The sequence below is a fragment of the Halorubrum saccharovorum DSM 1137 genome (genome assembly GCF_000337915.1).
Classification (GTDB): domain Archaea; phylum Halobacteriota; class Halobacteria; order Halobacteriales; family Haloferacaceae; genus Halorubrum; species Halorubrum saccharovorum.
In genome coordinates this window covers 286,189-368,416 of sequence record NZ_AOJE01000070.1, presented here as the reverse complement: position 1 = coordinate 368,416, position 82,228 = coordinate 286,189, and the positions used below count along the sequence as shown (strand labels likewise).

The following is an 82,228-nucleotide window of genomic DNA, read 5'->3' as shown; positions in this document are numbered from 1 at the left end:
CCGTCGCTCCCGTCACTCCCGTCGCCACCGTCACCGCCCGCACAGCCGGCGATACCGGCCGCGATGCCGGTCGCGCCGATCGCTTTCAAATACTGTCGCCTCGAGCTGTCGGTTTGCGTTTGCTTTTTCGTCATGGTTTATCGCAACGTTCGTAGAGACATGGTGTCAAGAAGTAATTAAATCTTTGGGTAGTACAGATCGGGGACATCGTCGATGGCCCGCTGAGAGCGGTCAGCATGGCCTTACCGCTGCGCCGAGAGGGGTTAGCGCTCACGACTCGGTAGTGTCACCCATGTACCGATCGATCCGCTTCGCGAGCGCGAGCGCGAACTCGTCGTCGTTGATGTTCGCGTCCAGTTCGATCAGCTCCACGTTCTCGTCGACGTGCTCACGGAGCGCGTCGAACAGCGCCGCGTCTGCCTCCGGATCGTGAAACGGCTCTTCCGGCGCGTCGAGCATCGAGACCCCCGAGAGCGGCAGTGCCAGCGTGGTTGGGCCCGCCGACGCGTTGAGCTTCTCCGCGATTCTCCGGCCGAGTTCGGCGTTCTCCTCGGGAGTCGTCCGCATCAGCGTCACCTGGGGGTTATGCACGTGGAAGAGCCGATCGTCGAACTCGTCGGGGACGGAGGCCTTCGGACCGAAGTTGACCATGTCGACCGCGCCGGTCGAAACGACCTGCGGGATCCCCGCCTCGCCGGCCGCCTCGAGCCGGTCGGGGCCCGCGGAGAGGACGCCGCCCACGAGCTCGTCCGCCAGCTCCGTCGTTGTGACATCGAGAACACCGTCGATGACCCCCTCTTCGATCAGCGCCTCCATCGCACGGCCACCCGTCCCGGTCGCGTGGAACACGATGGTCTCGTACCCCCGATCCTCCAGCCACTCGCGGGCCGTCTGGACGCACGGGGTGGTCACGCCGAACATCGTGATGCCGATCGTGGGCTTCTCCGCGGTCTCCACGTCCGGGTCCCGATCGACCATCCCGACCATCGCGAGCGCCGCGTTCGCGATGACGGTCCGCGAGAGCTGGTTGAGCCCCTCGATGTCGGCGACGGAGTACATCATCGCGATGTCGGCGTATCCCACGTACGGCTCCGTGTCGCCCGACGCCACCGTCGAGACCATCAGCTTCGGCACGCCGACCGGAAGCGCGCGCATCGCGGCGGTCGCCATCGACGTGTTCCCCGACCCGCCCAGCCCGAGGACGCCGTCGAGACGCCCCTCGTCGTGGGCGCGCGTGACGACGGCGGCGGCGCCGTCGCCCATGGCCTCGACGGCTCGCCCGCGGTCGCCGGCCTCGCGGAGCGCGTCGAGATCCGCGTCGGCCGCCGCCGCCACCTCGGTAGCGCTGACGTCGGGTTCGATCTCGGGGTCGCCCATCACGCCGACGTCGACGAGGGTGACCTCGATCCCCTCCGCCTCGATGATGTCGCGGGCGAACCCGATCTCTTCGCCTTTCGTGTCGAGCGTGCCGACGATGTAGACGCTCATCGTCGCCCCGCTTCGGATCGAGCGCGTCGCGTCGGGGCGGTCCCGCGGTTCGACGCTCCGCTTCGACGGCGTACCAACGATTCTGTGCGGTTTGCACGGAACCGCTGCATGCGTCTCTGTCTCATGACGTGCGAGTCAACGCCGCAGACCATAATTAACATTCGGGTTATTGGCAGGGGTGCCGCCGACCCGGACGGGGGCGTCGGCGACGATCGCTCGCTGTTTCAGATCGACGAATGGGCCCGTCCTTCTCTTCGACGGGACAGGCCTGAGGATTTATTATCATGTCCTTGCTACATGGCGGTATTCATGGCCGAATCTCCAAACTGGAATCAAACCGAGGTGTCGAGCACCGTTCCGCCCGCGTTCGAGAGACAGGGGGAAGAGACGCTCACAACGCTACAACAGCTCGCCAAAATCGGCCTCTGGTCATACGACGTGGACGAAGAGGAGCTTTGGTGGAGCGAAGAGGCCAAGGGCATCCACGGGCTCGACACCGCACCGACGGTACCGGACGTGATCGAACAGTACGCAGAGGAGGACCGGCGCGACGTGCTCGAACGGCTCTCGGAAGCGGTCGAGCGCGGGGAGTCGTTCTCCGTCGACGTGGGATACGCCAGCGAGCGGACGACCGAGCGCACGATACGGCTCAGCTGTGTGCCGATCGTCGAAGACGGCCAGACCGTCATGCTGCAGGGGATCGTCCAAGACGTGACCGACCTAAAGCGACAGGAACAGCGCATCGAGATCCTTCGCCGTACGAGCCAGGAACTCAGGAACGCCAGTTCGAAGGACGAGGTCGCGGAGCTACTCGCCGACGCCGCGAAAAACATCCTCGGTCTCGTGAACACCACCGTTCGGCTCGTCGACGAGAACCGGAACACGCTTCAGACGGTCGAAGCGACCGAAGAGTGCCTAGAGCGCGCCGGCGAACGCCCGAATTACGCAGTCACCGAAGACACCCCGGCCGCAGAGACGTATCGAACCGGGGACCCCGTCATCCACGAGGATCACGAGCACACCGAAGACGACCACAGCCGGGGAGCCCTTCGCTCGGGGCTGTACGTCCCGATCGGTAGCCACGGCGTCCTCAGCGCGGGCGACATCGTCGTCGATGCCTTCGAGGAACACGACCTCGAGGCGGCGAGCCTGCTCGGCGAACTCGGCGCGGAAGCGATCACGCGGATCGGGTGGGTGAAGCGATCGAGAGCGATCTGAGGCCGCGATCGATCCGGAGGCGATCACGGACCGTCTTCTCTGTTCACATTATGAAAAAGATTATCATCGATCGTGAGTATGATACCGACATGATCGGGAACGTGACCGGGCGTCGGCTCAAGACGACCGAGGCCTCGCTGGAAATCCTGCGGCTCATCCTCGAACACGACGGGCTCACCCTCAACGAGTTGGACGGGATGGTCGACAGCTCGAAGAGTTCGATCTGCAGCCATCTCAACACGCTCCTGGACAGTCGTTACCTCATCAAGGAGAACGGAACCTATTACGTCAGTTTCCGGCTGGCGCTTCTGGGCGAACGAGCGAGACACCGGTATCCGACCGGCGAGGACGTCCGAGAGATAATTGACCGCTTGGCGCGTGCAACGGGACAGGAGGCGAACTTCACCATCTTCGAACACGGCCGTCTTCTCGCCTGTTACGGCACGTCGGCCGACGAGAACGCGGGCGAGTCGAGCGTTCGATACCGATCGGAGTACCACCTACACAACACCGCGGCGGGGAAGGCGATCCTCGGTGAGCTCGAACGCGGAGACGTCGAGGCCATACTGGACCACTGGGGACTCCCGCGGGAATCCGAGGAGACGATCACGGACCGTGACCGGCTGTTCGAGGTGCTCGACGAGTACGAGTCGAAGGATTACGCCGTCGTCGACGAGGAGTTCGCCCCCGGGCTCGTCGCAATCGGGGTACCCGTCCACGGCGTCGACGGAGAGATCGTCGGCGGGGTGAGCGTCGGGGGGCCGAAGTACCAGAACAGCCTCACCAAGTTGGAACGGGAGCTCGCCGAACATCTGTTCACCGCCGCTAACGAGATCGAGTCGGTGCTCCGAGAGGAGGTCTGAAGCACGTCGCGACATCGTATGACCTGTTTAACCGAAACGACATTTACATAATGAGAATAGATGCGATGTTAATCATTAACAATCCATCTCACTCTACCACACGCCAATGAGAATTACAGATATACATGTGTAATTAACACGGTCGATAATAGATCATTAATGCAACTAATTTACGATATGTAAATCTATGTCGCTGCGGTATCCGGCGGCTACGCTCGACACCGGGACCGGGTCGATAGCGATCGGCAGGGTTGACCCCGCGAACGCAGGGGAGACGGCGAGAAGAGAGCCGCGGCAGTCGGCGTCGGCAGCGCGATCGTCGTCGACGGCGCCGTCGCGAACTGGAAGTACGCCTCGCCGCTTCGAACGCGTCCGACCACCGCTTCGCCCGAACTGAGGAACGACCGCGACGAAAACCGGACCTGAGGCCGACCCATCTTCCGAAACCGGGGAATCGGCGAGAGCAGAATTGTATATCGCGACATACGATATATGCGTCCGGCTACAGACGGTTCGCGTCGTCTGATCGGCGACGAAATTCGCACTGACTCTCGAACGCCGACGGAATTCCCGCCGACTCCGGAACGGTTACCCCGGATGCATCCCCAATGTCGGTCATGACCGACTCCGATTGGGGCGACTGGCTGCCGCGCGCGGTGGCGGACGCCGATCCCGACACGGTAGCGCTGTGGTACCTCGGTTGCAACGGCTTCGCGATCAAGGGGAACGAGGGGACCGTCCTCTGGATCGACCCGTACGCCGGTACCGGCGATCCGCCGCGTACGGTCCGGATGATTCCGGTCCCGTTCGATCCCGACGACATCGACGTGGCAGACGCGGTGCTGGCGACTCACGAGCACACGGACCACGTTCACGGCCCCTCGCAGGCGCCGATCCTCGCGAACACCGACGCCGACTTCGTCGCGCCCGACGACTCGCTCGCGGTCGCCCGCGAGGAAGAGCGTTGGACCGAGAACTGGGACGTCGACGAGGAGGCGTTCCTCGAAGTGACCGAGGGCGACGAGCTGAAGATCGGCGAGTTCACCGTTCACGTCGTCGAAACGCAGGACGCCGACGCGACGCACCCGGTCGGGTACGTGATCGAACACGAGTCGGGCACCCTGTTCCACGCCGGCGACAGCAAGCCCTCGGAATCGTTCTCGGCGCTGGCCGACGAGTTCGACATCGATCTCGGGATCTTGGCGTTCGGGTCCGTCGGCAGGGTCCCGGACAAGGAGACGGGCGAGCCGATCGAAACGAAGTGGTACAGCGACGAAAACGAGATCGCGGCGGCCGCCGAGGACCTCGCGCTCGATCGGCTCGTCCCGACCCACTGGGACATGTGGAAGGGGCTGACCGCGGACCCGACCGCGCTCCACGACCACGTCAGGAGCCGCTCGCACCCGAACCGACTGGAGATCGTCGAGATCGGCGATCGGGTCGATCTGTAGAATTTCGCTCTCTTTCGGCCCGATATCGGGTTTTCGCCGGTAGGTGGTTATCAACGCCGAAACCCGGCCCGTGGAATTTAAGCCCCTGCTCCGGGAGGGTCTCCGTATGAGCGAACGGACGGCAGAAGCGACGACGACCGTCGACGAGGACGGTATTCGCGTCGAGAAGTCCTTCACGGACGACGCGTTCCCCGTGCCCGCGGTGATGTACGAGCTCTCCTCGACCCGCGAGGACCCCGTGCGCGTGCGCATCGTCGACCGCATCCCGGAGTCGTTCCCGATGGACCGAATCGGGTTCCACCCGGAGTACGAGAGCGAGAACTGGACCGCCTACAAGGACCACCGCGTCGAGTTCGAGCGCGTGATCGATCCCGGCGAGGAGATCGAGACCGTGTTCGGCATCCGAGACGACGATCCCGACCTCGACGGATTCCTCGGAACGCCGGTGATCGAACACGTCCCGGTCGGCGAGGAGATCGAAGACGTTCTCGGCGCCGGCGACACGGACGCCGTCAGAGAGGTGCTCTCCGGCGATCGAGCGACGCTTCCCGGAATGGAGGAGCCGCTCCCCGAGGACGATGAGCCCGCGGCGGTCGGCGACGACCCGGCCGCGGAAGCGCCTGAGGCCGCCGAAAGCGACGAGGGACCTCACGACACCGAGGCCCCCGAACCGAGGGAAGTCGTCGCGGGAACCGCCGCGGTCACGTCGCACGACGAGGCGTCTGAGGCGGACGAGATCGGGGCAGACGCCCCCGAGGCGAACGAACCCGAGGCGAACGAACCCGACGTAGACGAGTCGGTGAGCGACGAGGCGGAGGACGCGTCAGGGACCGCCGACGAAGGCGAGCCGACCGAGTCCGGCGAACCGGAGGTTTCCGAGCGGGAAACCACCGAATCCGTCCCGCCGAAGGGGATCGCAGCGGCGCTCGCCTCTGAGATCCGCGCAGGCGAGGTAGGCGACGACGACCTCGAAACGCTCCGGTCCGAGCTCGACGTGGGCGTCCCCCGCAGCGTCGACGTGCGGATCGCTCGCCTCCAGTCGAGCGTCGCCGACATCGAGGCGTACGCCGACGCGCTCGCGGAGTTCATCGACGGGGAGGGGACCGCCCGCGAGATCCTCGACGAGCTCGACGAGAAGGTCGACGCCGTCGAGTCCGAGATGGCCGCGATCGACGACCGGCTCGCGTCCGCCGACGCGGACCGGAACGACCTGCGAGAGGAGGTCTCGCGGGTCGACGAGTCGGTGTCGTCCGTGACCGACGAGGTCGACGCGGTCACCGAGCGTGTCGACGGCGTCGGCGATCGGGTGGATAGCGTAGAGTCGGAGGTTGGCGAGGTCGAAGAGTCGGTTGGCGAGGTCGAAGACACCGTCGCGGGCGTCCAGGAATCGGTCGCGAACGTCGAGGAGACCGTCGACGGCGTCGCCGGCGACGTGTCTCGGCTCGACGACGAGACGACCGGCCTCGACGAGGCGGTTGACGACCTCGGCGACGACGTGGAGACGCTGTACGAGGAGGTCGACGCCGCCGCCGCGGGGCTGGAGGCGACCGAGAACCGTGTGGACGACGTGGAGGCCCGGATGGAGCGGTTCGACGAGGAGTTCGACGACCTCTGGGACGACCTCGCGGAGGTCGACACTCGGTTGACCGACATCGAGGACCGGCTCGGCGAGGACCTCGACGACGTGGAGGCGGAACTCGACGCGATCAACGATCACCTCGAAGAGCTCGAAGCCTTCAGAGAACGGCTCAACGAGGCGTTCGGTCCGTAATCGCGCCCCGACGCGGACCCGAGACGACGAAACCGCACCGAGCGGAAAGCGCAACCCGTTTTACCCGCGGCGGCCCATCACCGGTAATGAGCGAACCGGTACCGGTCGCCGTGCCGCGGAAAGGCCGACCGCTCGAAGCGGTCCTCGAACGGATCGCGGCCGTCGGTCCCGACGACCGGCTCGACGGGCTCGCGGACCGCGTGAGCAACACCCTCCGGTACGAGAAAGCCGTCACGAAGGGTCGCGTCGACGCCGACGACGGCCCGTACGAACGGCTGTCCGAGTACTCCGACCCCGACGACCCGGGCCAGCCCGAGTTCACGTTGCTGCGGGACGACCGAGACGGCAAGCCCCGACGGATCGTCTTCGACGCGGCCACCGTCGACCTCGGAGACGTGACGCTGAAACTCGTCGGTCGCGAGGAGCCGTTCCGAGCCCTCCGGACCCACGAGTTCGCGCTCGGGTTCGATTCCGCCGACCTCGTCTTGGAGGAGGTCGTCGGGATCCGATCCAGCGGACTCGGCCAGATCGCGGACATCAACGATCGGATCGACCCCGTCGACACCGACGTGCGAGTGGTCAACGGACTCGGTGACACCGTCCATCACACGCTGATGGGACTGTCTCTTATACACATCTCTNGATGTGTATAAGAGACAGGAGTACGAGGGGGCGCTGTGTATCTCCCCACGCTACGAGCGACTCGTCACCGCCGTGCTAGGAACGGACGCGCTGGAGGGTGTCGAGTTCGTCTATCCGAACGCGGACGAGGAGGAAGAGGCCGCCATCGCCCGAACGGGACTGGGCGTCTACCTCACGGTCACCGGGTCGACGGCCCGCGAACACGGACTCGTCGTCGGCGAACACCTGTTCCCCAGCGAGACCGTACTGATGCGGAACGCGGCCGAACACGACCCCGTCGTCGAGCGCGCGCTCGACGCGATCGCGGTCGAAACCTCGTCCTCCGAGATACGGACCTGATCCCGCACTTTCTATAGCGATATACGGTGTACGCGTCGGCGTCGGATCGGTCGCCGTGCGTCTCCAACGACCGATGACGGGTGAAAGAACGCCGACAGAGCACCGACGTCGGCAACGGGTGCGCCTTTGTACCTGTCTTTCCGTTTCCCATCGTCGAGGATGACTAACGCCGTCAGCGGCTTCTGAGCGCTCTCACCCCCCGTTACGGACTCAGGCGCGGTGATCGAAGCCGTTTCACACCGAATGTCGTACCGTCGATCACGAGATCCGAGTTTCCTCGGCGGGCTAAAGTCGGAGCACGGAACGGCACACCCTCTGCACACCCGAAGCGGTAGTTTCGCCCGGACTCGATCGACGACCGTACTGAAGGGCGTGCTGTGACCGCGCGTGATCAGAGGGAGCCGCTCCGATCGTGCGGACTGTCACCGATCCTAGTCATAAGACACCAAACCACATTGTCGGCTGCCGGATGAAGAAAGCCGTAGGCTCGCGATATGTATATCAATGATTGTAGTGCTACTATAGTATTCATTTGGAACTAGACTTGCGCATATACAATATATCCCTCGCCCTTGGAAGGTACACAGTGCTGTATAAGTGACCTTATCCGGAATTGTGGGATAGATTGAAGGGAAGGGCCCGAGTAGCCCAGAACGAGAGATGAGCGACGACCGCCGCTCGGTGAAGACGTACGTCCCCGAAGACCAGAAGGTGATCTGGCAGGACCACGCGGACGAATTGGGGATGTCGCAAAGCGAGTTCGTCAGAACGATGGTACAGGCCGGGAGACGTGGGTTTTCGATCGAGGAGAGCGATAACCCCGCCCAACCCGATCCGACTGGGTCTGACCCTAGGGGTAGCGACCTCGAAAGACGGGTCGAAGCGGCGCTCACCGACGGGGTGCTCTCGTGGGAGGAGCTCGTCGACGCCGTGTTCGACGACTTCGAAGGGCGCCTGGAGGACGCACTCGATTCGCTCCAGGATCGAAACCGCGTCCGGTACAACGGGCGGGAGGGAGGGTACACGCTGATCGATGAGTAGCACACGAGCCCCGGCCGAGGTCAACGATCCGGTCGCGTACTTCATCGAAGACCTCACTTATCACGGGAAGACCGAACGCACGCGAGACTCCTACGAGCGCGTTCTGCGTCGGTTCGAGTCGTTTCTCGATCGCGACACGACGCCCGCCTCAGCCACCCACCGCGACTGCATGGCGTTCGTTCATTCGCTGCGCGGCGACGTGGCCGACAGCACAGTGGCGACGTACGCGGCGTATCTCCACCGATTTTACGGGTACATGACCGAGGTCGGCGTCTTCGAGGGAAATCCCATGACGCTCGTGATGGAGGAGATGGACGAAACGGTGGATAAGGATCCGGCGCGGCGGGACGTGCCGATCCCGGCGATGCGCGAGTTCGTCGCAGACGTACGACATCCGCTCCACCGTGCGCTCGTCGTCACGCTGTTGAAGACCGGAATGCGGGTCGGCGAGCTCTGTAACCTCGATCTCCGCGATCTCGCGATCGACGACGAGGAACTCAGAGACGCGTTCTCCCTCGGTGGGCGCCCAGCCCTCGCGGACCGGCCGAACTCGCTGTACGTCACGCCGGACGCGGCGGTTGGCGAGGAGCTAAACGGGGAAGTCCGCACCGCGTCGAACAAGCGCAAGCGGGCCACCGTGATCCCGGTCGACGACGAACTGGCACGGGCGCTGAAACGGTGGCTCGCCGTGCGGCCGGACGGGGCCTCTCCGGCGAACCCCCTGTTCGTCGGCACCGCAGAGGGATGGGGCGAACGGCTCGACCCGCAAGCGGTCAGACACGTCGTCGAGCGCTACGCTCGCGAGGCGGGATGGTACCGTACCGGCGGGGGCGCCGCCGAGAACGTCACACCTCACTACTTTCGGCACTTCTTCACGACGCACCTCCGAGACCGGACTGGTGACCGCGGCGTCGTCAAGTACCTGCGCGGTGACGTCGCCGACGACGTGATCGACACGTACACCCACAACTGGGGCGATCAGGTCCGCGAGACGTACGAATCGAACGTATACCAGCTGTTGGGATAGCGGTCAGACGCGCGAACCGGTCCCACTAGAATTCTGTCGGTGAACCATCAACACATACTGTGTCCGATGTCAGTTAGATAAATCCTATGTAGCTATATACAATCAGATTCGATCTAACGTGTTCCTACCTGTGATATCACAACAGTTCGGGTTGTGAGTAGAACCATACGATCCGGCTAACCTGCTTCTTCGATAATTCTCTGAGTGAGTTGTTTCCCTCTGTCCGCAGTTATACCTCATTTATTAATATAAAATTCAGTTAGAACAGATGTATATATATTTATTCGGTGTATAATTGTAAGTGCTGGCAATTCCATTACACCAGTAGCACTGTATTGTCTACGAGGTCTTCCTCATCGACCGCGAGTGGACTTGTGCAGTTCACTGTGTTCCGCATGGAAAGACGGAAATTACGACAGCGAACGGAGAAACCTTCCTCACACGTCCAAAGCCGAGCGGAATCGGCTCGCGCCGTCGAGATAGAGGAGTTCTCTCCCAGTATCTACTGTAAGAGCGACGACCGATCGAACGACAGGGAGATCGAGTCGTCGATCCCGAGCAAATCCGTGATCGTCGGTGCGACATCCCGTGCGTCGACAGTGCTGTTGTCGAGTTCAAGCTCGGGTGCCGCGGGACCACCGACCCCATATATCCCGTAGGTGCCCTCGTCGACGCGGCCGTGCGATCCGGATATTTTCGTCGGGTCCAGCGATGCGAGCCCCGAGTCACCGAAGAACAGTTCACAGGGATCGAAGCCCGGCTTCGCGTGGATGTCCATGTCCGTAGCGTAGTACGGGGCCGATTCGTCGTCTAGCCACCAGTAATACTGGAACCAGGCATTCGAGTCCGCCACGAGGACGAGCTCACCAGCGTTTGGGGAATCGAGGTTACGCTTTCGTTTCCCCTCGGCGCCGAGGACGGCGTCGACGCCGTCGAGATCCTCCAGAGCGTGACGGGCTTCCTCTGGTGTGTCGGTGTACACGTGAGCCACTTGGTGGTCGACCATTGCGAACGCCCGCGATGCAGCGAGGTCGATCTCCTCACCGCCCTCTCCGTCGTCTTTCACCGAAAGCAAACCGGCTTCCCGGAGAACGCGGTTCGGGAATACTGGCGTGTCGACGGAATGGAATCCGTACTCGTTGACCACGTTAACGACCGTCTCGTGCCAGCGATCTGTCGTTTCGAGCCACTCAAGGAACTCCCCGATCATGTCGTCGACGGTCTCTACGGCCTCCTCGAGCTCCGCCGAACGGGGACCGTGCCGCTGGGCGTCGTAGTCCAAGTGTGGTACGTAGACCCAAAGCAGGTCGGGATCATGCCGATCGATCGACTCTCGGGCGGCCTGCAGAATCCACTCGCTGCTGGCCTCGTTGGCCGCCGGTCCCCAGTAGTTGTGCAGCGGGAAGTGGCCGTACTCTTCCCGGAGCGCGTCGTAGAACTCCTCCGGGTTCGTCCAGCAGTCCATCTCGATCATGTCGTTGTTCTCGTCTTCGATCGGCGACGGTGTGACGGCGCTGTCGGCCGATGTCCCGATGAGATGCTGGAAGAAGAGCGCGCCGGTCGTCAGATCCGCGTCATCGCTTGCGGCCTCCCACAGCCGATTTCGATCCGCTCGGTCCCGCTCCCAGAACGCGGCCGTATCCTCGTCGCGGTCGTACTCTCCGTTTGCGACATCTCCGTGCTCCGCCGGCGTCTGTCCCGTCGCCAACGTCGTCTGGGCAGGCACGGTGACTGCCGGAAACTGCGGCTCGAGCGACGCCACCGTGTCGGCGTCGACGAAGCGTTCGATGTTTGGTGCGAGCCCATCTTCGAGATGTCGGGGCTGTAGGCCAACGACGTCGAGGACGATCACACGGCCGGCGGCCGAATCCGCGGAGTCCGCGACAGCACTGGAATGCTTAGACATTATTCAACGGTTCCGCTTGGTGCGTCGTTCAGATGTCGCTCGGAGTAATCGTAGAGCTTCTGGAACTGTACGGAGAGATCGTGTTCGTCGACGCCTTGCGGCGATTTAAAGAAGGAAGCGAGCTGCGGCTGTTCCCCCCCTTCACCGTGTTCATCGGCGTACGCGATGAGGCGAATCAGATCGAGTACGAGGGGCGCGGCGAGCGCGGAGTCCGACCCCTCCCACGTGAACTGCATCTTCATCTTGGTCTCTAGGAACCCCTGGAAGTGGATGTGGTCCCAGGCCGTTTTCCAGTCGCCGAGCGACGGCGTGTAGTCGATCCGAACCGCGTTGTGGTGGTCGTACCCGAGAATCTGCTCGAGGAGATTCCCCTTGCTCTCGATCTTTCCTTCCTTGTTGGCGTCGTCCTCCAAGACGAGTCCGTCCGTGTTGCCGAGAATGTTGTGACCCTCCCAGGAGAGCACTTGGAGATTTCGACCGGCAAACATCGGCGCGAGGGCGGATTTCACGAGCGTCTCGCCGGTCTTGCCGTCACGTCCCATGTGAGGAACGTTCTTCTCCGCGGCCAGTTCTCTCAATCCGCCGAGGGCCGACCCCGTGCTCGGCGTGAAGTTGACGTACGGGTGCTCGTCGACCAGCGCGGCGTACGCATACAACGAACTGGCCGGCAGATCGGAGTCGTCCTCTTCGATCGCCGTTTCGAGCTCGTCCAAGGTGTCGAACTTCTCATCCCCCTTTATGGGTGGTTCGGTGGACGCGACGTTGACGACGACGAGTTTATCAACGTCCTGTTCTGCCGCAAACGTCTCGTAGTCGCTCCGTATCTGCGAAACGATCTCTGCGAGTGTCCCTTCGTTGGTCGCCTTGTCGTCGGACAGTTCCTCCACGACTTGGCCACACTTCCTCGCCGTACCCATGGTCACCCGCTCGTCGATCTCACGGAGGTCCTCGCGGACCGCGTCCAGCGTCTTGCTGTTCGGGACGCCGCCGGCCTCGTTTGCTTGTTCGACCGTCTCCTCGATGCTCTGATCGCGAATATCGTGGCCGCCGAAGACGAGATCGTCGACTGCCGGCAGATCGAGCGACGCCATCGGCTCTCTCGCCGTCACCATTCCCGTGGAGTCGACGGCCCCTCTAGCGATAGCTCGCGCACCAGTCATCGAGATACTCGCGACGTTGCCCCGTGCTCCGACTAACCACACTCCAGTCGTCATACTAACTGATTATTCCATTCATACATAATCATTTGGCTCTGTTGAACCCCGTTTCGTTGGACTGTCCGATAGCGGAAGCTCCGTCGCTGTACCCGCGACTGTGACGGCGTGAGTAGTAACACGGGGACCAGATGACGTACCTCACTACTTCCGCTACCGCGATTGCCACCGGTATCACCGTTTGCTTGGCCGTTCCCAACCGAGGGCGTTCCGAGTCAGATTGCGCTCATCCTTCTATTGTGGTATTCGGTCGTCCTTCACGGCTCCTCCTCGGTGTCCACTTGGCTACGTGAACCGACTGCGGTTCGATACCCTCAGTGCGGAGTCATCACTCACCACGTCATGTCCGTGTCTGAGTCTCGACGCGAGAGCTGTTTGCCGTTGCCGCTGAAATCGAGGTCCTTGTCCAGAACGGTCTCTTCGGGGTGGCGCCACTCTTCCTCGCAGTCCTCGCATTTCCAGACTTCGTAGGGGCGTCCCTCTTCCGGCTCTCGACGGACGGAGATCACGGCGGTGCCACAGTGGGGGCAGTGCTCGGGCATACCCCCGTGTTATGGGTGAACCAATATATAGACCCGTGCCGTGACAGCAACGGTCCATCGCTAAAACAGTTTAAAAAATGAGACAAAAAGATAATTATAGTGGGGTGGGAACTCACGTGTACATCATGTCAGTACCAATCATCGATCCGCATATGCATATGATCTCCAGAAATACAAATGATTACGAACGAGCGCGTTTGGCCGGCGTGGAGTGTTGTGTCGAGCCGGCGTTCTGGAGCGGGCAGGACAAGCAGCACGCGGAGTCGTTCTTCGATTACTTCGAGCAGATCATCGACTTCGAGACGAAGCGTGCCGACAGAGCGGCCGGTATCGACCACTACGTGACGATCGGACTCGAACCGAAGGAGGCGAACTACCCGGAGATGGCCGAGCGGGTGATGGATCGCGTTCCAGAGTATCTCGATCGAGACAACGTCATCGGTGTCGGCGAGATCGGACTCGATCAGGGGACCGAAGAGGAGGAGTACGCCTTCAGACGGCAGCTCCGTATGGCCGAGGAGCGCGAACTCCCCGTCATCGTCCACACTCCCCACACGAGCAAGCCTGAGGGTACCGAACGCATCGTCGAGATGATCCGAGATGAGGATGTCACGCAGGAGCGGATCGTCATCGACCACAACACGGAGAACACGATCGATATCACCTCCCAGACCGACTGCTGGATAGGGTTCACGCTCTACCCCGGGAAGATCGACGACGAGACCGCCATCGATATCCTCGAGGAGTACGGCACCGACAAGATGCTGCTCAACAGTGCGGCGGACTGGGACCCTTCCGACCCGCTCGCCGTTCCGAAGGCCCGCGACAAGATGCTGGATCGCGGCTGGGATCGTGAGGAGGTTCGGAAGGTCGTCTTCGAGAACCCCTACGAGTTCTTCGATCAGTCGCCGAACTTCGAGTACGAGGAGTACTGATGGAGTTCGGCTTCTCGCTGAACGCGTTTCAGCAACACGGGCTAGAAGAGAGCCTCGCGACGCTCGGAGACCTCGGCTACGACGGCGTCGAGATTCTGCTCGACGAGCCCCACCTCTTCCCGGGGACGGCTTCCGAGAGCGACGTGGCGGAGGTCCGCAACTTGCTCGATGCCAACGGCCTCTCGGTGAGCAACTGTAACGCGTTCATGCTCAAGGCGCTCGAACGCACCGATGAGAGCAAAGAGGCCGAGTACGACCGCGACACGGAGGGATTCCACCACCCGTCGTTCCTCGAACCCGCTGCCGAGGATCGCCGCGCGCGTATCGATCACACGAAGAACGCGCTCGAAACCGCCAGTGCGCTCGGTGCGGACAGCATCTCGCTCACACCGGGCGGCCCGATTCCGAAGGGAACCTCAACGGAGGACGCGATGGAGCTGTTCCTGGAGGGGATCCGCGCGGTCATGCCGACGGCCGAGGATGTCGGGGTAGATGTGCTCGTCGAACCGGAGCCCGAGCTGCTGATCGAGACCTCCGATGACTTCCTGGAGTTCGCTGAACAGATCGACTCACCGCGGATCGGCTGTAACTTCGACGCGGGTCACTTCTTCTGCGTCGACGAGGACCCGGTGGAACTGATCGACAAACTGTCCGCCCACACGGGCCATTACCATCTCGAAGATATTCCTGCGGACAAGACCCACGAACACACCCAGCTTGGTGACGGCGGGATGGATATCGATGGGTTCCTCCAAGCGCTCGAAGACAGGGATTACGACGGCTTCGTCACGATCGAACTGTATCCGTACGAGGAGACGCCACACGAAACTGCCAGTGGTGCGATGGACTACCTCGAAGACCATGGCTGGACCTGATACGCTCGCACTTCCGCTCGGACCGACATGAGCGAGGTCGACGGCAGTTTTCCGCCCATCGATCAGTGGCGCCGTTCGATCGCGGCCTACGCCAAACTCGTCCGGGTGCCGAATCTCTTCACTGCACCGCCGGACGTCGTCTTGGGTGCAGCTATCGTCAGTAGCTTCGGATACGCCGTTCGAATGGAGTCTGTCGCTGCCCTCGCAGTCGCTTCGATGCTACTGTACGCCGCGGGGACGACGCTGAACGACTATTTTGACGCCGAAGAGGACGCTCAGGAGCGCCCGGAACGACCGATCCCCTCCGGCGATATCTCCCGGAAACAGGCGCTGATCTTCGGGGCGGCGTTGCTCGTGACCGGGGTCGGCGTTGCCTTCCTGTCAGGGGGGTCGTCCGCCGCCGCCGTCGCTGCGATCCTCGCCCTGGGAATCGTGTTGTACGACGGGGCGTTCAAGGGATCGGTGCCCGGGTATCTGCTCATGGGCGGCAACAGGGGTATAAACGTCGTCCTCGGGATGGCTGCGGCAGCAGTACCGACTGTACTCCCGGCGAGAGCGTACGTGATTCCGGGGATCATCGTTCTGTACATCGGGAGCGTCACCTACATGGCGGAAAGCGAAACCGGGGGAACCGACCGGCTGGCAGTCTCTGTCGGCGTCGCGGGAACCTCGATCGCGGCCTTTGGCGTTGTCGGTGCGATTGCGGTTTCTCCCGTTTCCGCTGTCGGCACCGTTCTCACGGTGACACTGCTCGTCGGGTTTCTCATCTGGGCGGGGCGACCGCTACGAACAGCGTACGTCAATCCGTCGCCGGAGACGATCGGACCCGCCATCGGCGCATGCGTCCTCGGACTGACCATCTTGACCGCGGCGTTCGCCGCGACAGCCGGGATCCGGTGGTCGATCGCCGCGATCGTCTTCTTTATTCCGGCCGTTGGTCTCTCCCGAGTCTTCGACGTGAGCTGAGTAGGCAGTCTCATCGGCCCACCGGTCCGTACCCCTCGTCGATCGCGGGAATTCGGTAGGCTGCTGTCATGAGCACAAAGAATATGATCCAGTAGAGTGAAATCCGGGACATGGTCGACCTGGCCTTCTCGACGAACGCGTACACGCAGTTCGGACTACCGGAGGCGATCAGACGAGTCTCGGATCACGGATACGGCGGGGTCGAGATCCTCGCTGACACGCCTCACGCGTATCTCCCGCAGTTTGACGAGGCCGACCGGAACTCGCTCGCGTCGGCGCTCGACGAAACCGGGATCGAAGTGGCGAACATCAACGCGAACACGGTGACCGGATACTACGATGACGCGCCGCCATCGTCGTTCTTCGATCCGACGATAATCACCGCAGACGACGACGAACGCGCCTGGCGAATCGAGTACACGAAGGACGCGATTGACCTCGCTGAAACGGTCGGCGCACCCGCCGTTTGTGTCGCGACCGGGAGACCGCTGCCCGGAAATCCGCCCGAACAAGCCAGAGAGTATCTCCTCCGCTCGCTTGACGAGATTACTGACTACGCTGAGGCGGCCGGTGTCGACGTGGGCATCGAGTTCGAGCCGGAACTCCTCGTGGAGTGCACCGACGAGGTCCTAGAACTCATCGACGACGTCGGGAGTGACGCCCTGGGTGTTAATTTGGATATCGGCCACGCGGCCGTGTACGGTGAAGACCCGGCCGAGAGCGTCCGGAAATGCGCCGAAAATATCACCGGAGTTCACCTCGAGGATATCGCTGGCGGGCGCCGGGGGAAACATTACCATCTCATCCCCGGAGAAGGCGATCTCGACTTCGAGAGCGTATTCGATGCGTTGGACGACGTTGGCTACGACGGGTTCGCGACCATGGAACTGTACACGTATCCCGACGCTCCCGACCGGGCGGCCGCCGAAGCCTATACCTTCCTCGAAGAACACGTTCGCTGAATCCTCTGGCAAGCGCCTCGCACTCTGGAGAGCCGATCGACCGGTGCTCGACCGCGAGGACAACGGTTCGAATTTCGATGTCGAACGATCGGTGAAAACGGAGAGTCCCAGAAAAGGGAGCCGACCTACAACAGGGCGGGGTGGGTGTCGGAGTCGGTCCCGCAGATGCCGCCGTAATGGGGACGGCTGTTGAGCCGTTCGAGCCATGAGGCGCCGATCTTCATACTCGCCATCGGCTGCGGCGCAGCGTCGTACTCGTAGATGAGGTAATCGACGTCGGCGGCGTTTCGAGCGACGGTCGCGACGGCCTCCATGTTGACGGCACCTTCGTCGATCTCGTAGAAGTCCCCGCCGGCCATGTTCTTCATGTGGATCGAGAAGACCTTGTCGCTGTACTTCTGGATGTACTCGATCGGGTCGTATCCGCCGGTCAGGACCCATCCCGCGTCGATCTGGAGGTGGGCGTTGTCGTTGAGGTTCTCGACGAAGACATCGAATGCGGGCGTGTCGCCGATCGTCTCTTCGAACTCGTGGTTGTGGTTGTGGTAGCCGTACTGGATGTCCTCCTCGGCGAGCCTGTCGGCGACGGCGTTGACGCGGCCGGCGAACTCCTCCAGAGCGCTCTCGTCGGAGAACGTGTCCGGCCCTTGGTAGGCGTGAACGAGGTGGTTGACGCCGTAATCGGAGAGGGTCTGAATGAACTCGTCGTTGTCTTCCAGACTACCGACGCCGACGTGGGCGCTGCCCATCTCCACGTCGGTCTCTTCGAGCGCGGTGGTGATCGAGTCCACGTTGTCGAAGCCCGTGAACGGCTCGACCATGTCGTACCCCGCGTCGTCGGCCTCGTGAATCAGCTCTGCGACCGACTTGTCGGAGTTCGCGTTGTAGGTCCAGAACTGCGTTCCGATCGCGATCTCGTCTTCCTCTCCGTGAATGGAGGCGTTATCCGGGTCGAACTGCTGGGCCTGTGCCGACGACGCCCCAGCAACGCCCACGACGCCAGCGGTCCCGATACCCTGGAGGACACGGCGGCGGTTAGTTGAGAGAGCTGCGTTACTACTAGCTTCTTCGGCGTCAGACTGGTTTGTATTACTCATTGTGTCCGTAGTTGCTAGGCCTTCGTTGTTAGCGGCATCTCTTCCTACCATTGATCATGATGGTAGGTTGTGTGCTAATCACTGACTGGCTCATAATAATTGTTTCGGTGAGACGGCGTAAGGTGAGCAGATCAACCAATTTCATAATAGGGTCACCCGCCTCAGAGGCGGTCGAGGTATTAGATTGTTTCTCTGTCAGGATCTTATTTACTTATTTACTCTTCTAGTAAAAAAATGTTTATGAATGTGGCTGACCGTGTTTTCACTGATGGTAGAGCATACATCGCGTCGAAAGACGTTAGAGATCGCAGGTAGCGTAGCGACAGTAACCTTCCTCGCAGGATGCTCGAGTGATAGCGAGCCCAGCGATGGCGATGACGGGTCTACCGACGACGGGTCCACCGACGACGGGTCCACCGACGACGGATCCACCGATGACGGATCCACCGACGACGGATCCACCGACGACGGATCCACCGATGACGGATCCACCGACGACGGGTCCACTGATGACGGATCCACTGATGACGGATCCACCGACGACGGATCCACCGACGACGGATCCAGTGGTGACGACAGCAACACCGTGGACCCCGCCGAGTGGGAGGACGTGAGTACGATCCACCTCGAGAGCGACGGAGTCAATTGGAAGGGCGTCGCACCGGAGATGATCGCCGACGCACAGAACCCGACAATCGTTCTCTTCGAGGGCAACGAGTACGAATTCATCTACGAGAATGGTGACGGCGGCCGCCACAACCTCGAACTCTGGAACGAGGAGCAGAGCGTTGTCAACGGATACAGCACGGAGCTGATGCGTGAGCAGGGTGAGCAGCTGTCGTTCACCGCCGAGGCGACGCCTGAGATCGCCAACTACGTCTGTAACCCCCACAGCGCGACGATGATCGGCGAAGTCCGGATCGAGTAATCTACTGCGGTACCTCCGAAAGAAGCCCGCTCGCTAAGGGATAGGGTCTCGTGGTGTACTCGACCCCCACACTGGGGAAACGAACCGCTCGTGCCCGTCCCGGTCGGGTGGTTACGCCCCGTGAATCCACCGGAAATACATTTTCTCGACGCTCCGGCAAGCCGATTCCGACGGACGCTGTCGATCGGACATGAGGGCCCACTGACGTCGCCCATTGGGGAATTTGAGACGGCGATCCGTACCGTCTAGCGTATGGCCTTTGAAACGGCGCCTGACGAGGCCTGCCGGACCTGATGTGATTACGATGAGCCAACCGCTATCTATCGGTATTCTAGGACCCGATTCACGGTGAACGCGCTCTCGAACGCGCTCGGTCAACATCCTCGACAGCCTCGGATCGAACGCCCTTCGCACCGGGCCGTCAATCGAGGCACCTGACGCCGACGTATCCGTGTTCTGCGAAAACCCGCTCGACGCCGCGGTGCGCTCGTTCCGGACACCGCTACCACAACCGGTTCTTCGGGGAGGGGCCTGTCCGAGACGGTACTGTTACAGGACCCAGCTATCGGTCGAAAAACTACTCAAAACGGATACTCGAAACGGCGATTCGAACTCGGTACTGCCGCGAGGGACCGGTTATCCCTCGTACTCGATCATGTACACCTTACTTTCCTCACCGGCCCACGGCGGGCCGTACGTCTGGAGGAACAGCCGACCGTCCGCACCGACCGCCATATCGTTCGGTGACTGGAACTCCTCGTCCGGAAGGAAGTCACCGAACTCGACGCTGCCGTCGTCGTTGTACGTGACGTACTTGATGTAGTTGGTGCCCCATTCCATGATGAACTGCTTGCCGTCGAAGTACGGATTGAGCGCGCCCTCGCCGAACGATTCGTTGTAGCGGTAGCGCGGGCCTGCCATCGGCGCACCGCCGGCCGGAAGTTCGGGGAAGCTTCTCTCGCCAGGGACCGGCATGTCGACCCAGTCGGGAGCCTCGAGGTAGCCCTCCCACGACCGCGGATACCAAATGTCGGCCGGCTGGACCGGCGGGAGGTCGGTGAGCCCGTCGTTGTTCGGGGAGTCGTTGGTCAGGTTCTGAGGCCAGTAGGGCTGGCCGGACTCCTCGTTCTCGAAGTCGTAGCGGCGGTACGGGTAGTTGTACCCTCGGGAGAACGGCCATCCGGCGTTGTGAGCCTCACAGATCTGTCGGTACTCGACGATACCGACGGGGCCGCGCTCGGGGTCCCAGGAACCGGCGTCGGGACCGTAGTCGGCGAGGAACAGGTTACCGCTCTCGTCGTCAAACGAAATCGTGTAGGGATTCCGACAGCCCAGCACGTAGATCTCGGGCTGGACAAGGTCCTGGTCGATCTCGTCGGCGTATCCGTTCGCCTCGGTGAACAGGTTGTCGTCCGGAATCGAGTAGGAACCGTCGTCTTCTGGGGTGATCCGGAGGATACTCCCGCGGAGGTCGGCGGTGTTTCCGGCGGTACGCCGCGCGTCGAAGTTTTTGCGGCCATCTCGGCCGTCGAGCGGCGAGTAGCCGCTCGATTCGAAGGGGTTGGTGTCGTCGCCGGTCGTGATGAAGAGGTTGCCGTCGTTGTCGAACTCGAGATACCCACCGACGTGACAGCACGTCTCGCGCTGGTGCGGAATACGGAGAATCTCCGTTTCGGACTCGGGGTCGATCGTGTCGTCCTCCATGGTGAACCGCGACACCAGCATGTACGGGTTGTCGGGATCCTCGAGTTCCCCTTCCGGCGGGACGTAGAAGATGTAGACCCAGCCGTTCTCTTCGAAGTTCGGATCGAACGTGATCCCCTGACCGCCATCCTCTTCGAAAGTGCCGACAGGGAGCTCGAGTGCAGTCCCCGTGTCGCCCGAATCGGGGTAGATGTAGCCGACGTTTGCCGTCCCAGTGTTGCCCTCTGCGCCGAAGAGCGCGCCCTTGGTGATGTAGAACACGCGCCCGTCCGGCGCCACGTCCAGCGACATCATCGCCTCGTCGACGACGAGCTCCGTCACGGAGTAGTTGTCCCAGTTCGTGGCCGCGTCGGCGTCGACTTCCGGAACCGTGCCGCCGTCGGAGCCGTCGCTTCCGTCACTGCCGTCACTGCCGTCGCTTCCGTCGGAGCCGTCGCTTCCGTCGGAGCCGTCGCTTCCGTCGGAGCCGTCGCTTCCGTCGGAGCCGTCGCTTCCGTCGGAGCCGTCGCTTCCGTCACTGCCGTCAGAGTCCGAACCGTCGCCACCATCGCCGCCCGAACCGCCACACCCGGCTAGGCCGACCGCGGCGCTCACTCCGCCAAGACCCTTAAAAATCCGACGTCGTCTATTGGTAGAACCTTCTGACTCGTCTGACTGTTGATCAGGCATACGGAACGTTATGTATAATGAATATAAAAAAGCGTTTCGAAGCGTGTGACGGAATAGCAGTTTCCAATCTAACAAGAATACACAGAGTGGTGATACAGCCCTATTTATTATAACCCGAGTGCATCGAAGCAGATATACGGGGGTGTCCACGTCATACGTTTATGACTGGTATTGACAACGGGCCCGCTTCAGACGAGATAACACGATGACGGACGACAATCCCACCGATATTGTCGACGATCAGGCCACTGGGGATACCACCGAGTACTCGAAAGTGTGGATGAACGAATCGAAGAGCGACATCTCTTCGTCCCCGCCGGATGTCGATGTCAAGTCCGAGTGGGGAAGCGTAACAGTGTATCTGCCGGAATCACTGCGTAATGAGCTTGAGTTGACCTACCGGAAGCTGGGTTACGAATGCAAACAGTCCCACGGGAGAGATCTCCAGAAACTGCGTGATTTTTATCCGTTGGTGTTTGCGATGGGACTTGAAAGCCTCGAGAGCACCGACAGCGAGGACGCCCTCTCTGTGCTAGATTTCATTCTCGAAGACTACGAGTGATCGACGAGCAATCGAATCGCATTTGCGGATTCACCGCGATCGAACTCCTCTATCTCTATTCTGACTCACTGACGCACCGATCCGTTTCGACGATCTCGTGTTACCGAGCGTTCCCCAATGAAACGTGTTTCACCGACAACCGCGATGAGAAACGACCGGCGGCTGCATTAAACGACCGGCGGCGGCATTCCACCAATCGCACACGCTGGGTGGACGGTGAAATTGAAACCCACAGTCGGAAACCGCGGTGCGGTGTTTATTCTTCGCTCTCGTAAGACTCACCGACAGCGGAGGGTGTCCGCGTGGATCCCCAGACGGAGAGCACGAGAATCACACCGACGTACGGGAAGAGGTTCACGAGTCTGTTCGGGACCTCGATACCGACCGTCTGCAACTGGATCTGTAGCATGTCCAAGCCGCCGAACACGAGCGCTGCGATGCCCGCCCCGAGCGGGTTGTAGTTACCGAACAGGTAGGCGACGATACCGATCCNTAGCATGTCCAAGCCGCCGAACACGAGCGCTGCGATGCCCGCCCCGAGCGGGTTGTAGTTACCGAACAGGTAGGCGACGATACCGATCCACCCGCGACCGCCGACCATCGTCTGTCCGGATCCGGTGAACGATCCCGCCTGTGCGAGCAACACTGCGCCACCCAGGCCGGCCATTACGCCGGAGAAGATCACGGCTGCGTATCGAACACGCGTGACGTTGACACCGGCCGTGTCGAGTGCCTCCGGATTTTCACCGGCCGCCTGGATCCAATATCCGTACTTCGTGTCGTTGAGGAACTTCCATGCAACGACAATCAAGATTGCAGTGGCGATCACCAGCGGCGAGGTGTCGAAGAGAATCGGACCGAGCACGGGAATATCCGCGAGCACGGGGATCGTCAGATCGTTGATGCTCTCGAGGCTCGGGCTGTTTCGACTGTCCCAGACGAGCACCGCCATGAACGGTCCGAATCCGAGACCGATGAACCACAGCGCCAATCCCGCGACGATCTGGTCCGCTTCGTACCTGATCATCAGGATCGCGAACAGGATCGCGAGCACGAGACTGACCAGCACCGAGGCGAGGATCGCGAGCCAGATGTCGCTCTGGCCCGGATCGCCCCCGCTGATAATCCACATCATCGTGGCCGCGGTCGCCGCTCCGAAGATCATGAAGCCCTCAACACCGATGTTGAAGACACCGCTCTTCTCGGCGTACAGCCCGCCGACAGCCGTCAGTGCGATCGGAGTCGCAGCCTGGAAGGAGCGCTCGACGAACCCGATCGTGACGATCTCCCAGAACGGCAGGTCCATCGCTACTGCCGCGATCGCCGCCGCAGCGATGAGGACTGCGACGCCCGCAACCCCAATTTTGTTTTCCTTGGCAAATTCGGCGACGTTCATCATCGGTCACCCCCTAAGCCAGTCCGCACGGCAGCCATACGAAACAGTTCCGGTACGGCGACGAAGAGGATGACGAGCCCGATGACGCCGTCGATGAGCTGTACGGGAACGTCGGTGTAGATGCCGATGTGAGAGCCGGCGGACTCGAGACCGCCGAACAGTAACCCCGCTGGAATAATGCCGAGCGGGTTGTTCGCGGCGAGCAGGCTCACGGCGATCGCGTCGAACCCATACGTTCCGATGCCACTCGGGTCTGTGTAGTAGCCCTGAATCATAATTGCGAATACTGCGCCGGCGATTCCCGCTACCATCCCCGAGAGGGCCATGGTCGAGACAACCGTCTGCTTGGCGCTGACGCCCGAGTACGTCGCCGCCGATTCCTGATGGCCGCTGGTCACCATATCGTACCCGAACCGGCTGCGTTCCATCACGACGTAGATGACCACGACCGTAGCGAGCGCAATCCCCAATCCGATTACCGAGAAGCTGGGGCTATCGAACAGAATATTGGGAAAGGAGACGTACTCCGGAATCCGCTCCGTGTTCGGCGCCGCGTTCCCCTCTCCACGGAGTGGATTCTGGACCAACCAGCCGACAACACCGGTCGCGATGAAGTTCAACATGATCGTCGTAATGATCACGTTCGCGTCCGCGTAGGCCTTCAGCGCGCCGGGTAGTGCTCCGTACGCGCCGCCAGCGAGTGTCCCTGCGAGAGATCCGATAATGATCAGTGCGACACCGCCGACAACACCCTCGGGTAACAGCGGCGCCATCCAGATGATCGACATGATGGTCGTGATGCCGCCGACCACGAACTGGCCTTGAACCCCGATGTTGAACACTCCGGCCCGAAACGCGACTGCGACCGCGACGCCGGTCAGGATGAACAGCGTTGAGAACCGCAGTGTTCGCGCGATAGCCGACTGTCCGCCGAGCGCCCCTTCGATCATGCTCGTAATGAACTGTACCGGATCGTACCCGGCCGCCGCGACGATACTGACACCAATGATGAGGGCCAGCGCCGTCGAGGCCGTCGCGATTGCCAGCCGCTCGAACACAGACGCACGTAACATGCGGCTGGCGGCTCGATCGATCGCGTCATAGAGGCGCCCAGACGATCCGCTCACGACTGGACACCTCCACTGGGCGTATTTTCACGAGGGATATCGCCCTCGGTAGTGTTGTGCCCAGCCATCAGCATTCCGAGCTCTTCTTCGGTCGTTTCCACCGGATCGACTGTGTCTATGAATTCGCCTTCGTACATTACCGCGATCCGATCCGAGAGTTTCTGGATCTCATCGAGCTTCGAGGAGACAACGACGATCCCCATCCCAGACTCACGCAGTTCCAGCAACCGATCGTGAATAAACTCGATCGAACCAATATCGACGCCTCGGGTCGGGTGAGACGCGATCATCACATCTGGGTTGTGTTCGATCTCCCGTCCGACGATGAACTTCTGCTGGTTCCCGCCGGACAGCGACTTTGCTTCGGTACTTTTGTCCGGTGGCTGCACGTCGTACTCTTCGATGATATCTCCGGCGTGCTCGTCGACAGAATCCCAGTCGATCATCCCGTTTTCGACGAACGGTTCGACGGTCTGGTTCCCCAACAAGGCGTTGCGAACCAGCGTATAGTCCTGAACGAGCCCCTCCGTCGTCCGGTCTTCCGGGATGTACGCGATTCCGTCTTTGATCCGCTGGCGTCTGTTCGTCTCCGTGATGTCTTTTCCGTGGAACTGAACAGATCCGGAGTCAACGTCACGTAGCCCCGTCAGCGCTTCGACGAGCTCCGTCTGCCCGTTCCCTTGGACCCCTGCAATTCCGAGAATTTCACCCTCCTGAACGGACAGATCGACGCCGCTCACCTGTTCGAGATCTCGGTCATCTCGGACGCGGAGTCCGCTTGCTTCAAGCACGGAGGCCCCGGTGGACGGATCCCGAGATGGACGGTCGAACTGAATCTCTCGGCCGACCATCATCCGCGCCAACTCCTCTTCGGAAGTTTCAGCGGTATCGACCGTGCCAATAGCCTCACCATCTCGCAAAACGGTGATCTCGTCGGCCGTCTGGAGCGCCTCTCCGAGCTTGTGTGTGATAAATATGAGCGAGTGACCGGCGTCCGCGAGCTCTTCCATCACGTCAAGCAGATCCTCGATCTCTTGCGGAGTGAGGACGGCGGTCGGCTCGTCGAGGATGAGAATATCAGCCCCGCGGTACAGGCTCTTCACGATTTCAACGCGCTGTCGGGATCCGAGGTCGAGGTCTTGGACCTTCGTGTCGAGGTGCTGATCGACGTTGAAATCGTAGTGTGAGCAGATCTCTTCGATATCGGCTCGAGCGGAATCTTTGTCGACGAGGCCGCTACTGGTCGGCTCGTGGCCGAGAATGATATTCTGGAGCACCGTCATGGTGTCCACCAACTGGAAATGCTGGTGGATCATCCCGATGCCCGCGTCCATCGCGTCCCGAGGCGAGTCGAACGTTCGCGTCTCGCCGTTGACGGAGATGGTGCCGGCGTTTTTCTCGTAGAGTCCATAGAGGACGCTCATCAGCGTCGTCTTTCCGGACCCGTTCTCACCGAGGAGAGCGTGAATCGATCCCTCTTCCAACGAGAAATCGACGTTGTCGTTCGCCACGACGTCGCCGAACCGTTTCGTGATACCCTCCATGCGAACGGCGGGTGGTGTGTCTTTAGTTGTCATTGTCCTTTGTAGGAGGTGTGATCGTAAAATACCGACCGAAAACTGCGAGAGAATTAGTTGCTACAGCCGGAGGCGGAACACGGAACCTCGATATCGCCGCTCGTGATGCCGTCTTTCGCTTCCTGAATGTTCTGCGAGACGACGTCCGGGAGGCTCCCTTCGAACGCCTGGCCGATCACGACGTCGACGCCCTCCTCTTCGAGGCCGAGCGTGTTTGCACCCGTCACGCTCTCGAAGTTGCCCTCGGCGACCGCGCCGGCGACTTCCTGCGTCCCCGCGTTGATGTACTTGACCGCGGAGCCGATGATGACGTCCTGGAACTCCTCCAGAGTCACGGACTGGTCCGCGTCGACGCCGATCGCGAACCGGTCGTTCTCCTGGGCAGCCGCGAAGACTCCCTGTCCGGCCGCCGCTGCAGCGTGGTAGACGATGTCCGCGCCGTTGTCGTACTGCGAGGAGGCGATACTGGACGCGGTGTCCGTGTCGCTGTAGTTCCCGATGTACCCGACGTCGACATCGACATCGGAGTTGACCCACTCCGCACCGGCGATGTAGGACTCCTCGAACGCGTTGATGAGCGACCCGTCGACGCCCCCGACGAAGCCGATGTGAGCGTTGCTCGGATCGTTCGAGTTCCCTTCGTGGGAGAGCTCTTCGGTCGTCATCGTCCCGCCGAGGACGCCCGCGAGGTAGGACATCTCGTGGTTGGCCCACGTGTACCCGGCCACGTTCGGCTCGTCGACGTGGGCGTTGATGAGCATCCAGTTCTGGTCCGGATAGTCGACGGCGTTCTGCGTGAGTGCCTCGGTGTGGTTGTACGAGACCAACACGATGAGGTCGTAGTCACCGCTCTCGGCGAGGTTCGCCTGCGTGGACTGGTAGTTCGACTGCTCGGTTTCCTCGACCTGGTTGATCTCGATGTTGTACTCCTCCGCTGCCGTTTCGAGACCTTCGACCGCGAGGTCGTTGAACGCGCTGTCGTCGAAGCCGGCCGGGCTGGAGACGATCGCGATGTTCGTCGTCGATCCCGAGTCGCCGCCGTCGCTCCCGTCACTGCCGTCGCTCCCGTCACTGCCGTCGCTCCCGTCACTGCCGTCGCTCCCGTCACTGCCGTCGCTCCCGTCGCTTCCGTCGCCGCCGTCACCGCCGAGACAGCCGGAGAGCGTCGTCCCGGCGACGACCGTGGCACCCGCTGCGAGCACGGAGCGGCGCCCGGTCGTCGTTGTTTCGTCCGAGTTTGCAGACCTGTCAGGGTTATCCGTGTTAGACGTCATAGTCCGGTGAATGAAGTCCTACATTAAAAAATTATTCATTACCGTGTATTATCTACCGTGATAGACCGGGCGTCGACCGCAAGGCTGATAATTAGAGCAGTCGCTACACCACCTCGAACTCCGTTGATAACCCGCCAGATGTCACCTGGAACACTCCCGGCTCGACCGCCATGTCGCCGTCGGGTTGTACTACGCCGAGGTCGTCGACGTCGAGCGGGAGCGTCGTACTCGTGGACTCGCCTGCCGGCACAGAGACGCGTTTGAACGCCTTTAGCTCTCGTACGGGCGTTACGCGCGAGCTGACGCGATCACGAACGTACAGCTGCACGACCTCTTCGATCGATCGGTCGCCCCGGTTTTCGAGAGTTACCGTTACGTCGACTGTCTCTTGTGCACCCACTTTGGACTGTCCGGTTTCGATCTCCTCATAACTGCAGTCGGCGTAGCTCAACCCGTGCCCGAACTCGAAAAGGGGATCGTAAGACGGAGAATGTTCGCTTTCACCGATCGGAGCGGGATGCGGGAGCCGATCGTGTGTCTGCGGTAGCTGCCCCATCGACTTCGGCATTGATATCGGGAGCTTGCCGGACGGGTTTACCTCTCCGAACACGACCTCTGCGATTCCCTGGCCGCCCTCTTTTCCCGGGAGATATCCCATCAGAACCGCGTCGGCGTGCTCTATCACGTCGGTGAGCACGAGGGGCCGACCCGAAACCACGACGAGAACGGTCGGCGTCCCCGTCTCGTGGACGGTCTTGAGCAACTGTCGCTGAGCCGTAGGAAGTCTGAGCTGGTCCCGTTTCGGGAACTCGTCAGTCGGCCCCGTGACCGACCGCGGACCGAATTCGTGGATGTACCAGTTTTCGCCGAGGACGACGACGGCTGCATCGCTATCTTCGGCTTCGGAGCGAACCCGATCCAGATCTCTTGCCTCAGTTATTGACGAGCCCGGCTCGTGAGTAATACTAGTATTATCCCCGGTTACGAGTGCGACCCCGTCGCGGATCGTCGATCCGCGGTAATTGTCGTTCTGGACGACGCTCCACCCCCCACAGAGGTTGTTGATAGAGTCTGCGTTCGGCCCGGTGACTAGTACACTGTCGAGGTCCGGATCCAACGGGAGCGTCTCGTCGGTGTTCTGTAGCAGCGTCACTGACTGTCTGACGCTGTCAAGAGCAACTTGGCGATGATCTAACTTTCCGACGATATCACTGGCATCGCTCGGGTGAACAAACGGATCGTCGAACAGATCGAGTCGGAATTTTGCCTCGAGAACGCGTCGGACGTGCTCGTCCAACCGATCTTCGGGATACAGGTCGGATTCGACGAGGTGAATGATTCTGTCGGTGGTATCCGGACCTCCGACCGAGAACATATCCATCCCGGCGTCGAGCACCTGTCGCACCGCCTCTGGGAGAGAGTCGGCCGTTCGATGGTTATTTGGCAGCATTTCCGTGGCGAGCCAGTCCGAGTAGACCGCCCCTTGGAACCCCAGATCCTCGCGGAGCAGCTCTGTCAGGAACCGTCGCGATCCGTGTACGGGCTCCCGATCGACCGAGTTGTACGAGGGCATGATACCGAGCGTCCCCTCGTCGATAGCACGCCGGAACGGTGGTAGATACACCCTCCGGAGCGTCGTCGGCGAGATGTCAACCGGGGCCGCGTCCTCTCCCCGCGCGGGACTGCTGTACGCTGGGAAGTGTTTCGCTGTCGCAGCGACGCCGTCCGAGATGGACGCCTCTTGCCGTTGGAGCCCTTTGACTTCCGCTGCGACCAGCTCCTGTACCAAGTGCGGTGATTCACCGTAGGTTTCGTACGTCCTTCCCCACCGAGGGTCGCGGGCGACGTCCGCCGTCGGCGAGTAGTTCTGCGTGGCACCGGTCGCTCGCATCTCCTTTGCCGTAATACGGGCCGATCGTCTGACAATGTCCGGATTCCACGTCGCTGCCATTCCGAGGTTGTGAGGAAATATCGTACTCCCGTCGACGTTAGCGTGCCCGTGTATGGCGTCGACGGGGATGATTAACGGAACTCCTAACCGGGTCTCGTTTATTGCCACTCGCTGTAGCTGGTTCGCGATTCGAGACGTGACAGCGGGGTTGTTATACGGGGATATACCGGTCCCGAACGGGGTCACGGATCCGATATCGGAGGTGCGGATCGCGTCCTTGACATCGTTCAGAGTCTGTTCCACCAGCCCGGCGACGTTCGTACCGCTATCGGACATAGAGAGCTTCCCGACCCACATTCCGGTCAACTGGCCCGCCTTCTCTTCGATCGTCATCCGACCTAGGAGATCGTCCACCCGTGCGCTGATCGGGGCATTTGAATCCTTATATGTGTGATTTACCTCAGTCATAAGCCAGCGTATCCTTCAATCGGATTTAAATCTGTGGTCGATATTCTGCAAACCCCGTCGTCTGTCCGTGTCATCGGTGAGAACCCACTTGTCAGATGGCGTAGATCAGATGTTTTTCTACATCTATCTTGGTATCTTCACACACTGGTATTACTATCAATACTCAGGATACGGGACGACACACCGATCGACAAATCGTTCTCAATAGAACCACAGATTTTTCATGATCAATTGGATATTTTAACATGGCATAATCCGTTACACTATTAGTTTTGTAACGTATCGATCGAGTGGTTCCCGGAGCATTACTAGTACGAAGTGAAGAATATCAATAGGACCGATACCGATACGACTGAGCTTCCGTTATCGGAACCGTCAACCGTGGCTACGGCGTGAAGCGATCGGCTTTCGGAGAGTTCGACAGATTACGCGTCGATTTCGACACACCGGCGAGATACCGGGCTCAGAGGATGTCTGAGTCTCGCCGTCTGATTGAAGTCAAAGCGCGATCGCACGAACGGGCTCTCGTCTCTCTGCAGTTGTTGGTACACGTGCGAATATCATCACTTCCCCACTATTTTATTATAGGTGACAAACTACGAGGTGGTAGCTCGATAATAAATCGAATTCTTGTATACAAGTGAGTGGAATATGGGCAAACACTGGGTACACACGCATGAGTGAAAAAAATCGAAGACGGAAGGGGCGAGATCGTGAAAATAGTCGAGAATTATCAGTTGCGACTCGGCGAGGCGTTCTCACGGGGATCGGTGTGTTTGGTCTCGGGAGTTCGGCTACGAGACTCGTGCGGGCCGATGATCTCTCCGAAGACAGCGAAAGCGCACGGGGAGCAACTGACGACATCCCCATCTCAACACAGCTTTGGACGTACGATGCGAACTCCGACAAGTCCGTTGCAGAGTTGATCCGCGCGAGCGCCGCTGCCGGGTACGACGCCGTCGAACCGTTCTATCTCGACAACCCGGCGGTGATCGCGACTGCAGTTGAGGAGACGGACGTTACCATGCGTAGTGCCCACGTCAGTGTTGGTCACCTTGAGGAGGAGTTCGACACACTCGCTCGGACGTACACTGATTTCGGCGCGTCGACTCTCATTCACGGATATCAATCTCCGAACACGTTTACGGACGAAGACTCCATCGTGGCGTTCGCAGATCGAATTAATGCGATGGCGGACCGGCTGGCTGACTGGGGGATCGAGTACGGCTATCACAACTACAACCACGAGTTCGAGATGACCCTCGGAGACGAGACCGCTTACGACGTTTTTGCTCGACACATCAGTGACGACGTCCACCTCCAGTTGGACGTTGGGTGGTCGCTCGTTGGCGGCGCGGATCCGGCCGGTGTTCTCAGCGAATACAGCGGCAATATCGGCTCGCTCCACGTGAAAGATATGAGCACGGCGGGAACGTTTGAGGAGATCGGCGAAGGCGACGTGAATACGGATTCCCTCGCTGACGTCATCAGGGAAACCTCGGACATCGACTTTCTCGTTTATGAGTACGATGGTGCGCCGAATCCGATGGAATCTCTCGAGACGGGGGCCGAATTCCTCGACACTTGGAGCCGAACGCTGATCTGACTTCTCTCCCGTATCGTGTCGGCGAGGCGGAGTCTACTCCTGATAGGCACCTTCGCGGACGAACGTAACGGGACAGGGTGCGGTAAGCAGGACTTCCTGCGCGGTGCTACCGAACACTGCCTTTCCGGTTGGCGATCGTTTCCGGCCTCCCACAAGAAGTACGTCAGATCCAACGTCTTTCGCTATGCGGACGATCTCGTCGGCCTCGTCGCCTAGCGCGGCCCTCGTTTCGACGTCGATTCCGGCATCATCCAGCCGTTCTAGGAGTTCGCCCACGAGATCGGTCTCTTCGGCTAGCGTTTCCGGTGAGAGATCCTGCTCTCTCACGTCGAGTCCGAGTTGGTCGATCGCGTCTTGGTAACTCTGCACCTCGTCTTCGTACTCGCTTTTGGAGATCACATGGGCCACGATGACCGTCGCATCGGTCGGCTTGGCGATGTCAATGGCGTGCCTGACGAGTTCGTCAACTCTCGTCTCATCGTCACGACCGACTGCGAGCAGGACCGTTTCGATCATTAACTGCGACGTTCATTACCTCCATATAAATAAACACCGGAACGAATAAATAATATTAATAATACGATTAACAATTTGGCGCACAGGTCAGCCACGGTCGGGATCGGGTTCCGACGGGTCATGGAGACCGTATCGCTACGCGTTGGCTCTCGGTGTATCGCAGTTGTTGGGACGAACGGCACGTCGGCCCGTACGTCGATGTCGGCCGTCTCGCCCGCCGTCAGAGGCTGGGAATACCGGTGTGGTCTTCACGCCTGGCCGCGCTTCGAAGATAGCGTGTCTGAGCTCCTCCCTTACCGTTCCAGGTGAGAATCGCTGATCAGCCCCGGATCTCTTGTTCGAGGATCGTTTCGCCCCCCGCGCAGGTGAACGCGACGACCTGACGTGAGGAGCAACACGATGGCACCGTTTTCTCGGACATCGACACCTCGCTCCCGGTTGTCGGGCACTTCGGAACGAACAGTCGGAGCCCGGTGAGGAGTTGCGCGCGCTCTTGCGCGTCGAACTCTTCCCACATCGGAAGCTGTGCGTCGAGCACGGCTGCTCCAGTTATGTCAGCACACACCGCGGCTTCGGACGGCCAATGGCCGGCCCACGTCCCATCGCACGTGAGGTCCACGCCGGTCTGATCCTCTGTCAGACTCACCGAACTGTGCGTATCGACTCCGGGTAACATGAGCGAGACCCCGGACGCCGTCACTCCGTCGCACGACTCGATTTCAGCGTTCCAGCGCTCCCGGGCTTGATCGGTGAGGCACAAATCCGCGCCGTCGTCGCAGATCCGTAATACGTTCTCAGACAGGAGGATCTCCTCGGTATCGAGGTCGGATGCGTCCTCCGCGAGTTCGCCGTTGCTCTCGGTGGTCGTTTGCTGCTTGCCGAACCATCGAAGCACGCGCTTTGGCAGGTATCGTTTGGTCAACGCGGGCGTTCCGGGGATGAGGTACCCCCGCAACCCGATCGCGAGGACCGCGATACCCAGCACACCTCCGGCGAGATAGAGTGACTCCACTGCCGCGATCGCCGCCAGAATGATCCCGATCACCGAATTAACGATCGTACACGGGAGGCATCGATTGTTACCCGTATACCGCGGGTCCTGAATCGACTGTATGTAGCGCATTCGCTTATGTCGCTTGAATAGACGCCGTGATATAATTGTTTCTCAAACTCGGGATCAGCGTGGAAATTTCCGCCCTCGACGAGAGCGGGACCGGTGCTCAGTGTCGCGGGCTCTGGACGGACCTCGATTCATCTCGAACACAACCTCGGAAGGATTCGGTGATCGGGATCATTCTGGTTCTGATACGTACTTTGCGTTCGAATGATCCGCGTGTCCACGATCGGTGAAATGATCGACGCAGCCAAAATGATTGAAAGCGATGGTATTCGTTCTTTCATCATATACAATATGTCTTTATGGAATTTCCGAACTCGTGTTGTCGGACGCGGTGGCTGAGGCTTTTCGTCGGGCGCGCCGATGAGATCGCCGGGGTCACCGGTGAGGTCACGGAGTCTACGCCATCGGAGGTCTCGGAAGGGTCATGAGAGGTTCCCGCGATATCGGAAACTGGGGCCTCGGGGCCGTCGTGAGCGAAGATTTACTTGGCTTCCGAAGTAGTCGCAAGGCACGGCCAGTGAGGCCTGCCGCTCCTGTACCGCTTTTAATCGACGGCAACTCGGTCCGGATGGATCCCCGCCGGTGGCTCATCAAGCGGTCTTCCGTACCGGTTATGAACCGCGACGCAACCGCGTTCGACAGCATATCATAAAGAAAGCTAACTGTATTCGAAAGTGGTATTTCTGGCAGATAATGGTTGATTCCGTCGTCTATAATCTCGCGGGTATCGGCTCTCGCTCCACAGTCTCAAGGCCGATTCGCTGGGCACGCCCGAGGGGCGGGTTTCGGCGTATCGCGTCGAAGTCCCGTCCGGACTCACTCGCGGCGCACCACAGCGGTCGGTGAGGGCATCGAACCACTAAGGGGCTATCAGTGAGAAGCGGTACCCATGACAGACACGGAGCACGGCGATGGCCCGAGTGATCTCGACGGGATGTCCATCGACCGGGCGGTCGACATCGTCGACGACGACGAGCGAAACTCCAGCGAAGTGCGAGAAACGCTCGCGATCGTCGCCCGGGACGGGACGGTCCGACGGGAGGCTGTCGACGACGCCCTCGCGAACGCGTCGATGGTAGTGACCACCGCCGAGACGAGGGTTGAGCTCGCGGCCGAAAAGCTGGACGACGCTCGGGAAACGGCCGACCCGGTCTCGGATATGGCCCTCGTTTCGGCGCGCACCGACGACTTCGAAGCGCGTCTCGACCGTATCGAGGACCGAGCGGACGACCTCGGAAACGCGGTACAGGAGGTGCTCGCGATGAAGGACGAGGGCGACCTCTACGAGATTGCACGGCGGATTAAACGGGTGACGAACGCCGCCTCCGAAGTTCAGCGAATCGCCGACGACTTTCAGTTAGAGATCGAGGCGTTCGGGGAGTGGCTCGCTGACGCCGACCGACGAGCCGAAGAGCTCGCGGGCGACGTCGAGGCGCTCGCGGAGTCAGTGAACGAGCTGGATGCGATCGCCGAGACGCTCGCGGTCGGCGACGAGGGACCCGAGGGGGAGGCGGCGAACAGGTGGGCCGCGGCGATGGTTCGCCACCGCGTCGCGTCGCTGATGATCGCGGATCTCCGGGCGGAACTGGCGGCGCTTCGAACGTGGGCCGAGCGTGAGAGCGAGCGTTCTCCGTCGGACATCGAACCGCGCCTCGACGAGGTTCAGGCCAGCCACGAGGCCGTCGGAGAGCGGCTCGTCGCGCGTGCCGAGCCGGAGTGGACCGCGCGCTTCGACGATCGGTTGACCGCGCTCGACGCGGAGCTCGAAGCGATGGAGCCCCCGGTCGCGTGGGCTGCTGTCGAAGCCGTCGTCGCGGACCACCAACCCGCGGTCGAGTAGGACCGGCGTCTCCGAAGCGACAGCTCGTGTCCAGCCGGTCTGTCAGTCAGAGATCGGTGTTTTCGGCGCGAATCGCGGCGCTCGCCGCGGTATCTGCCATGTGTCGGCCACAGTCAGCCGTTCGCCGCAGGTGCGAGAGCACGTCGGTCAGGGCGACTGTCGTGGGCATCGGTCCCGAAACTGCCCCGTCGTACAGACGCCGTTCGACCGCAGCGATGTCTTCCGCGGCGCCGTCACATCGATCCCTCGCCTGTTGAGCCTTCGTCCCGTCGTCGCCGAGGACGGCGGTTACCACGTCGTCGACGGCGCACGCAACGTCGTCGGCTACGGAACACACGTCCCTGGCCGCCTCGTCCGGGAGTGGCTCGGGGAGCTTCTCCCCGGTGCCCGCGATCCGAACGGCCTGCTGGGTGACCGTCTCGAGACGCCGAGCGATAGCGTGGAAGGCGAACAGTTCTGGTCGGGAAACGCCCAGCGCGTCGAGCTCGGCGGGCGAGGTCAGTGACCGGGAGAAGTGTCGCGTGACCATCTCGGCGGAGCGTCGCGCTTCGCAGGCGCGGTCGCGGATTCCCGCGTGCGTATCAGCGGCGTCGACGAACCGCTCGCTCGCGTCGCGGAGGAGCGAGGCGACCACGCGCTGGAGTCGAAGGATCGACTGGCAGACGGAGACGGACGAGGTGTCCAAGAGGTGTCTGATCGTGATCTCCGCGTCCGACTCGCTGAGGACGTTCGTCCCGACGAGGTCCCGAACCGTCGACCGGACGGCCTCGCGCTCCGCGTCGGAGAACGAGCCCGTCCGATGCAGCGTTATCGTCTCGAACCCGGCCGCGTGAGCGGTCCGAACCGCGCGCTCGACGGCTCCGGTGCCGCCCCCTGGGACGTCGACGGTCGCCTCGTCCAGACAGCCGACGTCGGCGTCCGAGGACCTGACGAGGATCGACCCGTCACGGTGGGTGTACAGGTGCAGGTCCATGCCGACCTCGAGGCCGTGACTCGCCGCCCACTCCTTCGGGATCGAGACGGTGAACGTTCCGCCGCCGACCTCCTGGAGCTTTCTCGTCTCCATCGTCAGTAGATCAGCTCGGGGTCACCGTCGCTCATGTACAGCGTCCGCGCGGCGATGTTGACGGCGTGGTCTCCGACCCGCTCCAGATCGCGGACCGTGAGCAGCAGTCGCGATACGTCGTCAAGCAGTCGCTCGATGTCCCAGCGGTCGGGCTCGCTGGCGACCAGTTCGCGGACGACGGCCTCGCTGGCGTTTTGACACGAGGCGTCGAGGTCGTCGTCTCGTTCGGCGATCGCTCGACACGCCTCGGGATCGGCTTCGACGTAGGCGTCGAGCGCCTTTTCCGCCTGCTTGGAGGCGGTCTCGCCGATCCCTCGGAGCCGGCTCTCCGAGATGACTTCCGAGCTGCCGGCGAGGGCGTACCGGGCGAGGTTCGTCGCGAGGTCGCCGATCCGCTCCAGATCGGTGAGGATCTTGAACGACGCGGCGACGAAGCGCAGATCCGAGGCGACGGGTTGTTGGAGCGCGATCAGCTCGATACAGTCGGCCTCGAGATCGAGGTACTGCTGGTTGACACGCTCGTCGCCGTCGATCACCTCACGCGCCAGCCCGCGGTCGTCGCGTTCGAGCGCATCCAGCGACCGACCGAGCTGATCGAGCACCTCCCTCCCCATCGACTCCACGTCGGCACGCAGCTCGTCGAGCGACTCGCGATAGTCCTCGCGGGGCACGGCGATCACCCGAACTTCCCGCTGACGTAATCCTCGACGCGCTGGCTCTCGGGGTTCTCGAAGATCTTCTCGGTGTCGTCGTACTCGACGAGCTCGCCGCCGGTGAGGAAGACGGCGGTCTGGTCGGAGACGCGGGCGGCCTGTTGCATGCTGTGAGTGACGACGACGACCGTGTAATCCCGCGCGAGGTCCTCGATGAGGTCCTCGATCTTCGAGGTGGCGATCGGATCGAGCGCCGAGGCCGGCTCGTCCATGAGGATGACCTCCGGATCGACGGCCAGACACCGGGCGATACAGAGGCGCTGTTGTTGCCCCCCGGACAGCCCGAGCGCGTTGTCGTCCAACCGGTCGCTCACCTCCTCCCACAGCGCGGCCCGTTCGAGCGACCGCTCGACGAGCGCCTCCTCGCGGTCGGGCTCCGCGCGCCCGGTCAGTCGGGCGAGCAGGCCCGTCTCGATATCGCCGTGTTTCCGCGGTCCGTACGACACGTTCTCTCGGATCGACTTGGGGAACGGGTTGGGGCTCTGAAACACCATCCCGACCCGCTTACGCAGCTCGACGAGGTCGACGCCGTCCTGGTAGATGCCCTCGCCGTCGAGCGCGACCGACCCGTCGACGCTGGCGGCGCGGATGCGGTCGTTCATCCGGTTGAGACACCGGAGGAACGTCGACTTCCCGCAGCCGGACGGACCGATCAGCGCCGTCACGCTCTCTTCGGGGATGTCCATCGAGACGCCCTTGAGCGCGTGGTCGTCGCCGTAGTGGACATCGAGGTCGTCGACGGCGAGTTTGGTCTCGCCGCCGGCGTCGTAGCTCGTCCACTCGGGACGCGTCTCCTCGGCGGTCTCGCCGGCGGTCGTGGAGACATCTTGTCCGTCGGTGCGGTTCACAGTCGTCGCTGCGGTCTCTGCGGTCTCTGCGGTCTCCGCAGTCTCCGCGGTGTCTGTCTGACTCATTGGTGAAGCTTCTGTCTGAAGTAGTAGCGCGTCGCGATACCGACTGCGTAGAAGGCCAACACGACGAGCAGCAGCGTCAGCGCCAGCCCCCACGCGAACTCCTGCGGGTTCCGGATGTTCCCGCTCAACCCCGCAGTGATGAGCGCGTACAGCTGGTACGGCAGCGCGCTCGTCGCCTCCAACAGCGCGGGGTTGCTGACGAACGGCGGCGAGGCGCTCAGGCGGAAGCTACCCAACACGTCGGGGGCCGCCGCCTTCGCCGGCAGGACGCCGCCGCCCATCGTCAACAGGATCGGGGCGGTCTCGCCCGCGATCCGCCCGACGCCGAGGATGACGCCGGTGGTAACGCCGGGAATCGCCGCGGGGAGGACGACGCTGCGGATCGTCTGCCACTTGGAGACGCCGAGCGCCGCGCTGGCGTCGCGATACTCGTCGGGGACCGCGAGGATCGCCTCCCGGCTCGTGATCAACACCAGCGGCAACAGCATGAACCCGAGCGTCAGCATTCCGGCGATCAGCGACTTCTGGTTGCCGAACCGGGGGATCAGGAAGGCGGCGCCGAACAGGCCGAACACGATGCTCGGCGTGCTCCAGAGTCCGTTCGTCGCCACTTCGACGGCCCCCGTGAAGCGGCCCTGCTCGGCGTACTCGCTGAGGAACACGGCGGCGCCGACGCCGGTCGGCACGGCGAAGCAGACGGCGCCGACGACCAGCCAGACCGTCCCCACGAGCGCGGGAAACACGCCCGCGACGTCGGCCAACAGCCCGGCGCCGTTGGTCAGGAACGGCCAGCTGACGAGGCCGGCCCCGCCGACGCTAACCCCGTTCAACAGCCCGGGGAGTCCCTTGGCCGCGACGAAGGCGACGAGCCCGACGAGCACCGCCAGGATCGAGCCGACGACGAGGTAGATGAGCACGTACGCGCCGACGTTGCGGCCGCGGGCGCCGAACCCGCCGGACGCCTTCGCGGCGCTCCAGCCGGTCACCAGCGAGGCGAACAGCACGACCACGGGAACGACGGTGTCGCCGAACAGGGTCGCGTTGTACCCGACGAGCGCGTGTTCCCAGCCGGGGCCGACGACGCCGCTGATGAGCGCCAGCCCGCAGAGCCCGGCGACGGCCCCCGCGGGCACCGTCGATCCGATGTCTTCGCGCGGGAGCGCGGTCGTCGCGAACGCGACGCCGCCGAGGACCGCGCCGCCTCCGAGCCGGCCGCCGGTCCCGAGCCCCGCGGCACCGGACGCGGCCGCGCCCACGGCGACCCAGATCCCCGTGAATGCGGCGGCGGCGACGATCCCCGCGCTGGGCTGGGGCCCGGTGTCCACGTACCCCGTCCGTGAGGCGACGCCGAACCCGACGACCGCCGCGCCGAGCGCGAGCAGTACCGCGCCGAGCGCCACCGACAGCCCGACGCCGGCGACGGGGGCGTCGATCGCGACCAGGCCCAACAGCGCCGCCAGCCCGACCGCGAACGCGATCCCGGAGAGCCCGACCGCGCTCCCGGCGGCGGCCTCGTAGGCCGTGCGGTCGTCTCGGACGAGCGCGGTCCGGGTGGCGCGGCTCATTCGGCACCCCCGAGGCGCCGCCGCATCCGCGCCTCGATGTACTGCGAGCCGACGCTCAGACACAACACGGTGACGAACAGGACGACGCCGGCGGCGAACAGCGCGCTCTCGTGGACGCCGTTCGCGCTGCCGTAGCCGCGCGCGATGAGCGACGTGAGCGTCTCGTAGCCGTAGAAGACGTTCACGAGGGGGTCGCTGATCCGCGGGACCCCGGCCAGCATCACCGTCGCGGCCATCGTCTCGCCGATGGCCCGCCCGACCCCGAGGAGGACGGCGGCCGAGACGCCCGAGAAGGCCGCGGGCAGCGTGATCGAGGTCATCGACTGCCAGTCGGTCGCGCCGAGTGCGAGCGAGCCGTCCTTCATCACGTCCGGCACGCTCGTCAACGCGTCTTCGGCCACCGAGACGACGGTCGGGAGCGCCATCAGCCCGACGACCATCCCGACGAACAGGTACGTCGAGCCGCCGTTGAGGGCGAACGCGTCGCTCGCCCACGGGTTGATGACGGTGAAGCCGATGAAGCCGTACACAATCGAGGGGATGCCCGCCAGCACCTCGATGCCGGGCTTGACGAGTTCGCGGACCCGCGGCGGCGCGATCTCGGCGACAAAGAGCGCCGCGGCGACGCCGAGGGGCGCCGCCACGAGCGTCGCGATGGTCGTCACCATCACCGTCCCGTGGATCATCGGGAGCAGCGAGTAGCGAACGGGCTCCGAGACGGCGTCCCAGCGGGCCTGTGCGAACATGCCGAGCCCGGGAACGGAGACGCCGAAGACGCTCGCCGTCTCGTACCGGAACGCGGGGATCGACTCCGCGAAGATGAAGGCGACGACGAGCCCGAGCGTGACGAGCGTCACGGTCGTCATGGCGAAGGCGACCGCGCGGGCGACGAGCGCCTGATGGCGGACCCAGCCGTAGCCGGCGGCGATCAGGAACGCGCCGAACGGAACGGCCGTCCATGCGGACGCCAGCAGGAACCCGACGAAGGCGACCAGGAGCGACCCCATCGAGGCGAGGATCACTGCCAGCGCCTCCGGGTCGGCGTCGTCGACGAACGCTCGGGTTCTGGTCAGCCGTCGCTCGATGCTCGCGCGCCAGTCGGTTCGGGGGGTGGTGAGTGACATATAATGGGGTCGGACCGCGAGGCGAGCGTCCGCGCGACCGCGGACTTACGCCTGATCGGGGAGCTTCTCGCGTTCGGCCTCGATGTCCGAGGTCGGCAGCGTGATGTAGTTGACGTCCTCGACGAACGTCTTCTGGCCGAACTCGGTCAGGAACATGTTGAGGAACGCCGCCTCGCGCCTGTCCGTTCCCTCGGGCGTCTCCTCGTCTATCCGCGTGTACATGTGCAGGTCCCGGTTCAGCGGGTACTCGGAGTCGAAGATGGTGTTCTCGGCGTCGGGGTCCGGACGGTAGACGGTGCCCTCGAAGTCGATGGCGATCGCCTGGATCCCCGAGCCGGAGAACGCCAGCGCCATGTAGCCGATGGCGTTGTCGTTGTCCTGGAGGACCTGTTGGACCTGCTGATTCTGTCCGAGGCGCGTGTCGACGTCCATCGGCGCGTCGGCGTCGCCGAGCATGTTCAGCCGGAACGACGTGTCGGTCCCGGAGCCCTCGGCGCGGCCGACCACGTAGATCTCTCGGTCCGGACCGCCGACCTCGCTCCAGTTCGAGATGTCGCCCTGGTAGATGCCGCGGATCTGGTCGCCGGTGAGCTGCTCGACGCCGGCGTCGTAGATGGCCTGGCTGACGAACACGGGCTGGCCGTCGCGGCCGACGACGTGGTCGACGTAGTTCTCGTCGCGCTGCTCCTCGCTGATGTCGAGCTCCGCCGTGATCGGCCCCGAGGAGTTCCCGATGTCGACGAGGCCGTCCCGGACCGCCTCACAGCCCGTCCCCGAGTGGCTCAGCGCGACGCGGGTCGCGAACGGCGGGTTCGAGCGCTCGCCGGTCGGCTCGAAGCCGTACAGGCTGGCGAAGTAGTCGGCGATGTTCATGTCGGTCTCGATCTGGTCCCACCCGGCGACCGACGACTCGCTATTGGAGCCCCAGTACTCGCCGTCGCTCGCCGGCGAGTTCGAGTTCCAGTAGGAGCTCCCCTTGTTCGAGATGGGGTACACCGTCGACGACCCCTCGGCCGTCACCGTCGCCGGCGCCGACGACCCGGACTCCATGGAGTTGGTGCTCTCACTCCCGCCGCTGTCGCTCCCGTCACCGCCGTCGCTTCCGCCGCTCCCGTCGCCGCCGTCGCCGCCGCTCCCGCTGTTGCCGCTACACCCCGCGAGGCCGGCCGCCCCGACCGCGGCCGACGTGAGCAGATACTTTCGGCGTGATACCGCGTCCGCCTGACGCCCCGAATCACGTGACATCAGGTGAGTGCAGGCGGGATTCTATTAAACAGGTTTATAATAGGTTACTATACGGATACTTTTCGGCACCGTGTCGCCAGTATCGGGCAGTATCGATCGGTATCGATACTGATCGGTATATATCGATACTGATTCCTCGGCGAACCGGACCGGTCGGTGGCCGTGCGACGGCGCAGTCGACACGGCGGCCGGATCGGCGGTCACCGAAACACGGCGGCCGGATCGGCGCCCGTTCGCTTATTTCACCAGCGTCGTCGGAACCGCCGTCTCACGGGCGACGGCCTCGGCGACGCTCCCGATCAGAGCCCTCGAGAGTCCCGAGCGACCGTGCGTGCCGAGCACGACGTGATCGAACCCCTCGCCCTCGGCGTACTCGGCGACGCGGCGCTTCGGCTCGCCCGTGAGGAAGGTGACCGCCACATCCCGGTCGCCGGCGATCTCGCTGACGGCGTCGAACACCGACGCGGCGGTCTCGTCGCCCGCGCCCGCGACCTCGTCGAGCGAGCCGCCGACGACCTCCTCCGTGTCTTGGGGGAGCATGTCGAGCTCGGGGGAGGCGACGTGGACGACGGTGATGCGCGCGTCCGGGAACGTTTCGAGGGCGAACGCGAGCGCCTCGCGGCCCAGCGGCGAGTCGTCCATCGCGACGAGCACGTCGTCGGTCATACGTCGGCTTCGACGGGCGACGGTATCAAACCGGGGCTTTCCGGGACCCATCAGGGAGCACGGGCGTCGTCCGTCGCGCGAACACGTTCGGGGGAGACCCCAAACGGATGGGGCGGGAAGCCCGGAGTACTCCGATGTTCGACGACCTCGACACGGACCGGCGGCCGCTGGTTCTCATTTGGGAGGTGACGCAGGCGTGCGGGCTCGCCTGCCGTCACTGTCGCGCCGACGCGAAGCCGGCGCGGCACCCCGACGAGCTGACGACCGCGGAGGGGAAGCGCCTCCTCGACGACGCGGCGGCGTTCGGGGACGGCCAGCTCGTCGTGCTCTCCGGCGGCGATCCGCTCGCCAGAGACGACCTCCTGGAGCTGGTCTCGTACGGCGACGATCGGGGGCTCCGCATGACGATCACCCCCAGCGGGACGCGATCGCTGACGCCCGACCGGGTCGAGGCCCTCGCCGACGCCGGGGTCCGGCGGATGGCGCTCAGCCTCGACGGCGCGACGCGGGATATCCACGACCGGTTCCGGGGCGAGGAGAGCTTCGAGAGCACGCTGGAGGCGGCGGAGGCGGCGTCCGACGCGGCGCTCCCGCTGCAGATCAACACGACCGTCTGCGCGGAGACGGTCGACGAGCTCCCCGCGATCCGGGACCGCGTGCGAGACCTCGGCGCCGTCCTCTGGAGCGTGTTCTTCCTCGTTCCGGTGGGTCGGGGCCGGATCCTCGATCCCATCTCGCCGGAGCGGGCCGAGGCCGTGATGGAGTGGCTCCACGGCGTCGCCGAGTCGGAGCCGTTCGGCGTCAAGACGACCGAGGCGCCCTTCTACCGCCGGGTCGGTATTCAGTCGGACGGCGACGAGGGGGCGGCCCGACGGCGCGGCGGAATCACCGCCGGCCGCGGGTTCGCGTTCGTGAGCCACACCGGCGAGGCGTACCCGTCCGGGTTCCTCCCGGAGTCCGCCGGCAACGTCCGCGACCGATCGATCGTCGACATCTACCGGCACTCAGACCTCTTCGAGTCGCTCCGCGAACCGGACAGGCTGAAAGGGAAGTGCGGCGCCTGCGAGTTCCGACGGGTGTGCGGGGGGAGCCGCTCGCGGGCGTTCGCGACGACCGGGGACCCCCTGGAGAGCGACCCGCTCTGTCCGTACGTTCCGGAGGGGTACGACGGCGAGTTGCCGGCGACGCTCGGCGCCGGTTCCGAGGGACCGGCGGGGACGACCGACGCCGCGGACTGACGCCTCTCAGAGCCTCGGACGCGTGGCAGTTGGATATGCGGTTCGATCGCCCCGTCGAACCCTCAGAAGGGTTCTGCCGCCACCGAATTCTGAGTGCCGATCACCTCAGAGGGGCCGTACCCCGTGATGCGCGTGGCGCCCGTCGAGGATGACGCGGGCCCCCGTGAAACAGAGTACCCTATCCAGGACGCTTCTCCGGATCGGCGGTGATTTCCTCCGCGAGAGAGGCGCCGAGTATTCGACGCTGTCGGAAGCGACGAACGACTCCACCGGGGAGCAGGGTGGCTCCGGCGTTTCGAGCCCGGCATGCGAGACTCGACTGGGCGGTCCCGAGAGCACCGAGCCAACGGGATTCGGTACGTATCTGATCGGCACGTCGCTTTCGCTCGCGCTCGTACGCGTCGAACGCTGTCGGCGGATCTTCGCTCGTTGTGAGTGCGGCAGCTAACGCGACAGCGTCCTCGATCGCCTGCGCTGCGCCTTGCCCGGCGAAGGGTAACATCCCGTGGGCCGCGTCGCCGGCGAGGGCGACCGATCCGCGAGACCATCGGTCGAGCGGTGGCACGTCGGCGAGGCCAGTCGTGATGATGTCGTCGGAATCGAGCGATTCGATCACTGTGGGAATCGGCTCCGGGAAGCCGCGGTAGTGTTCGCGCACCCACTCCGCGCGGGGCCGGTGGTACGTAGTCGCGGATTCCAACCGGTTCGGAACCGTCGCGAACCAGTAAAACCGATCCGAACCAACGGGAGCACCACCGGTGTAAGTGCCGTGTCCCCAGACCTCCACTCCCGTTGATCGACACCGTTCGGGCAACTCGCAGGGTACCACGGACCGATGGACTGCGGCATCAAACGACCGCGTTTCGGCCTCTGGCGCGATCGCGCCGCGGACGTTCGAGTCGATGCCATCCGCGCCGATGACGATGTCAGGGCTGATGCGCATCCCGTCCTCGAACCGAACGGTCGGGGACTCCGGGTCCTCGACGGCCGCACAGGCCTTGCCCGTCCGGACGGCTCCGCCGAGTTCATCGAGGAGGACCTGCTGGAGATCCCCACGCTGGATCGCCACGTAGCCGTAGTCGTAGCGCGTTCGTTCGACGCCTTCGAGGTCGAATCGTTGGAGAACTCGCCCGCTCGGGGAGAGGATCCGAGCGTCGTCGAGCGCCATCCCCGCGGACCGTACCCGGTCCGCGATTCCCAAGCGGTCAAGTGCCAATAGCGCGTTCGTCTGGAGGAGGATTCCGGCACCCACAGGCCGGTATTCAGACGCCGCTTCGTACACCGTCGGCGACGCCCCTCGTCGTTCGAGGGCGATCGCGGTCGTGAGACCGCAGATGCCGCCGCCGATAATCGCGATCTCACTCGTCTCGCCGATGTGTTCCATGGACGGCGATACGGCCTCGGCAGTGGAGACATCCCTGCCGGTTGAATACGGCTCTTTAAGGTACGAATCGATCGTGTCCGGGTCCCCGTCGACGCGCCGCTCGCCTCTGGGGGCGACCGGCGGATGGCGGTGAGCCAGTTCGAACCCCCGCCCGTGACACGGTGCTTGCCGCACTCGAACGCGAGTCAGACGCTGTCATCGGGTTCAGAACGGGAACCGGTCCCTGGCCGACTGAAACGCGAGTCGGCCGAGCAACTGGGCGGGGCCGCGCTTCGGCAGGTCGCGGACGACATCTCTCTCGCTCGGCGGCTCGCTCTCCCCGACGCCGAGTTCCCAGTCGGTCTCCGACTCGAAGCGGGCGACCGCAGACTCGACGCGGTCGCGCACCGCGTCGGCGTCCATCGCCTTCACCTCCCCGTCCTCCATCAGCACGTCTCCGTCGACGATGACCGCCTCCACGTCGGCGGACGTCGCGTTGTTGGCGACCTGCGCCGGGACGTTGGTCAGCGGCGTGAACTTCGGCTTGTCCACGTTGAGCAGGATGATGTCGGCGCGCTTGCCGGGTTCGAGACTGCCGATCTCGTCGCCGACGCCGAGCGCCTTCGCCCCCTCGACAGTGAGCATCCGTACCAACTCCATCGAGTGGTACTGCCCGGTCGACCGCTTGAGGTTGGCCGCGAGTCTGGCCTGTCGGGCCTCGCCGAACATGTTGTACGAGTCGTGCCAGTAGTGGTCGTCGATGCCGAGGCCGACGTCGACACCGGCGGCTCGGAGTTCCGGCACCGGCGTCCACTGCACGTCGCTGCCCGTGTTCCAGTACGAGAAGATCGACGGACAGTGTGCGACCGACGCGTCCGCCTCGGCAGTCCGCCGGATGTCCTCGTCGTCCGCGATACGGAAGTGCGCGGCCACTAGCCGATCGTCGAGGAGGCCGACGTCGTCGAGCAGGTCGAGCGAGTCGTTCGCACCGTTCGAGCGCGCCATCGTGTTGCTCTCCTCGAGTTCGAGCAGGTGGGTGTGAACGAGCAAGTCGGGGTGCTCCGCGGCGAGGTCAGCGGTGCGCTCCCACAGCTCGCGCGTACACGACCAGTCGTCGTGGGGGTTGATCGTCGCGCGGATGCGGCCGTCGTAGGTATCGTGGTACTCGTCGATGAACTCGCGGGCGCGGGCGAACTGCTCGTCGACGGGGACGTCCCAGAAGAGGTCGGAGAGCGCCGGGCCGAAGAACCCGCGGAGGCCCGCCTCGCCGAACGTCTTCGCACCCGCGCTCGGACGGACGTCTTGCGAGTTGACGGTGGTGACGCCGCCCGCGAGGAAGTTGAGCGCGGCGAGTTCGTACCCCGCCTCGGTGAGGTAGTCGAACTCGCCGTCCGCGATCCGGCCGTAGATAGCGGTTATACTCCCCATCATCTCCAGCAGGTCGAGGTCGCTGAACGCGCCGAGCAACGGCGTCAGTTCGAGGTGCGTGTGCGCGTTGACCAGCCCCGGCATCACGAGCTTCCCTTCGCCGTCGATGACGCGGTCGGCCGCGATGTCCGCATCGACGTCCCGAGACTGTCGCACCTCCGTGATGTGGCTATCCTCGACGAGCACCGTACCCCGTTCGTAGAGCCGATTCCTGTCGTCGACCGTGAGAACGACGGCATCGTGGATCGCGATGTCAGCGGCCATCGGGTTCGACTTCTTACTGAGCGCTCATCAGGATTGGTGTTGGCCGTCTCCATCGGGACGGTACGAGGGGCTGTTTGAACGAGTTCCCCGGAACCGATCGCGAGAAGGGGAGTGGCTGTCCGTCACGGGGCGAAACTCACGGTACCGTTTCGACGCATGCGACCGCATCGAATAGCCAGCTCGACAGGAACTGGAATCGGAATTCACATAGCCGAATAGCTGTAACGAGAGATGTTCGAATGACAGAAGACAGCAGCTCCAACCACGTTCCCAGTCAACCGGTTATTGTCCAAGAGGATACCCATCAGAACGAGATACCAGACAATATTGACTCAGAGCTGTATTCGACAGACACTCCGTCCAACTCGTTCCACGAGTTCAAAATCGAGCGTGGAGACGAGCTCGTTGAAGCGCTTCGGAACAACGGCTACACGGTAGAGTTCAGAGATCGGTAACGCCTGGATCAAGTGTTAGGGCGCGCCTTCGGACGAACCGCATCTCATCCGAATCGCTGCTCGTATTTTTCAAAGACCCCTGGTCCGGTGAACCACCCCGGGGTGTGAGACACCTCGTGATCCCGTCGAAACCGTACTCTGTCGCTATCCGATCGTCGATCGTCGCCACATTCACCACAAATTTAATGTTCATAGAACATATATGTTGATATAGTTATGCCTAAAGGACATTTCGTGTCGGCGGGGGCGAGTCTCGAATACGGTGCTGCTGACTGCCTCTTCCCGGTCGAGGAGCTGGATGCGATCGTCCACCAGTATCGGGATGCCCAACTCGCGCTCGACGACGTCGACGGGGCGAGCGTGATCGTCGTCGCCCCGACGAACTTCGCATCGAGTTACCGACTCACCCAGCACGCGCTCACGGCGATCCCCGTGGAAAGCCTTCCGTCTGCGATCCGGGCCCGAATCGCAGACGCGATCGACGCCTCGCTTGAGACGTTCGAGCTCGTCCAAATCGGCACGTGGAACGGGAGCGGTTCGGACCACTCGCTCGCCGAGTTCGCCGACGCCTGACCGCCGATCCGTCCGCGTATCGGAGCACCCCAACCCACCTCGAAGCAGGACGACCATGACCGACACGCTCGCCGCGGAGTATCCGGAGGCCGCCCCGCACATTCAGGAAGCCGTCGATGAACACGGCGAAGACTGGGTGTTAGAGAACTACTACGAGGATATCTATCCGCTCAAGCAGGTGATGGCGGTACCCGAGAAGGAGGAACTCCCGTTCTACGACGAAGGCGAACACGGGGCGATGACGGAAGCGGAACGGGCAGAGATGTACCGAGCATGGTGTGAGTACCGGGAGAACCTGCGGGCTGGGACAAAACCGGGCGAGTGACCGCCTCTGAGTACGGTGCGGCTTTCGTGGCGAAAAACACGCTCGGTCGCCGCGGTTGACGATGGGAGACGACGGATACGGCGGATGGGTTTTGGTGAGTAGGAGAAAGCCTATCCGATAGGTCTTGGAATCGTGTCGTATGCCGAATGTGACCGTTCTGTCTTCTTTGTCTGAGGATTGGCAATGAGTGAGTCGAGCCACCGCACCTTCGATGGTACACTGGTGACAGCACCGTTCGGTACTCGGAACGTCGAAGCAGCGGCAGGCGACATCTACGCGGACTACCTTGACGAGTATGATTCCGAGGAGATACTCGTCATCACGGGGGCACCCACGAGCGCGGACACGTTCCGTGACGCGCTGGGTGAGGAGCTGTCGGGGGCGGCGACGCCGTACGTGACGTCGCTCGTCGTCCACGCGACTGACGTCCTCAATCAGACTGATGACCGCGTGATTCTGTCCGACGCGCTACGGCGCGAACTCCTCCATCGGTTCCTCGCGGACTACGAGTGGGAGACGGAGTACCTGCGACGAGCGTCCGAGCAGCCGTCGTTCATCGAGGATGTGGACCAAGTGATCGACACGCTCTCCTGGCAGACCGTCACGCCGGACGAGACACCGGAACTCCGAGAGATCTCGGCCGCGCTCGACGCGTTCCACGAGTGGCTCGCCGAGCACGACCACATGGAGCGCGGACAGCTCATCTCCGAGGCGCGTGACGTGCTCACCGGCGACGACCGCGGTGACGTCGTCGATTTCGAGGCGGTGCTTGCGGTCGAGTTCGAGGAGTTCTTCCCGCTCGACCGTGCGTACCTCGATGCGCTCACGGCGGACTGCGAGCTCGTGTGCGTCGCCGAGGAGAACGCGAGTGTGCGTCGAACGTGGGTCGAGACGGGACCGGTGACGGAGTACGTCTCGTTCGACGAGTCTCGACGCGAGCCCCCGACGACGCCGTCGAATCGACCGGCGGCCACGGCGGCGTACTTCGCCGACGAGCGAGTGGAAGCCGATCCGGAGTCCGGGGCCGTCTCTGTCTTGGCTACAGACTCGAGTGACGAGCAGCTCAACGCGGTCGCGAACGAGATCGAGTCGCTCGTCGAAGAGCCCGACTGGCAGTACGACGATGTCGCGGTCGCCACGAAGGGAAGCGGAGAGAGCGTCACGGACGTCATCGAAGCGTTCGAACGCGCCGGGATTCCGACGGAATCGACGACTGTGACCGGGTTCGGTGATGATCCGGCGATCAGGGAGTTGCTCGCTGTCGTCCGCCGACTCGCGGCCGACGACGATGATGACGCCCTCGACCACGGACCAGATATCGACGGTAGTCGCGCGGAACGGATGCGGGGCATGGAGTCGATCGAGGATGCGGTTCGGTGGTGGGCGACAGCTTCCGGGTTGAAAGAACGCGTCGCGGAGCGGGCCTCGCCGCTCGACGCGCGGTCGCAGTTCGGGAACGTCCGCCGAGCCTTCCGGATGGCGGAGTTTCTCGAAGCAACCGAGTTCGCGGAGGCGACGTGGGCGTCCTTCGACGAGATGTTGGAACGCGCTCACGAGTACGCGCCACAGCAGAACCAGACGAGCGCCACGGACCTCGATGGTGGCGTGCGCGTCGATCATTTGCAGGCCATCAAAAACGAGTCGTTCCGGGCGGTGTTTCTCGTGAACCTCGTCGACGGCGAGTATCCGGGTGACGCGTCCATGACGCGGTTGTTCCCTACGGAGCGCGTCGCGTCGATGCCGGATTTCCCGGGCGTCACGGAGATCGATGCGGCGGACGTGGATGCGACGTTCCCGACGACGTCGACGGCGTCGAGTCGCCCGTTCGCGCGGTATCACACGGAGCACGCGCGGCGACGACTGGCTGTCGGTGCGGACGCGGCGTCGGAGCGCCTGTACTGTTGTCTCTACGAGTTCGAGGACACGGCGCTCGAAGAGCGCGCGCAGGCCTCGCGGTTCCTCACGGCGGCGTACGAAGCACTCCCGTGGGTGACCGACGCCGACGACCCGCAGATTACGAACGAGCAGGCGGCGGAGACGTACCTGTTGTCGCGGGTCGACGACGCGCTCGCGGAGGTCCGTCGCGCGAACAGTCAGGACGTGACGGTGTCGCTCGACGACGTCGAAGCGGACCTCGGCGAGATTCAGGAGCTCCTCGATCGGAGCGGCTCCCGCGGCGACGAACTGCGCCGGGCGTTGCGTGCGCGCGTCGAACTTGCCAGCGGGGAGGTCCGTCGATGAGCAGAGCGCTCTCCCCGTCACGGCTGGCGACGTACGCTACCTGTCCCCGTCTGTACGACTACCGGTACGTACAGGACGTGAACGCCCCGGATCGGACCGAACTCTACCTCAATCAGGGAACGATCTACCACGAGACGATCGAGGACGTGTGTGACGCGACCGACCGCGACGACGATCCGGAAGTCATCTCAGACCGAGCGATGCGGGTCTTCGATGCGAAGTGGGACGAGCACAGCACGCCCGAGGACTACGAATCGACTGCACACCGAGAGTACCAACGCGTTGAGAACCGGGCTGCCATCGAGTCGTTCTTCGATCCGGACGGCGGTGACGGGATCGAGCACGCCCGCCGGTCACTCGTCACGGAGTGCTGGGTCGAGTGCGAAGTGGACGGGCGGGAGCTTCACGGGAAAGCAGACAACGTCATCCGAACGGACGACGGGCTCCACGTGTTCGACTACAAGCGGAACACCCGCGGTGCCCTCTCGTCGGGGACGGCCGAGCGCCTCGGTGAGCATCTCGACGGCGAGGCGCACGAACCGAAGCGGGTACGGAACGCGTTTCAGACGGCGACGTACGTCGAGGGCGTGAAGAACGAACCGTTCTACGAAGACGGGATGGAGGTCCGGTTCAGCTTCTACGGGCTCCTCAATAGCACGTCGTTCGAGAGCACTCCGGACGGGTACGAGGTGTCTGCACGCGGGTATCCACGCGAAACCACGGAGATTTACGACGAACACCGAGACACGATCTGGGCGCTCATTCGAGACGCTCACGACGGCATCACGAACGACGCGTTCGAGCCGGAACCGTTCGAGCTGATCACCGAGGAGGCGTGTCCGGACTGTGACTACAGAGAGATGTGCGCTGACCGGCTGGCACCGGAGGTGCGGCGATGAGCGACGACCCTGACGAGTACCCGTCGTGGTTCCCGGTTCCGGAGGCGGATATCTCACCGGAGCCCCAGCAGGAGACGATCATCGATTCAGACGCGTACCCGATGCGTGTCCTCGCCGGTGCTGGGACGGGGAAGACGTTCACGATGGTGCGGAAAATCGAGCACCTCATCGACGAGGAAGACATCTCCCCCGACCGGATTCTCGCGTTGACGTTCACGAACAACGCGGCGAACTCGATGCGGGAGAAACTCAACGCGAAACTCGGGACCGCCGGATACGACATCGACGCGTACACGTACCACTCCATCTGTAACGAGATTCTCACCGACTACGCGTACGAAGCCGGGATCGACCCTGATTTCGAGGTCGCCACGGACGCCGAGAAGTACGCCATCGTCATCGATGTCCTCGATGAAATCGAGTACCGGTCGGTGAAACCCAACGTGTACGGCGGTGACGGGTACGCGTCAGGCGCTGCCTCGAAGCTACTGAACTTCATCGGATCGATGAAACGCAGCGGGATTACACCCGATGACATCGACGCATTCCTCGGCCCGACTGACCGCGTGTACGAGCTCGCCGATCTTCCTGACCGCATCGAAAATATTGCGGGCGATCATCTCGGTGGCCGCTCGATCGGGAGTGTTCTTGACTCGCTCCCGGCTGTCCGGTCAGAGTTAGTCGCTGAACGCGATGCGCTTGGCACGCAAGGTATCGAGGAGAGCGCACGCGATTTCCTCACTCGGCTCATCGATCTGGTTGACGCGCTCGAAGCCGCGTTCGAAGCACACGAGGCGGGTGCCCGAGGCCTTCCAGACAACGCGCACAAACTCCCGAAATACTTGCTCGGCGGGTACGCGAGCGGTGCACCGACGGGGATTCCTGGTGAGCTCAATCTCGAACTCACCGACCATCTCGATTCGTTCGTCTCCGACTGTCTCACTGCCCGGGACTTGACAGCGGGGTATGCAGCATACGAACGCGAACTCGACGAGCGGAACCGCATTGACTTCGACGGACTGGTCGTCGAGACTGCTGCGCTGATGGATTCGCCGGTCGGTGAGGAAATCGCCGAGCGGTGGGACTACGTGTTCTGTGACGAGTTCCAGGACACCGATCGCCTTCAGTTCGACCTCGTCACGTCACTCGTCACCGACGACAACCTGTTCGTCGTTGGCGATGACGATCAGGCGATCTACGAGTGGCGCGGTGCGCACGTCGCTAACATCACCGACGAGCTTGACCAAGCATTCACAGCACTCAGTGACGAGCCGCTCGAAGAGAACTTCCGCTCCCGACAGCCAATTTTGAACTTAGCGAACGAAGCGATCACAAAACTCGACCACCGAGAACGACACAAGACGCTCACTCGAATTGACGAACCCGCGTACGACGGGGACACCATCGCTACCGTCGAGCTCCCAGATGACGAAGAGGAAGAAAATAGTGCGGCACAACTTCGCACCGTCGTACAGAATCTGGTGAGTGGTGCCGCAGAGAATCTCGATGAGACGTATGATCCGGGGGACATCGCGTTACTGGTACGGAAAAATGACCACGCCACACCCGTCATCGAGGAGTTCGAGGATGCCGGGATCCCGTACCAGGTGGCGGGGGATTTAGCCACGGAGTCAGTTGGCGTTGGCACCGTCACGGCGTACCTGAAAGCGCTCGCCCGGCCGGCAGACGAGGTGAGTTGGAACCGTGTCCTCCTGATGCGGTACCGAGTGTGCGACGCCGACCTTCGAACACTCAACGACGGCGACGACCCGCTCGTGAACACGCTCCGTGACACACCGCTTGACAAGTTCGAGGAACCCGAGCGTATCGCGGAAGCCCGTGACCACGTCACGGAACTGCTCGATCTTCGGGACTCGGCGTCACTCAGCCACCTGTACCGCGAACTCACGGCGCTCACGAACATCGAGTGGTATCTCAGCGAGCAGGAGCGCCGGGACCTCGCCCAGCTTGAGGACGTGATCGAACAGTACGGAGACAGCGCCGTCCAACCGCCGCTCACTCCCGAGTTCATCGACTCGCTCGAACACTACGACTCCCTGTTCGATGAGAGTGGCACCGCACCCACGAGCCAGCCGGATGTCGCCGACGACGCGGTCAACGTCATGACCATCCACAAAAGCAAGGGGCTCGACTTCCCCGTCGTCCTCATTCCGCAGATCACGGCCGACGAATGGGCTCCAAGTTCGCGTACATACGATGCGCTCGAAACCGGCCTCTCGGATGGCGCGGACGCAGCGTTCGCCGAGGACTTCGTCGAACGTGACGCGCGGGAAACTCGACGCGTGTTCCACGTCGGAATCACGCGCGCCGAGGACGTCCTCGTTTTGCAGGGTGGCAGCGAAGACCGAGACGACGCCGAAGACGACCGCCCCGTTTCGGAGGCAGTGGGTGAGATCCTGCCATCACGAATTCCGTGGCAACCGGAACGCGGCCATCTCCCACTCTGGACCGACATCGAAGAGTGTCTCCCGGATACAACAGCGGATTGGACGTCAACACTCGCCGGCGAGACGATCGGGAACGTCGGCGGGACCGTGACGCATGACGGCGAGGAACTCGCGGTCGAGACTGCACGCGACCGCGTGGTCGATCTCGCAACGGCCTCTCTCAACGGGGACCTCTCAGCGAGAGCTGAGGAGAAAACACTCCACGTGGCGTCGCTGACGGGTCCGTCGACGCCGCCACCGTCACTCTCGCACAGCTACACCTCACTCGCGGCGTACGAGGAATGCTCGCGGAGTCACTACCTCGACTACGTGGTCAATGCGTTCTCCGATTACCAAGAGTCCGCGACCACCACCGGGAGCGGTGTGTCACAACGTGAGATCGGGTTGTTGTTCCACGACACGGCAGAGCAAGCCGCGAAACAAGACGCTGATCGGCGTGCGGAGTGGTACGACATCTGTGAGCGGCTCGCCGGTCAGCGCCGCGCCGAGGACGCGCTCCCGGCGGCCCAGGAGTGTATCGATCGGTACTTCGAGTTGGATCTTCCCGAGTACGAGATTGTCGACGCCGAGCGAGAGTTCGAACTCGATATCGGTGGGCACGAACTCGTCGGGTACATTGACGCCGTCTATCGGAGACCCGACGGCGAACTGGTCGTCATCGACTACAAGGCGACCGAACGCCACCGCGACCTAGCGGACGATACGCAACTCCCGATCTATCTGTTGGCCTGTCGTGACCTGTACGATGAGCCGATCGCACAGGCGGGATACGCGTACGTCGGTGAGATCGGGCCAAAAGTCGAATCGCGGGCGTTTGACGAGGACGAACTCGAAGCAGTCGAAGGGGACGTGACGGAGTCGATGAACAGTATCGCCGAGTTCTCGTTCAGTCGCTACACTGCTGGCGAGCACTGCCAATGGTGTCAGCACAACCAACTGCCCTGCGCGCCGGACTCACTCACCGTCGATCCCGAGTTCGAAGAGTAGCTCAAATCATCGGCTATCCGATGAAACGGCTCTGTTGGGCTCGTATTCTTCAGACACAATACCGCATGAAACAAGCTGGTCGTTGAAGAGTGCGCATTAATCCGACAACCCCGGTCGAGGTGCGTGTCTACACAGAACGGCGTTCATTCTCGATGTGATCAACGTAGGCATCAACCACGTTCTGAATAATGGTTTCGCCGGCTTCAGCGGTTGCTTCAGTCGGATCGCCAAGCACACCGTTTTGAGTGATGGCTTTGAACCCTTCGCTCAGAAGGCGAGCGGTAGATATCTCCCCCTCAGGGCCGGACTCGATGTTCTCAACCCTTACGAGATCCTCATTCACCGCCAATACCACTGCCGTCTCGGCTGCACCGGCATGAATCACGTCTTGATCGTATTTGATCCCGGCCTTGCTGAGGCCATCATTCAGTAACTGCATATGCTCATCGAGGTCAGCCAAGGGAATCACTGTGGCTTCGATGTCCCGAGCGACATCAGGTGCAACAGTCTTGACCGGGCCGAAATTCCCGCCGTGCGTCGGGACTAAGACGATATGTTCGAAGCCATGGTCATTGAGCGACCGGCAGTATGCCCGGATTACATCCATCAGTGTTTCGGGCGGGATAGTGATCGTGCCCGGGAACTCCATGTGATGTCCCGAGCAGCCGGGCCGGATCGTCGGTGCAGCAAGAGCATCCCCCAATTTCTCCGCGATCCGCCGCGAGAGCTCGTCACCGTCCAGCGTGTCCATATTCAACGGGAGGTGGGGACCGTGCTGTTCGATCGAGCCGACGGAAACGATCGCCGTCCGTATCCCGCTTTCGAGCGCCGATTCGACTTCTGGCCATACCATCTCCTCAAGGAGTATTGACCTGCGAGAAGGCATGCAGTTGGTGGTCCTCCCACATAGTTTAAAAGACCTGTTACACTGAATGAGTGCAGCTCGGTTCGTTCCGGGCGTAGTCGATATCTGCGTCCCTGTACTGACCACACACCGGTCAGAAATATCTCCTGTTGTAGTGGGACTTCAATAGCGTTCGTATTCTCCGTATTTCGCGTAATCGAGAAGAAGCGAGCCGCCCAAAGCGCGCTCAGCCACGAACCAACACGGAGAACCGGCTCGACTCACAGAAATTTAACACGGTTATTCACGATTGATGTGAGCCGCATCGCGGCGTCGACCCGCAACATGAAAACTGATGAAATCTACTTTGGTCGACGGAGGTATTTTATAACGAACCCGCCGCTGTCTGTGGAATCCTAACCATCATGAAAACGAATGGGCGCTGCAGGATTTGAACCCGCGACAGCTTGGTCCGAAGCCAAGCACTCTATCCAGACTGAGCTAAGCGCCCGTACGTCCCGGTTCTTCGCTGAGGGTGTTAAGTCCCGCGATTCGAAAATCGTATCGGGAACCATCGGGTCGACCTCAGCTACCACGGAGCCACGGGCGATCAAAAAGAATATTATCGGGACCGGGTATGGTTTCCGTAGTAGATGTGTCTTGGTCGTACGGCGTCATCGCCGAACGAGTGGCCCGAGTCGGTCCCGTCGTCGCTGAGGTACGCCCATGTATGACCTGAGGCCACACTTCACCGAGGAGGTCGAACCCGGAACGAACCTCCTTCTCACCGGGCCGCCGCTCACGGGCAAGCGGTCGCTGATGATGGACCTGTTGGCGGCCGGGACCGAGCGCGGCGATGGCGCGATCGTCGTCACCACGAAGGACGGCGCAGATCGCGTTCTGAAGGACTACGAGAAGCGCACGCCCTACGAGGGAAAGCCGGTGGCCGTCGTCGACTGCGTCACCCGCCAGCAGGGCGTCAGCGACGCTCGCGAGTCCGATCGGATCAAGTACGCCTCCTCGCCCGTGGACATGACGGGCATCGGGATCAAGCTCTCCGAGTTCCTGCAGGCGTTCGGCGATCGGGGGATAGAGGAGAACCGCGTGATGGTTCACTCGCTGTCGACGCTGTTGATGTACTCGGACCTCCAGACGGTGTTCCGCTTTCTGCACGTGTTCACGGGTCGGATCCAGAGCGTGAACGGGCTCGGGCTGTTCAGCATCGACTCGACTTCCCACGACGAGCAGGCGATGAACACCCTCAAACAGCTGTTCGACGGCGTCATCACCGTTCCGGAGGACGGCGAACCGGAGATCCGACTGGCCTGATCGCCGGGCGGGACTGTGCCGCGTGAGCCAGACCGCCGGACGTTTAATTCGCGCGACCGCGTATGCGGAGCCATGCCTATCACCGACGACGAGGGGCTCGGCCGACTGCTCGACGCCGACACGATCGCCGTGGTCGGCTGTTCGACGACCCCCGGAAAGGCGGCTCACAACGTGCCGGCGTACCTCCAGCGCCACGGGTATCGAGTGATCCCGGTGAACCCCTTCGCCGACGAGGTGCTCGGCGAACCGGCCTACGACGAACTCGCCGATGTCGAGGCCGAGGTGGACCTCGTGAACGTGTTTCGCCCGAGCGAGGAGGTTCCGGAGGTGCTCGACGCCGTGCGCGAGCGCCACGCGGAGCGCGGCGACGCTGGCGCGGCGTGGCTCCAGTTGGGGATCAGCCACGACGAGGCGGCCGCGGCCGCGGAGGCGGACGGGATCGAGGTCGTTCAGGACCGGTGTATGAAGGTCGAGCACGGGCGCCTTCGCGGATAGGGTACCGAACGCGGCGCCGCTCTGCTCTTACCCTTCCCACTCCTCGAACGACCGGTACACGCCCTTCGAGAGGTACCGCTCCGAGGAGTCGGGGAAGACGGTGGCGACGGTGTCGTAGGGGGCGTCGATATCGCCGTCCCGAATCGCCATCGCGACCCGTTTGGCCGCGATCGCGTTCGCGGCCGCGGAGGAGGCGACGAGCTGACCCTCCTCGGCCGCGAGTCGGCTCATCTCCTCGTGGGCCTCGCGGTCGGGGACGGCCCGAATGTCGTCGACGAGTTCCGGGTCGAACAGCTCGTTCCGCTCGATGTCGTGGGTGCCGATCCCCTCGGTCTTGTACTCCTCGTGCGCCACGTCGTCGCCGAGGAACTCGCGGTACGCGGAGCCGGCGGGCTCGACGGCGACGACGTGAGTGTCGGGGTGCTTCTCACGGAAGTAGCGGGCCATCCCCATCAGCGTCCCGCCGGTGCCGCAGCCGGCGACGACCGCGCCCACCTCGCCGTCGAGCGCGTCCCCGATCTCGGGGGCGGTGGTCGCGTAGTGCGCCTCGGCGTTGAGCGGGTTCGAGAACTGCTGAGGGACGACCGCGTCGTCGAGCTCCTCGGCGATCTCGTGGGCGCGGTCGATCGCGAACCCCATCCCGTCCTCGCTCGGGGTGTTGACCACCTCGGCGCCGAGCGCGCGCATGAGCTGCTGTTTCTCCACGGAGAACCGCTCGGGGACGACGAACACCGCGTCCAGTCCGAGCTGCTTGGCCGCGACCGCCAGTCCGATCCCGGTGTTACCGGCGGTTGGCTCGACCACGGTGCCGCCCTCCCCCACGTCGCCGCGTTCGAGCATGCGTTCGAGCATGTACTTCCCGATGCGGTCCTTGATGCTCGCACCGGGGTTGAACGACTCCAGCTTCGCATACACCGGCACCTCGTCCGGGGAGTCGTGTACTCGGACGAGCGGCGTCTCCCCGATCGTCTCCAACACCGACGACAGGGGCTCCCGATGGGTCGTCATGTTGCCGCAATCGTTGCCGCCCCTTTTGCGTGTTTCCATGGCCGCGTCGGCCGCCACTTGTCGTCGGCGACGGCGGGAGTTGCCGGGAGACGTGACGGAGATGTCCGGACGCGACCGCCAGGGATGTCCGGACGCGACCGCCAGGGATGTCCGGATGCGACCGCCAGGGATGTCCGGACGTGACCGCCAGCGTCGTGGACGTGAGACCGTGACGGGGATCGAACAAACTTATGCCCCTCGTCCGGTTCCGAAGAGGTATGAGCGAGACCGATGCGCAGGCCGACGTGACGGTCGTCCTTCCGGACGGATCAGAGCTGGACGTTCCGGCGGGGGCGACAGTCGAGGACGTGGCCTTCGAGATCGGCCCCGGGCTCGGTCGCGACACGGTCGCGGGGAAGATCGACGGCGAACTCGTCGAAAAGCACGCGGAGGTCCACGACGGCGCGCGGATCGAGATCGTCACCGACCAGTCCGACGAGTATCTCACGGTGTTACGTCACTCGGCCGCGCACGTCTTCGCGCAGGCGCTCCAGCGGCTCTACCCGCAGGCGACGCTCACGATCGGCCCCCCGACCGACGAGGGGTTCTACTACGACGTGACCGACGTGGACCTCGACGAGGACGACCTCGACGCGATCGAAGACGAGATGGACGACATCATCGCGGCGGACTACGACATCGAGCGCGAGGTCCGGTCCCGCGAGGAGGCCAAGGAGATCTACGCCGACAACGAGTACAAACTGCAGATCCTCGACGAGGAGGCCGACGACGAGGAGGTCACCTTCTACTCACAGGACGGCTGGCGTGATCTCTGTCAGGGCCCCCACGTCGAGTCCACGGGCGAGATCGGCGCGGCGACCCTCCTGGAGGTCTCGGCCGCCTACTGGCGCGGCGACGAGGACAACGACACGCTGACCCGCGTCTACGGGACGGCGTTCGCCTCCGAGTCCGACCTCGAAGAGCACCTCGAACTGCGCGAGGAGGCGTTAGAGCGCGACCACCGGAAGATCGGCCAGGAGATGAACCTCTTCTCGATCCCGACGGTGACCGGGCCGGGGCTCCCGCTGTACCACCCGCCGGGCAAGACCGTGCTCCGCGAGCTGTCGAACTTCGCCAACGAGCTCAACCGCGAGAACGGCTACGAGGAGGTCGAGACGCCCCACGTGTTCCGGACGGAGCTGTGGAAGAAGTCCGGCCACTACGAGAACTACAAAGAGGACATGTTTCTCCTCGACGTCAACGACGAGGAGTACGGCCTCAAGCCGATGAACTGTCCGGGCCACGCGACGATCTTCGACCAGCAGTCGTGGTCGTACCGCGACCTCCCGCAGCGCTACTTCGAGAACGGGAAGGTGTATCGGAAAGAGCAGCGCGGCGAGCTCTCCGGTCTCTCGCGGGTCTGGTCGTTCACCATCGACGACGGGCACCTGTTCGTCCGGCCGGACCAGATACGTCAGGAGATCGAGTCGGTGATCGAGATGATCTTCGAGGTCGTCGAGACGCTCGATCTGGACGTCGAAGTCGCGCTGGCGACCCGCCCCGACAAGTCGGTCGGCGGCGACGAGATCTGGGAGTCCGCGGAGGAGCAGCTCCGCGACGTGCTCGAATCGGGCGGCTACGACTACGACGTCGAGCCCGGCGACGGCGCCTTCTACGGCCCGAAGATCGACTTCGGCTTCGAGGACGCGCTGGGTCGCGTCTGGGACGGCCCGACGGTCCAGCTCGACTTCAACATGCCCGACCGGTTCGATCTGAGCTACACGGGCGAGGACAACGAGGACCACGAGCCCGTGATGATCCACCGGGCACTGTACGGGAGCTACGAGCGCTTCTTCATGGTGCTCATCGAGCACTTCGACGGCGACTTCCCGCTGTGGCTCGCGCCCGAGCAGGTCCGCATCCTCCCCGTCTCCGACGAGACGCTCGGCTACGCGCACCGCGTGAAGAACGAACTCGAAGACGCCGGCTTCCGCGTCGAGGTCGAGGACCGCGACTGGACGGTCGGTCGCAAGATCCGCGCCGGCCACGACGACCGGCTCCCGTACATGGTGATCGTCGGCGACGACGAGCAGGAGGCGGGCACCGTCTCCGTGCGCGACCGCTTCGAGAACCAGCGCGGCGACGTCGACCTCGACGCGTTCGTCGACCACCTCGTCGACGAGCGCGACGAGAAGCGGACGGAGCCGGACTTCGTCGACGCGGAGTGAGCCGTCGGGGATCCGGGAGCGATCCCTGACCCCGTTCCGGCTCTCGGGTTTCGTCGTGCTTTTGACGCTGCTCCGGGTAGGTCGTCGCATGAGTGACGCATCCGCGCTGGCCGATCGAGAGGGCGACGCACCTGACGTGGGGGAGCTGACACCGCCGGACCGGACGCTGATGGGGCCGGGGCCGAGCGACGTCCACCCGCGCGTGCTCAAGGCGATGAGCACGCCGCTGGTCGGCCACCTCGATCCCTCGTTCGTCGAGATGATGGACGAGGTCCAGGAGCTGTTGCGCTACGCGTTCCGGACCGATAACAAGTGGACCATTCCGGTGTCGGGGACCGGTTCCGCGTCGATGGAGGCCGCGATCGGTAACCTCGTCGAGCCGGGCGACAGGATGTTGGTCCCGACGAACGGCTACTTCGGCGGGCGGATGAAGTCGATGGCCGAGCGGGCCGGCGGCGAGGTCGTCGAGGTGTCGGCGCCGTGGGGCGAGCCCCTCGATCCGGTCGACGTGGAGCGCGCGTTCGACGAGCACCAGCCGGACGTGTTCGGGTTCGTCCACGCGGAGACCTCGACCGGGGTCCTCCAGCCGAACGTCCCCGAGCTGACCGCCATCGCGCACGACCACGACGCCTTGGTGATCGCCGACTCCGTCACCTCGCTCGGCGGCGTCGAACTGCGCGTCGACGAGTGGGGGATCGACGCCGCCTACTCCGGGCCCCAGAAGTGCCTCTCGTGTCCGCCGGGCGCGAGCCCGCTCACGCTCAACGACCGCGCGATGGACAAGGTGCTCGACCGCGACGAGCAGCCGCGGTCGTGGTACCTCGACCTCTCCCTCTTAGAGGGGTACTGGGGCGACGACCGATCGTATCACCACACCGCGCCGATCACGAACGTGTACGCGCTCCGCGAGGCGCTCCGCCTCGTCGCAGAGGAGGGGATCGAAGCGCGGTGGGCGCGCCACCGCGAGGTCGCAGGCGACCTGAAGGCCGGCCTTCAGGATCTGGGCCTCGAAATGAACGCCCCCGACGAGTACTGGCTCCCGAGCCTGAACGCGGTGCGGGTTCCCGACGGGATCGACGACGGCGACGTCATCGCCCACCTCCTCGACGAGTACGACCTGGAGATCGCCTCCGGACTGGGCGACCTCGACGGCGACATCTGGCGGATCGGCTGTATGGGCCACTCCGCCCGCCCGAAGAACGTCGAGTACGTCCTCGCGGCGCTGGAGGACGCGCTGGCGGAGCAGGGGTTCTAGGGGGCGCAAGCGCCGGGGGACCCGAGAGAGCGTCGCGAGAGCACCGCGAAAGCCTCGGGGTCGCACGTCGACCGCCCGGCGAGGGGTTTTTCAGCGTGCGTCTCTCTCCTCGGTAAGGGTATGAACGATCTACGAATCGGACTGAGTTACGGTGACGTGCTGCTGGTTCCCCAGCGGTCGCCGGTCGACAGCCGGAGCGATGTGGACCTCTCGACGCGGCTCACGCCGAGCGTCGACCTGGAAACGCCGCTGGTCTCGGCTGCGATGGACACTGTGACCGAGTCGGGCTTGGCGATCGAACTCTCCCGCGCCGGCGGGATCGGCGTGCTCCACCGGTTCCTCACCGTCGACGAGCAGGCGACGCAGGTCGAGGACGTGGCGGCGGTCGGCGAGCGCGTCGCCGCCGCGGTGGGGATCGACGAGGACTACGTGGCACGGAGCGCCGCCCTCGTCGCGGCCGACGTGGACGCGCTCGTCGTCGACGTCGCGCACGGCCACCTCGAACGGACGATCGCGGCGGTCGAGGAGATCGCCGACGAGTTCCCGGAGACGGATCTGATCGCCGGCAACGTCGCCACGCCCGCGGGCGTCGAGGACCTCGCGGCCGCGGGCGCCGACTGCGTGAAGGTCGGGATCGGACCGGGGTCGCACTGTACGACGCGGAAGGTCGCCGGGGCGGGCGTGCCCCAATTGACCGCGGTCGACGACTGCGCGACCGCTGCCGAGGACCTGGACGTGACGATCTGCGCCGACGGCGGGATCCGCACCTCCGGCGACGCGGTGAAGGCGCTGATGGCGGGCGCCGACACCGTGATGCTCGGGAGCCTCTTCGCCGGCACGGAGGAGGCGCCCGGCGCGGTCGTCGAGGTCGACGGGACGCGGTACAAGCGGTCGCGCGGGATGGCGACCACCGCCGCCGCCGAGGAGCGCGACGACAAGGGCGCCGACGTGGGCGCCGACGAGGGCGTCGAGGCGCTGACGCCGTACAAGGGGCCGGTCGCGACCGTCGCCGAGGAGTTCTGCCAGGGGATCCGGTCGGGGCTCTCGTACTGCGGCGGGCACACTATCGAGCGCGCCCGCGACCGAGCCGAGTTCGTCCGCGTCGCGCCCGGCGCGAAGGAGCGCGAGGGGTTCCACACCGACCACGACTGGGAGGGGGTCAGCGTGGACAGCGAGACGAAGCGGGTCGCCGATTCGACCGGCGGGTCGGCGGCCGAAAGCGACGACTGACCGGCGGGTCGGCGGCCGAAAGCGACGACTGACCGGCCGTTTCGGGATCCGATCGGTGTCCGAAGGCACGCGTCTAGCGCGCGATCGTGTGACAAACTCGCGAGGGGTTTTTTTTCACGTGACGCGGATTGTTCGGACCATGACCGACGCGTTCGGCCGAGCGATCCGCGACCACCTCCGCGGCGAGCGGAACGAGCCCCTCCTGCACCGAGACGGCGGAGAGACGAGAGAGCACCCGATCGAGGCGTTCTACTTCGCCGACTTCGACCCCAGCGAGGATCCGGACCACGAGTGGCTCGCGTCTTGGCTCCGGGGTCCCCTCGTCGACCTCGGTGCCGGCACCGGCCGACACGCGCTGTTCTTTCAGGACGCGTTCGAGACGGTCGCGCTCGAGCCGAGCCCCGCGCTGGTCGAGACGATGCGGGACCGCGGCGTCGACGACGCCCGCGAGGGCGACATGTTCGCCCTGCGCGAGCAGTTCCCGCGCGGTCGGTTCGGTTCGGCGCTCGCGAACGGGACCCAGATGGGGCTCGCCGGGTCGATGCGGGGCCTCACCGAGTTCCTCGGCGACCTCGCGCACGTGACGACGCCGGACGCGACCGCGGTCGTCGACTGCTACGACCCGACCCGCCCGGCGACGGCCGACCTCGTCGGCTACCGCGACGACCCGACGCCGGGGCTCGCGCACCGAGTCATGTTCTTCGAGTACGAGGGGGAGACGGACCCGGTCCTCCAGCTCCGGCTGTTCAGCCCGGCGCGACTCCGCGAGGCCGCCGTCGGGACCGGCTGGGAGATCGCGGAGGTCGCCCGCGGCGACGAGGGGAACGGGTACCACTACCGCGCCGCGCTGCGGAAGCGCGGCGCCGAGTGAATCCCTCGGCCCTTCGCGCCTCCATCGCTCGCCGTTTCTCCCCGTTAGAGTGGCCTCCAGCCTCGACGGGGCCGTTCCGGCGCGGCCGTGTGTGCGGACGACCGGACGTCGGCCCGCGTACCGGGGCGCGGGCCGGCGGTGTCGCCCGTGTCACCGCCTGAACGAGCTGACGCGTCGGTGGTTCGGGTCCGCGCGCATGTCCACGTGACCGCAGTTGACGCACCGCCACACGTACGCTCCCAGCTTCGCGGCGGACTCTCCGCCGTCTATCGGCTTGTTCCAGTCCTGTCCGCACCGAGCGCACTCGTCCGGTCGATACTTGCTCACGATCGATTTCTCCGCGTCGACGGCGGCGGTGTCGGAGAACGACATCTCCTCCGCGACGACGCGGACGTCCTCGTCGCTCATCCGCGGTCGGAGCCCGTTCAAGTAGTCTTGGAGGCGCTCGGCCCGGTCCCGAAGCCGTTCGTACCGCTCGTTGTCCGCCGGTTCCCCGTCGGCCCGCCACTCGTACGCCGAGATCAGGACGGTGGTCCGGTAGTACTGATCGAGGAGCAGGTGGTAGTTCGCCCGGTGGAACAACGCTTCGACGGAGTCGGTCAGATCCCCCTCGAACACCGGCCGTTCGAGCTCGCGGTCGTACGCCGATTCGGGAGCCGTGTTCGACCGCTCTCTGATCCCCAGCACGCGGCAGTGGGGCGCCGCCGACGCGACTCGCTCGAGGATCGGACCCGTTTCCCCGCCGCCGAACGAGTCGTCCAGCACGAGGACCGCGATTCCGGCGTCGAACGCCTCGACGAACTGCGTTCTCGTCAGCGCCCGTCGGACCTCGCGGTCGCCGAGCCAGAGCTCGTAGAGGTCCGCCCTCGTCCTGTTCATCTCGCAGACGACGACCGCCGACGCCGGTAGCTCCACGGGGATCACCCGCGGAGCCGGGACGGGGTGGCGGATCCGGTTCTGCTCCCGGTCGTTTCGCTCATCTCGTTCGGTCGATCCCGGTCGATTTGCGCATCGACTCCGAGAGGCGTCGGGATTCGACCGAGAACGAGTGGACGGTCGTGAGGTCCTCGACGAGCGAGACGGCGGTCTCGATCGACCGCTCCGCCCGCCGGAGCTCCGCTTCCGCTCCCGCTCCCTCCGCGGTCGCGGCGTTCAGTCGTTCCCTCGCCTCCCGCAGCGGGACGCCGAGGTCCTCGGCCAACACCTCACCGAACTCCGTCAGATGCCGCTCGATCTCCTGCTCGTGCTCCTTCGCTTCCGTCACGTCTTGAACGAAGCTGACGGCGTGCGTCACGTCGCGGTCCGTCTCGTCGACCGGAGCGACGTCGACCCGTCCCCAGAAGGGCGTCCCGTCCGCTCGGTGGAGCACGGCGGTCTGCGATCGGCGGTCGCCCGCCCGGAGCGCCGACTTCAGCTTCCGAATCTGGTCCCCGTCCGTGTCGGAGCCGCCGAGCACCGAGATCGCCTCACCGACGATCGCCTCGCGATCGTAGCCCGTGATCGCTTCGAACCGGTCGTTCACGTGCGTTATCGGGCTTCCCGTCCCGGTCGTCTCGTGGATCGCGATGCCGACCGGTGCGGTCTCGATAGCGCGGTTCTTCAGTCGGAGCTCCCGCTCGCGGCGTTTCCGGACCGTGATATCGGTCGCGATACCGACGATGCGGGTCAGCTCTCCGTCCTCGTAGACCGCGGACGACTGGTCGTGGACCCAACGGACCTCCCCGTCCGGGTGGACCACGCGGTACGTCTCCTCGTAGGCGTCCGGGTCCTCGCGCTGCTCGGCCAACGCCGCCTCGATTCTGTCGCGGTCGTCCGGATGGACCGCCTCGAGGAACGACATGGCGTCCTCCTCGAGAGTCTCCGGCGGGAGCCCCCAGACCTCCTCGTAGGAATCGCTGACGAAGTCCATCGACCCCTTGCCCGGAGTGGAGATCCAGATGACTTCGCCGGCGTTCGTCTGGATCTGATCGAGCATGACGGCCCGGTCTTCCCGCTCCGTCACGTCCAGGGCCAGACCGATCACCCGACTGACGGTGCCCGTCTCGTCCAACGCCGGCTGGAGCCACGTTTCGAGCGTCGAGTCGCCGATCCCGACGAGCCCGTGGCTGGGCTCGCCCTCGAGAGCGGCATCGACGCTCCGCCGCAGCTGCGGCTGGTCGGCGAAGGCCTCCGCGACCGCGTCTCCGCGAGCGATCCGCCGTCGGAGTCGCCGAGAGAGGGTCTCACCGCGAACCATCGACACCGTTCCGCCGGGCTCGACTTCGAACAGCGTCAGGGGCGCGTTGTCGACGACCGTCTCGACCGCCTGGCGGAGGCGCAACAGCTGCTCCTCGCGCTCGCGCCGATCGGTCACGTCCCGCCCGACGCCGACGACACCACGTGGCGTCCCGTCGGCGTCGGTCACGGCGGCCCCGGTGTATTCCACGGGAGTCGTCGTGCCGTCCTTCGCGACCAACTCCGCCTCGACGGTGTCGCTGCCGGTGTCGATCGCGGTCTCGATCGCGTCGGCGATCCGCTCCCTGTCGGCACCGGAGAAGAACTCCAGCGCGTGCATCCCGCGCAGCTCGTCGTCGTCGTAGCCGGTGACCGCACGGAACCGATCGTTCCATCGCCTGAGCCCGCCGTCCGCGTCGAGCACGTAGAAGGAGTCGTCGATCGCGTCGAGGAGCCGCTCGGTCGACTCCGAGCCGAGCGACGACTCGACCGGCGTGGTCGCGACCGTATCCATCCGACGAGCGAACAGAGTCGTTTCGTCCGCGCCGTCCCGGCGAACCAGCACGTCTGTCGCCCCGGCCCCGAGCGCGTCGCCGACCGCGGCGGGGTCGGAAACGACCGCGAGCGACGGGGTGTCGGGAAGCGCCTCGCGGACCTCGACGAGGGGATCGACGCCGGAGCCCGCCGTCAGCTCACAGACGATCAGCCGCACGTCGTCCGGGTCCAGCGAGCGGAGCTCCGTCACCGCCTCGCCCACGGACAGGACGCAGTCGGGCCCGGCGACGGCCGTCGACTCCGCGGCCGCTTCGCGGACCCGATCCGCGGCGGCACCGACGTGGACGACGGAGTGTACCGGCTCTCTTCGATGCTCCATACGGGCACGACCCGGGTGACGAATAAAAACGTATACCGCGAATTATCAGCTCTAAACACGTCCGCCCCGTCTCGGGAGGCGCCGGCCGCGGTGACCCCGGGCGACCGACGGTGAAGCGGCGCGGTCGAGTGTCGCGTGTCGTCGCGTCTACCACGCCGTCAGCGCCGCGCGGCCGTGGTCGTGCGCGAGCACCGCGAGGAACGAGACGACGCCGGTGATCGCGAACGCGCCGCCGACGTAGAAGACGGACCCCATGCTCACCTCGACCATCAGCCAACCGGCGATCAGCGGCCCCGCAACCGAACCCGGCCGCCAGACGAGCTCGCGGATGCCGAAGCTGGAGGCGACGCCGCCGTCGTCGGTCCCCTCGTCCGCGAACAGCGCCATGCTGGCCGGCTCGCGGAAGGAGTCGGCGACGCCGAGCAGTCCCGAGAAGACGACGAGCGGCAGGTACGCCGGCGGTAACGCGCCGAGGATCGGAAGCGTCACGTCGGCGCCGAGAGCCGTTCCGACCCCCGGTGCGAAGGGGATCACCACCGCGATCAGCCCGTACGCGCCGCCGCCGACGAAGACGAACAACGCCCGCCCGTACGCGTCCGAGAGTCGACCGGTGAACAGCTGACCGATCATGTTGGTTCCCTTCTCGGCGGCGACGGTGACCCCGACCGCGATACCGGCGACGCCGAGACCGCCGGCGGCCATCTCCGTGGCGGCGTAGATTGGGATCCACGTCCGCACCATCGTCACGGCGAAGGCGTACTGCGCGCGGAAGCTCGTCATCGTGAGTATCCGTCGACTCACGGCCAGATCCGAGAACGGGAACCCCTCGACGCGGGTGTCGTCCGCGTCGAGAAAGAGCCACGTGATGACCCACGCGGCGACCATCAGCCCGGAGATGATCGTGAATATGGGGCCGAAGCCGACCGCGTCGTATATCGCGCCGGCCGACAGCGGCCCGAGGATGGAGGCCGCGAAGGCGGCGGCGTTCGCCTTCCCGATCCTGTCGGCGCGAGTGCCCACGTCGGCGATCTGTCCGACCAGCGACAGCGTCATCAGCCCCGCGCCGGTGACCACGAACCCCTGCAGGGCGCGGACCAGGATGAACGAGGCGGAGGTGTCCGCGAGGGGGAACAGCGCGTACACGCCCGCCCCGACCGCGAGTACGCCCAGCAGGACGGTTCGCTTGTCGAACCGGTCGCCGGCCCACGCCAGCGGGATCACGGCGACGGTCTGCGCGAGGGTGAACCCCGTGGTGTACATCCCGATGATGAACCCGGCGGATATTGTGACGCCGAGCACCGTCGTCGCCTGCGGGTCGAGCGTGTTGATGTACGTCCCCAACAGGGTGATGAGCGTGATGAAGCCGAACCCCTCGGCGAAGCGCGTGAGGTAGAGCGCCCAGAACTGCGATCGCTTCGCTCCGTCGCTTGCGTCCGCGTTGCTCACACCGGATCGGTGCGTACCGGTTCAAAAGGGGTTTCGGTTGGAAACATGCGCCAACTCCGGTGTCAAGTGGAGACCGCCGTCGGACTTATCAGGCGTCCGGACGGACGCTCCGACATGGGCGATTCAGCCTGCGATCGTCGGTTCTGTCCGGAGTGTGACCTCGCGGTTTCGTGCGCCGACGAGGTCTGTCCGGAGTGCGGTGCGCGGATCGACGGCGACGCCAGCGATGTCACCGCCGCCGACAGCGGCGACCTCCCCGGAGACGCAACCTGAATGCGCTCGACCGTCCCGTGGACGACCCAGATACACGAGCGAATCCTCGAACAGCCCGCCGTCGTGATTCCGAAGGTGCCGATAGCGCCGATTCTTCAGATACGTACTCTCCCGTAGCCTCCCCGACGTTCATCCACCGATACGCGACGCTGTACCGGAACGTGTGCGGCGGCATCTTTCCGGGTCAACCCCCGCCGGCGACGGTCATGTGGCGCACGTCGGCGGCGACAGCCGCGTTTCGCACGACGTTCCGGACCGACTCGGTGACATCTGGTCGGCCTGTCGCGACGGTCACAGCACCGCGGTGTCCTTCCAGCAGCCGGCGAAGTACATCCGGAGCGTCCGCACGGTCTCGTCTCGAACAGCGCGACTCTCTTACGTTCAGTGGGCCGACTTGGTTCTCATTTTCACGCTGCTACCTTCGTAGCGGCATGAACACGAATCCAAGAACCGCCAATGCTGTCACAACAATTCCAAACCCTGGGGTCTCTGATTCAGTCTCCTCACTGGTTGTATTAGCTTGTCCAACGTCTTGCTCACCATCCGCATCAACAGCACCGTCAGCTCCCCCGGTCTCATTATTCTCGTCGTGAGATCTGGACTCGGATTCAATCTCCGTGGTATTTCCTTCAGCAGACATGTTGGTGGCTGTCTGGTTTTCGCCTACGGCTGTTGTATTTCCGTCTATAGCTGTTGTATTCTCATCTACGGCTGTTGTATCTTCGTCGACGGTTGTCTTGTCTTTCTCATCTGAATCTTCATCCCCGTCATCACTGTCGCTACTTGAGCCGTCGGATCCACTGCTTTCACGTCCGTCATCTGTCTCACTCTCGGAGTGGAGATCTTCGACACCGGTTGCAAGTGTTTCCGTGGACTCGATGACGCTGCGAGGCGCAGGCTGATTGAGATAGTTGCTATTTAAAACTACGTAGTTATTGTTCATTCCAGCACTTGTGCTGGCATACGGTTCCTGCCCAAGGATTGACGCTTCTGAGTCTGTTACGAGTATGACTTCAGGGTTTGTTTGCAGGATTACTTCATTCGAGAGTTGTGGATATCCGTCTCCTTCTGAAGCCGCGACGTTGGTGGTCCCACCGATCTGCATGATCTCGTTGATGAAGGTCTGATCAGCAGCGACATAACCTCCACCAAGTGGATATAGTGCATCAGGGCGATCCAGATCAGCAGTCCGATTCTCGACATCGTCTACGGACTCGTTCATTTCGTTGTTTATCTCAGTGGCCGCTTCGCAGTTACCGACAAGACGGCCTGTACGTTCCGTCTTCGCTGCAATGTCGTCGACATCGGTTGCCGCCGGGAAATGATAGACGGTGAGGTTCTGGTCACGGAGATTAGCTACCTGACCGGCTGACGCGTTCGGTGCCAACACGAGGTCAGGGTCGGTCGCAACCACTTTTTCGACGCTCACACCGAATGCCGCCGAGACATTCGTTTTGTCGTCAGTCCCGTTCAGATATCCGGCANCTCCCAGAGCGTCTGGGCGGCCGATGGATTCGTCGTCGTGATCCGATCCGGTCGTTCATCAAGCGTGATCTCCGTCCCTGTCGCATCTGTCACGTTGAGCGGGAACCCACACGTATCACTACCGTCGGTCGTATCCTCTTCTTTGTTCTCTGTTTGGTAGTCTTCGACAGCAGTCGCGAGTTTTTTCGTCGACTCGATCACGCTTCGAGGCGCCGGCTGATTGAGGTAACTCGTGTTCATAACCACGTAGTTCCCCTCACCCCCAGCGGTCGTACTGGCATAGGGCTCCTCATCAAGGATTGAGGCCCCTGGATCGGTTACGAGTATGACCTCAGGGTCTGTTTTGAGGATTACCTCATCGGAGAGTTGTGGATACCCGTCTCCTTCTGAAGCCGCGACGTTGGTGGTCCCACCAATCTGCATGATCTCGTTGATGAAGGTGTTATTAGCAGCGACATAACCTCCACCAAGTGGATATAATGCATCGGGACGATCGAGATCAGCAGTCTGACTCTCGACGTTGTCTACGGTTTGGTTCATCTCGTCGTTTATATCGGTAGCCGCTTCGCAGTTACCGACAAGACGGCCCGTACGTTCCGTCTTCGCTGCAATGTCGTCGACATCGGTTGCCGCCGGGTAGTGATAGACGGTGAGGTTCTGGTCACGGAGATTAGCTACCTGACCGGCTGATGCGTTCGGTGCCAACACGAGGTCAGGGTCGGTCGCAACCACTTTTTCGACGCTCACACCGAATGCCGCCGAGACATTCGTTTTGTCGTCNGCGTTCGGTGCCAACACGAGGTCAGGGTCGGTCGCAACCACTTTTTCGACGCTCACACCGAATGCCGCCGAGACATTCGTTTTGTCGTCAGTCCCGTTCAGATACCCGGCAAATTGGGTCACGCCGACAACGCGGTCCTGCGCGCCGATCTCCCAGAGCGTCTGGGCGGCCGATGGATTCGTCGTCGTGATCCGATCCGGTCGTTCATCAAGCGTGATCTCCGTCCCTGTCGCATCTGTCACNCTCCCAGAGCGTCTGGGCGGCCGATGGATTCGTCGTCGTGATCCGATCCGGTCGTTCATCAAGCGTGATCTCCGTCCCTGTCGCATCTGTCACATTGAGCGGAAACTCACAGGTGTCACTGTTTGCTGTCTGCATTGGTTCCTTGCCGCCGAAATCGGCAGACAGTCTGTCACCCTCTGATTGTTCGAACTCTGCTCCTACCGACTGTGTTCCGGCGGCGGTTCCCGGGGCTCCGATAAATGCCGTCACCACGATCACCGCCAGTAGAATCGCTCGCGAGTTCTGCACACTTGGAGGCGGGACTTATGCAGTATAAGTTTGCTTATCACAACTTTACTTGTTCTGTTTCACGAAGACCGCTGAGGGGGCAACTGATTACGGAAGTCCAAAGAGAAAGCCCCCGTCTCTTCAGGGCGGGGACGAATCCGACACGGCTCTTCACGACCCAGCGTTCGATGTCTCGGCTGGATATTCCACGCTGGATCTACACGTTCAAGTAAATTCACCTACATAGGTTACGTATAGCGAAACGGGTCGTCACAGGTACCTACACTGTCCCTTCGGAACCAGTCGCGGGTGCAAGACGACCTTGACGCCCTGGGGTTCGTAGCCTCGAAACTCCGGAAAGTCGGACAGTGGGTATGCAGACGGATCTGGGCTTGGATCGACCACATTCCAGACCACGACGAGCTCACCGTTCTCGTCGAATAGCTCGTCGATTTCGACTTCTCGGCGCTCCTCGACGACCGCGATTGCGACGTTTTCGTCGGTGTCGAGGTCAACGTCGATCCGCCGATCGACGCTGCTCATAGCCTCACCTCCAGCGGGATCGGTGATCGACCGAAAAATGTATCTGTGAGGCCTCTACCTTTTATTAACGGAGCGGGCCGGGCGCGATTTGAACACGCGACCGACGGATTAAGAGTCCGTCGCTCTCCCTAACTGAGCTACCGGCCCTCACTCAGTCGTACCCGTGTCGACGTAAAAGGCCTTTTCATTCGACGGCGCCCGGGCGGCGAGACGATCGATTCGGGGCAGGAGTGTCGGCCGACGCTGTGACGGTGCAGCGTCTCGCGCAGCTCTCCTCACTTGGCCCGCGTGGAGAGCGCACTCGTTAAGTGTCGCCCTGCGGAAATCACGGGCAATGAGTAGTGGGCCATCCGGATCGGCGCGAACGCGATACGCGATCCTCGGCTGTGGGAGCGTCGGGCACGCCGTCGCGGAGGACCTGACTAGCCGCGGCAAGGACGTGCTCATCCTCGACCGCGACGAGAGCCGGGTCGAGGCGCTGCGTGATCAAGATCTCAACGCCCGCGTTCAAGACATCGCCGACCCGGACGTCGTCGACGAGCTCGCCGACCGCGACATCGTATTGATCCTCGCCAGCGACGTCGAGGCCAACAAAGCGGCGGTCTCGGCCGTCCGGGAGACCGGCGGCGACCACTACGTCGTCGTCCGCGCCTCGGACCCCGTCAGCGAGGACGAACTGCGCGAGCGCGGCGCGGACGTGGTGATCAACCCCTCGACGGTGATCGCCGACAGCGCGCTCCAGTCGCTGGAAACCGGCGAGCTGGAGTACATGGCGCGCCAGCTCGCGGAGATCATCGAGGGGGCGGACGGTCGGATGGCGATCCTGACCCACGACAACCCCGAGCCCGACTCCATCGCGTCGGCGACCGCGCTACAGGCCATCGCCGGCGCGTTCGGCGTTGAGGCGGACATCCTCTACACCGGGGACGTGGGCCACCAGGAGAACCGCGCGTTCGTCAACCTCCTCGGGATCGATCTGCTGGCCCGCTCGGAGGCCCCGGAGCTGTCGGAGTACGGCACGGTCGCCGCGGTCGACCTCGCGAAGTCGGCGGAGGACGGGTTCGACTTCGATACCGACATCGACATCTACCTCGACCACCTCGAGGCCGAGGTCCCCTTCGACGCCCGGTTCGTCGACGTGCGGACCAACGTCTCCTCGACGTCGACGATCCTCACGAAGTACCTGCAGGAGTTCGACCAGTCGCCGACGGAGGCGGTCGCGACCGCCCTCCTCTACGGGATCCGCGCGGAGACGCTCGACTTCAAGCGGGACACGACGCCCGCGGACCTGACCGCCGCCGCCTACCTCCATCCGTTCGCGAACCACGACACGCTCGAACAGGTGGAGTCGCCGTCGATGAGCCCCGAGACGCTGGACGTGCTCGCGGAGGCGATCCAGAACCGCGAGGTGCAGGGGAGCCACCTCTTCTCGACGGCCGGGTTCATCCGGGACCGCGAGGCGCTCGCGCAGGCGGCCCAACACCTCCTCAACTTGGAGGGGATCACGACGACCGCCGTCTTGGGGATCGCTGACGACACCATCTATCTCGCGGCGCGCTCGAAAGACATCCGGCTGAACATCGGCAACGTCCTGGACGAGGCGTTCTCGGAGATGGGCGACGCCGCCGGGCACTCGACGCAGGGGTCGTTAGAGATTCCGCTCGGCATCTTCACCGGGATCGAGTCGAGCGGCGACAACCGCGACACCCTGCTCCACCTCACCGAGGAGGCCGTCCGTCGGAAGCTGTTCGACGCGCTCGGCGTCGAAGGCGGCGGCGAGGGCGGGAACGGGTCGTGAGGCCGCCGGAATCGTTTCCGTGAGACCGCCGGAGCGATTTTCTTCCCTCGGGTCGTAACGGGAGCCGACCGGGACTCCAACCATGTACGTCCCCGAGGACCCGCCCGAGACCTGCCCCGCCTGCGGCGACCCGTACGCGTCGGTGTCGCGACACAACGACGGGTTCGTCGTCAACCTCCTCGACAACGAGCGGTACCGGCGGGTGTGTTTCCACCCGGTCGACCGGGACGCCGACCCGGAGGCCGCGTTCGACTGCTTCCACCACACGCACCGACAGGCCGGGAGCTCCGCGGGCGAGTAGCCGGCGAGAAAAAATCGTCAGCGAAGCCTCGAGCCCTGCGAGCGGCGACCGAGCGCTAGAACTCGTCGCCCTCGGTGATCGAGGTGTACGAGCCGATCAGCGCGCCGGTGAGGTCCACGTTCTCCAGCGTGACGCCCTCGTCGAGCACGGAGTTTTTGATCTTCGAGTCCGCGATCGTCGCGTCCGGGAAGACGACGGTGCGTTCGAGCGTCGAGTCGGTGACGGTGGCGCCCGACATGACGTGGACCACGTCGCCGAGGTCGGAGTTCTCGACGGTCGCGTCGTCGGCGACGAGCGTCTTACCGTCGAGCGCGTACTCGACCGCGTCCAGGTAGCTGTCGGCGGTCCCGATGTCGAACCACGCGCCGTCGAAGGTGTACGCGTGGACCCCGCCGCGCCCCTGCAGCCACTGGAGGAACCAGCCCGGCTCGTCCGGGTTGTTACCGTCTTCGAGGTACGTCGAGAGGTCCGGCAGCGTCTCGGCGGGGAACGCGTAACACGCGATGGAGACGAGCGTGGTCTTCGGGTCGTCGGGCTTCTCCTGGAAGTTCACGACCTCGTCGCCGTCGAGCTCGACGAGCCCGTACGACTTCGCGCGCTCGCGGTCACCCACGTCGTAGGCGGCCAGCGTCGGCGTCCCCTTGCTCTCGAAGAAGTCGGCGAACTCGCCCAGATCGAAGCTGATCATGTTGTCGCCGGCGACAACGATCAGATCGTCGTCGACGCCCTCGCGTTCGACGAGCTGAGCGAGCGCCCCGACGACGCCGAACTTCTCGTCTTCCGCGACGGTCTCCTCGACCGAGAGGGTGGGCTTTTCGAACGGACTGTCCGCGAGGTAGTCCTCGAACGCGTCGGCGAAGCGCTCGTTCGTCGAGACGAACACCTCGTCGACGCGGTCGTCCGCCTCGAAGTCCTCGAATATCTCGTCGATGACGGTGTTTTCGCCGACCGGAAGGAACATCTTCGGTCGGGTCTCGGTGATCGGCCAGAGCCTCGTCGCATATCCCCCCGCGAGTACGACTGCTTTCATACGGGTCCCGTCTCACTCCCGTGACATACCTCTTGTGCTCGTGTCAACGCCGAGAAACGGATCCGAGGTTGTCTTCGCGGGATGACTCCGATCGCGGTCCGACCGCGGCGCCCCCGGCGTCGACTACTCGCCCAGCCGGTCGGTGTCGATCGTGACGCCGGGCGGCGTGACGACGAGGAAGCCGCGGAAGTGCATCAGCTCGCCGCCCATGTCCTTGACCTCGCGCGCGAAGCCCGCGGCCAGCTCGTTGAGGTCGCCCTCGACGGACAACACGAGGGTGTTGCCGTAGTCGACGCTGCGGACCCACTCGTCGGGGTCGGTCGTCCCGTCGAGGACGCCGAGGACGACGTCGCCGGCGGCCGCGAACGCCTCGTCCATCTGCTCTTCGGCGTCGCGCAGGTCGAGGTCCCAGTCGCTCATACCACAGGGTTGCGAGGCGGCGGCAAAAACGTTCGGACGCGCCTTCGACGGAGTTCAGCATAATTCGAGGTGGAGCCTCCGACCTCACGGAGCGAGCGCAGCGAGCGAGTAGGTCGGGGAGGAAACCGACAAGTATGATGACGACGAATCCGAGGTTTCGGCAGGTACCGGGCACCAAACAGTCCTCGGTATCGACCTCGGCGTCAACAGCCTCGCAGTCGCTTCGACCGGCACGTTCTGGCAGGGAGAGGACTACGACCATTGGTGCCGCGAGTTTGAGAAGCGACGAGGGGAGATACAACAGCGCGGCACGCAAGCCGCACACAACGCCCTGCTTCGCCTTGGAAAGCGTGAAGAAGCGTGGCGGAAGCAGTACATCCACACAGTTGCCAATGAGCTCGTTTCGGAAGCCGTCGAACACGACTGCGACGTGATTGTGTTCGAGGAGTTAACCGACATCCGTGAGCGTCTCCCGCAGGCGAAATGGCACCACATTTGGGCGTTCCGACGCCTGTACGAGTACGTCTCCTACAAGGGACCAGAACAAGCCGTCTCCGTGGAACAAGTCGAGCCGAACCACACATCCCAGCGCTGTTCTCGGACGGACTGTGGCTTCACGAACGAAGCGAACCGCCACGGAGAACACTTCGAGTGCCAGAAATGCGGCTATGAGGTCAACGCGGATTACAACGCGGCGAAAAATATCGGGCTACGGTATGCCCGAAAGCGGAAACACAGACTCCGCTCCTCGCCCAAGTCGGGGAGCGGAGACGCACCAGTAGACGTGCGTTTGAATGGTGGGATGTTGAACGGCGAGAGTTACCAGTCTATTGCTGGCGACTGATTGCCGGGAGTCTACATCAAAGCCCTACCCTCAAGGACCGAGGCGCAGAGCGCCGAGGGAGTAGGGTAGGGTAGTTTACTGGCACGCCCGTCGGCGATCTCCCGATTACCCCTCTCGATGCGATTAAGTGCATTCCGATTGGATCGACAGTATGGAACATACGCGACGAGCCCTTCTCGCGGGCGCCGCTGCGACCGGCGTCGTCGGCGCGGCCGGGTGTCTCGGCGGTGGCAACGGCGGAGACGGGAGCGACGGGAGCGGTGGCGGAGATGGGAGCGGTGGCGGAGACGGGAGCGGTGGCGGAGACGGGAGCGACGGAAGCGACGGCTTCGACACCAGCGGCGTCGATCTCGACCCCGGCGAGTACGACTGTGACTTGACCGAACCGGAAGATCCGGACCTCGAATACCGGCCGACTCTCGGTGACCCCGACGCCGACGTGGTGGTGCAGGCGTTCGAGGACTTCACGTGTCCGCACTGCGCGACCTACAAGCTCGAGGAGTTCCCGACTGTTCGCGAGGAGTTCATCGAGCCCGGTGACATCCGGTACGAGCAGTGGGACTTCCCGATCCCCGTCAACGCGACGTGGGCGGTCCCCGTCGCCAGCGCGGCCCGCGGGGTCGGCGACCGACAGGGGAACGAGGCGTACTTCGCGTTCTCGTCGGCCGCCTACGAGGCGCAGGGGAACTACAGCGGGGAGGCGATCGGCGCCGCCGCGGAGACTGCCGGCGCGGACCCCTGCGCGGCCATCGCCGACGCGCGGTTCGCGGCGTACGGGGGGGCGTCGGCGGGAGACCGGAGCGAGGGCATATCGCGGGGGATCACGGGGACGCCGACGATCTTCGTGAACGGCGAGGCGGTCGACGGATACGACGCGGACTCCATCGCGGCGGCGATCGAGTCGGCGCTGTAGGTCGGACTCTGCCTGCCCGCTGTCGCGAGTCACCGAGCGTCGGCCTTTTGAGCGTTCGGCACGTTTTATAAGTGGATGACGGAGGACGACCGTGGCGAGCGGCGGCGGCTGGGCGCCGTCGTGCTCGCCGTGTTGATCTCGCAGGTGCTCCTCTACCCGGGAGTGCCGGATCTGGTCGTCGCGCTCGGGGCCCCCGCCGGCATCGACGCCGGGATGTGGTTCCTCGTCGCGGAGTTCGGCGCGTTCGTCGCCTTCGCGGTCGTCTGGGGCACCGCGAGCGACGCGCTCGGACGACGGGCGCCCCTGATCGTCGCCGGCGCGCTCGGCGGTGCGGCCTCGTACGTCGCCCTCGCCGCGGTCCCGGAGTTCGGGTTCGGCTTCCGGGCGGCGCTCGCGGTCCGGGTCGTCGGCGGCGCGCTCACCATCGGCGCCTTCTCGCTGGCGATCACCTCGCTGATGGATCTCCGCGGCGGTAACGGGCGCAACATGGGGGCCGCCGGAGTGGCGATCGGACTCGGCGCGGCGGTCGGCTCGGTGGTCGGCGGGGCGCTCGCCGACGTGAACGCCTTCTACCCCGTCTACGCCGGCGCCGCGGTGCTCGTGGGATCGGGGCTGCTCGCGGCCACCGTCGACGACCGAGTTGTCGCCGATCGGCCGCTTGGCGTAGACGGGGAGGTTTCGGACGACGGCGTCGGCTTCCGCGACGTTCTCGCTCGGGCACGGACGACCCGCGGGCTTCTGGTCCCGCTCGCGTTCGGCTTCGTCGACCGGCTCACCGCCGGGTTCTTCGCGCTGGTCGGCGTCTACTACTTCCAGGACCCCGAGACGTTCGGGCTCTCCGCCGCGGCCGCTGGGGCGACGCTCGCGCTCTTCTTCGTCCCCTTCGCGGTGCTGCAGGCCCCGTTCGGTTCGCTTTCCGACAGGGTGGGGCGCTTCCTCCCGGTCGTGGTGGGGTCGATCGCGTACGGGATCGTCACGATCGGCGTCGGCGTGGCACCGATCTACCCCCTCGCGGCCGCGCTGATGGTGCTCGTCGGCGTCTGCGGCGCGCTGATGGCGCCGGCGACGATGGCGCTCGTCACGGACCTCGTCGAGCCCGAGGCCCGCGGCGCGGCGATGGGCCTGTTCAACGTGTTCGGTTCACTCGGGTTCCTCGCCGGCTTTCTCATCGGCGGGAGCGCCACCGAGGCGTTCGGGTACACCCCCGCGTTCCTCGCGGTCGGCGGGCTCGAACTCGCCATCGCGCTGGCGCTGTTCCCGGCCGTGAAAGCGATCGCGCCGGGCGACGGCTTCCTCGGGCTCGGCGGCGGCGCGGGGCAGTCGCCGTCGGAGTGACTGGCGTCCGAGTCGAGCCCTTTTAAGGCGCCCGTCCCTTTCGTACGGACGACAGATGGACATCCTCGTGGTGGGCGCCGGCGAGATCGGCCGCTGGATCGCCGACACCGTGTCGGCCGACGAGTCGCCGGTCGACGCGACGGTGTCCTTCGCCGACCGCGACCCCGAAGTCGCCGCGGACGCCGCAGCGGGACGCGACGCCGAGGCGGTCCCGGCCGACGGTGATACCGCCCACGACGCGGTGTGCCTCGCGGTGCCGATGTCGGCGGTTCCCGCCGCCGTCGAGGCGTACGCGCCCCGCGCGGAGCGGGCGATCCTCGACGTCTCCGGGGAGATGACCGAGTCGATCGCGGCGATGTGCGAGCACGCTCCGGACCGCGAGCGCGCGAGCTACCACCCGCTGTTCGCGCCGCCGCGAGTCCCCGGCAACGTCGCCGCGGTCGTCGACGCGGGCGGTCCGGTCGTCGAGGGGATCTCGGGTGCGATCGAGGCCGGCGGCAACGAGGTGTTCGAGACGACGCCCGCGGAGCACGACGAGGCGATGAAGACGGTGCAGGCCGGCGCGCACGCGGCCGTGATCGCGTGGCGGCTCGCGGGCGGCGACGTGCGCGAGGAGTTTCACACCCCCGTCTCCGCCGCGCTCGACGAGGTCGCTGACACCGTCACCGAGGGGTCGCCCGCCGTGTACGCCGAGATTCAGCGCGCCTTCGACGGCGCCGACGACGTGGCCGCGGCGGCCCGCGAGATCGCCGACGCCGACGCGGAGGAGTTCGCCGAGCTGTACGAGGCGGCCCGCGGCGACCGCGAGGGCCGGGAGCGACACGAGTGACGCGACAGCCGACGCCAGTGATCCCATGATAGACAGAGCAGCCGTCCGGAACAACGCCAACTACCTGCGCAACGTCAGACCGATCGACCCCGAGGAGATCGCGGAGTACATCGAGGGGGGCGCACACCCCGCCGTCGTCCGCGAGACGCTCCGCGAGGAGGCGTTCGACCTCCGGCTCCGCGAGCGCGAGGACGGCGCCTTCGAGCCGGTCCCCGAGGAGCCAGTCTCGGCGCCCGGCTGGGCGCCGACCGCGTTCCCCGAGAACTACTCGTTCGCTCTCGAAGACCTCCTCGTCCGAGAGTTCGGCGCGAACTGGCACCGCGGGGAGTCCGGCGACGAACTGCGCGAGGCGGTGCGTCGACTGAAGGACGACTACCTCTACGGGAACGACGTGGCGTACGACCGGGTCGCGGCGCTCGGCTACGCGATCTATCACCTGCCGGCCTACTACGCGACGATCGGCTACGTCCTCGACGACCTCGTGGAGAACGGGCTGCTCGACAGGACGCTCCGCGTCCTCGACGTGGGAGCGGGCGTCGGCGGCCCCGCCCTCGGCCTCTGGGACTACCTCCCGGACGACGCCGTCGTCGACTACCACGCCGTCGAACCGAGCGCGGCCGCCGACGTGCTCGACCACGTGCTCGACGAGACGGGTCGGAACTTCCGGTCGACGATCCACGAGGAGACGGCGGAGTCGTTCCTCGGACTCGACGGCGGGGGGGCTGGGGGCGACAGTGGCGGGACGGCGGGGGGCGGCACCGCCGAGGGCGCCGACGCCGCCGACGGGTTCGATCTGGTCGTGTTCGGGAACGTCCTCTCGGAACTCGACGACCCGATCGCGGTCGTCGAGGGCGCGCTCGGCCGGCTCGCGGACGACGGGAGCGTCGCCGCGTTCGCGCCCGCCGACCGCAACACCGCCATGGGGCTCCGCGAGGTCGAACGGGCGGTCGCGACGCCCGAGAGCGGCGTCGAGACGTACTCGCCGACGCTCCGACTCTGGCCGGACGCGACCCCCTCGGACGGCGGGTGGTCGTTCGACGTGGCCGACGACCTCGCGGTCCCGCCGTTCCAACGCCGGCTCGACGAGGCCGCCGAGCGCGGCTCCGGGGACGAGCCGGGGGAGTTCGTCAACGTCGACGTGCAGTTCGCGTACGCGATTCTCCGCCCGGACGGGAAGCGGCGGGTCGACGTGCGAGCGAGCGACGGGCGCTGCGCGCGCATGGCCGACTCCGAGGACCACGTCACAGACCGCGTGAACTACCTGGCGGTGAAGCTGAGCCACGACCTCAGCGACGGCGACAACGCGCTCTACCGCGTGGGCGACGGCTCGCAGACGGTGGATCACTACCTCGTCTGCACGCGCGAGACCGTGCTCAACGACGACCTCCGGACGGCCGACTACGGCTCCGTGGTCTTCGTCGAGAACGGGCTCGTGCTCTGGAACGACGACGAGGGAGCGTACAACGTGGTCGTCGACGACGAGACGGTCGTCGACCTGGTGGCGCCCTGAGACGGCCGCGGAACCCGGTCCGGTCGTAGGCCGTCACCGAACCGGGTCACGGACGGCGGCTCGCGGTCAGTCCGCTCCCGCCCACCTCGTCGCGGACGGCGAGGTAGAGCGTCCAGACCACGACGCCGCCGAACAGGGCGGCGACCGTCCACGCGAGCGCGTGGTCGCTGTTCCGGTCCACCGCGTCCAGGTAGATGATCAGAGCCGCGCACACCATCGAAACGACCGCCACCGCGGCGAGGACGAGGACGACGAACAGCTCTGTACCGCCGGGAAGGCCGGCTTGGAGGACGGGGGACATTACCTTTCGTTCAACTAACGGGAATAAAAAGATTCCCTCGAACGCGCACGTTGCGTAGCCGTCACCCGACCGGCTCGATCAGCTCCGGCGCGTCGACGCCCGGCGAGTTCACGCGCGCGGAGACCGGATACGCCGTCATCTCGTCGGCCGGATACGGGTCGAGCAGCGCGGCGGCCTCGTCGGCGTCGCCCCGGAGCCACGTCTCTTCCTGGTCCGGGTCGAGGATCACCGCCATCCGGTGGTGGAGGTCGTCGACGAGGTCGTTCGGCTCGGTCGTGAGGATCGTGAACGTCTCGACAGGTCCGTCGCCGTCGTCCGAGTCTCCCCCCTCGCCCGACCCACCGCCGAACGCGCCGAGCCCGGTCTGCGTCGTCTCGGGCTCCGGCGGCTCCCACCGCTCGTAGAGTCCCGCCATCGCGAACGGTCGGTCGCCCTCGAAGGCGACGCGGTAGGGGGTCTTGCCGGCCCCGCCGCGATTCCCGTCGCCGTCGGGCCCGCTCCCCTCGACCCACTCGTAGAACCCGTCCGCCGGGACGAGACACCGCCGGCGCTCGAAGGCGTCGGCGAAGCTCCGCTTCTCGCGGACCGTCTCCGCGCGGGCGTTGATGAGGTCGAACGGCTCGTCGGCCCACGAGGGGGTGAATCCCCACTCCATCCGCGTCGCGGCGCTCGGGTCCTCGTCGGCGATCACCGGGAGGTCCTGGCCGGGCGCGCAGTTGTAGCTCGGCTCGACGCCGGCGAACTCGGCGTCGAACCGCGCTTCGAGGTCGGCGGCGGGGGTAAAGAGGGTGTAGCGGCCGCACATGGATGCGGTCGATTGGGCCCGGTGATACTTAAGTAGCGGTCGGGGGAGGCGCCGCCCGGACTGATCGCCGCCTCCCGTCGGGTTTTTGGCCGCGCGACGCCGCGGTCGTGTATGCGCATCGAGAACAGCTTCATCCCGGTCGAGGGGGTCGGCGAGACGACGGAGCGTCGGATCTGGCGCGAGGGCGTCACCACGTGGGAGTCGTTCGACCCCGCGGTCGACGTCGCC

Annotated in this window: 65 protein-coding genes, 2 tRNA genes and 6 pseudogenes (1 of these 73 cut by a window edge); 38 read left to right on the top strand and 35 right to left on the bottom strand. The window is 64.1% G+C overall.

The features are described 5' to 3' along the window. Positions 1 to 270: 270 nt before the first annotated feature. The gene (locus C471_RS16070; RefSeq protein WP_004050839.1) at positions 271 to 1,488 is read right to left on the bottom strand and encodes a Tm-1-like ATP-binding domain-containing protein; all 1,218 of its coding nucleotides are present in this window, start codon (positions 1,486 to 1,488) and stop codon (positions 271 to 273) included. Positions 1,489 to 1,797: 309 nt separating this feature from the next. Between C471_RS16070 and C471_RS16065 the strand changes: the two genes are divergently transcribed. The 7 genes and pseudogenes from C471_RS16065 to C471_RS16035 all read left to right on the top strand — a co-directional run bounded on the left by C471_RS16065 (position 1,798) and on the right by C471_RS16035 (position 9,840). Next, the gene (locus tag C471_RS16065) at positions 1,798 to 2,706 is read left to right on the top strand and encodes a GAF domain-containing protein (protein WP_239638671.1); all 909 of its coding nucleotides are present in this window, start codon (positions 1,798 to 1,800) and stop codon (positions 2,704 to 2,706) included. 89 nt (positions 2,707 to 2,795) lie between these two features. Next, on the top strand, positions 2,796 to 3,569 hold the full coding sequence (locus C471_RS16060; protein WP_004050833.1) for an IclR family transcriptional regulator: 774 nt from the start codon (positions 2,796 to 2,798) through the stop codon (positions 3,567 to 3,569). Between the two features lie 617 nt (positions 3,570 to 4,186). After that, positions 4,187 to 5,020, top strand: coding sequence for an MBL fold metallo-hydrolase (locus C471_RS16055; RefSeq protein ID WP_004050831.1), 834 nt, complete (start codon positions 4,187 to 4,189; stop codon positions 5,018 to 5,020). 106 nt (positions 5,021 to 5,126) lie between these two features. Then, positions 5,127 to 6,791, top strand: a complete 1,665-nt coding sequence (locus C471_RS16050; protein WP_004050829.1) for a hypothetical protein — start codon at positions 5,127 to 5,129, stop codon at positions 6,789 to 6,791. 86 nt (positions 6,792 to 6,877) lie between these two features. After that, positions 6,878 to 7,772, top strand: a pseudogene (locus tag C471_RS16045) (hypothetical protein). A 660-nt stretch (positions 7,773 to 8,432) separates the two neighbouring features. Then, positions 8,433 to 8,813, top strand: coding sequence for a DUF5805 domain-containing protein (locus C471_RS16040; RefSeq protein ID WP_004050824.1), 381 nt, complete (start codon positions 8,433 to 8,435; stop codon positions 8,811 to 8,813). Beyond that, positions 8,806 to 9,840: a tyrosine-type recombinase/integrase gene (locus tag C471_RS16035; protein ID WP_004050821.1), complete on the top strand. Its 1,035-nt coding sequence runs from the start codon at positions 8,806 to 8,808 to the stop codon at positions 9,838 to 9,840. The genes C471_RS16040 and C471_RS16035 overlap by 8 nt, the downstream gene beginning before the upstream one ends. Positions 9,841 to 10,342: 502 nt before the next feature. Here C471_RS16035 and C471_RS16030 read toward each other — a convergent pair. From C471_RS16030 to C471_RS16020, 3 genes are all read right to left on the bottom strand, one after another. Further along, a complete protein-coding gene (locus tag C471_RS16030) occupies positions 10,343 to 11,746 on the bottom strand; it encodes an alkaline phosphatase family protein (RefSeq protein WP_049909501.1) in 1,404 nt (467 codons plus the stop codon). Then, positions 11,746 to 12,960 carry an inositol-3-phosphate synthase gene (locus C471_RS16025; RefSeq protein ID WP_080505625.1) on the bottom strand — a complete coding sequence of 405 codons (1,215 nt, stop codon included), beginning with the start codon at positions 12,958 to 12,960 and terminating at the stop codon, positions 11,746 to 11,748. Before C471_RS16025 ends, C471_RS16030 begins: the two co-directional genes overlap by 1 nt. A gap of 332 nt (positions 12,961 to 13,292) precedes the next feature. Next, positions 13,293 to 13,502 carry a hypothetical protein gene (locus C471_RS16020; RefSeq protein WP_004050817.1) on the bottom strand — a complete coding sequence of 70 codons (210 nt, stop codon included), beginning with the start codon at positions 13,500 to 13,502 and terminating at the stop codon, positions 13,293 to 13,295. Positions 13,503 to 13,654: 152 nt separating this feature from the next. Between C471_RS16020 and C471_RS16015 the strand changes: the two genes are divergently transcribed. The 4 genes from C471_RS16015 to C471_RS16000 all read left to right on the top strand — a co-directional run bounded on the left by C471_RS16015 (position 13,655) and on the right by C471_RS16000 (position 17,240). After that, positions 13,655 to 14,437, top strand: coding sequence for a TatD family hydrolase (locus C471_RS16015; protein ID WP_080505624.1), 783 nt, complete (start codon positions 13,655 to 13,657; stop codon positions 14,435 to 14,437). Next, complete coding sequence (locus C471_RS16010) at positions 14,437 to 15,312, top strand: sugar phosphate isomerase/epimerase family protein (protein WP_004050808.1); 876 nt, start codon at positions 14,437 to 14,439, stop codon at positions 15,310 to 15,312. The genes C471_RS16015 and C471_RS16010 overlap by 1 nt, the downstream gene beginning before the upstream one ends. A gap of 27 nt (positions 15,313 to 15,339) precedes the next feature. Beyond that, positions 15,340 to 16,278 carry a UbiA family prenyltransferase gene (locus C471_RS16005; protein ID WP_004050800.1) on the top strand — a complete coding sequence of 313 codons (939 nt, stop codon included), beginning with the start codon at positions 15,340 to 15,342 and terminating at the stop codon, positions 16,276 to 16,278. 110 nt (positions 16,279 to 16,388) lie between these two features. After that, positions 16,389 to 17,240 (top strand): sugar phosphate isomerase/epimerase family protein, encoded by an 852-nt coding sequence (locus C471_RS16000; protein ID WP_004050795.1) that lies wholly within the window; start codon positions 16,389 to 16,391, stop codon positions 17,238 to 17,240. Positions 17,241 to 17,365: 125 nt separating this feature from the next. On the opposite strand, the gene C471_RS15995 is transcribed toward C471_RS16000, so the two are convergent. Next, a complete protein-coding gene (locus C471_RS15995) occupies positions 17,366 to 18,337 on the bottom strand; it encodes a sugar phosphate isomerase/epimerase family protein (RefSeq protein WP_160163158.1) in 972 nt (323 codons plus the stop codon). 268 nt (positions 18,338 to 18,605) lie between these two features. Here C471_RS15995 and C471_RS15990 point away from each other — a divergent pair, with 268 nt between their 5' ends. Next, the gene (locus tag C471_RS15990) at positions 18,606 to 19,265 is read left to right on the top strand and encodes a cupredoxin domain-containing protein (RefSeq protein ID WP_004050791.1); all 660 of its coding nucleotides are present in this window, start codon (positions 18,606 to 18,608) and stop codon (positions 19,263 to 19,265) included. Positions 19,266 to 19,901: 636 nt separating this feature from the next. Here C471_RS15990 and C471_RS15985 read toward each other — a convergent pair. Next, a complete protein-coding gene (locus C471_RS15985) occupies positions 19,902 to 21,563 on the bottom strand; it encodes a PQQ-dependent sugar dehydrogenase (protein WP_004050789.1) in 1,662 nt (553 codons plus the stop codon). A 280-nt stretch (positions 21,564 to 21,843) separates the two neighbouring features. On the opposite strand from C471_RS15985, the gene C471_RS15980 reads away from it, so the two are divergent. Continuing rightward, positions 21,844 to 22,200, top strand: a complete 357-nt coding sequence (locus tag C471_RS15980; protein WP_004050786.1) for a hypothetical protein — start codon at positions 21,844 to 21,846, stop codon at positions 22,198 to 22,200. Positions 22,201 to 22,456: 256 nt separating this feature from the next. On the opposite strand, the gene C471_RS15975 is transcribed toward C471_RS15980, so the two are convergent. The 5 genes from C471_RS15975 to C471_RS15955 all read right to left on the bottom strand — a co-directional run bounded on the left by C471_RS15975 (position 22,457) and on the right by C471_RS15955 (position 29,933). Further along, complete coding sequence (locus tag C471_RS15975; RefSeq protein WP_049909528.1) at positions 22,457 to 23,596, bottom strand: ABC transporter permease; 1,140 nt, start codon at positions 23,594 to 23,596, stop codon at positions 22,457 to 22,459. Continuing rightward, entirely contained in the window at positions 23,596 to 24,669 is a 1,074-nt protein-coding gene (locus C471_RS15970) for an ABC transporter permease (RefSeq protein ID WP_004050782.1), read from the bottom strand. The genes C471_RS15975 and C471_RS15970 overlap by 1 nt, the downstream gene beginning before the upstream one ends. A gap of 50 nt (positions 24,670 to 24,719) precedes the next feature. Further along, complete coding sequence (locus C471_RS15965) at positions 24,720 to 26,267, bottom strand: ABC transporter ATP-binding protein (RefSeq protein ID WP_004050781.1); 1,548 nt, start codon at positions 26,265 to 26,267, stop codon at positions 24,720 to 24,722. Between the two features lie 86 nt (positions 26,268 to 26,353). After that, positions 26,354 to 27,502 carry a BMP family lipoprotein gene (locus C471_RS15960; RefSeq protein WP_004050780.1) on the bottom strand — a complete coding sequence of 383 codons (1,149 nt, stop codon included), beginning with the start codon at positions 27,500 to 27,502 and terminating at the stop codon, positions 26,354 to 26,356. Positions 27,503 to 27,677: 175 nt separating this feature from the next. After that, positions 27,678 to 29,933 (bottom strand): glycoside hydrolase family 3 N-terminal domain-containing protein, encoded by a 2,256-nt coding sequence (locus C471_RS15955; protein WP_049909495.1) that lies wholly within the window; start codon positions 29,931 to 29,933, stop codon positions 27,678 to 27,680. Between the two features lie 805 nt (positions 29,934 to 30,738). On the opposite strand from C471_RS15955, the gene C471_RS15950 reads away from it, so the two are divergent. Then, positions 30,739 to 31,539 (top strand): sugar phosphate isomerase/epimerase family protein, encoded by an 801-nt coding sequence (locus C471_RS15950; protein ID WP_049909493.1) that lies wholly within the window; start codon positions 30,739 to 30,741, stop codon positions 31,537 to 31,539. A gap of 33 nt (positions 31,540 to 31,572) precedes the next feature. Here the strand turns inward: C471_RS15950 and C471_RS15945 are convergent, their stop codons facing one another. Continuing rightward, entirely contained in the window at positions 31,573 to 32,055 is a 483-nt protein-coding gene (locus C471_RS15945; RefSeq protein WP_004050769.1) for a universal stress protein, read from the bottom strand. Between the two features lie 319 nt (positions 32,056 to 32,374). Beyond that, positions 32,375 to 33,100 (bottom strand): hypothetical protein, encoded by a 726-nt coding sequence (locus C471_RS15940; RefSeq protein WP_004050763.1) that lies wholly within the window; start codon positions 33,098 to 33,100, stop codon positions 32,375 to 32,377. Between the two features lie 964 nt (positions 33,101 to 34,064). Here C471_RS15940 and C471_RS15935 point away from each other — a divergent pair. Next, complete coding sequence (locus C471_RS15935; RefSeq protein ID WP_004050762.1) at positions 34,065 to 35,015, top strand: hypothetical protein; 951 nt, start codon at positions 34,065 to 34,067, stop codon at positions 35,013 to 35,015. Positions 35,016 to 35,061: 46 nt separating this feature from the next. On the opposite strand, the gene C471_RS15930 is transcribed toward C471_RS15935, so the two are convergent. From C471_RS15930 to C471_RS15900, 7 genes are all read right to left on the bottom strand, one after another. Beyond that, positions 35,062 to 36,081 (bottom strand): AbrB/MazE/SpoVT family DNA-binding domain-containing protein, encoded by a 1,020-nt coding sequence (locus C471_RS15930; RefSeq protein ID WP_004050760.1) that lies wholly within the window; start codon positions 36,079 to 36,081, stop codon positions 35,062 to 35,064. A gap of 2 nt (positions 36,082 to 36,083) precedes the next feature. After that, on the bottom strand, positions 36,084 to 36,761 hold the full coding sequence (gene phoU / locus C471_RS15925; RefSeq protein WP_004050758.1) for a phosphate signaling complex protein PhoU: 678 nt from the start codon (positions 36,759 to 36,761) through the stop codon (positions 36,084 to 36,086). Continuing rightward, positions 36,758 to 37,708 carry a phosphate ABC transporter ATP-binding protein PstB gene (gene pstB / locus C471_RS15920; RefSeq protein WP_004050752.1) on the bottom strand — a complete coding sequence of 317 codons (951 nt, stop codon included), beginning with the start codon at positions 37,706 to 37,708 and terminating at the stop codon, positions 36,758 to 36,760. The genes phoU and pstB overlap by 4 nt, the downstream gene beginning before the upstream one ends. Next, on the bottom strand, positions 37,705 to 39,273 hold the full coding sequence (pstA, locus tag C471_RS15915) for a phosphate ABC transporter permease PstA (RefSeq protein WP_004050751.1): 1,569 nt from the start codon (positions 39,271 to 39,273) through the stop codon (positions 37,705 to 37,707). Before pstA ends, pstB begins: the two co-directional genes overlap by 4 nt. Beyond that, complete coding sequence (gene pstC, locus C471_RS15910; RefSeq protein ID WP_004050750.1) at positions 39,270 to 40,397, bottom strand: phosphate ABC transporter permease subunit PstC; 1,128 nt, start codon at positions 40,395 to 40,397, stop codon at positions 39,270 to 39,272. Before pstC ends, pstA begins: the two co-directional genes overlap by 4 nt. Before the next feature lie 45 nt (positions 40,398 to 40,442). Then, entirely contained in the window at positions 40,443 to 41,642 is a 1,200-nt protein-coding gene (locus C471_RS15905; RefSeq protein ID WP_004050749.1) for a substrate-binding domain-containing protein, read from the bottom strand. 237 nt (positions 41,643 to 41,879) lie between these two features. Further along, entirely contained in the window at positions 41,880 to 42,308 is a 429-nt protein-coding gene (locus C471_RS15900; RefSeq protein ID WP_004050748.1) for a universal stress protein, read from the bottom strand. A gap of 134 nt (positions 42,309 to 42,442) precedes the next feature. On the opposite strand from C471_RS15900, the gene C471_RS15895 reads away from it, so the two are divergent. After that, positions 42,443 to 43,546 carry a radical SAM protein gene (locus C471_RS15895; protein WP_049909489.1) on the top strand — a complete coding sequence of 368 codons (1,104 nt, stop codon included), beginning with the start codon at positions 42,443 to 42,445 and terminating at the stop codon, positions 43,544 to 43,546. 178 nt (positions 43,547 to 43,724) lie between these two features. On the opposite strand, the gene C471_RS15890 is transcribed toward C471_RS15895, so the two are convergent. Further along, positions 43,725 to 44,930, bottom strand: a complete 1,206-nt coding sequence (locus tag C471_RS15890) for an FAD-dependent monooxygenase (protein WP_004050746.1) — start codon at positions 44,928 to 44,930, stop codon at positions 43,725 to 43,727. Positions 44,931 to 45,134: 204 nt separating this feature from the next. Further along, positions 45,135 to 46,601: an amidohydrolase family protein gene (locus C471_RS15885; RefSeq protein ID WP_004050744.1), complete on the bottom strand. Its 1,467-nt coding sequence runs from the start codon at positions 46,599 to 46,601 to the stop codon at positions 45,135 to 45,137. Positions 46,602 to 46,840: 239 nt separating this feature from the next. Here C471_RS15885 and C471_RS15880 point away from each other — a divergent pair, with 239 nt between their 5' ends. From C471_RS15880 to C471_RS15855, 6 genes are all read left to right on the top strand, one after another. After that, positions 46,841 to 47,056, top strand: a complete 216-nt coding sequence (locus C471_RS15880; RefSeq protein WP_004050742.1) for a hypothetical protein — start codon at positions 46,841 to 46,843, stop codon at positions 47,054 to 47,056. A 216-nt stretch (positions 47,057 to 47,272) separates the two neighbouring features. Then, positions 47,273 to 47,629 (top strand): hypothetical protein, encoded by a 357-nt coding sequence (locus tag C471_RS15875; RefSeq protein ID WP_049909487.1) that lies wholly within the window; start codon positions 47,273 to 47,275, stop codon positions 47,627 to 47,629. A 55-nt stretch (positions 47,630 to 47,684) separates the two neighbouring features. Beyond that, the gene (locus C471_RS15870) at positions 47,685 to 47,954 is read left to right on the top strand and encodes a hypothetical protein (protein ID WP_004050737.1); all 270 of its coding nucleotides are present in this window, start codon (positions 47,685 to 47,687) and stop codon (positions 47,952 to 47,954) included. A gap of 183 nt (positions 47,955 to 48,137) precedes the next feature. Next, complete coding sequence (locus C471_RS15865; protein WP_049909486.1) at positions 48,138 to 50,195, top strand: DNA helicase UvrD; 2,058 nt, start codon at positions 48,138 to 48,140, stop codon at positions 50,193 to 50,195. Next, complete coding sequence (locus C471_RS15860; RefSeq protein WP_004050733.1) at positions 50,192 to 51,094, top strand: PD-(D/E)XK nuclease family protein; 903 nt, start codon at positions 50,192 to 50,194, stop codon at positions 51,092 to 51,094. The genes C471_RS15865 and C471_RS15860 overlap by 4 nt, the downstream gene beginning before the upstream one ends. Continuing rightward, positions 51,091 to 54,549: an ATP-dependent helicase gene (locus C471_RS15855; RefSeq protein WP_004050732.1), complete on the top strand. Its 3,459-nt coding sequence runs from the start codon at positions 51,091 to 51,093 to the stop codon at positions 54,547 to 54,549. Before C471_RS15860 ends, C471_RS15855 begins: the two co-directional genes overlap by 4 nt. Before the next feature lie 127 nt (positions 54,550 to 54,676). Here the strand turns inward: C471_RS15855 and C471_RS15850 are convergent, their stop codons facing one another. Together C471_RS15850 and C471_RS15845 are read right to left on the bottom strand one after the other, a co-directional pair. Next, positions 54,677 to 55,435, bottom strand: coding sequence for a creatininase family protein (locus C471_RS15850; RefSeq protein WP_004050731.1), 759 nt, complete (start codon positions 55,433 to 55,435; stop codon positions 54,677 to 54,679). Between the two features lie 394 nt (positions 55,436 to 55,829). Beyond that, a tRNA-Arg gene (locus C471_RS15845) sits at positions 55,830 to 55,904 on the bottom strand. 215 nt (positions 55,905 to 56,119) lie between these two features. Between C471_RS15845 and C471_RS15840 the strand changes: the two genes are divergently transcribed. Both C471_RS15840 and C471_RS15835 read left to right on the top strand, forming a co-directional pair. Continuing rightward, a complete protein-coding gene (locus tag C471_RS15840) occupies positions 56,120 to 56,722 on the top strand; it encodes an RAD55 family ATPase (RefSeq protein WP_004050730.1) in 603 nt (200 codons plus the stop codon). 72 nt (positions 56,723 to 56,794) lie between these two features. Continuing rightward, on the top strand, positions 56,795 to 57,217 hold the full coding sequence (locus C471_RS15835; protein ID WP_004050729.1) for a CoA-binding protein: 423 nt from the start codon (positions 56,795 to 56,797) through the stop codon (positions 57,215 to 57,217). 27 nt (positions 57,218 to 57,244) lie between these two features. Here C471_RS15835 and C471_RS15830 read toward each other — a convergent pair whose 3' ends face one another. Beyond that, positions 57,245 to 58,225 (bottom strand): PLP-dependent cysteine synthase family protein, encoded by a 981-nt coding sequence (locus tag C471_RS15830; RefSeq protein ID WP_004050728.1) that lies wholly within the window; start codon positions 58,223 to 58,225, stop codon positions 57,245 to 57,247. Between the two features lie 230 nt (positions 58,226 to 58,455). Here C471_RS15830 and thrS point away from each other — a divergent pair, with 230 nt between their 5' ends. From thrS to C471_RS15810, 4 genes are all read left to right on the top strand, one after another. Next, positions 58,456 to 60,432, top strand: a complete 1,977-nt coding sequence (thrS, locus tag C471_RS15825; protein WP_193366131.1) for a threonine--tRNA ligase — start codon at positions 58,456 to 58,458, stop codon at positions 60,430 to 60,432. An 88-nt stretch (positions 60,433 to 60,520) separates the two neighbouring features. Continuing rightward, positions 60,521 to 61,687, top strand: a complete 1,167-nt coding sequence (locus C471_RS15820) for a pyridoxal-phosphate-dependent aminotransferase family protein (protein WP_049909485.1) — start codon at positions 60,521 to 60,523, stop codon at positions 61,685 to 61,687. 120 nt (positions 61,688 to 61,807) lie between these two features. Further along, complete coding sequence (locus tag C471_RS15815; protein ID WP_004050725.1) at positions 61,808 to 62,917, top strand: guanosine monophosphate reductase; 1,110 nt, start codon at positions 61,808 to 61,810, stop codon at positions 62,915 to 62,917. Between the two features lie 139 nt (positions 62,918 to 63,056). Then, complete coding sequence (locus C471_RS15810) at positions 63,057 to 63,788, top strand: class I SAM-dependent methyltransferase (protein ID WP_004050724.1); 732 nt, start codon at positions 63,057 to 63,059, stop codon at positions 63,786 to 63,788. Between the two features lie 150 nt (positions 63,789 to 63,938). Here the strand turns inward: C471_RS15810 and C471_RS15805 are convergent, their stop codons facing one another. The 3 genes from C471_RS15805 to C471_RS15795 all read right to left on the bottom strand — a co-directional run bounded on the left by C471_RS15805 (position 63,939) and on the right by C471_RS15795 (position 68,322). After that, on the bottom strand, positions 63,939 to 64,703 hold the full coding sequence (locus tag C471_RS15805; RefSeq protein ID WP_004050723.1) for a hypothetical protein: 765 nt from the start codon (positions 64,701 to 64,703) through the stop codon (positions 63,939 to 63,941). A gap of 61 nt (positions 64,704 to 64,764) precedes the next feature. After that, positions 64,765 to 66,876, bottom strand: a complete 2,112-nt coding sequence (locus C471_RS15800) for a PAS domain-containing protein (protein ID WP_004050722.1) — start codon at positions 66,874 to 66,876, stop codon at positions 64,765 to 64,767. A gap of 147 nt (positions 66,877 to 67,023) precedes the next feature. Further along, entirely contained in the window at positions 67,024 to 68,322 is a 1,299-nt protein-coding gene (locus C471_RS15795) for an MFS transporter (protein WP_004050721.1), read from the bottom strand. Positions 68,323 to 68,436: 114 nt separating this feature from the next. Between C471_RS15795 and C471_RS17805 the strand changes: the two genes are divergently transcribed. Then, the gene (locus tag C471_RS17805) at positions 68,437 to 68,595 is read left to right on the top strand and encodes a hypothetical protein (protein ID WP_004050720.1); all 159 of its coding nucleotides are present in this window, start codon (positions 68,437 to 68,439) and stop codon (positions 68,593 to 68,595) included. 415 nt (positions 68,596 to 69,010) lie between these two features. Here the strand turns inward: C471_RS17805 and C471_RS17895 are convergent. Continuing rightward, positions 69,011 to 70,209: pseudogene (locus C471_RS17895) on the bottom strand (ABC transporter substrate-binding protein); the annotation flags it as partial. 240 nt (positions 70,210 to 70,449) lie between these two features. Then, a pseudogene (locus C471_RS18410) lies at positions 70,450 to 71,163 on the bottom strand (ABC transporter substrate-binding protein); the annotation flags it as partial. Between the two features lie 462 nt (positions 71,164 to 71,625). Here C471_RS18410 and C471_RS18405 point away from each other — a divergent pair. Next, positions 71,626 to 71,812, top strand: a pseudogene (locus C471_RS18405) (RNA-guided endonuclease TnpB family protein); the annotation flags it as partial. Between the two features lie 175 nt (positions 71,813 to 71,987). On the opposite strand, the gene C471_RS15775 reads toward C471_RS18405, so the two are convergent. Next, a tRNA-Lys gene (locus tag C471_RS15775) sits at positions 71,988 to 72,061 on the bottom strand. Between the two features lie 187 nt (positions 72,062 to 72,248). Here C471_RS15775 and C471_RS15770 point away from each other — a divergent pair. Both C471_RS15770 and C471_RS15765 read left to right on the top strand, forming a co-directional pair. Continuing rightward, positions 72,249 to 73,712: a DHH family phosphoesterase gene (locus C471_RS15770; protein ID WP_004050715.1), complete on the top strand. Its 1,464-nt coding sequence runs from the start codon at positions 72,249 to 72,251 to the stop codon at positions 73,710 to 73,712. An 82-nt stretch (positions 73,713 to 73,794) separates the two neighbouring features. Next, on the top strand, positions 73,795 to 74,013 hold the full coding sequence (locus C471_RS15765; RefSeq protein ID WP_004050714.1) for a hypothetical protein: 219 nt from the start codon (positions 73,795 to 73,797) through the stop codon (positions 74,011 to 74,013). 55 nt (positions 74,014 to 74,068) lie between these two features. Here C471_RS15765 and C471_RS15760 read toward each other — a convergent pair whose 3' ends face one another. Together C471_RS15760 and C471_RS15755 are read right to left on the bottom strand one after the other, a co-directional pair. After that, the gene (locus C471_RS15760) at positions 74,069 to 75,043 is read right to left on the bottom strand and encodes a sugar phosphate nucleotidyltransferase (RefSeq protein WP_004050713.1); all 975 of its coding nucleotides are present in this window, start codon (positions 75,041 to 75,043) and stop codon (positions 74,069 to 74,071) included. A gap of 126 nt (positions 75,044 to 75,169) precedes the next feature. Beyond that, positions 75,170 to 75,463 (bottom strand): annotated as a pseudogene (locus C471_RS15755) (DUF5779 family protein); the annotation flags it as partial. Positions 75,464 to 75,602: 139 nt separating this feature from the next. Here C471_RS15755 and C471_RS15750 point away from each other — a divergent pair. The 5 genes and pseudogenes from C471_RS15750 to C471_RS15730 form a co-directional block, all read left to right on the top strand. Beyond that, positions 75,603 to 76,307, top strand: a pseudogene (locus tag C471_RS15750) (RNA-guided endonuclease InsQ/TnpB family protein); the annotation flags it as partial. A gap of 151 nt (positions 76,308 to 76,458) precedes the next feature. Further along, positions 76,459 to 77,220 (top strand): DsbA family protein, encoded by a 762-nt coding sequence (locus tag C471_RS15745; RefSeq protein ID WP_004050706.1) that lies wholly within the window; start codon positions 76,459 to 76,461, stop codon positions 77,218 to 77,220. Positions 77,221 to 77,295: 75 nt separating this feature from the next. Continuing rightward, a complete protein-coding gene (locus C471_RS15740) occupies positions 77,296 to 78,555 on the top strand; it encodes an MFS transporter (protein WP_004050705.1) in 1,260 nt (419 codons plus the stop codon). A gap of 55 nt (positions 78,556 to 78,610) precedes the next feature. Beyond that, a complete protein-coding gene (locus tag C471_RS15735) occupies positions 78,611 to 79,384 on the top strand; it encodes an NAD(P)-binding domain-containing protein (protein ID WP_004050704.1) in 774 nt (257 codons plus the stop codon). Positions 79,385 to 79,409: 25 nt separating this feature from the next. Beyond that, complete coding sequence (locus C471_RS15730) at positions 79,410 to 80,894, top strand: small ribosomal subunit Rsm22 family protein (RefSeq protein WP_004050703.1); 1,485 nt, start codon at positions 79,410 to 79,412, stop codon at positions 80,892 to 80,894. 46 nt (positions 80,895 to 80,940) lie between these two features. On the opposite strand, the gene C471_RS15725 is transcribed toward C471_RS15730, so the two are convergent. Together C471_RS15725 and C471_RS15720 are read right to left on the bottom strand one after the other, a co-directional pair. Next, on the bottom strand, positions 80,941 to 81,195 hold the full coding sequence (locus C471_RS15725) for a hypothetical protein (RefSeq protein ID WP_004050702.1): 255 nt from the start codon (positions 81,193 to 81,195) through the stop codon (positions 80,941 to 80,943). A gap of 61 nt (positions 81,196 to 81,256) precedes the next feature. Continuing rightward, the gene (locus tag C471_RS15720; RefSeq protein ID WP_004050700.1) at positions 81,257 to 82,000 is read right to left on the bottom strand and encodes an SOS response-associated peptidase; all 744 of its coding nucleotides are present in this window, start codon (positions 81,998 to 82,000) and stop codon (positions 81,257 to 81,259) included. Between the two features lie 111 nt (positions 82,001 to 82,111). Here C471_RS15720 and C471_RS15715 point away from each other — a divergent pair, with 111 nt between their 5' ends. Further along, positions 82,112 to 82,228 carry the start of a ribonuclease H-like domain-containing protein gene (locus C471_RS15715; protein ID WP_004050698.1) on the top strand. It continues 648 nt past the right edge of the window, so only the first 117 of its 765 coding nucleotides appear in the window; it begins with the start codon at positions 82,112 to 82,114; its stop codon lies off the right edge, out of view.

Coding starts and splice junctions, on each gene's coding strand:
- C471_RS16070 (WP_004050839.1), bottom strand. CDS start 1,488: ATGAGCGTCTACATCGTCGGCACGCTCGACACGAAAGGCGAAGAGATC.
- C471_RS16065 (WP_239638671.1), top strand. CDS start 1,798: ATGGCCGAATCTCCAAACTGGAATCAAACCGAGGTGTCGAGCACCGTT.
- C471_RS16060 (WP_004050833.1), top strand. CDS start 2,796: ATGATCGGGAACGTGACCGGGCGTCGGCTCAAGACGACCGAGGCCTCG.
- C471_RS16055 (WP_004050831.1), top strand. CDS start 4,187: ATGACCGACTCCGATTGGGGCGACTGGCTGCCGCGCGCGGTGGCGGAC.
- C471_RS16050 (WP_004050829.1), top strand. CDS start 5,127: ATGAGCGAACGGACGGCAGAAGCGACGACGACCGTCGACGAGGACGGT.
- C471_RS16040 (WP_004050824.1), top strand. CDS start 8,433: ATGAGCGACGACCGCCGCTCGGTGAAGACGTACGTCCCCGAAGACCAG.
- C471_RS16035 (WP_004050821.1), top strand. CDS start 8,806: ATGAGTAGCACACGAGCCCCGGCCGAGGTCAACGATCCGGTCGCGTAC.
- C471_RS16030 (WP_049909501.1), bottom strand. CDS start 11,746: ATGTCTAAGCATTCCAGTGCTGTCGCGGACTCCGCGGATTCGGCCGCC.
- C471_RS16025 (WP_080505625.1), bottom strand. CDS start 12,960: ATGACGACTGGAGTGTGGTTAGTCGGAGCACGGGGCAACGTCGCGAGT.
- C471_RS16020 (WP_004050817.1), bottom strand. CDS start 13,502: ATGCCCGAGCACTGCCCCCACTGTGGCACCGCCGTGATCTCCGTCCGT.
- C471_RS16015 (WP_080505624.1), top strand. CDS start 13,655: ATGCATATGATCTCCAGAAATACAAATGATTACGAACGAGCGCGTTTG.
- C471_RS16010 (WP_004050808.1), top strand. CDS start 14,437: ATGGAGTTCGGCTTCTCGCTGAACGCGTTTCAGCAACACGGGCTAGAA.
- C471_RS16005 (WP_004050800.1), top strand. CDS start 15,340: ATGAGCGAGGTCGACGGCAGTTTTCCGCCCATCGATCAGTGGCGCCGT.
- C471_RS16000 (WP_004050795.1), top strand. CDS start 16,389: ATGGTCGACCTGGCCTTCTCGACGAACGCGTACACGCAGTTCGGACTA.
- C471_RS15995 (WP_160163158.1), bottom strand. CDS start 18,337: ATGAGTAATACAAACCAGTCTGACGCCGAAGAAGCTAGTAGTAACGCA.
- C471_RS15990 (WP_004050791.1), top strand. CDS start 18,606: ATGGTAGAGCATACATCGCGTCGAAAGACGTTAGAGATCGCAGGTAGC.
- C471_RS15980 (WP_004050786.1), top strand. CDS start 21,844: ATGACGGACGACAATCCCACCGATATTGTCGACGATCAGGCCACTGGG.
- C471_RS15970 (WP_004050782.1), bottom strand. CDS start 24,669: ATGTTACGTGCGTCTGTGTTCGAGCGGCTGGCAATCGCGACGGCCTCG.
- C471_RS15965 (WP_004050781.1), bottom strand. CDS start 26,267: ATGGAGGGTATCACGAAACGGTTCGGCGACGTCGTGGCGAACGACAAC.
- C471_RS15955 (WP_049909495.1), bottom strand. CDS start 29,933: ATGACTGAGGTAAATCACACATATAAGGATTCAAATGCCCCGATCAGC.
- C471_RS15945 (WP_004050769.1), bottom strand. CDS start 32,055: ATGATCGAAACGGTCCTGCTCGCAGTCGGTCGTGACGATGAGACGAGA.
- C471_RS15935 (WP_004050762.1), top strand. CDS start 34,065: ATGACAGACACGGAGCACGGCGATGGCCCGAGTGATCTCGACGGGATG.
- C471_RS15930 (WP_004050760.1), bottom strand. CDS start 36,081: ATGGAGACGAGAAAGCTCCAGGAGGTCGGCGGCGGAACGTTCACCGTC.
- pstB (WP_004050752.1), bottom strand. CDS start 37,708: ATGAGTCAGACAGACACCGCGGAGACTGCGGAGACCGCAGAGACCGCA.
- pstA (WP_004050751.1), bottom strand. CDS start 39,273: ATGAGCCGCGCCACCCGGACCGCGCTCGTCCGAGACGACCGCACGGCC.
- pstC (WP_004050750.1), bottom strand. CDS start 40,397: ATGTCACTCACCACCCCCCGAACCGACTGGCGCGCGAGCATCGAGCGA.
- C471_RS15905 (WP_004050749.1), bottom strand. CDS start 41,642: ATGTCACGTGATTCGGGGCGTCAGGCGGACGCGGTATCACGCCGAAAG.
- C471_RS15900 (WP_004050748.1), bottom strand. CDS start 42,308: ATGACCGACGACGTGCTCGTCGCGATGGACGACTCGCCGCTGGGCCGC.
- C471_RS15895 (WP_049909489.1), top strand. CDS start 42,443: ATGTTCGACGACCTCGACACGGACCGGCGGCCGCTGGTTCTCATTTGG.
- C471_RS15890 (WP_004050746.1), bottom strand. CDS start 44,930: ATGGAACACATCGGCGAGACGAGTGAGATCGCGATTATCGGCGGCGGC.
- C471_RS15885 (WP_004050744.1), bottom strand. CDS start 46,601: ATGGCCGCTGACATCGCGATCCACGATGCCGTCGTTCTCACGGTCGAC.
- C471_RS15880 (WP_004050742.1), top strand. CDS start 46,841: ATGACAGAAGACAGCAGCTCCAACCACGTTCCCAGTCAACCGGTTATT.
- C471_RS15875 (WP_049909487.1), top strand. CDS start 47,273: ATGCCTAAAGGACATTTCGTGTCGGCGGGGGCGAGTCTCGAATACGGT.
- C471_RS15870 (WP_004050737.1), top strand. CDS start 47,685: ATGACCGACACGCTCGCCGCGGAGTATCCGGAGGCCGCCCCGCACATT.
- C471_RS15865 (WP_049909486.1), top strand. CDS start 48,138: ATGAGTGAGTCGAGCCACCGCACCTTCGATGGTACACTGGTGACAGCA.
- C471_RS15860 (WP_004050733.1), top strand. CDS start 50,192: ATGAGCAGAGCGCTCTCCCCGTCACGGCTGGCGACGTACGCTACCTGT.
- C471_RS15855 (WP_004050732.1), top strand. CDS start 51,091: ATGAGCGACGACCCTGACGAGTACCCGTCGTGGTTCCCGGTTCCGGAG.
- C471_RS15850 (WP_004050731.1), bottom strand. CDS start 55,435: ATGCCTTCTCGCAGGTCAATACTCCTTGAGGAGATGGTATGGCCAGAA.
- C471_RS15840 (WP_004050730.1), top strand. CDS start 56,120: ATGTATGACCTGAGGCCACACTTCACCGAGGAGGTCGAACCCGGAACG.
- C471_RS15835 (WP_004050729.1), top strand. CDS start 56,795: ATGCCTATCACCGACGACGAGGGGCTCGGCCGACTGCTCGACGCCGAC.
- C471_RS15830 (WP_004050728.1), bottom strand. CDS start 58,225: ATGACGACCCATCGGGAGCCCCTGTCGTCGGTGTTGGAGACGATCGGG.
- thrS (WP_193366131.1), top strand. CDS start 58,456: ATGCCCCTCGTCCGGTTCCGAAGAGGTATGAGCGAGACCGATGCGCAG.
- C471_RS15820 (WP_049909485.1), top strand. CDS start 60,521: ATGAGTGACGCATCCGCGCTGGCCGATCGAGAGGGCGACGCACCTGAC.
- C471_RS15815 (WP_004050725.1), top strand. CDS start 61,808: ATGAACGATCTACGAATCGGACTGAGTTACGGTGACGTGCTGCTGGTT.
- C471_RS15810 (WP_004050724.1), top strand. CDS start 63,057: ATGACCGACGCGTTCGGCCGAGCGATCCGCGACCACCTCCGCGGCGAG.
- C471_RS15800 (WP_004050722.1), bottom strand. CDS start 66,876: ATGGAGCATCGAAGAGAGCCGGTACACTCCGTCGTCCACGTCGGTGCC.
- C471_RS17805 (WP_004050720.1), top strand. CDS start 68,437: ATGGGCGATTCAGCCTGCGATCGTCGGTTCTGTCCGGAGTGTGACCTC.
- C471_RS15770 (WP_004050715.1), top strand. CDS start 72,249: ATGAGTAGTGGGCCATCCGGATCGGCGCGAACGCGATACGCGATCCTC.
- C471_RS15765 (WP_004050714.1), top strand. CDS start 73,795: ATGTACGTCCCCGAGGACCCGCCCGAGACCTGCCCCGCCTGCGGCGAC.
- C471_RS15760 (WP_004050713.1), bottom strand. CDS start 75,043: ATGAAAGCAGTCGTACTCGCGGGGGGATATGCGACGAGGCTCTGGCCG.
- C471_RS15745 (WP_004050706.1), top strand. CDS start 76,459: ATGGAACATACGCGACGAGCCCTTCTCGCGGGCGCCGCTGCGACCGGC.
- C471_RS15740 (WP_004050705.1), top strand. CDS start 77,296: ATGACGGAGGACGACCGTGGCGAGCGGCGGCGGCTGGGCGCCGTCGTG.
- C471_RS15735 (WP_004050704.1), top strand. CDS start 78,611: ATGGACATCCTCGTGGTGGGCGCCGGCGAGATCGGCCGCTGGATCGCC.
- C471_RS15730 (WP_004050703.1), top strand. CDS start 79,410: ATGATAGACAGAGCAGCCGTCCGGAACAACGCCAACTACCTGCGCAAC.
- C471_RS15725 (WP_004050702.1), bottom strand. CDS start 81,195: ATGTCCCCCGTCCTCCAAGCCGGCCTTCCCGGCGGTACAGAGCTGTTC.
- C471_RS15720 (WP_004050700.1), bottom strand. CDS start 82,000: ATGTGCGGCCGCTACACCCTCTTTACCCCCGCCGCCGACCTCGAAGCG.